Source organism: Pseudomonas sp. MDV22-iso1 (assembly GCF_058145095.1).
This window is the reverse complement of record NZ_JBYVMF010000002.1, coordinates 57,672-173,014: the sequence shown is the minus strand read 5'-3', so window position 1 is coordinate 173,014 and position 115,343 is coordinate 57,672. Positions and strand designations below refer to the sequence as shown.

Below are 115,343 nucleotides of genomic sequence, written 5' to 3'. Positions count from 1 at the left end.
CATGGTCCAGCCAAGCGTGCCGTGACCGGTGTTCAAGAACAGATTGCTGAACGGGGTGGCACCCACGATTGGCGTTCCGTCCGGTGTGGTTGGACGCAGGCCGGTCCAGAAGCTCGCCTGGGCCAGATCACCGCCCTGAGGATAGAGGTCGTTGACGATCATCTCCAGGGTTTCGCGTCGACGCGGGTTCAGCGACAGGTCAAAACCGGCTATTTCAGCCATGCCGCCCACGCGGATGCGGTTGTCGAAACGGGTGATCGCGACCTTGTAGGTCTCGTCGAGAATGGTCGAGGTCGGGGCCATCGCCGGGTTGGTGATCGGCACGGTCAGGGAGTAACCCTTGAGCGGATACACCGGGGCTTTGATGCCCAGCGGCTTGAGCAGTTGTGGCGAGTAGCTGCCGAGGGCCAGCACGTAGCGGTCAGCAGTTTCCAGCTTGCCGTCGATCCATACGCCGTTGATGCGATCACCGGCGTAGTCGAGCTTCTGGATGTCCTGGCCAAAGCGGAATTCCACACCCAATTTCACGGCCATCTCAGCCAGGCGGGTGGTGAAGATCTGGCAGTCGCCGGTCTGGTCATTCGGCAGGCGCAGTGCACCGGCAAGGATGTCGGTGACGCTGGCCAGGGCCGGTTCGACCCGAGCAATACCGGCGCGATCGAGCAATTCGAACGGCACGCCGGACTCTTTCAACACGGCGATGTCTTTTGCGGCGCCATCGAGCTGGGCCTGGGTGCGGAACAGTTGGGTCGTACCGAGGCTGCGGCCTTCGTAGGCGATGCCGGTTTCGGCGCGCAATTCGTCGAGGCAGTCACGGCTGTACTCGGACAGGCGAACCATGCGCTCCTTGTTCACCGCGTAACGGCTGGCGGTGCAGTTGCGCAGCATTTGCGCCATCCACAGGTACTGATCGATGTCGGCGGTGGCTTTGATCGCCAGCGGTGCGTGACGCTCCAACAGCCACTTGATGGCCTTGAGCGGAACGCCCGGTGCAGCCCACGGCGAGGCATAACCTGGCGATACCTGCCCGGCGTTGGCGAAACTGGTCTCCATCGCAGCGGCCGGCTGACGGTCCACCACCACCACTTCAAACCCGGCACGGGCCAGATAATAAGCACTGGCTGTACCGATGACGCCGCTACCCAAGACCATAACGCGCATTTTCATATCCCTCATCGCGGTTTACCGCTGACGTTTGTTGTATTCAGCATTGATGTGCGCAGTGTAAAAAAGTTTAGGCAGTGCATTTCACTATATAAGTGCCTATATTTGGCGACAATTCTCGGCAAAAACCCTTTTCACGGAGGCGCATCCCCTATGCGTACCAACACTCAGACCAAACGTGAGCTGGACAAGATAGATCGCAACATCCTGCGGATCCTGCAAGCGGACGGACGCATCTCGTTTACGGAGCTTGGGGAAAAGGTCGGGCTCTCGACCACGCCCTGCACCGAGCGGGTCCGGCGGCTGGAGCGCGAAGGGATCATCATGGGCTACAACGCCCGACTTAATCCGCAACACCTCAAGGGGAGTCTTCTGGTGTTCGTAGAGATCAGCCTCGATTACAAATCCGGCGATACGTTCGAAGAATTCCGGCGTGCGGTGCTGAAGCTGCCCCACGTATTGGAGTGCCACCTGGTGTCAGGGGATTTCGACTATCTGGTGAAGGCGCGAATTTCCGAAATGGCCTCGTACCGCAAATTGCTGGGCGACATCCTGCTCAAACTGCCGCATGTGCGCGAGTCCAAGAGTTATATCGTGATGGAAGAGGTTAAAGAGAGCTTGAGTTTGCCGATTCCGGATTGAATACAGCAGGTCAAAAGATCAAAAGATCGCAGCCTTCGGCAGCTCCTACAGAGAAACGCGTACACCTGTAGGAGCTGCCGAAGGCTGCGATCTTTTAGCTGGCAACGCCTAAACCAGTACTTGGCGCGTAGAAGCCATGTATTCATGAATCTGCTTCTCGACCCGCGGATGAATCAGCTCCACCGGCCCGCGCCCATTGGGGCACGGCAAGGTTTTGGTAGTACCAAACAGTCGGCAAATCAACGGACGCTCGTCATACACCGTGCAGCCATTCGGACCGAGGTGCACACAGTTGAGCTCATCCATCGCCGCATCCTGCTCCGCACGGGTCTTGCGCGGCAGGCGGGACATTTCTTCCGGCGAAGTAGTCACCGGACCGCAGCAATCATGACAGCCGGGCACGCACTCGAAAGAGGGTATCTGCTGTCGCAGGGTGCGAATTTTCTGACTGTTGCAGCTCATCGAAGCGATGACCGATTGCGAAATAGAGCGCAATTCTGACGCAAAAACCCCGATCCAGACAGCAGCAACCGACCAGTGTTGCCCGTGCTTGAAGGTCCGGCTTATGCTCCGTCAAATTTTCCAAACACAAGAATCAGGAACACGCACATGAATGCCCGTGCCCAGCAACCTGCTCCTGGCCATCAGCACACGGCCTCTTACTACGTCGCCAGCAGCCTGCCGCAGCCTGATCTACCGATGCTCGAAGGCGAAGTGGTCACCGATGTGTGCGTGGTCGGCGGCGGGTTTTCCGGGTTGAACACCGCGCTTGAACTGGCTGATCGGGGCTTCAATGTGGTGCTGCTTGAAGCCCGCAAGATTGGCTGGGGTGCCAGCGGACGCAACGGTGGGCAATTGATTCGCGGCGTCGGCCACGGCCTCGATCAATTTACCAACGTGATCGGCGCGGACGGTGTGCGCCAGATGAAGCTCATGGGGCTGGAAGCCGTGGAAATCGTCCGTCAACGCGTCGAGCGCTTCCAGATTCCGTGTGACCTGACCTGGGGCTATTGCGATCTGGCGAACAAGCCAGGTGATCTGGAAGGTTTCGCTGAAGACGCCGCGGAATTGCGCAGCCTCGGCTATCGCTACGAAACCCGCCTGCTGCAAGCCAATGAAATGCACTCGGTGGTAGGGTCGGACCGCTACGTCGGCGGCCTGATCGACATGGGCTCCGGGCATTTGCATCCACTCAATCTGGCGCTTGGCGAAGCGGCGGCCGCACAGCAACTCGGAGTGAAGCTGTTCGAGCAATCGACGGTGACACGCATCGAGTACGGTCCGGAAGTGAAGGTCCATACCGCCCACGGCTCAGTCCGCGCCAAAACGCTAGTGCTGGGCTGCAATGCCTACCTCAATGATTTGAATCCCGATCTCAGCGGCAAAGTGCTGCCCGCCGGTAGCTACATCATCGCCACTGAACCCTTGAGCGAAGCACAGGCCCATGCGCTGCTGCCGCAAAACATGGCGGTGTGTGATCAGCGGGTGGCGCTGGATTACTACCGACTCTCGGCGGACAGGCGCTTGCTGTTTGGCGGCGCCTGCCACTATTCAGGACGCGATCCGAAGGACATCGCCGCGTACATGCGACCGAAGATGCTCGAGGTGTTTCCACAATTGGGCGATGTGAAGATCGACTTTCAATGGGGGGGCATGATTGGCATCGGCGCCAACCGCCTGCCGCAGATCGGCAGGCTCAAGGAGCAGCCGAATGTGTATTACGCCCAGGCTTACTCGGGGCATGGAGTGAATGCCACGCACCTGGCGGGTAAGTTGTTGGCTGAGGCGATCAGTGGTCAACAGGGTGGTGGGTTCGATCTGTTTGCCAAGGTGCCGCATATCACGTTCCCGGGCGGTAAGCATTTGCGCTCACCGTTGTTGGCGCTGGGAATGATGTGGCATCGACTTAAAGAGTTGGTTTGATTGGTTAGCTGCAGACTTACCGGCCTCATCGCGGGCAAGCCCGCTCCCACAGCTTCAGAGCTGTTCACATAATATGTGTACGCCGCAAATTCTTGTGGGAGCGGGCTTGCCCGCGATGGCGATCGGAAGAACAGCACAAAACTCAGATCCGCCAGAAGGGTTTAAGCCCCTCCTCCCGCGCCTGCTCCCGACTCAGCCCGACATCCTTCAACTGCTCCGGCGTCAAGTCCAGCAACGCCTTGCGCGTGTGCAAACGGTGCCAGAACAAGTCCCAGCGACTCAGGCAGGACGGCGCATTGCGCAACATCGCCTCGCGCGTGCCGTTTTTTTGCCCTGCCGCCAGTTCCTGACTGTGTAACGTCAGCCGCACATCGCTCAAGCCGTTCATTTTGATTGCTCCTGTTTACTTGGGTAGCCAGAGCTTTCATGATGCGCGGGAGGCGAAAAGCAATACAGATTCAGCGACTCTGTATTAACTCCATACAGATTTCGCATTTAAGCGTCTGAATCCAATATTTTCGTCTCATCTGTACTGGTTAACCGAATCACCCACACCGAGACTGCGCCATGACCCTTTACGTCAACCTCGCCGAATTGCTCGGCACGCGTATTGAACAGGGCTTCTATCGCCCCGGTGACCGGCTGCCGTCGGTGCGGGCATTGAGTGTCGAGCACGGCGTGAGCTTGAGCACGGTGCAGCAAGCCTATCGGGTGCTGGAAGACAGCGGATTGGCAATGCCCAAACCCAAATCCGGCTACTTCGTCCCAGTCAGTCGTGACCTGCCGGAGCTGCCGGCGATTGGCCGAACTGCTCAGCGCCCGGTGGATATCTCCCAGTGGGATCAGGTGCTGGAGCTCATTCGCGCAGTACCGCGAAAGGATGTGGTGCAACTGGGCCGGGGCATGCCCGATATCACCACCCCGACCATGAAACCCTTGCTGCGCAGCCTCGCCCGAATCAGCCGTCGGCAGGACATGCCCGGCCTGTACTACGACAACATTCACGGCACGCTCGAATTGCGCGAGCAGATTGCACGCTTGATGCTCGACTCCGGCTGCCAGTTAAGCGCCGCCGAGCTGGTAGTGACAACTGGCTGCCACGAAGCCCTGTCCACCAGCATTCGCGCGATTTGCGAGCCGGGTGACATCGTGGCGGTGGATTCGCCGAGCTTTCATGGCGCCATGCAAACCCTCAAGGGTCTGGGCATGAAGGCCCTGGAGATTCCCACGGATCCGCTTACCGGGATCAGCCTCGATGCGCTCGAACTGGCGTTGGAACAATGGCCGATCAAGGTCATACAGCTGACCCCCAACTGCAACAACCCGCTGGGCTACATCATGCCGGAGTCCCGCAAACGGGCGTTGTTGTCCCTCGCACAGCGTTTCGACGTGGCAATCATCGAGGACGATGTGTATGGCGAACTGGCCTACACCTATCCACGTCCGCGCACGATCAAATCCTTCGACGAAGACGGCCGCGTCCTGCTGTGCAGTTCGTTTTCAAAAACCCTGGCGCCCGGATTGCGCATCGGCTGGGTGGCCCCGGGCCGCTATCTGGAACGCGTGCTGCACATGAAATACATCAGCACCGGTTCAACGGCTCCGCAGCCGCAAATCGCGATAGCAGAATTCCTCAAGGCAGGACACTTCGAGCCGCATTTGCGGCGGATGCGCACACAATATCAACGCAATCGCGACTTGATGATTGACTGGGTCACACGCTATTTCCCGGCCGGTACTCGCGCCAGTCGGCCCCAGGGCAGCTTCATGCTCTGGGTCGAATTGCCGGAGGGGTTCGACACCCTGAAACTGAATCGCGCGCTGCACGATGAAGGCGTACAGATTGCCGTCGGAAGCATTTTTTCCGCCTCGGGCAAATACCGCAATTGCCTGCGGATGAACTACGCTGCCAAACCGACACCCCTGATCGAAGAAGCTGTTCGCAAGGTGGGCGCGGCGGCCATCAAGCTGCTGGCAGAAACTGGCGGCAACAACGACTGACCTTTATCCGGAAACCAGCGTCCATATGCCGACCCCAGCCGCCAAACGGAACGACCCTACGTGAGAGCCAGACAGCCTCTGCTCGCTTTTCTGATATTCGCCTTGCTGCTCCTGAGCGGCTGTACCAGCTTCGATGTTCAACGCGAACCAAGCCAGGCGCTGCCCGCAAGCGATTCGTCGTTTGGTCGTTCAATTCAGGCTCAGGCCGCGCCCTACGAAGGGAAGTCGGGCTTTCGTTTGCTCACCAATAGCAGCGAAGCCTTCATGGCCCGCGCCGAGCTGATCCGCAACGCCCAGAGCAGTCTTGATCTGCAGTACTACATCGTCCATGACGGCATCAGCACCCGCATGCTGGTGGAGGAATTGTTGAAGGCGGCCGACCGTGGCGTGCGGGTGAGAATCCTGCTCGACGACACCACCAGCGATGGTCTGGACTGGACTATTGCCACGTTGGCAGCGCATCCACACATCCAGATCCGCCTGTTCAATCCGCTGCACCTGGGGCGTGCAACAGGCGTCACGCGGGCCACGGGCCGGTTGCTCAATCTGTCGCAGCAACACCGGCGCATGCACAACAAATTGTGGCTGGCGGACAACAGCGTGGCCATCGTTGGCGGTCGCAATCTGGGTGACGAGTATTTCGACGCCGAGCCCAATCTGAATTTCACCGACATCGACATGCTCAGCGTCGGCCCGGTTGCCGAACAGCTCGGTCACAGCTTCGATCAATACTGGAACAGCGCGCTGAGCAAACCCATCGAGGCATTCCTGTCCAGCAAACCGACGCAGAAAGACCTGCAAGATACCCGGATGCAACTGGAAGCATCGCTGCAAGAAACCCGCAAGCAGAACCATGCGCTGTATCAGCAACTGATGACCTACACCACCCATCCGCGTCTGGATATCTGGCGTCGGGAGCTGATCTGGGCCTGGAACCAGGCATTGTGGGACGCACCAAGCAAGGTCCTGGCCAAGGGAGACCCCGACCCGCATCTGCTGCTGACCACTCAGTTGGCACCCGAGCTCAGGGGTGTGAGCAAAGAGCTGATCATGATTTCGGCTTACTTCGTTCCGGGCCAGCCTGGATTGGTCTACCTGACCGGTCGTGCCGATGCCGGCGTCTCGGTGAGCCTGCTGACCAACTCATTGGAGGCCACTGACGTACCGGCGGTGCATGGCGGATATGCGCCTTATCGCAAGGCGCTGCTGGAGCACGGCGTGAAGCTGTATGAATTGCGCCGCCAGCCTGGCGAAGGTGGCGGCAGCGGACCGCATATTTTCTACAGCAGATCCTATCGGGGTTCTGACTCCAGCCTGCACAGCAAGGCGATGATTTTCGATCAGCAGAAATCCTTTATCGGCTCGTTCAACTTCGATCCGCGCTCGGTGTTATGGAACACCGAAGTCGGGGTGTTGGTGGACAGCCCCGAGCTCGCCGCACATGTGCGCAAATCAGCACTGGAAGGGATGGCGCCGCCCCTGAGTTATCAGGTGAAACTGGTCGATGATCATCTCGTCTGGGTGACAGAAGACGATGGCAAGATGCACGTCCTGACCAAGGAACCGGGCAGTTGGTGGCGCCGCTTCAACGCCTGGTTCAGTACGGCAGTCGGCCTGGAGCGGATGTTGTGACCGCAGCCCTGTAACAGCCTGCGCTTGGCCGCTATGTGGCGAGGGGATTCATCCCCGTTCGGCTGCGCAGCAGTCGTAAGATTTTGGGGCCGCTGCGCGACCCAACGGGGATAAATCCCCTCACCACATAGCAGCCGGAAGCCAGCTGGTACGGGTTTACGCGGGCTGTACGGCGCCGAATGCACCTTGTCGCAACAGTAGAATCACTAATCCGAACGCCCCCGCCGCCATTAACAATGGCAGCGCGTGGCCGCTGATCCACTGGCTGCCCGCACCCGCGGCCAGTGGCCCGATCAGGCAACCGATCCCCCACAATTGCGCGATATGGGCGTTAGCGCGGACCAGCGCATCATCACGATAGCGTTCACCGATGAGAATCAGCGACAGGGTGAACAGACCGCCCGCGCTGGCACCAAACAGTACCCATAACGGCCAGATCAGCAGCGTATCGATCAACAGCGGGATCGCCAGGCTGGACACCAACAGAATCACCGCACAACCGGTGAACAACGTGCGCCTCGACAAGCGATCCGCCAGCGCGCCAATCGGCAACTGCAGCAGGGCATCGCCCACGACCACGGTGCTGACCATCGCCAGGGCGATTTCGGTTGTGAACCCCTGCCGCAGGCAATATACCGGCAACAAGGTCAGGATCATCGCTTCGAACGCCGCAAACAGTGAGACCGCCCAGGCGATCGCAGGCAATCCGCGACAGAAGCCGAGCAAATCCTTGAAGGTCACGCTGCACGCTTCGCTGGTGGGCGCCCCGCTACGGCCCAGCAACAGGAACGGTGCCGCCGTCAGCAGGCCGACGCCGACCCAGAAACCATAATCGTGATCAGTCCCCACGGCGCCTAGCAACAACGGCCCTGCCAGCTGACTTAATGCGTAGGCGCTGCCATAGAGTGCCACCAGGCGTCCACGCCATTGCTCGACCACGAGTTGATTGATCCAGCTTTCGCCAAGGATGAACACGAGGGTCAGGATCACCCCGATCATCAGCCGCAGCACCAGCCAGACGGGATAACTGGGCAATATCGCCAGCAAACCGATGGACAGCGCACCGGCCCAAAGGCAAAGACGCATCAGATTGGCCGTACCCAGACGCGCCGCCAAATGGCTGGAAATCTTCGCCCCCAGCAATACGCCAATCGCCGGCATCGCTGCCATGACACCGATCGCGAACGAGCCGTAACCCCAGTTTTCCAGGCGAAACGACACCAACGGCATACTGACGCCCAAGGCCAGGCCAACACTCAAGACAGACGCCAACACGGCGAAATATGTCGCCCAACGCATGCTCCACGCTCCTGTGGATATTATTTTTCAGACGGCACAAAACAGTGTGGGAGCGGGCTTGCTCGCGATGAGGGAGCAACATTCAACACTGATGTCGACTGTTACACCGCTATCGCGAGCAGGCTCGCTCCCACAGGGGATCTTCGTTGTATTCAGCCCCGGTTTTCACCGGGGGCTGCTACAAATTACAACTTGATCCAGGTCGCCTTCAGTTCGGTGTATTTGTCGAAGGCGTGCAGCGATTTGTCGCGACCGTTGCCCGACTGCTTGAAGCCACCGAACGGTGCGGTCATGTCGCCGCCATCGTATTGGTTGACCCAGACGCTACCGGCGCGCAGCGCCTTGGCGGTCAGGTGAGCCTTGGAGATGTCGGCAGTCCACACGGCAGCGGCCAAACCGTACGGCGTGTCGTTGGCAATCTGGACCGCTTCTTCAGCGCTATCAAAAGTGATAACCGACAGTACCGGCCCGAAAATCTCTTCCTGGGCGATCTTCATCGCATTGCTGACGCCATCGAAAATCGTCGGTTCAACGTAGGTGCCACCGGTTTCCTGAAGAATGCGCTTGCCACCGGCCACCAGTTTGGCGCCGTCGGCATGACCGGATTCGATGTACGACAGCACGGTGTTCATCTGCTGGGTATCCACCAGCGCGCCAACGTTGGTCGCTGGGTCCAGAGGATTGCCCGGCTTCCAGGTTTTCAGTGCCTCGATCACCAGCGGCAGGAATTTGTCCTTGATCGAACGCTCGACCAACAGACGGGAACCGGCGGTGCAGACCTCACCCTGGTTGAAGGCGATGGCGCCGGCAGCCGATTCGGCGGCCGCTTGCAGGTCCGGGGCATCGGCGAACACGATGTTCGGGCTCTTGCCGCCGGCTTCCAGCCAGACGCGCTTCATGTTCGACTCGCCGGAGTAGATCAACAGTTGCTTGGCAATCTTGGTCGAACCGGTGAACACCAGCGTGTCGACATCGTTATGCAGGGCCAAGGCCTTGCCGACGGTGTGACCGTAGCCTGGCAGGACGTTCAGCACGCCTTTCGGAATACCGGCTTCCACGGCCAGCGCAGCGATGCGGATGGCAGTCAGAGGGGATTTTTCGGACGGCTTGAGGATCACCGAGTTACCGGTGGACAGGGCCGGGCCGAGTTTCCAGCAGGCCATCATCAACGGAAAGTTCCACGGCACGATCGCGCCCACAACACCGACCGGCTCGCGAGTAACCAGACCCAACTGATCATGGGGGGTAGCGGCAACTTCGTCGTAGATTTTGTCGATGGCTTCACCGCTCCAGCTCAGGGCTTGCGCCGCGCCTGGAACGTCGATGTACAGGGAATCACTGATGGGCTTGCCCATGTCCAGCGTTTCAAGCAGCGCCAACTCTTCGGCGTGCTGTTTCAACAGGCCGGCGAAACGAATCATCGTGGCTTTGCGTTTGGTCGGCGCCAGGCGCGACCAGACGCCGGAATTGAACGTGGCGCGGGCGTTTTCAACAGCGCGCTGGGCATCGGCGGCGTCACAGCTGGCGATCTTGCCCAGCAGACGACCATCGACCGGGCTGATGCACTCGAAGGTTTCGGCGGAGACAGCATCGGTGTATTCGCCATTGATGTAGGCGCGGCCTTCGATCTTCAGATCGCGAGCACGTTGTTCCCAATCGGCACGAGTCAGGGTGGTCATACGAGTGTCCTCCTCTTGTTGAATACGAGCGCCCAGCGTTCTTCGCAGACGCTCACAGGAATTCTGCCCGGCCAGCCAGCGTGTTCGGCCAAAGGCAACCGCCACCCTAAACCAGCGACAGGTGAAGTTTCAATATATTTGACATAAGGCCGGCAAACGGCCTTGCGATGTTCATTTTAATAAACATAGACTTTGCGCTTTCCAACGCAATCACTGGGGATTACAACAATGAGCATCCAGGACATCGTCGATTTCAGCCAAGCCAACACTCAGCCCGATCGTTACCGGCCAGACCCGGCAAAAATCCTCAAGGGCGATCCTGAGCAAGCGGTGTACAACCACTACAACAGTCCCTGTGGCCAGCTGAATGCGGGTGTTTGGGAAGGCGCGGTTGGCCAATGGCATGTGAACTTCACCGAGCATGAGTACTGCGAAATCGTTCAGGGTGTTTCAGTGTTGCGCGACAACGACGGCAACAGCAAAACGGTGCGGGCGGGTGATCGCTTTGTCATTCCGGCCGGATTCCGCGGCACCTGGGAAGTGCTGGAGCCGTGCCGCAAGATCTATGTGGCGTTTGAACCAAAAGCCTGACACCAGCCCCGCTTTCCCAAAAAGCCCGTCCATCGCGACGGGCTTTTTTCGTGAACCTGTCGCGTGAATCCGGACCGGCCTGCGCCGAGTGGCATACATAGTTACTGCACTCGGTTACGGACCATACCGGATGCTGTTTCAGCTACTGGCACCAGTAGCCAGAACCTCATTATTCACAGGGAAGCGAATTAACATGAGCACATTTTTCACTTCGAGCCTGCTGGCTGGATTCACTTTTGCAGCCACACTGACGTCGGCTGAGGCCGATGCTTCACCGCAGCAATGCAATACACGGTGGGCGCAAGAAGACCTGATCGGCCAGTACCTCACTCAGCAAAACAAGGAGAAGGCCCGCGTGGATTCGCGCGCGGCCAGTGTCGTGGTCAATCGTAATACTCCGGAATTCGAGCCCACACGCTTGCGAATTTTCACCGATATCAACGGCATGGTCATCCGGATGTACTGCGGCTGATTCGGCGTAACACCGGAAAACTGGCAACAAAAAAGGCCCGTATCTCGCGATACGGGCCTTTTTCGTAAGAGAGAAAAATCAATTACTTGATTTTGCCTTCTTTGTAGATCACGTGCTTGCGAACAACCGGATCAAATTTCTTGATCTCGATTTTGTCCGGAGTAGTGCGCTTGTTCTTGTCGGTAGTGTAGAAGTGACCAGTACCGGCGCTCGAAATCAAACGAATCAATTCACGCATGATTAGCTCCCTTAGATCTTGCCAGCTTTGCGGATTTCGGCCAGCACGACAGTGATGCCACGCTTGTCGATGATACGCATGCCTTTGGCAGATACGCGCAGACGCACGAAACGTTTCTCTTCTTCAACCCAGAAGCGGTGATGCTGCAGGTTCGGCAGGAAACGACGACGGGTTTTGTTATTTGCGTGGGAAATGTTATTCCCAGTCACCGGACCCTTACCGGTAACTTGACATACTCTCGACATGCCTCAGCCCTCTAAAACCACATGCCCAACCCGGCATGGGTTGGCCGCTTAATCTCTCAGTCATTTGGCGCCAGGCGCCGCGTTTCTTTAGAGGTCTTACCGGCTACACCTCCAGGTGAAGGAACCGGGCCCCTAGAAAAGAGCGCTGCTTTATACCAGAAAGACCACAGAGCAACAACATTCTGTGTGCGTTGAGTTGATAAAAACCCCATTTTTCGGGCGGTGAGCGCTTTGGATAAAGGCTGTGACCGATATCGACCGCTCGTCGCAGAGAATCGGCCAATGGGCCAATTCCACATTTTCTCGATCTGTGCACACGGAAATCAGTCGCACATAGTCCCCCCAAAATGAAAAAGGGGATAGTCATTTGCAAAAGAGCCATCTAGGGTAAGCCTTTTCCAGACTGCACTTGCAGATGGGCCTTCGATCTGTAAAGGAATCCGACCATGCGCCTCGCTGCCCTACCCCTGTTACTCGCCCCGCTTCTGCTCAGCCCGCAGGCAATGGCCGCAGCCCTGAGCGTCTGCACCGAGGCCAGCCCTGAAGGGTTTGACGTGGTGCAGTACAACTCGCTGACCACCACCAACGCTTCCGCTGATGTGCTGATGAACCGGCTGGTGGACTTCGATTCAGCCAGCGGCAAAGTGGTCGCCAGCCTGGCGGACAGCTGGGAAGTCACACCCGACGGTCTGACCTACGTCTTCAAATTGCACCCCAATGTGAAATTCCATCGAACGGACTACTTCACCCCTACCCGCGACCTGACCGCAGAGGACGTGAAGTTCAGCTTCGACCGCATGCTCGACCCGGCCAACCCTTGGCACAAAGTTGCCCAGAGCGGCTTCCCGCATGCTCAGTCGATGCAGCTGCCTGCGCTGATCAAGAAGATCGATGCGCTGGACCCACTGACGGTGCGCTTCACGCTTGATCACCCTGACTCGACCTTCCTGCCGACCTTGAGCATGGGCTTCGCTTCGATCTATCCCGCTGAATACGCTGACAAATTGATGAAGGCCGGCACCCCGGAAAAGCTCAACAGTCAGCCAGTCGGCACGGGGCCGTTCATTTTCACGCGCTTTCAGAAAGATGCGTCAATTCGCTACAAGGCCAATCCGGACTACTTCGGTGGCAAGCCTGCGGTCGACCCGCTGATCTTCGCCATTACCCCGGATGCCAACGTGCGCCTGCAGAAATTGCGTCGCAACGAATGCCAGATCGCCCTGTCGCCCAAGCCTCTGGACGTACAGGCAGCGCTGAAAGAGCCGACACTGAAAGTCGAAAAGACTGACGCGTTCATGACCGCGTTCGTCGCTATCAACAGCCAGCATCCCCCGCTGGACAAGCCGGAAGTACGCCAGGCAATCAACCTGGCCTTCGATAAGGCCAACTACATCAAAGCGGTGTTCGAGGACACTGCCGAGCCTGCCAGCGGGCCTTACCCGCCCAACACCTGGAGCTACGCCAAAGGCTTGCCCGGCTACGCTCACGACGTTGAAAAAGCCCGCGCTCTGATGGCCAAGGCAGGTCTCAAGGACGGTTTCCAGACCACGATCTGGACCCGCCCTTCCGGCAGCTTGCTTAACCCGAACCCAAGTCTCGGCGCGCAAATGCTGCAATCCGACCTGGCTCAAATCGGCATTCAGGCCGAGATCCGCGTGATCGAATGGGGTGAAGTGATCCGCCGCGCCAAAGCGGGCGAACATGACCTGCTGTTCATGGGCTGGGCCGGCGACAACGGTGACCCCGATAACTTCCTCACCCCGCAGTTTTCCTGCGCCGCGGTCAAGTCGGGCACCAACTTTGCTCGCTACTGCAACCAGGATCTGGACAAGCTGATCAGCGCCGGCAAGACCACCGCGGAGCAAGGCGTGCGCACCAAGCTCTACGAGCAGGCTCAGGCGCAGATCCAGCAACAGGCGCTATGGCTGCCGCTGGCGCACCCCACTGCATTCGCCCTGATGCGCAAGCAAGTCGAGGGATACGCTGTCAGCCCGTTTGGTCGCCAGGACTACTCGAAGGTCAACCTGAAGTAATCCACTTCGAGACGACCTGTGGGAGCGAGCGCGCTCCCTCCTACAGGAATCTCATTTTCGCCACAGTCACATCCAGCCGTACTCGGCCATGGACAGCGGGTCGCCGTCACCGACGATGAAGTGGTCAAGAACTCGCACATCCACCAGCAGCAACGCCTCTTGCAGACGTTTGGTCAATTTTCGGTCGGCCTGGCTGGGAGTGGAGTTACCCGATGGGTGGTTGTGGCAGAGGATCACTGCTGCCGCGTTGTTGGCCAACGCACGTTTGACCACCTGTCGAGGATGGACGCTGGTGTTGTCGATGGAGCCGTGAAACAGCGCTTCAAAGGTCAGCACCTGATGCCTGGAGTCCAGAAACAGACAACCGAATACCTCATGCAGCTCATGGCGCAGCAAGGCTTTGAGGTACTCACGAACAGCTTGAGGATTTTCCAGCACCGACTTGTTGCGCAAACGCTCGGCCATGTGCCGTCGACCCATTTCCTGAACCGCTTGCAGCTGTGCGAACTTGGCGGGACCGAGCCCCAACTCCCTGCTGAACGTCGACTGATCCGCCTCCAGCAACGCACGCAGGCTGCCAAACTTGCTCAGCAAGTGACGCGCAACGTCCACTGCACTCCTGCCGGAGACACCGGTTCGTAGAAAAATTGCCAGCAACTCTGCGTCTGAAAGGCTCGCCGAGCCCTGTTCAAGAAGCTTTTCCCGCGGTCGCTCGGCCGCCGGCCAATCGCGAATACTCATAGCACCTCCCTGTCTGTGGGCGCCGCTGTTCCATAGCGGTCGCTGTGATATCTTAGCCCATCTTTTTTGCAGGCGAATTCACCCTGGGGAGGGGGTTTCGCCATGCAGTCACCAACGAATTGAAAGGCAGACCTATGCAGCGGCTGTATCGGAAACGCATTGTTCTGGGCGTCGGCGGCGGCATCGCGGCCTACAAGAGCGCTGAGCTGGTTCGCCGACTGATCGACCAGGGCGCCGAAGTGCGCGTGGTCATGACCCGGGGTGGCAGCGAATTCATCACGCCGCTGACCATGCAGGCATTGTCCGGACACCCGGTGCATCTGGACCTGCTGGACCCGGCAGCCGAAGCCGCAATGGGCCACATCGAGCTGGCGAAATGGGCCGATCTGGTGTTGATCGCCCCCGCTACCGCAGACTTGATCGCGCGCTTGGCACAGGGGATTGCCGACGACCTGCTGACCACATTGGTGCTGGCCACTGACGCGGTTGTTGCTGTGGCGCCCGCCATGAATCAAGCCATGTGGCGCGACCCGGCAACCCAATCCAACCTGCAGACCCTCGAAAGTCGGGACCTGAAAGTCTTCGGCCCTGCCTCCGGCAGCCAGGCTTGCGGCGATGTCGGCATGGGTCGCATGCTCGAAGCCAACGACCTCGCCCAGTGCGCGGCGGACTGCTTCCAGCGTCAGGCGTTGACCGGCAAGCACGTGCTTATCACGGCCGGCCCAACCCAGGAAAACATTGATCCGGTTCGCTACATCACCAACCATAGTTCGGGGAAAATGGGCTTTGCCCTGGCCGAAGCAGCGGTTGAGGCGGGTGCCCGAGTGACCCTGATTACGGGCCCGGTCCACCTGCCAACGCCGGATCGCGTGACGCGAATCGATGTGGTCAGCGCCCGCGATATGCTCTCCGCCTGCGAAGCCGCAATCCCGTGCGATCTGTTTATTGCCTCCGCCGCAGTTGCCGACTATCGCCCGGAAGTCGTCGCGCCACAGAAACTCAAGAAAGATCCTACGAGCGGCGACGGCTTGTTGCTACAAATGGTGCGTAACCCGGACATCCTGGCCACCATCGCTACCCGTCCCGACCGTCCGTTCAGTGTCGGTTTCGCCGCCGAAACCGAACACCTGCTCGATTACGCCGCACGCAAGCTGAAAGACAAGAATCTCGATTTGATCGTCGCCAACGACGTCGCCAACCCGAGTATTGGCTTCAACAGCGAGGAAAACGCCTGCAGCGTGATTGATCGTGAACTCCACGCCACACTTTTCGCCCAGACCAGCAAGAGCAAAATTGCCCGCCAGCTGATCACTTTTATCGCCGAACGTCTGAACCAGGTTTAATTTACATGCACGCTTTGCAAGCCAAGATCCTCGACCCACGCATCGGCAGCGAATTCCCGCTGCCACAGTACGCTACCCCAGGTTCCGCCGGCCTGGACCTGCGCGCCATGCTGGAAAAAGACACCGTCATCAAACCAGGTGAAACGTTGCTGATCCCCACCGGACCGTCGGTGTACATCGGCGATCCTGGCCTCGCCGCATTGATTCTGCCGCGTTCGGGCCTGGGTCATAAACACGGCATCGTGCTGGGCAACCTGGTTGGCCTGATCGACTCCGACTACCAGGGCCCGTTGATGGTGTCCTGCTGGAACCGCGGCCAGACCGACTTCAATATGGTTGTCGGCGAACGTCTGGCTCAACTGGTTCTGGTGCCAGTCGTGCAGGCGCATTTCGAGATGGTCGAAGAATTTGTCGAAACCGAGCGCGGCGCGGGTGGTTTTGGGCATTCAGGCAGCCATTGATCGATAAACGCCACATTCCTGTAGGAGCTGTCGAGTGAAACGAGGCTGCGATCTCTTGATCTAGTTTTCTCAAGATCAAGAACAGGATCAAAGGATCGCAGCCTGCGGCAGCTCCTACAGTAGAGCTGGCTTGCCACAAAGATTGCATCAGGATCGGCGACAGTTTTAACACTGGAAATCAAGGCAATGGACGGCCAAATGCTCAGCAAAACCGGCGTCATGGCCTTTTCGCACCACGAACTCTCTGTGGAAAACGCCGTCATACCCTTCAGTTTGAGACTGCCGGCGAGTTCTTCGCCGGCAAGCCCAATCACTTTCAAGATGGAGCATTTCCAGTAATGAGCAACCCAGCCCAAGTCCCACCCAAGTTCCCCGACAGCATTTTCCGCGCCTATGACATTCGCGGCACCGTCCCGGAATTCTTGAATGCTGAGACCGCTTATTGGCTCGGTCGCGCCATTGGCTCCCAGAGCCTGGCACAGGATGAACCGAATGTTTCCGTCGGCCGTGACGGTCGCCTGTCAGGCCCCGAGCTGGTCGAGCAACTGATCAAAGGCCTGGCCGACAGCGGTTGCCACGTCAGCGACGTCGGCCTGGTGCCAACGCCTGCGCTGTACTACGCCGCCAACGTCCTGGCCGGTAAATCCGGCGTGATGCTGACCGGCAGCCATAATCCTGCAAACTACAACGGTTTCAAGATCGTTATCGCTGGCGACACCTTGGCCAACGAACAAATTCAGGCCCTGCACGAACGCCTCAAGACCAACAACTTGAGCAGCGGCAAGGGCAGCATCACCAAGGTCGAGATTCTCGACCGCTACAACACTGAAATCGTTCAGGACGTCAAACTGGCTCGCCGCCTCAAAGTTGTCGTTGACTGTGGCAATGGCGCTGCCGGCGTGATTGCCCCACAACTGATCGAAGCGCTGAACTGCGAAGTCATTCCGCTGTTCTGCGAAGTCGACGGCAACTTCCCGAACCATCACCCGGACCCGGGCAAACCCGAAAACCTTGTCGACCTGATCGCCAAGGTCAAGGAAACCAACGCTGACTTGGGCCTGGCATTCGACGGTGACGGTGACCGCGTGGGCGTCGTAACCAACACCGGCAGCATCGTCTACCCGGACCGCTTGCTGATGCTCTTCGCCCGCGACGTCGTGGCGCGCAACCCGGATGCAGAAATCATCTTCGACGTTAAGTGCACCCGTCGCCTGACGCCACTGATCAAGGAATATGGCGGTCGCCCGCTAATGTGGAAGACCGGTCACTCGTTGATCAAAAAGAAAATGAAACAAACCGGCGCCCTGCTGGCCGGCGAAATGAGCGGCCATATCTTCTTCAAGGAGCGCTGGTTCGGTTTCGACGACGGCATTTACAGCGCCGCGCGGTTGCTGGAGATCCTCAGCAAAGAAAAATCCACCGCGGAAGAGCTGTTTGCGACCTTCCCGAATGATATTTCTACGCCGGAAATCAATATCCATGTGACCGAAGAGAGCAAATTCAGCATCATTGATGCTCTGCACGATGCCAAGTGGGGCGAAGGCGCTGACCTGACCACCATTGACGGCGTGCGAGTCGATTACGCCAAAGGCTGGGGCCTGGTTCGCGCGTCCAACACCACACCGGTGCTGGTACTGCGTTTCGAGGCCGATGACGAGGCTGAGTTGCAGCGCATCAAGGATGTATTCAAAGTCCAGTTGAAGCGTGTTGCACCTGATCTCCAACTACCGTTTTGATTTAACGAAGCGCCTTTATTGAAGTGCCGGAGCCCTGAATGACCCTCGAACGCGAAGCCGCCGCCAACACCGCCAAGGTCCTGTCCGAAGCGCTGCCTTACATTCGCCGCTATGTCGGCAAGACGCTGGTGATCAAATACGGCGGCAACGCGATGGAAAGCGAGGAGCTGAAAACCGGCTTCGCCCGCGACATCGTCCTGATGAAAGCCGTGGGTATCAACCCGGTGGTGGTGCACGGCGGCGGCCCGCAAATCGGCGACCTGCTCAAGCGACTGTCGATCGAGAGCCACTTCATTGATGGCATGCGTGTCACTGACGCACAGACCATGGACGTGGTGGAAATGGTCCTGGGTGGCCAGGTGAACAAGGACATTGTTAACCTGATCAACCGTCATGGCGGCAGCGCCATCGGCCTGACCGGTAAAGACGCCGAGTTGATTCGCGCGAAAAAGCTCACCGTCACGCGCCAGACGCCGGAGATGACCCAACCGGAAATCATCGACATCGGCCAGGTCGGCGAAGTGGTCGGGATCAACACCGACCTGCTGAACCTGCTGGTCAAAGGCGATTTCATTCCGGTGATCGCGCCGATTGGCGTCGGCGCCAATGGTGAGTCGTACAACATCAATGCCGACCTGGTCGCCGGCAAAGTTGCCGAAGCATTGAAAGCTGAAAAGCTGATGCTGCTGACCAACATCGCCGGCCTGATGGACAAGTCGGGCACCGTCTTGACGGGCCTGACGACTCAGCAGGTCGACGAACTGATCGCCGACGGCACCATCTACGGCGGAATGCTGCCGAAGATCCGTTGCGCGCTGGAAGCGGTACAGGGCGGCGTGGGCAGCTCGTTGATCATTGACGGGCGCGTGCCGAATGCGATTTTGCTGGAAATCTTCACCGATACCGGTGTGGGTACCTTGATCAGCAATCGCAAGCGCCCTTAAGCGGCACATACAAAAAGACCCCGCTCAGCCAGACTGAGCGGGGTCTTTTTTTGCCTGAGATACCTGCGGGCAAACGATTTATTTGTGGCGAGGGAGCTTGCTCCCGCTGGGCAGCGCAGCAGTCCCAAGAGCTGTGAGCGCTACGCACTCAAGCGGGTGCAAGCTCCCTCGCCACACAAGCCCTCCATACAGGGAGATCGGTGCTATACGCCGAACTGGGCGCGGTAGGCTTCTACGGCAGGCAAGTGTTGCTTGAGCTGCGGATCGTCTGCCAGGAACTCGAGTACCTGGTTCAGGGAAACGATGCTGATGACCGGGATACCGAAATCACGCTCCACTTCCTGGATCGCCGACAGCTCGCCGTTGCCGCGCTCTTGTCGGTTCAGGGCGATCAGCACGCCTGCCGCCTTGGCGCCGTCCTGGGAAGCGATAATCTGCATCACTTCACGAATCGCGGTGCCGGCGGTGATCACGTCGTCGATGATCAACACATCGCCAGTCAATGGCGCGCCGACCAGGCTGCCGCCTTCGCCGTGGGCCTTGGCCTCTTTGCGATTGAAGCACCATGGCACATCACGCTCATGGTGCTCAGCCAGGGCTACCGCTGTAGTCGCTGCCAACGGAATGCCTTTGTAGGCCGGGCCGAACAGCACGTCGAAGGAAATACCGCTCTCGACGATGGCTGCCGCATAGAAACGACCCAGTTGCGCCAGCGCCGAACCCGAGTTGAACAAGCCGGCATTGAAGAAGTAAGGACTGGTGCGCCCGGACTTCAGGGTGAACTCACCGAAGCGCAAAACGCCGCGATCGATGGCAAAACGAATGAAATCGCGCTGATACGCTTGCATGAAAAAAACCCCAAATACCACGGATTTAGCTAATTAGGTTGACGCCGTGTATCATACACGCACGCGATTTTTGGGGCCATTTATGCGGATCATCAGTGTGAACGTCAATGGTATTCAGGCTGCAGTGGAGCGAGGTTTGCTCAGTTGGCTGCAAGCACAGAATGCCGACGTCATCTGCCTGCAGGACACCCGCGCCTCCGCCTTTGAACTGGACGATCCAGCCTTCCAACTGGATGGCTACTTCCTTTATGCCTGCGAAGCCGAAGTTCCCGCCCAGGGTGGCGTGGCTTTGTATTCGCGGTTGCAACCGAAGGCTGTCATCAGCGGTCTCGGCTTCGAGACGGCCGACCGCTACGGGCGCTACCTGCAAGCCGATTTCGATAAGGTCAGCATCGCGACCTTGCTGCTTCCTTCGGGGCAGAACGGCGATGAAGACTTGAACCAGAAGTTCAAGCTAATGGACGATTTCGCCCGTTATCTGGATAAACAGCGACGCAAACGTCGCGAGTACATTTACTGTGGCTCGCTGTATGTTGCGCAACAGAAGCTGGATATCAAGAACTGGCGCGACAGCCAGCAATCTCCGGGCTTCCTGGCACCTGAACGTGCCTGGATGGACGAGATTGTCGGCAACATGGGCTACGTTGATGCCTTGCGCGAAGTCAGTCGTGAGGGCGATCAGTACAGCTGGTGGCCGGACAACGAACAGGCTGAAATGCTTAACCTCGGTTGGCGTTTCGACTACCAGTTGCTGACGCCAGGTCTGCGCCGCTTCGTACGCAGCGCACGTTTGCCACGTCAGCCACGGTTCTCGCAACACGCACCGCTGATCGTCGACTACGACTGGACGCTGACTATCTAAGCGTCGTTTCGAAGGCAAGAACTGGCGTTACTCAGATTGAGTGAACACTCAGCAACCTGTTTGCCAGACGAAAAAATGCCCGTATCGCATGATACGGGCATTTTTTTTACGCTTTTTTGCGCTGGAGCGCTCGACCCTTTCACAACAAGGTCACGTGACATGAGCGTCAACCCGCGGCGAAAAACGGCAACGCCAGGTACAACTTGATCACGACCACATTGATGATGTCGATGAAGAACGCCCCCACCATGGGCACCACCAGAAACGCAATTTGCGAAGGTCCATAGCGCTGTGTCACTGCCTGCATGTTAGCAATGGCCGTTGGCGTCGCGCCCAGACCAAAACCACAATGCCCCGCTGCCAGCACGGCCGCGTCGTAGTTCCTGCCCATAACCCTGAACGTCACGAAAATCGCAAACAGCGCCATGACTAAAGTCTGCACAGCCAGGATCAGAAAGATCGGCAAAGCCAGTGCGGCCAGATCCCACAGCTTGAGTGACATCAGAGCGATAGCGAGGAATAGCGACAAACTGACATTCCCCAGCACAGACACTTCACGCTCAAACACCTGATACAGACCCAGTGCTGAAAGGCCATTTCGTAGCAGAACTCCCACAAACAAAACGCAAACGAAGGTCGGCAGTTCAAACGCAGTTCCGTGCAACAGGCCATTCAAGAGATTACCCGCCAGCAAGCTGACGGCGATCAGAGCAAGCGTCTCGATGAACGAGAAAGGCGTGATCGAGCGCTCCTTGTTAGGCTGCTCAAAGCCTTTGGGACACTGAGGCTTTCCGTGTTCGAGACCTGGGGTTTGAACACGCTTGATGAGCAGGCGAGCAACCGGACCACCAATCAAACCACCCAGCACCAAACCGAACGTTGCAGAAGCCATCGCCAGTTCAGAGGCGGAAGCCAGACCGTACTTCTCGCTGAAAGTCGAACTCCATGCAGCGCCGGTACCGTGCCCACCCGCCAACGTCACTGAGCCGGTCAACAGTCCCATCAATGGATCAAGCCCTAACAGGGTGGCGAGCCCGATACCCATGGCGTTCTGAACCACCAAGAGCCCCGTGACTGCCAATACGAAAATCCCTACTACACGCCCGCCTTTCTTCAGGCTGGCGAAGTCTGCGCTCAAGCCAATGGTGGCGAAAAACGCCAACATCAGGGGCGCCTGCAACGATGTATCGAAACGGACCTCAACTTCGATGGCTCGTAGAATCAAGAGAACCAAAGCGACCACCAGCCCGCCGGCTACAGGCTCAGGAATATTGTAGGCGCGTAAAAATCCGACACGAGTAACAAGTCCTCTCCCCAGTAAAAGTACTAAAGAGGCGGCCACAAGTGTTCCGTAAAAATCGAGTTCAATCATTGGAAAATTCTTACTTGCACATTCAGAGGCGAACTTTTTACCTGGGCACGCCTGTTGAACTGGTTGAGACGTATCAACACGGGTTGATTTTAGATTCAGGGACCGTCAATGGTGTGAACAAGGCGTAATACCGCTGATAAATATTACGTCGAGCAACTTTATCAATCGCCCAGTCTCATTGCCAAGCCTATGGGGCTACCTGCGGGCCGTAGTTGTGACTAAAAGTGTAAGAACAACGAAAACAGCTTTAATATAAGTAATTAACGGTAATGCCTTGTAAGACTAATCCACAAACACCTGCGATAACCGAATACCGCCAATGGCAATTGCTGAATTTGGCTGAGGAACTTTATTTAATTTCAAAAAAAATGCCCCGTAAAATTCGGGGCATTTGTTTGAAAGGCTGGTGAACCGTGCTTCACCAGTACACGACATCTTTACTTGATCAATCGCCACGTAAAGGGATAACGATAAGGCACCCCTTCATTGGCCTTGACGCCCGCAATGATCGTCAACACTAATGCTCCAATCGCCACCAGACCCAACATGAAGAACCCGATAATCACCACCATGAGCAGGAAGCAAATAGCAGAGGCAATGGCGACAGTGATCTGAAAGTTCAGCGCTTCCTTACCCTGCGCATCGACGAACGGGTCCATCTCGCGCTTCATCTGCCAGAGAATCAGCGGGCCGATCAGCGTACCGAACGGAATCCAGATCCCCAGCAAGGCCGAGAGATGACAAAACATCGCCCACTGTCGAACCTCTTTGCTCGGGATGGGAAGTAGCTGTTGCTCGTCACTCATGGCGTTCTCCTTGCTGGAGCGATTGCGATCAGTCGGCCAATGCAGCCTTTTGCAATTCGAAGATTTCGGTCATGCCCTTCTTCGCCAACTCAAGCATGGCGTTCAGCTCTTCAGGCTGGAACGGCGAGCCTTCGGCAGTACCCTGAACTTCAATGAATCCGCCAGTGCTTGTCATCACCACGTTCAGGTCGGTTTCGGCAGCCGAGTCTTCCGGGTAATCGAGGTCGAGTACAGGTTCGCCCTGATACATGCCGACCGAGACAGCAGCGATCATTTGCTTGAGCGGGTCGCCGCCTTTGAGGCCGCCGCGCTTTTTGATCACTTTCAAGGCATCGACCAGCGCGACCATCGCACCGGTGATGGACGCGGTGCGGGTTCCACCGTCAGCCTGAATCACGTCGCAGTCGACGTAGAGGGTAACGTCGCCCAGCTTGGACATGTCCAGCGAAGCGCGCAGGGAACGACCGATCAGGCGCTGGATTTCCAGCGTACGCCCGCCTTGTTTGCCACGGCTCGCTTCACGCTGGTTACGCTCACCGGTCGCGCGCGGCAGCATGCCGTATTCGGCAGTCAACCAACCCTGGCCCTGACCTTTGAGGAAACGCGGCACGCCGTTTTCGACACTGACGGTGCAGATGACTTTGGTATCACCGAACTCGACCAGTACAGATCCCTCGGCATGTTTGGTGTAGTTGCGGGTAATGCGGATCGAGCGGAGCTGATCGGCAGCGCGACCACTTGGACGTTTCATAGGGAATACCTGTACGGAGGACGGAAATCTGCCGAGCATTATAGAGCCGCACGCCCGGACTGGGCACTTCTAAAAAATCCGCCCGACGACTGAGACCGCTAAAACCCGCTTTACCGACGGCCTGCAGCTCTTTGTCACGCCGTGTGTTTGGGCGCATCCGCCCCACTGAGCTACAATCCTGCGCCTTTGCTGCCTCTGGGCTTAAATTCATAGATAGCGGATTTTGGGTAACGCCTGGATCTGCATTGCGAGGTACCTCCATGGTGCACAGCATGACCGCCTTCGCCCGCGTCGAAAAAGCCGGCACCCAGGGCACCCTGAGCTGGGAACTGCGCTCGGTCAACAGCCGCTACCTCGAGCCTCACCTGCGCCTGCCGGAATCCTTTCGAGATCTAGAAGGCGCGGTCCGCGAAGCGCTGCGCCAGGGCTTGTCCCGGGGCAAGCTCGAATGCACCCTGCGCTTCACCGAAGAAAACACTGACAAGGCCCTGCAAGTCGACCGCGCGCGTGCCGCTCAATTGGTCGCCGCCGCGGAGACGATCGCCAGCCTGATCAAAAACCCGGCGGCACTGAACCCGCTTGAAGTTCTGGCCTGGCCCGGTGTACTGGTGGGCGACGCGTCCGACCCGCAAGCCTTGAATGCTGAAGCGCTGGCGCTGTTCAACGAGGGCCTGAAAGAACTCAAAGCCGGCCGCGAGCGCGAAGGTGCAGAGCTGGCCCGATTGATCAACGATCGCCTGACCTCTATCGAAACAGACGTGGTCACCCTGCGTGAACTGGTTCCGCAGATGCTCGCGACCCAGCGCCAGAAAGTCCTCGACCGCTTTGCCGATATGAAGGCCGAGATGGACCCTCAGCGTCTGGAGCAGGAAATGGTCATGCTCGCCCAAAAAAGCGACGTTGCCGAAGAACTGGATCGCCTGAGCACGCACATCATTGAAGTTCGCCGGGTGCTCAAATCCGGCGGTGCTGCTGGTCGGCGTCTGGATTTCCTGATGCAGGAGCTCAACCGCGAAGCCAACACATTAGGCTCCAAAGCTTTCGATCCGCGCAGCACCCAAGCAGCGGTCAACCTCAAAGTGTTGATCGAGCAGATGCGCGAACAAGTGCAGAATATTGAGTAAGGCAAACCCGACATGACCCACAGCACCGGCACCCTGTATATCATTTCTGCGCCTTCTGGCGCGGGCAAGAGCAGCCTGGTCAAAGCCCTGACCGACGCTGATCCGGAGATCCGCGTCTCCGTCTCACACACGACTCGCGCCATGCGCCCCGGCGAATCGAACGGCGTGAATTATCACTTCGTCGAACGCAGCGAGTTCGTGAAGATGATCGAGCACGGGGATTTCCTTGAGCGCGCCGAAGTGTTCGGTAATCTCTACGGCACCTCGCAAAGTCATCTGCAGCAGACCCTCGATGAGGGCCACGACCTGATTCTGGAAATCGACTGGCAGGGCGCCGAACAGGTGCGCAAACTGATGCCCCAGGCCCGCTCGATCTTCATTTTGCCGCCGTCTTTGCAGGCCTTGCACCAGCGCCTGACCCATCGCGGCCAGGACAGCGACGAGATCATTGATGGCCGCATGCGTGAAGCTGTCAGCGAGATGAGCCACTATGTCGACTACGACTACCTGATCATCAATGACAATTTCGCCCATGCGCTGGCCGATTTGCAGGCGATTTTCCGCGCAAATCAGCTCCAGCAGAAACGCCAGCAGCAACTTAACGGCAAATTGCTGGCTGAATTACTGGGTTGAACAGCTCTTCCCAAAACAGCTGCAAGGGCTTTACATTGGCACTTGCAGCGCGTTGAAGAGCTTGATCAAAAAATCAGCGCTTCCCTAAACGCTGGTGATTTTTTAAACTGTTGAGTCCGCTCGCCCAACCGGGCAGCGCGCATATTGCATTCGCTCCGAGGAATACCATGGCCCGCGTAACCGTTGAAGACTGCCTGAACCACGTGGAAAACCGCTTTGAGCTGGTCATGCTGTCCACCAAGCGTGCCCGTCAACTGGCCACCGGCGGCAAAGAGCCACTGGTCCAGTGGGAAAACGACAAGCCTACCGTTGTAGCCCTGCGTGAAATCGCTGAAGGCCTGATGAGCTACGAGTTCATCGCCAACGCTGAAATCGTCGAAGACGAACCGCTGTTCGCAGCGTTCGAGGACGAGTCCAACGAGGCCGTCTAAGCCTATGCCTGGTCGACGTAGCACGGCGCGGGGTCACAGCGAACGGCAGGAGTCATCATGCCGAGCATAGACGCCCTCGCCGATCGCTTATCGACCTACCTCGGCAAGGACCAGGTGAACCTGGTCCGCCGAGCGTATTTCTACGCCGAACAAGCCCACGACGGCCAGCGCCGCCGCAGTGGCGAGGCGTATGTCACGCACCCACTCGCGGTTGCGAATATTCTTGCCGACATGCATATGGACCATCAGAGCCTGATGGCGGCCATGCTGCATGACGTGATCGAAGACACCGGTATTGCCAAGGAAGCGCTTCAAGCGCAATTCGGCGAAACCGTGGCCGAACTGGTCGATGGGGTCAGCAAACTGACCCAGATGAACTTCGAGACCAAGGCCGAAGCCCAGGCTGAAAACTTCCAGAAGATGGCGATGGCCATGGCGCGCGATATCCGCGTGATCCTGGTGAAACTCGCTGACCGCCTGCACAACATGCGCACCCTGGAAGTCCTGTCCGGCGAAAAACGCCGCCGGATTGCGAAAGAAACCCTCGAAATCTATGCGCCCATCGCCAACCGGCTGGGCATGCACGCCATCCGCATAGAATTCGAAGACCTGGGTTTCAAAGCGATGCACCCGATGCGTTCCGCGCGGATCTACCAGGCCGTCAAGCGCGCCCGGGGCAACCGCAAGGAAATCGTCAACAAGATCGAAGAGTCCTTGAGCCACTGCCTGGCCATCGACGAGATTCAGGGCGAAGTCAGCGGTCGCCAGAAACACCTCTACGGCATCTACAAGAAAATGCGCGGCAAGCGTCGGGCCTTCAACGAAATCATGGACGTCTATGCGTTCCGGATCATCGTCGACAAGGTTGATACCTGCTACCGCGTGCTAGGCGCTGTGCATAACTTGTACAAACCGTTGCCAGGGCGATTCAAGGATTACATCGCGATCCCCAAGGCCAACGGCTATCAGTCGCTGCACACCACGCTGTTCGGCATGCACGGTGTTCCGATCGAGATTCAGATCCGTACCCGTGAAATGGAAGAGATGGCCAACAACGGCATTGCGGCTCACTGGCTGTACAAATCCAGTGGCGACGAGCAACCCAAAGGCACTCACGCTCGCGCCCGCCAGTGGGTCAAAGGCGTGCTGGAGATGCAGCAACGGGCCGGCAACTCGCTGGAATTCATCGAAAGCGTCAAGATCGACCTGTTCCCGGACGAGGTCTACGTCTTCACGCCAAAAGGCCGGATCATGGAGCTGCCAAAAGGCTCCACGGCGGTCGACTTCGCGTACGCGGTGCACACCGACGTCGGCAACAGCTGCATTGCCTGTCGGATCAACCGTCGCCTCGCACCGCTGTCCGAACCGCTGCAAAGCGGCTCCACGGTCGAGATCGTCAGTGCTCCCGGCGCACGACCGAATCCGGCATGGCTCAACTTCGTGGTCACCGGCAAGGCGCGTACCCACATTCGTCACGCGCTGAAACTGCAACGTCGCTCAGAATCCATCAGCCTGGGCGAACGCCTGCTGAACAAGGTCCTTAACGGCTTCGACAGCTCGCTGGAAAAAATTCCAGACGAGCGCGTCAAAGCAATGCTTGCCGAATACCGCCTCGAACTGATCGAAGACCTTCTGGAAGACATCGGCCTGGGCAACCGGATGGCCTACGTGGTCGCGCGACGCTTGCTCGGCGAAGGCGAACAGTTGCCGAGTGCGGAAGGCCCACTGGCCATTCGCGGCACCGAAGGGCTGGTGCTCAGCTACGCCAAGTGTTGCACACCGATCCCGGGCGACCCGATTGTCGGCCACCTGTCCGCGGGCAAGGGTATGGTTGTGCACCTGGACAACTGCCGCAACATCAGCGAAATCCGCCACAACCCGGAAAAATGCATCCAGCTCTCCTGGGCCAAGGATGTCACCGGCGAATTCAACGTCGAGCTGCGCGTCGAGCTGGAACACCAGCGCGGCCTGATCGCTCTGCTCGCCAGCAGCGTCAACGCGGCCGATGGCAATATTGAAAAAATCAGCATGGACGAACGCGACGGTCGTATCAGCGTGGTCCAACTGGTGGTCAGCGTGCACGACCGCGTGCATCTGGCCCGCGTAATCAAGAAACTGCGCGCGTTGACCGGGGTGATTCGCATCACCCGCATGCGCGCATAGCCCACCCATTACAAGGAGTCATTCATGACCAAGACTGTTATCACCAGCGACAAGGCCCCGGCCGCCATCGGCACTTACTCCCAGGCGATCAAGGCTGGCAACACCGTCTACATGTCCGGTCAAATCCCTCTGGACCCAAAAACCATGGAACTGGTTGAAGGCTTCGAAGCCCAGACCGTTCAGGTGTTCGAGAACCTGAAGTCCGTGGCTGAAGCAGCCGGCGGCTCCTTCAAGGACATCGTCAAACTGAACATCTTCCTCACCGACCTGAGCCACTTCGCCAAGGTCAACGAGATCATGGGCAAGTACTTTGAACAGCCTTACCCTGCTCGCGCCGCCATCGGCGTGGCCGCCCTGCCAAAGGGTTCGCAGGTTGAAATGGATGCCATTCTGGTCATCGAGTAATGCGTCCGGCGCAGCCCCAAGGGCTGCGCCGTCTTCGTTCTGAAAGGATTTCACAATGCGCCACGCGCTAGCTCTTTCGCTGGTCGCCCTATTCTTGGGCGGATGTGCCAGCAACCCTGCCGACCGTGACGTCAGCGGCACCTGGATCAATCAGGTGGCAATCGACGCTGCCTCCAAAGGCACTCCCCTGCGTGAAGCACTCCAGGCCTATGGCCCGAACCTGGAATGGGACGTCAATACCAAGGCCCTGCAGGCCCGCTACACCAACGGTTTCGAAAACGTCGAAGGCAAGCTGCTGGGCGAAGAGTCCGGCGCCTGGAAAGTCGACTTTTATGGCAGTTCTGCCAGCGAGCTCAAGCGTGATGGCAAGCAAATGACCCAGGCCGCCAGCGACAATGAGCCCGAGCAGGTTTTCGACCGCGCAGTGATCCCTGTGCCGGAAGGCGCACCGATGGGCGCCAGCTTCGAACGCGCGCTGTATTCGGCCTATATGGGCGGTAGCTGGAAAGTGCTCAGCGGCCCCGGTGAAGGCAATACCGTACAGTTCCAGGCCGATGGCCAGGTTGCCGGTCTGCCCGGCGCCGATCGCTACGCCCTGTGTCTGGCCGGCGATTGCGCCTCGATGAGTGGCGGCAACGACAATATGTGGCTGCAACTGAACGGCCAGGGCAATACCTGGATTTTTGCGCGCAAGGGCAAGGAGCTGGAGATTTTCCAGGCCGCCAATACCGCGCAGGCAGACGAAATGCCGCAGTTCACGCCGGGCGATCGCAAATGGTTGCTGGAAAAGCAGTAACCCGGATCTAACTGCAAAGCAGATCCCCATGTGGGAGCGAGTCTGCTTGCGATGGCGGAACAACAGTCAACGAAGATGTTGAATGTTTGGGCCTCATCGCGAGCAGGCTCGCTCCCACAGTTGTTTCAGGGTGTAGAGGGATTAGTTGCGGCCTTCAAGAATGGCGGCATAACCTTCGCGATAGCTGGGGTACTTCGGCTCCCACCCAAGGGATTTCGCCCGCGCATTACTGCACTGCTTACTGCCAGTGCGACGCACGCTCTCCTCCTCGTTCCACTCAGTCACACCCAGATACTCACGCAACCAGCCCACCACTTCCGCCAGCGGTGCAGGCGCGTCGTCCACACCGATGTAAACATCATCCAGCGCCACACCACGGCTATCCGCGTCCAGCAAGTACGCCAGCAGCCCTGCAGCGTCATCCGCATGAATACGATTGCCGTACAACGGCGGATCGACTGCCACACGATAACCGCGTCGAACCTGAGTCAGCAGCCATTCACGACCCGGACCGTAAATGCCGGTCAGGCGCACGATGCTGGCCGGGATACCGCTCTGCAGCGCTACTTGCTCCGCCTCCAGCATCAGTCGACCCGAATAGCCCGTTGCAATGGTCGGCGAAGTCTCGTCGACCCACTCACCGTCCTGCTGTCCATACACACTGCTGCTGGAAACAAACAGCAGCCGATCAGGCACCTGCCCATAGTCGCTCAGCCACTCCAGCACATGCTGCAAACCCTGCACATAAGCAGCGCGGTAACCGGCTTCATCGTGATCGGTGGCCGCCGCGCAATACACCAGGTAATCCACCGCACCCACCGGCCATGTCTCAGGGCAGTCTTCATTGAACAAGTCGCCGGCAACACCGATCACACCGTCAGGCAAACGTGAAACGTCCCGACGCAGGCCATGAACCTGCCATCCTTTTGCCAATAGTTGCTTGGCCAAACGGCTGCCGACATCGCCGCAACCGGCAATCAAAACAGAAGGTGCGGACATCAGAAAACTCCTCTCGCAAAGGCACAGACTAGCGTCGACAAAGGACGAGCGGCTAGCAATGAAGGAAAAAAAGATACTCTATTACTTTTGTTAACAAGAATTACTTGCAATAATGCCCGCCACTTTTGTTCTCGGCCTTGCGAGGCCTGGAAGAACATTTACCGTCTTTTTCTCTCAGGTCCGGCCAGCATGACACGCAATCAATCCCCCGCTTCGCCAACCAAACGACCTCGCGCCTGGAGCGCTGTGGCTGCCTTGCTGCTCAGCTTGATGTTGGCGCCGACCGCCGCATTCGCCGACGCACAGGCACCTGCCACACCGGCCGCTGCTGAAGCTCCAGCACCAGCTGAAAATGCGGCGCCTGCAGTGACGCCGGTTGCAACGGACCCGGCCCAGGCAGTCGACACCAACGCCGAAGACGTGCCGGAAGCACTCGAAGCCGACAACACCCTGGGCATGGCCCATGACCTGTCGCCTTGGGGCATGTACCAGAACGCCGACATCATCGTGAAAATCGTGATGATCGGCTTGGCCATCGCGTCGATCATCACCTGGACAATCTGGATCGCCAAGGGCTTTGAGCTGATGGGCGCCAAGCGTCGTCTGCGCACTGAAATCGTCCACCTGAAAAAAGCCAGAACCCTTAAAGAAGCCAGCGCAACGGCAACCAAGCCAGGCACACTCGCCAACGTGCTGGTGCACGACGCCCTGGAAGAAATGCGCCTTTCGGTCAACAGCCGCGAAAAAGAAGGCATCAAGGAACGCGTCGCCTTCCGCCTTGAGCGCCTGGTTGCAGCCTGCGGTCGCAACATGAGCAGCGGCACCGGCGTTCTCGCAACGATCGGTTCCACCGCGCCGTTCGTGGGCCTGTTCGGTACCGTATGGGGCATCATGAACAGCTTTATCGGCATCGCTAAAACCCAGACTACCAACCTGGCAGTCGTGGCACCCGGCATCGCCGAAGCGCTGCTGGCAACTGCCCTGGGCCTGGTGGCGGCGATTCCGGCCGTTGTGATCTACAACGTCTTTGCCCGCTCCATCGCCGGTTACAAGGCGCAAGTATCCGATGCCTCGGCCGAAGTCCTGCTGCTGGTTAGCCGTGACCTCGATCACCTGCCGACCACCGAGCGCTCCGCGCAACCCCACGTGGTCAAAGTAGGGTAATCAGCCATGGGCTTGCATTTGAAAGAAGGCGCAGACGACGATCTCGCCGAGAACCACGAAATCAACGTCACGCCGTTCATCGACGTGATGTTGGTACTGCTGATCATCTTCATGGTGGCCGCTCCGTTGGCAACCGTGGACATCAAGGTTGACCTGCCGGCCTCGAGCGCCAAACCCGCGCCGCGGCCAGAGAAGCCGGTGTTCCTCAGCGTGAAAGCCGATCAGCGTCTGTTCCTTGGTGACGACGAAGTGAAAGCCGAATCACTCGGCGCCACGCTGGACGCCAAGACCCAAGGCAAGAAAGACACGACGATCTTCTTCCAGGCCGATAAAGGCGTGGACTACGGCGACCTGATGAGCGTGATGGATGCTCTGCGTGCTGCCGGTTACCTGAAGGTTGGCCTGGTCGGACTCGAGACGGCAGCCAAAAAATGATCACAACGCGCCATAAGCTGACGCGTTACAGCGGGAGCCTGGCCGTGGTGCTGGGCGTCCATGCGCTGGCCATTGCGCTGGCGCTGAACTGGACCGCGCGCCCACCGATCGAGTTGCCACCGCAGGCAATGATGGTCGAGTTGGCGCCCGTTCCAGCCCCGCCACCACCGGCACCGCCGAAGGTGATAACGCCGCCACAGCCACCGGCCCCGGTGGAAGAACTGCCGTTGCCGAAACTCGCTGAAGCGCCGAAACCGACGATCTCCGTACCGAAACCGGTCAAACCCAAGCCAAAGCCTCAACCGCCCAAGCCTGTGGAGAAAAAACCGGAGCCGCCGAAAGAGAAGCCGTCGGAAGAGAAGCCAAGCGACGCGCAACCGACCCAGGCACCGACGGATAAATCCGCTCAGCCGGCACCCGGCCCATCGCCCGCGCAACAGGCGGCGAAAGCCAGCTGGCAGGGCACCCTGCTCGCTCACTTGGCCAAGTACAAAAAGTACCCGGCCAGTGCGCAGGCACGGGGCAAGGAAGGCATGAACCGTCTGCGCTTCGTGGTCGATGCTGAAGGCAACGTGCTGTCGTTCGAACTCGTGGGTGGTTCCGGCAATGCCGATCTGGACCGAGCGACCATGGGAATGATCCGCCGCGCCCAGCCGCTGCCCAAGCCACCGGCCGATATGCTGAACAACGGCTCCATCGAAATCGTTGCACCGTTTGTTTACTCGCTGGAGAAACGCCGGCGTTAAACACTGCCCTTGCAGGAGCCGAGCTTGCTCGCGATGAGGCCATCAATTTCAACATCTTTGTTGACGGTGATACCGCTATCGCGAGCACGCTCGGCTCCCACAGGTCATGCACCAGCCATAAAGGCACCGAAAGGTGCCTTTTGCGTATCCGCCACCCGCAAACTGCATTGCCCTGTGTCACTCAGCACACTCAGTCTGATAACGTGCGTCTATCGATTGCAGCCGTTATGCTTGGCTCGCAACTTCATGGACGCTCGCTATGACTCTCACAGAATTACGCTACATCGTTACCCTCGCCCAAGAGCAGCATTTCGGCCATGCGGCCGAGCGTTGCCACGTCAGTCAACCAACCCTGTCGGTGGGCGTGAAAAAGCTTGAAGACGAACTCGGTGTGCTGATTTTCGAGCGCAGCAAGAGCGCCGTGCGCCTGACGCCGGTCGGCGAAGGCATTGTTGCCCAGGCACAAAAAGTCCTGGAGCAAGCCCAAGGCATCCGTGAACTGGCCCAGGCCGGCAAGAACCAGCTGACCGCCCCGCTGAAAGTCGGCGCGATCTACACCGTCGGCCCGTACCTGTTCCCGCACCTGATCCCACAACTGCACCGGGTTGCCCCGCAGATGCCGTTGTACATCGAAGAAAACTTCACCCACATCCTGCGCGACAAGCTACGCAACGGCGAGCTCGACGCGATCATCATCGCTTTGCCGTTCAACGAAGCCGACGTGCTGACGTTGCAGCTCTATGACGAGCCGTTCTACGTCCTGATGCCGGCCCAACATTCGTGGACACAGAAAGAGTCCATCGACGCCAGCCTGCTCAACGACAAGAGCCTGCTGCTGCTCGGCGAAGGTCACTGCTTCCGCGATCAGGTGCTGGAAGCCTGCCCGACCCTGGCCAACGGCAAGGACGGCGCCAAGCACACCACGGTGGAATCCAGTTCGCTGGAAACCATTCGCCACATGGTCGCCTCCGGCCTCGGAATTTCGATCCTGCCGCTCTCGGCGGTGGACAGTCACCACTACGCCCCCGGCGTGCTCGAAGTGCGTCCACTGACGCCGCCCGTCCCCTTCCGCACCGTGGCCATCGCCTGGCGCGCCAGCTTTCCGCGTCCCAAGGCCATTGAAATCCTCGCCGACTCGATTCGCCTGTGCTCGGTGGCCAAGCCGCCAGCGCCGGTGGTTGCCGGTTAAGTTGCGGCCATGACCGAGTTGTCGCAAGTGTCGGTGACGGCACTCAAGGGTGTCGGCGAAGCCATGGCCGAGAAGCTGGCCAAGGTCGGCCTGGAGAATCTCCAGGACGTGCTGTTCCACCTGCCGTTGCGTTATCAGGACCGCACACGCGTGGTCCCGATCGGTCATTTGCGGCCGGGCCAGGATGCCGTGATCGAAGGCACCGTCAGCGGCGCCGACGTGGTCATGGGCCGTCGCCGCAGCCTCGTCGTGCGCCTGCAGGACGGAACCGGCGGGCTCAGCCTGCGCTTCTACCATTTCAGCAACGCCCAGAAAGAAGGCCTTAAACGCGGCACGCGGATTCGCTGCTACGGCGAAGCGCGGCCCGGCGCGTCGGGTCTTGAGATTTATCACCCGGAATATCGCGCCATTACAGGCGACGAACCGCCGCCGGTGGATGAGACCCTGACCCCGGTATACCCGCTTACCGAAGGCCTGACGCAACAGCGCTTGCGTCAGTTGTGCATGCAGACCCTGACGTTGCTCGGCCCCACCAGCCTGCCCGACTGGTTGCCGACCGAACTGGCCCGCGACTATCAACTCGCGCCGCTGGCCGATGCGATCCGTTACCTGCATCACCCGCCAGCCGATGCCGATGTTGACGAGCTCGCCCTCGGGCATCACTGGGCGCAACACCGGCTGGCCTTCGAAGAGCTGTTGACGCATCAACTGTCCCAGCAGCGTTTACGCGAGAGCATGCGCTCCTTGCGCGCGCCGGCGATGCCCAAGGCGACAAAGCTGCCAGCGAAATACCTGGCCAATCTCGGCTTCGCACCGACTGGCGCCCAGCAACGCGTGGGCAACGAAATCGCCTACGACCTCAGTCAGCGCGAGCCCATGCTGCGGCTGATTCAGGGCGATGTCGGTGCGGGCAAAACCGTGGTCGCAGCCCTGGCTGCGTTACAGGCGCTGGAGGCCGGCTATCAAGTTGCGTTGATGGCGCCCACCGAGATCCTCGCCGAGCAACATTTCATCACCTTCAAGCGCTGGCTCGAACCCTTGGGCATCGAAGTCGCCTGGCTGGCGGGCAAACTCAAGGGCAAGAACCGCGTGGCAGCCCTGGAGCAAATCGCCGGGGGTACACCGATGGTGGTGGGTACGCACGCGCTGTTTCAGGACGAAGTGAAGTTCAAGAATCTGGCGATGGTGATCATCGACGAACAACACCGTTTTGGTGTGCAGCAGCGCCTGGCATTAAGGCAGAAAGGCGTCGGTGGGCGGATGTGTCCGCATCAACTGATCATGACCGCGACCCCCATCCCCCGGACGCTGGCCATGAGCGCCTACGCCGACCTCGACACCTCGATCCTCGACGAACTGCCGCCTGGTCGTACACCGGTAAACACCGTGTTGATCACCGACACCCGGCGCATCGAGGTCATCGAACGCGTACGCGGTGCCTGCGCTGAAGGTCGTCAGGCCTACTGGGTTTGCACACTGATCGAGGAGTCTGAAGAGCTCACCTGCCAGGCCGCCGAGACCACTTATGAAGACCTCACTGCCGCCCTTGGTGAATTGAAGGTCGGGCTGATTCATGGCCGCATGAAGCCTGTCGAGAAAGCGGCGGTAATGGCCGAATTCAAAGCCGGCAACCTGCAATTGCTGGTCGCCACCACCGTGATCGAAGTGGGCGTCGACGTACCGAACGCCAGCCTGATGATCATCGAAAACCCCGAACGCCTTGGGCTCGCGCAACTCCATCAATTGCGCGGTCGCGTCGGCCGAGGCAGCGCCGCCAGTCATTGCGTGCTGCTCTACCATCCGCCACTGTCACAGATTGGACGTCAGCGCCTGGGCATCATGCGTGAAACCAACGACGGTTTTGTCATCGCCGAAAAGGATCTTGAACTGCGCGGCCCGGGCGAAATGCTCGGCACCCGTCAGACCGGCCTGCTGCAATTCAAAGTCGCCGACCTGATGCGCGATGCCGACTTGTTGCCCGCCGTGCGCGACGCCGCCCAGGCCTTGCTCGAGCGCTGGCCGGATCATGTCAGCCCGCTGCTCGACCGCTGGCTTCGCCATGGGCAGCAATACGGCCAAGTGTGAGCACCGTCGCAGTTTCCGGACCACCGTGTTAAACATGATGGTTATACTCCTGCAACTGTTCGAGAACGGATCCAACCCATGACTGACGCTGCCCTCGCCCCGGAAACCACGCCTGCTCCGTCTGCCGTTCGGCTGCTGCTGGAAAAGGTGGGCATTGCCTTCGATGAAGTCGTCGACCACCACGGTTTAAACGCTGCGCGCAAAGTGCAGGCAGTCCTGGTGGACGATGCCGTCGGCTCACTCATGGTGTTGTTCCCGCAGAGCCAATTGCTGGACCTCAATCGCCTCGCCGAACTGACCGGTCGACGCCTCACGGCCGTGTCGACGGAACGCCTTGAGCGCCTGCTCGGCAAACACAATCTGAGCATGCTGCCGGGTTTGCCATCGCTCACCACTGCACCCTGCCTCTACGAAGAGAGCCTGCTGCGTGAGCCCAAGCTGCTGATCAACTCAGACACGCCTGGGGTGTTGCTGGAGGTTACCCGCGAAGACTTCAAGACCCTGCTGACCAAAGCCAGCGCCGCCAACTTTGGTGAAGCGCTGACCAGCATCCGCCCGAACCTCGACCGCCCCGACGATGACCGCGAGGAAATCACCCAGGCGGTCCAGGCCTTCACCGCGCGACGCATTCAGCAACGTCTGGAAGCGACCATCGAAATTCCACCACTGGCCGCCACCGCCCAGAAAATCATCAAGCTGCGGGTCGATCCCAACGCCACCATCGATGACATCACCGGCGTCGTCGAAACCGACCCGGCCCTGGCCGCACAAGTCGTCAGCTGGGCGGCCTCGCCGTATTACGCCTCGCCGGGCAAGATTCGTTCAGTGGAAGACGCCATCGTCCGGGTCCTGGGTTTCGACCTGGTTATTAACCTGGCCCTGGGCCTGGCCCTCGGCAAAACCCTGAGCCTGCCCAAGGATCGCCCTCAACACACGACGCCTTACTGGCAGCAGTCGATCTACACCGCCGCCGTCATCGAAGGCCTGACCCGCGCCATGCCTCGCGCGCAGCGTCCCGAAGCCGGCCTGACCTACCTTGCCGGCCTGCTGCACAACTTTGGCTATCTGCTGCTGGCCCACGTATTCCCGCCGCACTTTTCGCTGATCTGCCGCCACCTGGAGGTCAACCCGCACCTGTGCCACAGCTATGTCGAGCAACACCTGCTGGGCATCAGCCGCGAGCAAATCGGTTCCTGGCTGATGCGCTATTGGGACATGCCCGATGAACTGGCCACTGCCCTGCGCTTCCAGCACGACCCGACCTACGACGGCGATTACGCCGAGTACCCGAACCTTGTGTGCCTGGCAGTGCGCCTGCTGCGCAGCCGCGGTATCGGCTCCGGCCCGATCGAAGACATCCCTGACGCTCTGCTTGAACGCCTCGGCCTGAGCCGCGACAAAGCCAACGACGTCGCCAGCAAAGTCCTCGAAGCCGAAGTGCTGCTGCGCGAACTGGCTTCGCAATTCAGTTCGCACTGAGAGCATTCCAATAAGGCCAACTAAAAAACATACGAAACCCTGTGGCGAGGGAGCTCGCTCCCGCTCGGCTGCGCAGCAGCCGCAAATCAGCCAACAAGGTGCGTGAGATATAATCAAGGTCTTTGGGGACGCTGCGCATCCCAGCGGGAGCAAGCTCCCTCGCCACAATAGCGCTTCTATTTAAGAACCGATTTCAAGCCTTAGGCTTGGCCTTCCTCGGCTTCAAATACTTGGTCAACCCCTGGAACCAGATCACCAGCGCCGGGTTGCCCTTGATCTGGATCGACTTGTCCTGAATCCCCGTCATGAATGCCAACTGCTTGTTCTTCGCCTGCATTGTGGCGAAGCCATACGCGGCATCTTTAAAGGCAATCGCAAACGCCGGCTCGGCATACATGCCGGACTTGCTAGTGATGCGTTGATCTTTCACACGGAAATGCCGCGCCACTTTCCCATCCAGAGTCTGTAGCTGAAACACCAACTCCTTGTCACCCAACTGCTGCTGAAACGCAGGATTAGTCCGACTGGCTTTACCCATCAACAAACCCAGCATCCACAGAAGAAAACGAAATTTCATGCGCACAGCCTCAAGAGAAAAATGAACGGCCGGCGCAGTGTAGCGGCTTCATCCAGGAACGCCACCATCGCGTAGCGTTAGAGGAAGATGGCGTTGTTTTTGACGCTGATGACTACCAAGTCATTGACGAAACTCGCCGAATTATCGACAACTCAGACGCATCTGTAGGAGCTGCCGCAGGCTGCGATCTTTTGATCTAAATCCCTTCAATGTTCTCGGAAATTTCCCACGATACGCGGCGACATTCATGAACTGTTCACCCATTGCATTCGCCGATAACCTCAGCCCGCCACCGAAAAATCGGTGACGCGGACGTGCAAGTCCTGAATCGGAGCAATCGTTTATGGCTATTCATCGAGCGTTTTCCTATGCTCGCGAATTGTTATGGCGGCTGTGTGTGGGAGACCTTCGGGTCTGCCGGTTTACCGATTCCGGTCTTGCACACCTATACACAGCTGCCACCTCTTTCGAAGTGCAAGCGAATTGGTGTTAGCTCCTTAATATCGGTACTACTCCAATGATCAAACCATCACCCAATCCCCCAAAACCCAAGCGCCGAAACGGTGAGCTCTTCACCGTTGCTCCCGACCTCACCACTGAAGCCCTCCTCGCCAACGCCTCCGAAGACCTGCTGTCCATCAGCACCATCGCCGCCAACCTGGCCGACGATATCGACGATCGAAACCGCTCAGTGGCCTTGGGCATCAGCAGAATGGCCGACGGCGTGTACCTGTTAGTGGAACGCGCACTGGAGCACATCGACTTACCGAACCCAGCGGTACCTCCAGTCAAAGCATAAAAAAGATATCCAACTGTGGGAGCAAAGCTTGCTCGCGATGGACGTGAACGATGACGCGCGCCGCCTGGAAAGTTGCGCCGCCTGCACATTCATCGCGAGCAAGCTTTGCTCCCACAGACAGCGCCTGATGGATGTCGCGGATGCAACATTCTGAAATATCGGAAGCGTCCCACCTCACTCAGCGATCCTTCCTACATCTCCCCTTTCAATAGCTTGTTAGCGTCTTCCGGCGATGGACACCGACGTTTTTGGTGCACTAACGGGCGAAATTGTCAGGGAGACACTCGAATGTTTTTAGGGCGAATCGTGCCCACGTGGCACGAGATAGAAAGCCGTATTGCTGAGCAGATGGGTTATCAGGGCGGCACCACCTATCGCACGCAGTTCAATGAGCGGGCACCTTCCCTCTCCCTCAACATCCGTCGTATCAGCAGCGTCAGGTCTGCATTCATTCAGGCCGAGTGGGAAACCGGGCGCGTATTGAGGCAGCGTTTCTCTGATCTCGATATCGCCAGCGTCCTCAACGAACTGATTGAAGTCGTCACGCAGATGGCAATGATCGTTGCCGGCAGTGTCCTGGTCGGTGGCGCCATCGGCGCAGGTACAGGGGCGCTTTTCGGCGGAATCGGCGCCCTTCCCATGGGTGCCGCCGGTGCTGCAATGGGCTTGCAAGTCAGCACCTGGATACTGGGGATACTCGGCCTGACGTCCATCGCCGAGTTTTTCGTCGAGGGTTTGCCGCGCATTGGCGAGTATTACCTGACCGGCATCAACATCGCGTGGGAAGGGCCACGTGGCGAGGAAGGGTTAAACCCGTTCAGCCAGGACGATCCATTTGCCCAGAACAGGGCCGCCCATCACATCGCGCAGGGGCATGTGGAGGTTGTCGCCCTGCTGCTGGGAGCCATCGTTGCTTACATCACCCGTGGTCGAGGAAACGCAAATGTCCTTGCCCAGGAAATGCGAGCGAGCCCCAAGGGTGCGCAGTTAGCCCAGTGGATGCTCAAGCACGAAGACGCACTGAAAAAACGCCCCGACTTGCAAACCGCCGGACCGCGCAAAGGCGCAGTCGGCACGCAGGAGCCTGCACCACCGGCACATCGTCTCTCTGACAAAGACAAAAACTCCACCCGTGACAAACCGAACGCCATGGCGCTTCATAAAGTCGAATGTTTCAAAGCAGACAAGATGCCAGCGTCTAAAATCGGAGAGTTCGAGCGGCAGTTGAAAGGGCAGGAGGATGGGCTGAATCGGCTGACGGTTGATGAGTATTTGGAGAATATTGCTAATCCGGTGAAGCGCAATACAGCGGCTGCTAAACTGGCTCGCAAAAAGTTACAAGCCAATTTGCAAGCACGATTTCAAGATGAGCTGTCGAAAACCATGGACATACTCGATGCGGAAAAAATGGCAATCAAGAAAGCTAAGCAAACGCTATCAAATCTAGCTGGCTTGCATAATCCTGACTTAACCGCTGGTGGTAAGGACATTATCTCTGACTTTGGTGACAAACAAGTCAACTCGAGTATTGGTCCACAGTGGAAAAACAAAGTGAAAGGCTTGAAAAGCGCGGCTGAAAGCATACCGAAACCAATGAGAGATTCTGTATTTCTCAACGTGCAGCTACATAAATGCTGAGTAAAGGGAAACTTTAAATGGATAAAGTATTTGCTAGGTTTATCGAAAAATTTGGTGATCCTGTTGATCGGCAAGAAGTGCCGCCTTCAAGCATCGAACGCTACAGAGGAAAACTGCCCAGCCTGTTGTTGGAATACTGGGCTGAACACGGCTGGTGCGGTTATGGTGAGGGAATTTTCTGGATTGTAAACCCGCAAGAATATGAGGCGATGACGTCGTCATGGATTGAAGAGACCCTTCTAGAAAAGCGCGACACTTACCACCTGATCGCTCGCAGCGCCTTTGGTGATTTATATTTCTGGGGCGAAAAGACTGGAGCTTCCCTTACAATAGCCAGTGTGGTTTCTCGCTACACAATTCATATTTCTACACTGACCGATGAGCAAATGGATAAACAAGTTCAAAATTTTTTACTCTCGAAGGAGATTGAATACAACGATTTCGATGAGTTATTCAAACCCGCAATGAGAAAGCTCGGCCCCTTACGCCATGATGAGATGTACGGCTTCGTTCCAGCACTTATGTTAGGCGGTCCAGGCACCCTCAACCATCTTGAGAAAGTAAAAGCCGTTGAACACCTGACAATTCTGTCTCAAATCGCTGAGCTACAACCTTATAGCTTTTCAGATCTTTAAGACGCGCGTCAGCACGCTAATAAATTAAACAACTGAACGCTCGCGAGTTGCCGTTCCTCTTAAGTATCAAGGTAAACACCAATGGATGAAATATTCTCTATCTTCTTGGAAACCTTTGGTGGCCCGATCGACCGGAGGGAAGTACCTCTATCAAGCATCAAGCGATATAAAGGCAAGCTACCGAATCTCTTGTTGGACTACTGGACTAAACACGGGTGGTGCGGTTACGGCGGTGGAATATTCTGGATAGTCAACCCTCAAGAGTATGAGGGGGTGGTAGCATCATGGATTGGAGGGACACGGTATGAAAAACGTGACAAATATTATTTGATTGCCCGTAGCGCCTTTGGAGACTTATATCTTTGGGGTGAAACAACCGGATATTCGCTAAAAATCACCAGCCTACTTTCTCGATGTGTCTTTCAGAATCTCGAACTTAATGGTGAAGATATGGATAGAAAGATTCAGGGCTTTCTATTATCTCGAAACGTTGACTCAAATGATTATGGCGACTTGTTCAAGCCAGCGAAGAAAAAGCTCGGCACCCTGCGCCACGACGAGATGTACGGTTTTGTTCCGGCAATCATGCTCGGCGGCCCGGACACCCTCGATCATCTGGAAAAAGTAAAAGCCGTAGAACACCTGACAATTCTGTCGCAAATCACCGAGCTTCAACCCTACAGTTTTTCAGACCTTTAACGCCGGGGTGCCCTGAACCAACGCCGCGACTCAAAAAACGACCGGCCACCCAGCACCTCACGCAACTCGGCAGCCGTGACGGTTCGCTGCGACACATCAGTCGCCAGCGCTTTACGCAGCACCGCCCAACAGCGTCTCGGCAGGTTCCTTGGCGCTCGAAGCCTCGCAAGCGGTCGCTCCTTGCAAACCTCATCCGACGGTAAACGCCGAAATGGATGTCTCCCCTCCGCCAATTCATAAATCACGCACGCCACCGCAAAAACATCAGCGCTGGAGGTCATTGGCTCACCCTCCAACAGCTCCGGTGCAGCATAGGCTGGCGTCCAGGCGTTGAAGCGGTTGCGGCTCAGATGCGGCAGGCCCGGCAGCACGCCTTCCTCGGCTTGCCCCAAGCCAAAATCGAACAACCGCACGCCGTCATCGCTGAGCATCACATTGCTCGGTTTCAAATCGCCGTGCAGCACGCCTCGGGAATGGGCGTAAGCGAGTGCGTCGAGGAGTGGCAGCGCGATCTCGCGAACCTCGTTCCACGGCAACCCCAAGGGCCGCTCACAGAGTAACTTGTCCAACGTCGGCCCACGCATGAGCTCCATGGTGATGAAAGCCCTCTGGCAGTCCGTGTCCACTTCAAAGGTGTGCAAACGCACAACATTGTCGTGGCGCAGTCGCCGGGTCAGGGCGAATTCGCTGTAGAGCAAGCTGCTGGCGTCGGGTGATTCGCACAAGACTTCGCTGAGCATTTTCACCGCGATGCACGGGTCGGGATCATCGAACTGTTCGCGCAACAGATCCCGTGCCCGGTAGACCGTACCCATGCCGCCGGCGCCGAGTAGGCACTCGATGCGGTAGCGACCAGCCAGCACTTCGGGGAACTCACCCATGCCAGCTCGAGGAGATGTGGACGCTGGTGAAAGCTCACTCATTGTCGAATCACTACGGCTGTCACATTGTCCTGGGCCGGGCTGTCCAGCGCAGCGTTGAACAGCTGCTGCAGCGCGCCCTGTGGCGAGACATGGCTCAGGGCACTGCCCAAGCCATCAGCGCTCACCTCCTGATAAAGGCCATCGCTGCATAACAAAAACGCATCGCCCGAATAGACCTCGAATTCGAGCATGGCCAAGGTCAGGTGTTCGCTCGCACCGATGGCGCGGGTCAGTGCATGAGCACCGGGTTGCGCCCTGGCCTGTTCGACGCTCATGCGCTGCTCATCGATCAATTGCTGTTGCAGTGAATGGTCCGTGGTCAGCTGGAACAACCGCTGCCCCCTCCACAAGTAGCAGCGGCTGTCGCCCGCCCAGAGACAGGCGGCGCGATTACCTTCGATCAACAGCGCCACGACCGTGCTACCCATGACGCTGTCGCGGCACCCGGCGGTGAGGGTCAACTCCTGACCCAATCGTCGATTGAGCCAGTGCAGGCAAGTACGTACGCCATTAACCCGATCATCGAAGCCTACCTGAGCCGGTAATTCCGTCAGGCTGGCGACGATCAACTGACTGGCAATATCGCCTCCCTGATGACCGCCCATGCCGTCCGCGACCACCCATAGCCCTTGTTGTGGGCAGTCAAGGAATGCATCTTCGTTGCGCCTGCGGATCTCCCCTTGATCAGTGCGCGCTGCGCTGCGCCACGGACTGACCCTGTGCATCAGAGCTGCACCGGCAGGCGGAAGGTTCGCAAAACGCCCATATCGAACGGGTTCGGCATGCGCTGGCTCATCAGGAGGTAGTTGGTGCGAAGACCGCCCAGGTCCGCTTTCAGCACCATCACGTCACGACCATCGAGGTACTCGGTCTGCATCAGATCGAACAAACGAAACAGCGACCACGGGCCGGTATTTTTTTCGATACCGATCGGTCGACCGACCATTTTGTCTAGGACGAGGCTGGTGCGCCCACCCTCAGCATCGGTCGGCCAGGTGAAGGAGGCTGGCGTGATAGGACCGTGACGGTACTCCATGGTCTCGTTGCCGAACTTGAATTCGGAACGGCTGACGGACGGGTCCAGGGTGTATGGCTCCAGCCTGAACCGCACTTTAGGCTCGCTCGGATGCTCGGCGAAAAAGCTCTGGCGGATCACGTGAGCGGTAGCCATCTGGTCGAGGTAGACCCTGGACATCGGCAGGCTGCGCCCGTCAATACTACGCAGGCGATAGTTGCCTGGACCGCCGCTGACGAAAGGCCTCATGTAGCTTTCAAAAAAACGATCGACAACCCCCTGTGCCATGAAGAACTCACGGAAGTCGTTGAGTGCAACGTCACTGGTGCTGTGGGCGCTAAACGGATAACGCTTGTTGATCCCTTTGCCGTAGAAGCTGTACAGCTCGCCCTGGTATCGCTGGTTCAGGTACTGATACGCATCGTTGAGCACAAGCTGCCAACTGTCTTCGGCCAGCACGTTGAACCACGCGCTGATCGGGCGCGGCAAGCGGCCCGCTGTCGTGCGCAAGTGGCTCAAGGCATCACGCTGACCGCCCATGCGCGTCTTGGCCATGACAAACGCTGCGTGTTCAGGGGTGCCGGAGCGGGCCAGGCTGGACAGTTGCTGTTGAACGTCATTGACCGCCTGCAGCACGGGGGTCAAATCTGCGGTCGGACCGTCGTTTTCATCGAGCAGACGGTGCAATGGTTCGAAGCGACGTTGCAGGGATTGGCGTGCGGTGTCTCGCAGATTCTTATCCACACTCGCCGCCACGCTGGAGGCCTTGCCCGCCACTGCCGTGGCAAGCTTGCCCAATTTGCCGCCCTTCTCAGCCAGCTCATCTGCCGCGCCATCAAGGATCTCCGGGATGACCGCAAAGCGTGTGTTCTCACGCACCTCCACCAGCAGTTGCAGCAAGGGCGAACTGGCCGAGGTCAGGCCGGCCAATTGTTCGGCGCCGTCGCCGGCGTGAGTGATGGGTTGTAACGCAACCTTCCCGAGCGCTTCGCCCCATAGATGGGTGTAGTCGCGAAAATACAGCTGTTCCAGCTCGACCATGAGGCGACGCAAGTCCATGCCGCTGATGCCTGCACCCTCTCCCAGCACCCAGTTGTCACGCAGGATGTCAGTGACTAGCGACGCGCCCTGGACCGAAAAGTATTGGTGGTATGCCTTCTTTGTATAGAACCCCGGAATCACGTAATCGGTACCGACAAACAACGCGCCCTGCGGTCCCAAATGTTGACTGAAACGGTAATCCGGCAGATGGCGGGCCTGCTCGCGGAGCGTGCGGTACACAACGTTGGCCAGCGATTCGCTGCGAAGTACCTGACGTGCCTGCGCCACCAGTTGATCGTTAAGCGGGTAAGCAAACGGCTTTTTCAATAACCGCTCAAAGTGGTCGGCCAGAGCGTTCTGCGCCACGGTGTTGCCGGCGTAACGCTGGGACCAGTCAGCAGCCACCCAATCCTTTAGCCACTCGGCCTCTCGACGATCTTCCATGCTCAGCATCAGGTACGCACGCAGGCTGTTAAGCAAACGTTCGCGATCCTTCATGTTGACGCGGATCTGGCCCTCCAGCAGGGTCGCTATGCTTGGCAGCAAGTGCGTTTGAAGCTCACGCTCGTAGGCCGCCACAATGGTCGGGCTGACTTCGGCACCCTGATACAGACCTGCACGCTCGTGGTACGAGACACCCTCTCTTTCAGGGAAGACTCGAGTGGCCGCATAAGCCGTGTCGAGTCGCTTGAGTGCCGCCATCGAATCAGCACCTGCAGTGACTTCAGATCGCTGCTGCGTCCAGGTCTGTGCGAGTGAACGCAGTTGTTCCAAACGCTCGTGGTTAGCCGAGTAACTGGCTGCCCACAACAGGCCGAACACGCCCAATGCAGTCAGTGCACCGAGGTACAAAGCCCGCTGGCCCCAATGAATGCGTCTGCGCTCGCGCGCGTCCAGACCGGCAAGATCAGCCTCGGGGAAAATCACACGGCTGATCATCTGGTGAATAAAACGTGCGCCAATGATGCGACGGTTTTGCGAGGCCACCTTGCTCATATCCCGGAGCGTGTTGCTCAGGTGAGGCGCGCTGGTCAGGTAGAAGCCTCGCAGCTGGCTCACACGTTGATAGCGATTACCGGTGAACGCCTTTTCAACGAACAGGCACAGGCCATCGCCGATCAGCCCCAGTTGGTGCGGAAAGTCGAGAATGCGGCCGCGATGCAGAGCGTCACGCTCCTGATGCATGCGCAGGATCACCTGGCTGTTCAGGCGACGCAGCAGCGTTTCGAATTCGCTGCGCACCCTGCTCGCGTCCGTGTCGCGCAGGTCTTTACCCAGCGTCGCGCCCAGCACCTGATCACTGTCTTCACGGGTCAGTTGATCGAAGAATTCGTCGAACCCCGGCAGTTCATCCGCCTTGGTGATCACCAGGTAGACCGGCACATTGACGTGCAGCCGCTGCTGAATTTCCTGCAAGCGGGCACGCACCTGATCAGCCACGCCTTCCAGCATGCCCCGGTCCGCGCCGAGCAGCAGCGGTACTGGCAAGGTCACCAGCACGCCATTGAGCGGACGGTTGCGACGCCGCTGACGCAGCAGGTCGAGCAGCGTTTTCCAGGTGTCGCCAGCCATACCATCCTGCTGACTCAGGTAGCGTCCGGCCGTGTCGATCAGGACGCCGTGCTCGGCGAAATACCAGTCACAGTGTTCCGTGCGCAGCACCTCCTGGGTGGATTTGCGGTCAAGCGTGTTGATCGGAAATTCGAGTCCTGAGGACACCAGCAGGCTGGTCTTGCCGCTGCTCTGCGGGCCAAGCAAAACGTACCAGGGAAGATCGTCGCGCCAGCGCTCGCTGCGCCCCCGATAGAGGCTTGAAGTCTTCAAGGTTGCTAAAGCGGCTTTGAAACGTCGCCTCAGTTCTTTTCGCTCGGTGTGGCTTTGCTCTTCCTGGCCTTTGCGTCTCCAGCCATCTTCACTGTCTTCAATGGTTTTCTTGCGTATGCCTACTCGCCAGTTGACGTACACCATGCCCAGTCCCCAGAGCAGGCTCAGTACACTGATTGTCAGCAGCCGTGATGTGGCACTTTCCCAGAATTTATAGTCATCCACTGCCAGCAACGGGCCCAGGCCCCACACCAACAGTGCTATCGAGAGGACCAGCAGCAAGCTCCAGACCCAGGTCTGAAGCAAAAATACACCAGTTTTTTTGAAAAGTTTTTTCATCACGCGTCCCTGTTTGACCGCTGCGCCAACGGCGAAACCGGTGCTGGATCAAGCGGCAGAAAAGGTTGCAAAACGCTGTCGCGTTGCTCACCCAGCACCCGGTCGAAGCTTGAATACATCACGACCAGACACACCGTCGTAAACAGCGCCACCCACCACCAGGGAACGATGCGCACCAGGCTGCGGCGTTCTTCCTTGAGGCCTTCCCATTTCGGGGATAACTGGAGCGAAACATCACCGCGCAGATGTCGAATCTGCCGGTAAAGCGCGTCGCTGACCTGCTGAAGTTCCAGGGTTCCACGGGGTTGAACCCGGTATTTACCCTCGAATCCGAGAGACAGGCACAGGTACATCAACTCGGGCATCGGCAGGTTCTTGGCCGGGTCTTTCGACAGCCGCTCAAGCAGCAGGAAGAACTTTTCACCGCCCGACGTTTCTTTGTGAAAGCGGCTCAGCAGGCTCGTTTGCGACCACTGGCTTTCCTTGCCCCAAGGCGTCGTCACCACGGCTTCGTCAATCACGGTGCACAGCACATAACGGGCAGAGGAAACCTGGCCATTCTCGATACCGTCGTGCAGCGCTACTTTGACGAAGCTATCCAGCTCATCACACAGGCGCACGGCAAGGCTTTGCAAATCTTCGCAGACCTCACCGCTTTTCAGCCGGGCCACTTGCGACAGCAGTCGGGACGCCGCTGTCACAAGCGAGTTGAAGCCGATGTTGTACGTTTCAACCGGGCGTTTGGCAGCCGCATAAATCATCCGATCCTGCAGCTGTTCGATGCGTGGAGGCGTAGTCGAATTCGTCAGCGGGCTCGACGCTGGGTGGCGCCCGTCGTGGTCCACCAGGACGGTTCTATCGTCATGGTGGAGTTCCGTATCCTTACTCATGTCGGTCAGTTCCTGATGGCCCAGAATTTCAATTCGAGCTCGGCAAATTCTCCCGACACATGGAACGCGAAGCCGCCAGAGCGCTCGAGTTGCGCCTGGTCTTCGGCACTGAAATCAAGAATGAAATAGGTTTTGCTGGCATGAAAGGCGATTTGCCGAGGGGCTACCGGCAGGGGCCTGACCTTGATACCTGGCAAGTGCAGGTTGACCAGTTGGCGGATGCTTTCTACCGGACCGACCTTGAGGTGAGCCGGCAAACGGTGGCGCAAATCCTCCGGGTCGCAGTGAGCACTGGCGGCCAGTACAAACGATGCGGAGCCCAGTAGTGTGTGGTCGTTCAAAGGCGAAACGATGATGCCGTACTGCCGCGCTTGCAGCTCCAGTTCGATCGCATGCTGTTCGAGCACCATCGACAACACCTGACGAATCTCTTCCATCAATTTTCGAAAACTCGCGCCTTGATCGCTGTGCTGATAACGGCTGTCCAGACGTGGACGTTTGCTATCGCTTGAAAACGCCGCCAGATCACCGAGCAACATCAGCAGCGCTCGATACAAGGCCTCGGGGTGAACCTGTTCCAGACCGAGGTAGTGACGCAGCAGGAGCTCGGTGCGGTTGATCAGTTGCAGCATCATGAAGTCGCCAACTTCCGCGCCCGCGACCTTGCCATTCGAGCGGATCCGCTCTGCCAGGGCGTCTCCCCGGTGACCGAGCATGCTGATCACTTCTTTGAGGCACGACAGCAGATAACTGGAGGAATGCGCCTGAATGAAGGTGGGAACGAAGTCCGGGTCGAGGCTGATAATGCCGTCGGGCGTGGTGTCGAGCACTTCGCAAACTTTCAGCTTCACGTACGCCTGATCGCTCTGCTGCTCGCCAAGCAACAGTCGAAAGTCCGGGCGTGCACAGCTGACCTGGCTGGAGGAACCCTCGCCGGCATTGGAGTCTGCCACTGCTGCGTCATACACGGTGTAGCGCGCCAGGACGTCCGATTGCTCGGGTCGACGAGCCTCGATGTGATTGCCGGTGACGAGTGCCAGCGCCAGGTAGGCCGGCGTGTTTGCGGTATTGGGAGGCAGGACGAGTGCCAACGGCTCCGACGTGCTGCCCAACTCGAACAGACTGCCGTCGGGCAAAACTCCGCTGGCATGGCTGATCACCAGCTTGCCCATTTTGAGGAACTGGGCATCGATGTCCAGGGTCAGGAAACCCCAGGTATAACCACCCAGTAGCTGGGTACGGGTTTTCATCTGGTGATCGTAGTAGCGGTCGCTGTGCTGGAAGTGTTGTGGTCGCAGCAGCATGCCTTCCTGCCAAATGACTTTATGCGAATTCATGATCAGTCATCCGTCCTGACGAGCGTTTCTAGAGTGTTGCGAATACCGGTTTGATCTAGGATCAAATCAGTCACGGTGAGGCTCATTGGGGTGATTGGCACGGTGTATCGCCATTGGGTTTGCGCCAGATCACGGTAGGCCGCGAGTACAGCGACGTAGCGGCTATCGGCTTGCAGCGCGAGCTTGAGTTCGATGCGTTCCCCCGGTCGCAATTCAAGCTCCTCAATGACCACCAGATCAGGGGCCAGGATTTCTTTGCTGCGCTCGTACAGACTGAAGAAATCGGCGTTCTCGAAAGCCACGGGATGTTTGAGCTCGAACAATCGAATAACGATCGGTGACGGACGGCCATTGAGATCCGGGTTCAGTTGATCGCTGGCGGTGAGTTTCAGGTCGAGCTTGGTCAGGCGAGAGTACGGCGACAATGACGTACAACCCGACAGCAGGATCAAAACCACCAGCGCCGCCAGTGTCTTGAAGTAAACGAAAGAGCCGCGAGGCATGGGCGTCATCCCCGTTGGTCTACGTGAAGAGTCGAGATCAGCCGAACCTGTTCTTCGTAGGCTTGAGCAAAGTCACGAGCGAGCAACCGCTCGCTCCACTCATCGTCCTGACGCAGGGCCTGGTGATAACGGCCATAAGCCTTCCAGCGGCTGCCCGCAGTGGTGAACAGTGGCTGTTGGTCGCGCTCAAACCGCAGGGTCAGTTGCGAGGGCGAGAAGTGATCGAGCGCCCCTCGAATCGCAGCACGACTGGCGGCCAACAGCGCCACCTGATGCGTCTGCAAATCACGAAATGCCCGGGAGAGAACCTGTTCGGCCGGGTACTGGCCAGGCTTGTTGGTCCGCAACAGAATGCCCAGTGCTTCCCCGGCATCGACGCTGAGTTTCAGCGGATTGTTGTAGATGCCCTGAACGGTGGTTTGGGCCAGGCGCAGCTCATTTTTCAATTCGCTGTGGGTGCGCAAGCTTTGCTGCAAGCCATCGACGCTTTGATTGAGCAAACGAGCAGCGTCCAGTGCCAGGTTTTCGCGCTCAGCATGGTCCAGATCCTTCAGGTCTATGCCCAAAGCGATACCGAAGCGCTTCCAGAAGTCCTGGCTTTGGCGATCAACAGCGCTCTGCGCCGGAGCTGGCAACGGTTCCGGCGGTGCCTCTACCAACTGCGGCACCTGCAGGTTTTCCATGTCGATACGGGCGTAGTCGGCGCGTGAATGGACATCCACAATCGGCATGCGCGGCGTGATCAGTTCATCGATGTCGGTGTAGGCGAGCGCTTGCTGATCAAAAGCCTTCAAAGGATCCAGCTCAAGAAAAGCATCGTCCGGAATCACGCTGTCCGCGACAGCCTGACTGGCGACGCCATAGGTCGTGGGCACACCGGCCAGTCGCGCTTGAATTTCGTAACTGCCCAGAAAGTAGACGCTGTCGTGTTCAATCCGCACCGCTTCGCCTTTAGGCAGGTTCGTACCGTTTTCAATCGTCCGGATGCCATTGCGGCTGGTGTCGGTGATAAAAAACGCACCGTCGTGGCAGGTCACCAGCGCATGGCTTTTGGACAGGTGGCGCTTGCGATCCGGAAGAACCCAGTCGCAGTTCTCCGCTCGCCCGATCGTGCCACCCGCCTGCTTGAAGGTCTTGTGCCAAAGCTCCGTGGGCACGAATTCCTTGGCGTTCTGGATTTCGAGAACCAGTTCCATCGTCTTGCTCCTTGTGATCACTTGCCGCGATTGACTGCCTGCGGATCACCCAGAGGGCGATAGGTGTCATCGTTGAATTTGTAATTGCCGCTACAGCCGCCGAGGCCACACAGAACAACGAGGGTCAGCAGAACAGCATGCCGGTGACGGACAGGCATCAGAGGGGCTCCAAGGGGGGTGAAAGTGGATTCGAGGCGAAGGGCATGCCTCCATGAACGGCGAAAAACGGCCTCATCCATTGACGTCGCTCGCGCTGATGTTCAGTCGATCAAGTCGGTACAACAGCGTGCGGCGTGGCAGTCCGAGCTCTCGGGCAGAAGCGGTCTGGTTACCGGCGTTCCTGCGCAGGCACTCGACCAGCAGGTTGCGTTCGACTTGCGCCATTCGTTCACGCAGGTGAGCACTGCCGGCATGCGCAATGACATCCGTACGCAGGGAGAAATGTTCAGGTAGCAACTCACCGCCCTCACAGAGCAGAACCGCCCGCTCAACTAGGCTTTTGAGTTCGCGAACGTTGCCCGGAAAGGCATACCCTGACAGGTGAGACAGTGCCGCCTCTGACCAGCGCAGGCTATCGCGTTGCAGGAACGCACAGGCCTTTGCGGCAAAGTGCCGAGCCAGTTCCGGGACGTCGCCAGCGCGGTATCGGAGGGCCGGCAATTCGATCGGGAATTGCGCGAGGCGGTAGTACAAGTCCTCACGAAATTTTCCTTCGCGGACCAAGACCGCCAGGTCGCGGTGAGTCGCGGCAATGATGCGCACATCGACCTTGTGGGTATCGTTGCAACCCAGCGGGCGAATTTCACCCTCCTGAAGGACGCGTAGCAACTTGGCTTGCAGGGACAACGGCATGTCGCCAATTTCGTCCAGCAACAAGGTTCCACCATTCGCCGCATCGAATAGCCCGGGACGATCGCGGTCAGCGCCCGTGAACGCACCTTTGCGATAGCCGAACAGCTCACTTTCCAAAAGACTTTCGGGAAACGCTGCACAGTTCTGCACAATGAAAGACTTCGCACGCCGCGCTCCGCCATCGTGAATGGCTCGGGCTATCACTTCCTTGCCGGTGCCCGTCTCCCCGCGCAACAGCACGGTGTACGGGCTGTGCAAGACTTTACTGATCAGCGAACACGTCTGACGCATGGTCGTGCTTCTACCGATCAATCCGAAATCCCTGGCGCTCGGCATGCTGATCGACATGGGTGGTGCCTCAACCGCAGGCCCTCGCAAACGTTGGAGCAGGTGCAGTTGACCGAGCGCGAACGAACCCAGCTGGGCCAGTGACTCGGCGAAGCCTTGCAGCTCGATGTGTCGGGTACTGGCACACACCAGCAAGCCTTCGACGCTCTGTTGCTGATTGACCAAAGGCACGCACAGCAACGTCTGCCAAGGCACGCTCTGCGGCGGCAGGAATTCGCTTTTGTGTAAGGTGCCACTCAACTCGGTGAGGCAGACCACGCGATTCTGATCCAGGGCGAATTGCAGCAATGGCTCAGCGCTGTAATCGGTCGACAGGCTTGTCACTTCTCTGGGGTGCAGAATGCCGTTCAGGCACTCAGTCGCCAATCCAAGGTAGGTACTGGATGTATCCAGCAGGTACAACTGCGCCAGTTCGCAACCGGTAAGGGTGCCTAACCCGCGCACGAGGTCACCTGGCAGCGCGGCGCTGTCTGCCGACCGGGAGAGGCTGGAGAACTGGGCCAACAAAGCCTCGGCATACGCCAGGGGCTGTGGCAATTGCGTGAACATGACGCTCATCAGACGAACTCGCAGGTAACGGAGGAGGTGTCGTCGAGCGTTGCGTGAACACGGCTGAGACTGTCTCCGACCGCCATTGCTGCAAGCAAGCGATCAGCCACCAGCGGCAGTACGTGCAGTTCCAGCAAGTGGTCGATCAGACGGGCGCCGCTATCGCTTTGCAGGCAGCGTTCGGCCAGGTGATCGACAAGACTGCACGAGTACGTGAATTCCAGTTGACGACTGCTCAGTCGTTCGCCCAATCGACCCAGCTTGATTTCAATCAGCTCACGCAGGACCGGGCCGGCAACCGGGTAGTAAGGCACCACGCGCATACGCGCCAACAACGCCGGTTTAAAGTGTTTGCCGAGGACTGGCCGAATGGTTTCTTCGAGCAGTTGTGCAGTGGGCCGCGCACCGCTTTTGCAGAGCTCGCTGATGCTTTCACTGCCAAGGTTCGACGTCATCAAGATCAAGGTATTGCGAAAATTGATCTCGCGCCCTTCCCCATCGTTAGCCACACCTTTGTCGAAGATTTGGTAGAACAGGTTCAGTACATCCGGGTCGGCTTTTTCGACTTCGTCGAGCAGCAGTACCGAATACGGCTTCTGGCGTACCGCTTCGGTGAGCATGCCGCCTTCCCCGTAACCGACGTAGCCCGGCGGTGCACCGATGAGGCGCGAAACGGTATGTTTTTCCTGGAACTCGGACATGTTGATCGTCGTGACGAATCGATCACCGCCGTACAGCAAGTCAGCGAGTGCCAGTGCGGTTTCGGTTTTGCCGACACCGCTAGGGCCGACCAGCAGGAACACACCCACTGGCGCATCGGGATTGTTGAGGCCCGCAGCCGCCGCGCGCATCGAGCGATCCAGCGCATGAACCGCCTGTTCCTGACCACGGATACGAGTGCCCAGGTCGGTGGCGAAACTGGCGACCCTGGCGTTGTGCTCACGGGCCAGTTGCGCCAGCGGGACGCCGGTCCAGGCGCTGATCACTTCGGCTACCAGGCGTGGGCACACTTCAAAACTCACCAGACGCTCGTCGACTTGCGCAGCGGTCAGGGCACAGTGAGTTTCGTGCAGCTCGGCTTCCAGTCCTTCGACACGTTGAGCCTGCTCCAGGGTTAACTCTTCGAGGGAGCTTTGCCGCGCTTTAGCAAGTTGTTGACGCAGATCCAGCAGACGTTCCGCCTGCTCTTTCTGCTCAATCCAAAGGGCCTCGATATGCATGACGTCGCTTTGAACGACGGCTAAACGACTCTCCAGTGCGGCCAGCGCCGGGTGGTCGATCGGCAATCCTGCGTCGGCATCGCGCCGCAGGGCCAGGCGCTGGCAACGACCTTCGGCCAGCTCGCCACGCAGGCGTTCAAGGCAAGACGGAGCAGCCGCAAGGCTGATGCGCACACGGGCGCAGGCGGTGTCCAGAACATCGACGGCCTTGTCCGGTAGCTGACGACCCGTGAGGTAGCGGGCGGACAACTGCGCGGCGGCCACGACCGCGTCATCGCGAAGGTAGATGCCGTGACTTTCTTCGTAGAGTGGAGCCAGCCCACGCAGAATCGTCACTGCATCGCTGACGGTCGGTTCATGCAGTTGAACCGGTTGGAAACGTCGAGCGAGCGCCGGGTCTTTTTCGAAGTACTTCTTGTACTCCACCCAGGTCGTGGCGGCGATGGTGCGCAACTCGCCGCGCGCCAGGGCCGGCTTGAGCAGGTTGGCTGCATCAGAGCCGCCGGCATTACCGCCCGCGCCGATCAGGGTATGGGCTTCATCAATGAACAGAATAATAGGTTTCGGTGAAGCCTTGACCTCATCGATCACCCCTTTGAGGCGGCGTTCGAATTCGCCTTTGACGCTGGCACCCGCCTGCAAGAGGCCCATGTCCAGAGACAAGAGCTCGACATCTTTGAGGACGTGCGGCACTTCACCCACCGCGATGCGCGAAGCCAGCCCTTCGACAATGGCCGTTTTACCGACACCGGCCTCACCCACCACGATCGGGTTGTTTTTACGGCGACGAGCCAGGATGTCGACCATCTGACGGATCTCGCCATCGCGACACAACACCGGGTCGATCAGGCCGTCGCGAGCCTGTTGGGTCAGGTTGTGGGTGAATCGCTGAAGCAGAGACTCACCCGATACCGCGGGTTTTCCGGGGACCACTTGCTCTGTGCAAGACAGGACGAATGCTTTCAGCCGTTCGATGTTCAGCCGGGTCAATAGCGCCTGGTAGCGACTACCGGCATAACGCATCGGGTTGCGCAGCAGCGCGAGAATCAACGCACCTTGGTCGACCTGGCTTTGACCCAGTTCAAGGTTGGCAACCAGCAAGGCGTCCTGCAGCCATTGCACCAGTTCCGGGGCGAACACCGGGTTGCGTGAAGCGTTGTGCTCAACGCGTGATTGCAGCGCGCTACTCATTTCCCCGGCATCGATGTCGGCATCGCGCAGCGCCCTCACCAGGAGGCCTTGTGGGCGTTCCAGCAAGCCAAGCAGCAGGTCTTCGACGAGTATTTTGCTGCCACCACGGGCGACACATCGTTCGGCAGCGCTTTCCAGGTCGCGACGCGTTTCGGCGTCCAGTGCCTGAATCAGGCGTTGCAGGTCTACATTGATCATGTGTCTCACATCCTTAATGAATTTTGCTGTCCAGCGTCACCACGCCGTCCGCCTTTTCGCGGCCCAGCCAACTGGTCCAACCCAGACGGCAGACGTTCGGTTCACCGATGCGCAGCTCGCGGATTTCGTCCTGGCACAGGACCAGGCGAATGTCGTAATCGAGGGGGTCGCGCAGAGTGAAACGCACCAGCGCGCAGAGCGGCTGGTAGCCAACACCGATCGGCAGGAACTCGTGAAAGCGCTGCCAATCGAGCTCGCGAACGTGAATACGAAATTTGCCGCTGCGATCGCGGACATGCTCGCCCAGCACCAGGTCTTCTCCGAGCACGCTGTTACTGCAACCCAGACAATTGCGCTGTTCGCCGAGGATCTCGACGCGACGCTCAATGCACTGCTCGAGGTTCAACTCGGCATGCTTGAAGTAGTAACGCAGCACCGCCTCGATCAAAGCCGCCGAATGCGCTCGCAAGCTGAGCAGCCCGAGGTACGGCAACAGGCGCTTCCAGTTCAGTTCCCGAGCCCGGCGCAGCTCTTCACTACCGAGCCCGATCAGCGCAAACAACTGCGCGGAAAAAGGGTCGAGAGCGCCGCTCTGAAAGCGTGCGCAGTAGCGGTACTTGCGCCAGATCGGCAGCATCAACCGTTGCAGGCGATGATGGAACAGGTCGAGAAAGTCGCGGGTGGTATTCCCTTCTTCGCTATCACCTAACGCCTGCTCCCCGTAGAACGCCGGCAGTGGTGAACCCGATCCGACCAGGCTGACAAGATTGAAACGCAGACGCGCACGCAGCAGTCCGTGTTCTTCAAAAAACTCCACACGATCAACGTCGCTGCCTGGGAATCCGAAGCCGGGATTAGCCTGAAATTCCAGCTGGTCATACAGATCATCTTCGTTTAAATGCGGGTGTGCATCGCGCAGCCGGTCAACCACCAGCAGCACCGCCTGAAACAGCGAGTACTCACGTATTACCTGGGTCAGCCCGCTCAAAGCAGGGGCTGCAGGCCCATGCGGGGTGTCCATTGGTACACGTCTCCTTGTGTGCTGAGTACCCGCAGTTCGTGGTACGAATTGAGGCTGGCGTAAAGCGCGAAAAACTCGTTGAGCACGGACCCGAAAACGAACAGGTCGCCCTCGCCGATGTACCCTTGCGGGTCGATGGTCAGCTCGGTGCGCAACCCACGAATCGGTAAACCCCGGTGCAATCGATCGACGTGTTCGTGACTGATCGACTTGAGTCCACCCAACAATCGTTTGCTGACTTTCTCTGCCTGCTGATCGTAATGACGCGGCAAGTCGTAGGTTTCGAGAATCACCTTCAGCGCATTGACGTCAGCCAGCGAGAGGTAGTTGAGCGACATGTTGCTGACCAGTTTCCAGAGGAAGTCACTGTTCAACGGTGGAGCGAAACTCGACGTGGCCGACGTGATATTGCGGAAGCTCAGGAACTCCGGCGTCTTCACACCATGCTTGCAGATATCACCAAGCTTGAGCTTGCGCGGTAGATTCTGGTTGGTGCATACCAGCTCGATCGACAGGGTTTCGGTCGCGTCTGTGTGGCGTATGCCAAAACTGAGATGGGTGTCGAGCCCATCATGCAGCGAGGATGATCGTTGGCGAACGCTGTAGTACGGACGGCTAGTGGGCACATCGAAACTTGAGTCGTGCTCGAAAGACTCGAAGGGGACATAGTCTTGAAATCCAGCATTCCCCGCCTTCCAGCCCTTCACGGTTTCCACCGAGAACACACCGCAGTTTTCCTGGTTGTACTCGGCCGGCAGCAACAGGTATTCATCCTGTTTGCCATCGAGGCGAATGGGCAGTGCATCGTGATTGAACAGGTTCACGATCGGCGTGCAGTAGAGCTTCACATTCTCCAGCATCGGGCGCAGTCGCTGGATACCACTTTTGCGAATGTCGAAACGCGATTCCAGGCCGCGCATCCGCTTGAGCACGTCCTCAGGCAAGGTATTCAGGAGATCGAGACCATTGACGTCAACGAACAGGAATTTATCCTGAAAGGCGAAATATTCCTGGAGGTAGCGATAGCCGCGAAAGGTATTCAGCGGATACGGAATCAGCGCTTCCTCTTCAGCAAAACCCACCGGTTGCACACGGTCGCCCGGGATCGTGAACGCCAAGGGTGTGTCGCCGTCACCATGGACTTGCATACCTGCGCCATCCAGGGGGATCAGCTCGATACCTTGAAGATTGCGCAATACGCCAAGGTAAAGCAGCTGGGTAATGTAGCGCTCACCGGCGAAATGCAGACGCAGTCGACTCAGGTCCAACTCGCCAAGGTGACCCTCAGCGCTCATCTCCAACCGCAAGCTCAGCAGCGCGCCGCCGCCCTTGACCGAGTAGTTCAGCGCCACCAGCTCCAGTGGCAGCACCTCAGTGGGATAGCAGGTGCGGAAGTGACAAATCACATCGTCGACTGGCACGCTCTCCACCGGCGTGTCGCGCTCGACCATGACGGCGGGTCCAGAGCGTTGCAACGGGTCGAATTGCAACATGCTGAACGCGGGCAATGGGCGCATATAGTTGGGCCACAGCAGGTGCATCAATGAATGGCTGAGCTCCGGCAATTCGTCATCGAGTTTCTGCCTCAGGCGACCGGTCAGAAATGCAAATCCTTCGAGCAGACGCTCCACATCCGGATCTCGTCCGGCCTGCCCTAAAAACGGCGCCAGTGCAGGACTACGCTCAGCGAATCGACGCCCTGACTGGCGAAGTGCTGTGAGCTCACTTTGGTAGTAGTGGTTAAAGGACATGATGGGTACCTGTGAGTCGTTAGCTGACCTTGACCTGACCGCTACCATCGAGCTTCGCGGCGAAAGCGACCTGCTGCTTCAAACCTTCGACTTCCAGCAGGGCTTCGATACGGAACGTCAGTCGCAGCTGATCGTCATCACGTGGCAGAGAGATCACACGAACATTGCGCAGACGCGGTTCATAGGCTTCGATGAAATGTTCGATGGCCCGGCGCGCCTGACTCAGGGAGTCGTGCAGGCTCAAGCGCATGTCATTCAAATCAGGCAAACCGTAATCGGACAGTGTCTGCACACTGCCCAATCGGGTGCTGAGCATCTTGGCCAGATGAGCAGCCACCGACGCCACGACGCACCTCTCGTGGCGTAAGCCGACACGTTTTTGCGCGTCGCCGTTCAGGCGTTCGAACAGGCTGCCATATCCGGTCATGGGTGCTTTTTCGCTCAACCTTTATCCAGCTTGCCAACCAGCGAAAGGGTGAAATCAGCCCCCATGTACTTGAAGTGCGGGCGCACATTCAGGCTGACGCGATACCAGCCCGGCTCGCCCTCCACATCACTGACGAAAACCTGGGCCGCGCGCAGTGGTCGACGCCCACGCACTTCAGCGCTGGGATTTTCCTGGTCGGCCACGTACTGGCGAATCCACTTGTTGAGTTCCAGCTCGAGGTCGGTACGTTCTTTCCAGGAACCGAGTTGTTCGCGCTGCAGCACTTTCAGGTAGTGAGCCAGTCGGTTGACGATCATCATGTACGGCAGTTGCGTACCGAGCTTGTAGTTCAGCTCCGCCGTCCGGCCCTCGGCACTGATGCCAAACAGCTTCGGTTTTTGTACCGAATTGGCAGAGAAGAATGCAGCGTTGTCGCTGCCTTTGCGCATCGTCAGGGAGATGAAGCCTTCGTCCGCCAATTCGTATTCGCGACGGTCGGACACCAGAACCTCGGTCGGAATCTTGGTTTCGATTTCACCCATACTTTCGAAGTGATGTAACGGCAGGTCTTCTACCGCACCGCCACTCTGCGGACCGATGATGTTCGGGCACCAACGAAATCTGGCGAAGCTGTCGGTCAGCCGGGTGCCAAATGCGTAGGCGGTGTTGCCCCACAGGTAGTGCTCGTGATTGTTGGCGACTGTTTCTTTGTATACGAACGACTTGATCGGATTTTCTTCCGGGTCATACGGGCTGCGCAGCAGAAAGCGCGGCACGGTCAGGGCGACGTAGCGGGCATCTTCTGATTGACGAAAGCTCTGCCATTTAGCGAATTGCGGGCCGTCGAAGTGATCCTTCAGGTCCTTCATGTCCGGCAGGCCGGTGAAGCTTTCCAGACCGAAGAAATTCGGGCCGGCAGCGGCAATAAACGGTGCATGTGACATGCAGGCAACGCTGGACACGTACTGCATAAGCTTCACGTCGGGCGAGCTTGGGGACATGAAGTAGTTGGCGATGATTGCGCCCACCGGGTTTCCGCCAAATTGACCGTACTCGGCCGTATAGATGTGCTTGTACAGGCCAGCCTGCATCACTTCTGGCGAGTCTTCAAAATCGTCCAGCAAGTCTTCTTTCGAGACGTTGAGCATTTCAATCTTGATGTTTTCGCGGAAGTTGGTGCGATCAACCAACAACTTAAGACCCCGCCACGACGACTCCATGGACTGGAAACCCGAGTGATGCAGGATTTCATCCATTTGAAGACTGAGCTTGGCATCGATCTCGGCGATCATGCGGTCGACCATGGCTTTCTTCACTGGCTCGCCGTTGTTTTGCGGCTTGAGCAACTCTTCAATGAATGCCGATACACCACGTTTGGCGATGTTGTACGCGTCGTCGTCCGGCGTCAGCCGGGTCTGGGCAATGATGCTATCGAGAATGCTGTATTCGCTGCTCTCGTTGATGTTCTGCTGCGTTGCACTCGTGCTCATAGTGTTGGCTTCCTTGGCTGATGGAGACTCAGGCGTTCGAGACGTGGGTGTTGAGGCCTAATTCACCCAATACCCGGCTTCTGGATTCGTCATCGGCCAGCACCTCTTCGATGGCTTTGCGAAAGGCTGGCGCATTACCCAGCGGACCTTTCAGGGCGACCAGCGCATTGCGCAGCTCCATCAGTTTTTTCAGCTCTGGCACTTGCTCGACAAGGCTGGCCGGATTGAAGTCCTTCATGGATTTGACGTGAATCTTCACTGCCAGCTCTTCGGTGGCGTTTTCATCCTGCAGGCGATTCGGAACGCCCAACGTCAGCTGTAGCTCCTGCTTGGCCAACACTTCGTCGAACGTCGTCCTGTCGATGCTGATAGGCTTGCGATCTTCGACTTTGCGTTCATCCTTGCGATGGGTGTAGTCGCCGATCACCAGCAATTTCAGCGGCAGTTCAATCTCTTCCTGAGCGCCGCCTATGGCAGGTTTGAAGGTGACGTTGATGCGTTCTTTAGGGGCGACAGAGCCTTCTTTGGCCATGGCTATTTTCCTTATGGTGTTGGCCCAAGGGCCTAATCGAGTACCACTTCAAGGTCGAGGTGGCACAACCTGCGATAAATCTCTTCCTTGCGTTCACGCACCTCATGGTTCTGCGGCAACGACTCGCAGCAGCTATGCAGCAAATGCAGCACTTCCAGGACGAGATCGGGCTCCCAGCCACCGATGCCCGAGTCCTGCAATGTCTGGTCGAGCGTTTCGAGTTGGGTCTTGGCCAGTTCGTATTTCTTGGCCGAGACGCAGAGCCGGGCGAGCGTTAACTGCCAGAAAAACCGCGAGCGACCGCCCTGAGCGCTTTGAAGCCCCTGCTTGAGTTTTTGCACGGCGGCCTTGAGTCCATCCTTTCGCAAGATCGGCAGCGCTTCTTCGAGGGCCGACTCCCACGCAGGCAGGTCTTCAGTAGACTCGATGGGGAGTGGAGCACTGGCGGGTTGCAGATGCGGCATGACATGGCTGGCAATCCACTCGCGAGTGGAGGGATCGGCAAACGGTGCGCCATCCTGGAAGCGCAATTCGATCAGTCCAGGCAGGCGCTCGATCAATTGTGCAAACTGAATCTCCACCTCGCGCATCGCCGACTCGGCGTTCAGACCCTGCAAACATTCCCAGGCCATTCGGTGACCGTCGAACCAGAACGGCGCCTTTGACAGGCTGGCCTCGAGGTCCACCAGAAGATCGGCATACCGCGCCTGATCGTAACGCTCCTGATAAGTTTTGAGTCGATCTGCCGGGAGCCCGCGAAGCGCAGTGATTTGCTCACAATTGCGATCCGGCAACGCGTCGACGGACAACCACAGCAACATGCGATTGAGTCGCAAGGCCCGCAGATCCGTGGCCTTTTGCTTGAGCCACCAGGCGCATAACGGACGGGCATTTTCCTGCTGGGCACGCAGCGCCTTTTGAGCGTCTTTTTCGTTGTCGATGGGCTCGCTGGTGACAAGCAACTGCGCCGCGACTTGTTTGACCTGGGCTACCGCGGTACCGATGACACCGGGCTCCGGTTGATTGTCCGCAGCGCGCTGCACCAGATTTTTCAAACGTCGGGCGATTGGCAGGAGCAAGGGAGCTTCATTCCCCAAATGCTGGGTGCACGCCGTATCGAGACCTTCCAAATGCTCGACCAGTCGGCGGAACAGTGGAAGTTGCTCTTTGAGCGGAATGTGTTCGTTCAACACTTGGTCGAGACGGGGTATCAACCAGCTGATGGCAGCGGAACGGGTGCGAGCCTTGCCCGGGTAAATGTCTGGCCAGTGGTGTTCGCACAGGTGGTGGAGCAAACCAAGCCCGGCCAGCAAACCTTGGTACGACTCGCGCTGATACAGCGCCCACGTCAGCCAGGCACCGACCCGCAAGTCCTTGGACTGGGTACGCAGCAGGTTTTCGCTGTTTTCACGGATTTTCAGCCAGTCGATCTGACCGCTGTCGTGCATGGATTGGGCTTTGCCCAGCTCACTTTCCAACGCCTCATATTCATTCGAGAAACGAACGTCCTCGCCAGCAAAATGCCCATCGATAACCGGGGTTTTGGCGAGTTCAAGATAATAGGCCGATAGCTTGCTGGAGTAAGTCACGAGTACTTACGCCCGGCAGAAAAAAATGTCGTCGGGGTTATATCTGAATTAGTCCGATCTGGATCTTCATTCTTATTTATCATTTACACCACCGCAACTAAGTCAGCCCCCGCTCAGGTGGTGAAACTTACTCTACGATGATTTGAATTGTATGTAGGAAGAGTCGCTTTCTGTCGATTTACATTCAACATAAATCTGCAGGACCCGTATTTATTGGCACTTGGCTACTTGCATAAAAACGATCAAACCTATTGAACTGAGCAACTTTTTGCACATCGACCTACAATTTCGCCACCTAAAATTTTTACATCACAATTCTTATCATCGAACTAGGTTACGTATAACACCAAATGTAACGCGCAAAAAAAATGGGTACCCAATTTTAATTGGCGTACCCATTTTTTATCCCGCTCCCGCGCTACGCAGGACGTCGGTCGGTCTTACGGATTAACGCTGTCTTTCAACGATTTGCCTGGCTTGAATGCAACCGTGTTGCTGGCCTTGATTTTGACGGGCTCACCGGTTTGCGGGTTTTTGCCGGTGCGGGCACCGCGGTGGCGTTGCAGGAAGGTACCGAAGCCCACCAGCGTGACGCTGTCCTTGCGGTGCAGAGCGCCGGTGATTTCTTCGAGAACGGCGTTGAGGACGCGGTTGGCCTGTTCTTTGGTGAGATCTGCTTTTTCCGCGATTGCAGCGGCGAGTTCTGGTTTACGCATTAGTGAAGCCCCTTTGACGGTTTTTTGTTGTTATGTCCGTGCTGTTCTCGTTGGAACAGCGCCCAAAGCGCCGCAGGTGCTCTACTCTGCGGCAGACGGGAGTGAGAATGGCACGCAGCGGGGAGCCGCGCCAGTGTCGGCGCGACGTTTGTGGGGGCAAAAGCGGGGTGATTCCGACAGAACGACCAGTATTTACGCCAGCAGCGCAGGAAGCTCTTTGTTCAGTGCCAGTTTGTCCATCACCGCTGCGCCGGTCAGGGCGTAACCGAGCAGTTTGCCGTCGGCATCGCGGCACAATGCCTTGATGTCCGCGCCCTGCCCTTCCACGGTCCAGACGCCTTCCTGACCGCGTGGTGGAGGGGAAACGACCAAGGGGCAGACCGGCGTTTTAACGGTAATCGGCATCGCGCCGTAGTTCACCACGGTAGGGTTGCCGGCGAGGGTTTGGGCCAGTGCTCGGGCACAGCTCATGAGCGGCATGACGTACAGCAGATTCAATCCGTCGACCTCGGCACAATCACCCAGCGCGTAGATGTTGGCGTGGGATGTCTTCAGGTGACGGTCGACCACGACGCCACGGTTGACCTGCACGCCGGCAGCGGCGGCCAGGTCGATGCGTGGCCGCAAGCCGATGGCCGATACCACGACGTCGCACGCAATGACCTGACCGTCGGACAGATGCGCTTCCAGCCCGTCAGCCACCCGTTGCAAGCGATTGAGCACCGGGCCGAGGTGGAAGCGTGCACCGAGGCTTTCCAGCCCGGCCTGAACCGCTGCGGCGGCTGCCGGATGCAACAGGGTTGGCATGACTTGTTCGCAGGGTGCAACCAGTTGCACCTCGTAGCCGCCGAGCATCAGGTCGTTGGCAAATTCGCAGCCGATCAGCCCGGCGCCGAGCAACAACACGCGGCGTTTGCCGGCCGCTGCTGCGCGAAAGCGCGCGTAGTCTTCCAGATCGTTGATCGGAAACACGCTGTCAGCCGCGTCACCCTCGATGGGCACACGCACGGTTTCGGCACCCCACGCCAAGACCAGATCACGGTAGATCACCGATTCTTCGCCGATCCACAAACGCTTGTGGCCCGGATCGATGCCGCTGATCCGCGTGTGGGTGCGCACTTCGGCCTTCAGTTGCTCGGCCATGGCACCGGGCTCGGCCATGCTCAGGCCGTCAGCGTCTTTATTCTTGCCGAAGCCGGTGGACAGCATCGGCTTGGAGTAGGAGCGGCCATCATCTGCGGTAATCAGCAACAGCGGGGTTTCGCCATCGAGTTTGCGAAACTCTCGAGCCAGGTTGTAACCAGCCAGGCCAGTGCCAACGATCACGACAGGTGCGTTCATTCCTTACTCCTCTGTTTGCTTAGTTGATTTCAATCATTTCGAAATCCATCTTGCCGACGCCGCAGTCCGGGCACAGCCAGTCTTCCGGCACGTCCTGCCACAGGGTGCCCGGCGCAATGCCGTCGTCCGGCCAGCCGTCGGCTTCGTTATAAATCAGGCCGCAGACCACACATTGCCACTTTTTCATTCAGATACTTCCTCAGGATTCAGGCTTTTACCGGCGCGAACGGTCAATGGTTGAAGCGCTGCCGTCCGGCTCAGGGCGTTTTGTACTGATCGAGCCCGGCAGATGCAAGCCTGTTCGACGCAACGCCATGCCGGATCAATCAAAATCGCCGACTGACATGGTAAGCTCGCCGCCTCATTTGCTGCCAATAATGACTCACTGTGCCGCACTCAAAATCCCCCTGCCCGGCCCCGTCCTGGCGCTCTCAAAGCCAACTGACGCCCCTCCCCGACACGTCTACCCTCGACTGGTTGTTCGATGAAGGTTCGCTGACACGACGGTTGATCCGTCTGTCGAATGACGGGTTCAGCGTCTCGCCGCTGTTCGAAGGCTGGCAACCGCTGCGTGACGACGAATGTGTCGCACTGGACCTCGCTGAAGGCAGCGAGGGCTGGGTGCGCGAGGTGTACTTGCGCGGTCACGGCGAAGCCTGGGTATTTGCCCGCAGCGTGGCGGCGCGCAGTGCATTGCAGGGCGACGGGTTGCACATGGACGAACTGGGCAGCCGCTCGTTGGGCGAGCTACTGTTTTGCGATCAAGCGTTCCAGCGCCGCGCCATTGAGGTTTGTCACTATCCAGAACAATGGTTGCCGGCGGCGTGTCGGTCGCCGGAACTGTGGGGCCGTCGCTCGCGTTTCGACCGTGGCGCCCTGAGCGTGCTGGTGGCCGAGATCTTCCTGCCGACTTTATGGACGGCCGCCCGCGCCCATCCGGAGAATTGCTGATGTATCAGAGCCTGCTCAAGTCCCTGAATCGCGTAAACCCGCGGGCGTGGGATTTCATTCAGCTGACCCGCATGGACAAACCGATCGGCATTTATCTGCTGCTCTGGCCGACGCTGTGGGCGCTGTGGATCGCTGGCAAGGGTTCGCCTTCGCTGGCCAACATTGTGATCTTTGTTCTTGGCGTCGTGCTGACTCGTGCCGGCGGTTGCGTGATCAATGACTGGGCAGATCGCAAGGTCGACGGTCATGTGAAACGCACGGAACAGCGGCCCTTGGTCAGCGGCAAGATCAGCTCGAAAGAAGCCTTGGTGTTTTTTGCGTTGCTGATGGGCGTGAGCTTCTTGCTGGTGTTGTGCACCAACGCGGCGACGGTCTGGCTGTCGTTCGGTGGCCTGGCGCTGGCATTCAGTTATCCGTTCATGAAGCGCTACACCTATTACCCGCAAGTGGTGCTGGGTGCGGCGTTTTCCTGGGGAATGCCGATGGCGTTCACCGCCGAAACCGGGGAACTGCCGGCGGCAGCGTGGTTGCTGTGGATCGCCAACCTGCTGTGGACGGTGGGTTACGACACCTACTACGCGATGACTGATCGCGACGACGACCTGAAAATCGGCGTGAAATCCACAGCGATTCTGTTTGGTGAAGCGGATCGGGTGATCATTCTGACGCTGCAGGGTCTGGCGCTGGGTTGCCTGTTGCTGGCCGGGTCGACATTCGAACTCGGAGGCTGGTTTCACCTCGGGTTGCTGGCGGCGGCGGGTTGTTTTGCGTGGGAGTTCTGGTACACCCGTGGCAAAGACCGGATGCGTTGCTTCAAAGCGTTTTTGCACAATCACTGGGCAGGGTTGGCGATTTTCGTGGGGATTGTGCTGGATTACGCGTTGCGTTGATTCGCTTCATGTAGCAGCTGGCGCAGCCTGCGTTGGCTCCATTGTGGCGAGGGGATTCATCCCCGTTGGGTCGCGCAATCTTTACGACTGCTGCGCAGCCGAACGGGGATGAATCCCCTCGCCACAGAGCAGCCGAACGCAGGCTTCGCCAACTGCTACAGGATTACCGTGTTGCTGGATTACATTTTCGGTCCGCTGTTGGTGATGACGTGCCAGACGTCCTTCATTTTGTCGCCCGTCTTGTCACCCGGCGCCTTGTCCTTCATGAAGTAGTACAGCGGTTTGCCCTTGTAGGCCCACTGCATCGTGCCGTCGTCACGCTTGACGATTGTCCAGTCACCTTCAGCCTTGGCATCCGCTTGCGCCTTTAACGGTGGCCAGTTTTCCGCGCACTGACCGGTGCACACAGACTTGCCGCCCGTATCCTTGTCGAAGGTGTACAAGGTCATACCTTTATGGTCGACCATCATGTCGCCTTTCATCATCGCAGGCTCAGCCGCGAAGGCCATTGATGGCAAAGCCAGGGCGGCTGCCAGCATCAGGGCTTTAAGGGATAGCGTGTACTGAGTCATGGAAACCTTCTTTTTTGGTTGTCAGGGTTCGGACTTAGAGCTTAGTTCAGGTTCATGACAATCGCAGGGCGACTAAAATACTGTCACACGACTGCAATAATTCCGTTATCTAATGCGGCGCAAGACAGTTAAATGACAAGAGGATTAAAGGCATGGTTGGCAGGAGCATTCTGATCGTCGACGACGAAGCGCCCATTCGCGAAATGATCGCCGTTGCGTTGGAAATGGCCGGCTATGACTGCTTGGAGGCTGAGAACTCCCAGCAGGCTCATGCCATTATCGTCGACCGCAAACCGGACCTGATCCTGCTCGACTGGATGTTGCCCGGTACGTCCGGCATCGAACTGGCCCGCCGCCTCAAGCGCGATGAGCTGACCGGGGACATCCCGATCATCATGCTCACGGCCAAGGGCGAGGAAGACAACAAGATCCAGGGTCTTGAAGTCGGCGCTGATGACTACATCACCAAACCCTTCTCTCCCCGCGAGCTGGTGGCGCGCCTCAAGGCCGTGCTGCGGCGTGCAGGGCCGACGGACGGCGAATCACCGATCGAAGTCGGCGGACTGCTGCTGGACCCGATCAGCCACCGTGTCACCATCGACGGCAAACCTGCCGAAATGGGCCCGACCGAATACCGCTTGCTGCAATTTTTCATGACCCACCAGGAGCGCGCCTACACCCGTGGCCAACTACTGGATCAGGTGTGGGGAGGCAATGTGTATGTCGAAGAGCGCACGGTCGATGTGCACATCCGTCGTCTGCGCAAAGCCTTGGGTGATGCTTACGAAAATCTGGTACAAACCGTGCGCGGCACCGGCTACCGGTTCTCTACCAAGGCCTGACCCGGACTTTTCCCGCCCGACAAGCTGACAAGGACGCGCTTCAAGTGAACCAAAACTGGCATGGCACCCTGATTCGCCACATGCTGCTACTGGTCACCGCCTGCCTGGTGATTGGCCTGATTACCGGCTATTACGGCTGGAGTCTCGCCGCAGGCCTGGGCCTTTACCTGGCCTGGACGCTCAAGCAATTGCTGCGTCTGCACGAGTGGTTGCGCCTGCACAAACCCGATGAGGCACCGCCGGACGGCTATGGTTTGTGGGGTGAAGTCTTCGACAGCATCTACCACCTGCAACGCCGCGACCAACGTGTTCGTGGACGTCTGCAGGCAGTAATCGACCGGGTTCAGGAGTCTACCGCTGCCCTTAAAGATGCCGTGATCATGCTCGACACCGACGGCAACCTCGAATGGTGGAACCGCGCGGCGGAAACCCTGCTAGGTCTCAAGACACCCCAGGACAGCGGTCAGCCCGTGACCAACCTGGTGCGCCATCCACGCTTCAAGGAATACTTCGAGCAGGACAGCTACGCCGAGCCGCTGGAGATCCCTTCGCCGATCAATGACCGCCTGCGCATTCAGCTGTATATCACTCGCTACGGCAACAACGAGCATTTGATGCTGGTACGCGACGTGACGCGCATCCATCAGCTGGAACAGATGCGCAAAGACTTTATCGCCAACGTTTCCCACGAGTTGCGCACACCGCTGACGGTGATTTGCGGCTACCTGGAAACCCTGCTCGATAACGTCGAGGAAGTGAACCCGCGCTGGACCCGCGCCTTGCAGCAGATGCAGCAACAAGGCGGACGCATGCAGACGTTGCTCAATGACTTGCTGCTGCTGGCCAAACTGGAGGCCACCGATTACCCCTCGGACAACCAGCCCGTGGCCATCGATGGCTTGCTGCAGTCGATCAAGAGCGACGCGCAGCAACTGTCCGATCAGAAAAATCATCACATCACCCTCGAAGCCGATCCGACGATCCAGCTCAAGGGCAGCGAAGCCGAATTGCGCAGTGCATTTTCCAACCTGGTGTTCAACGCGGTGAAATACACCCCGGCCGAGGGCAAAATCCGCATCCGCTGGTGGGGTGATGAACAAGGTGCGCACCTGAGCGTGCAGGACTCCGGCATGGGCATCGACAGCAAGCACCTGCCGCGCCTGACCGAACGCTTCTACCGGGTCGACTCCAGCCGCAACTCCAACACCGGCGGCACCGGCCTCGGGCTGGCCATCGTCAAACACGTGCTATTGCGCCACCGCGCACGGATGGAAATCAGCAGCGTACCGGGCCACGGCAGCACGTTCACCTGCCATTTTGCGCCCGCCCAAGTCACCAAAAACCTGGCCATCAGCACCACTGACTGATACCGACCAGCACGCGCCACTATGCAATTAACCAGTCAGCCGCTACATTGGCTGACTTGTGCCTGCGCTTCAGGTACACATTTTTCCTTTCTTTCGAATACACGGAACCCGCAAAACTCCATCATGGACCCATCCCCTGGCTTGACCCTCGCGACACTCTTCGCCGATTTCGGCATGATTCTTTTTGCTCTGATCCTGGTTTTGCTCAACGGCTTTTTCGTTGCGGCGGAATTCGCCATGGTCAAATTGCGCTCGACCCGGGTTGAAGCCATCGCCGAGAAGAACGGCTGGCGCGGGCACATCCTGCGCACCGTTCACAGTCAGCTCGATGCGTACCTTTCGGCGTGCCAGCTGGGTATCACCCTCGCCTCCCTCGGCCTTGGCTGGGTCGGTGAGCCGGCGTTCGCGCACATCCTCGAACCGATGCTGGAAGCCGTCGGCGTGCAGTCGGCCGAAGTGATCAAGGGCGTGTCGTTCTTCGCTGCCTTCTTCGTCATTTCGTACCTGCACATCGTGGTTGGCGAGCTGGCTCCGAAATCCTGGGCCATCCGCAAACCCGAGCTGCTGTCGCTGTGGACCGCCGTGCCGCTGTACCTGTTCTACTGGGCCATGTACCCGGCCATCTACCTGCTCAACGCCAGTGCCAATACGATCCTGCGGATCGCTGGCCAGGGTGAACCCGGCCCGCATCACGAGCACCATTACAGCCGTGAAGAACTGAAGTTGATCCTGCACTCAAGCCGTGGTCAGGACCCTAGTGACCAAGGCATGCGTGTATTGGCCTCGGCCGTGGAAATGGGCGAGCTGGAAGTGGTCGATTGGGCCAACTCCCGGGAAGACTTGGTGACGCTGGAGTTCAACGCGCCACTGAAGGAAATCCTGGCGATGTTCCGTCGTCACAAGTTCAGCCGTTATCCGGTGTACGACAGCGATCGCCAGGAGTTTGTCGGCCTGCTGCACATCAAGGACCTGCTGCTGGAACTCGCGGCGCTGGACCATATTCCCGAATCGTTCAACCTGGCCGAACTGACCCGTCCGCTGGAGCGCGTTTCCCGTCATATGCCGCTCTCGCAACTGTTGGAGCAGTTCCGCAAAGGCGGTTCGCACTTTGCACTGGTTGAAGAAGCCGACGGCAACATCATCGGTTACCTGACCATGGAAGACGTGCTGGAAGTGCTGGTCGGTGATATCCAGGACGAACACCGCAAGGCTGAGCGCGGGATTCTCGCGTATCAACCGGGCAAGCTGCTGGTGCGTGGTGACACGCCTCTGTTCAAGGTCGAACGGCTGCTGGGTATCGATCTGGACCACGTTGAGGCCGAGACCCTCGCCGGGCTGGTCTACGACAGCCTGAAGCGGGTGCCGGAAGAGGAAGAAGTGCTGGAAGTCGAAGGACTGCGGATCATCATCAAGAAGATGAAAGGGCCGAAGATTGTTCTGGCCAAGGTGTTGATGCTGGATTGATGCGGGCTTGCTGGGCTTGCTGGGCTTGCTGGGCCTGCTAGTCCTGCTAGTCCTGCTGGGCCTGCTGGGCTTTTGTGGTGAGGGGATTTATCCCCGTTGGGTCGCGAAGCGGCCCCTTCGTATTTAGACGCACTGGGACGGCTGCGCCGTCCAACGGGGATAAATCCCCTCGCCACAGATAAATCCCCTCGCCACAGAGGAATCATCTCATCACAGATGAATCCCCTTACCGCAATAGACTTCTGCCACTTTCACTGTTTGCCCAACGCAAAGTTGGGCAACCCCCCTACCGGCTGACTGAACTGGTACGGAATCGACACCAGCCCCAGTCCGGTATTGCGCTGCACCACGAAATGCAGGTGCGGCCCGCTGCTGTTGCCGGTATTGCCTGACAACGCCAGCGCGCTGCCAACCGCCACACGCTGGCCCTCCCGAACGCTCACCGAGCCCTGCATAAGGTGCAAGTACACGCCCATCGTCCCGTCATCGTGCAGCACGCGCACAAAATTGCCGGAAGGATCGGTGCCACGGCCGGTCTGCCTGTTCTCGGTTTTCACCACTACTCCGCCCCTGGCCGCAATGATCGGTGTGCCCTCAGGCATGGCGATGTCGATGGCGTAACGGTTCTTCGGGCCGAAATGGCTGTATTGGCCATTGGCACCCTGACTCAGGCGAAACGGGCCACCACGCCACGGCAACGGGTATCGGTAGGCCATGGCAGCGCCTGAGGGATCGCCCAGGGAGTATTCGAATTTCGGGGTATACGCCAGCGGCCTTCCTGCCCGAGTGGCCGTCAGCAGCGCCAGGCGAATGTTGCTGCGTGCCGGCATCACCCGGCGAATCGGTCGGCTTGGCGCGCCGCTGACGTTTTTCAGGCCAGCGAAACTCAGCTCGATCTCCACCGGGGCATAGAGGTCATTGCGCACGAAGACGCTGTCGGCGCCCTTCTGCTTCTTGATGTCCAGGTACACCTGTCCCCCAAGGTTCTCGACCATGCGATCGCGGAAAACGAAGACTTGTGAGCCCTTCGTGGGGCGGTCGCTGTAGGAGACCACGCCGTTCGCGTCTTTGGATTTGTAGATCGTCATGGCCACAGCCGAGGTGGAGGCCATGAAAAGACCACAGAGAAAAATCAGGCGCGCGAGCATAGGCAAGGGTTCTATCGAGGAAGGCCTGGGGAGGAGCCTAGCAGCTGCAATGGACCCGTGGAGGTGGCAGATGTTTCAAGTTCGGCCGTTAAGGGGATGTGCGGCTGTTTTGATGGCCTCATCGCGAGCAGGCTCACTCCTAAAACTGATCGTTGGTGTGACAAGGACCGAGTATGGGAGCGAGCCTGCTCGCGCAATAGCTCATGAGGCGACGAGCGACTTACGCACCCGGAATGAAATGCTTCTGCACCGTACCCCGAGCAATCAATCGGGAAATGTAGTCGAGCTTCTGCGCGTCCTGATCCACAAAGCGGAAGGTCAGCTGCAACCATTCGCTGTCAGGCTTGGGCTCGTAGGCGACGATGGCGTGCAGGTAGCCGTTCAGGCGGGCGACTTCGGCATTGTCACCCTGCTCCAGGTCGAGCACGGCGCTGTCGAGCACTTGCGGCAACGCATCGGTACGCTTCACTACCAGTAGCGCTTCCTTGAGGCTCAAGGCCTTGATCACGCATTGCTGAGTACCACTCGACAGACGCAACTGGCCTTGGCCTTGACCGGACGTGATGGCTGCCCCGGCGCTGACCTTGACTGGCGGAGTGTTCAGCAGACCACGTGACGGTGCCGGCGCGGGCGAGGTAGTGACCACGGTGGCCTGGCCGCCGGTCAAGGCGTTCAGGGAGTCGTTACCGAAGGCGGAGTTCACTTTCACCGGAGCGCTGTTCATCAGCGCGTCGAGCTTGCCGACCTTGTTCAACGCCTGCTTGACCTTGGTCAGCAGTTGCTCGTTGTTGAATGGCTTGCTGACGTAGCCGGAAACACCGGCCTGGATCGCCTGGATGACGTTCTCTTTGTCGCCGCGACTGGTCACCATGACAAAGGGCATGGTCTTGAGATTGTCCTGCTCGCGGCACCAGGTCAGCAGTTCCAGACCGGACATTTCCGGCATTTCCCAGTCACACAGCACCAGGTCAAACACTTCTTTTGTCAGCAAGGTCTGCGCTTTCTTGCCGTTGATCGCATCTTCGATCCGAATGCCCGGAAAATAGTTACGCAGGCACTTTCTCACCAGGTCACGAATGAATGACGCATCGTCCACGACCAACACACTGACCTTACTCATCCATCACCCCTTCAAAACCCCGGCAAGCGTAGCGCATTGCTGATGGCATATTGCCAAAACCCTCAGTCACGCCGGGACTTTTCGTTCACGGGTGCTGTTGTCGAATGCATGGGCCACAAACAAAAACGCCCGACCAAAAGGCCGGGCGTTTCTCTTGGGCAAACTTACTTATCGTCAACTTTGCCCGGAACATTAGCGGTTTCAGCACTTGTGCCTTCAACTTCTTCCTTCATGCGCTTCAGGCCCAGGTGCCGCACGTCGGTCCCGCGAACCAGGTAAATCACCAGCTCGGAAATGTTGCGCGCGTGATCGCCAATCCGCTCCAGCGAACGCAGTACCCAGATAATGCTCAAGACGCGCGAGATAGAGCGCGGGTCTTCCATCATGTAGGTCGCCAGTTCACGCAGCGCGGTCTTGTATTCGCGGTCGATGATCTTGTCGTACTGGGCCACCGATAACGCCAGATCGGCGTCGAAACGGGCAAAAGCGTCCAGGGCATCGCGAACCATGTTGCGCACCTGGTCGCCGATATGACGAACTTCGACGTATCCGCGTGGCGCTTCGCCTTCTTCGCACAGCTGAATCGCGCGACGGGCGATTTTGGTCGCCTCGTCGCCGATGCGCTCCAGGTCGATCACCGATTTGGAGATGCTGATGATCAACCGCAAGTCGGAGGCCGCCGGCTGACGACGGGCCAGAATGCGCAGGCATTCTTCGTCGATATTGCGTTCCATCTGGTTGATCTGGTCGTCGATCTCGCGAACCTGCTGGGCCAGGCCGGAGTCGGCCTCGATCAGCGCGGTGACCGCGTCGTTGACCTGCTTTTCCACCAGGCCGCCCATGGCCAGAAGGTGGCTGCGCACTTCCTCGAGTTCGGCGTTGAACTGGGCGGAAATGTGATGGGTAAGGCCTTCTTTACTAATCATGTTGGCGTCCTTGGAGCGTCCGGTAAGGTGCGGTGGACCGCAGCGTCAGTTAAGTGAGCAAACCACCACCTGCTAGCCGTAACGACCGGTGATGTAATCTTCGGTCTGCTTCTTCGCCGGATTGGTGAACAACGTATCGGTGTCGCCGAATTCCACCAATTTGCCCATGTACATGAACGCCGTGTAATCGGAAACCCGCGCGGCTTGCTGCATGTTGTGGGTCACGATGACGATGGTGAATTTCGATTTCAGTTCGTAGATCAGCTCTTCAACTTTCAGTGTGGAGATCGGGTCGAGTGCCGAGCACGGTTCATCGAGCAGCAACACTTCCGGCTCTACGGCGATGGTACGGGCGATCACCAGACGTTGCTGCTGGCCACCGGACAGGCCGAGTGCCGACTCGTGCAGGCGGTCTTTGACCTCGTCCCACAGCGCCGCGCCTTTCAAGGCCCACTCAACGGCTTCGTCGAGTACACGTTTTTTGTTGATGCCCTGGATGCGCAGGCCGTAAACCACGTTTTCGTAGATGGTTTTCGGGAAAGGGTTAGGCTTCTGGAACACCATCCCGACACGACGACGCAGCTCGGCCACGTCTTCGCCCTTGCGGTAGATGTTGTTGCCATAGAGGTTGATCGCGCCTTCCACTCGGCAGCCATCGACCAGGTCGTTCATGCGGTTGAACGTGCGCAGCAGCGTGGACTTGCCGCAGCCGGACGGGCCGATGAAAGCGGTCACGCGCTGCTTCGGAATGTTCATGCTGACGTCGAACAGCGCTTGTTTGTCGCCGTAAAAAAGGCTCAGGCCCGGGACTTCGATGGCCACAGTTTCCTGCTCGAGGCTGAGGCTCTGTTTGTCGCGGCCCAAGGCAGACATGTTGATGCCGTGGGTATGTGTTTCGTGCTGCATGGGAGGCTCCCTGTGCTAACAAATTCGGTTCGTTGATCCGCCGACGGAGCCAGCGGGTTACTCAAATTCTTTGCCTGTCGCGGTCACTGTGGGAGCTGGCTTGCCAGCGATGCAGGCGACTTGGTACGCCATCAACACCGCGGTGATGCCATCGCTGGCAAGCCCGCTCCCACAGGACTTGTATTAGCTGTCGAGCGCTTTGTACTTCTCGCGCAGGTGGTTACGGATGTAAACGGCCGACAGGTTCAATGTGGCGATCACCAGTACCAACAGCAGCGCCGTGGCGTACACCAGCGGTCGCGCCGCTTCAACGTTCGGGCTCTGGAAGCCGACGTCATAAATATGGAAGCCCAGGTGCATGATCTTCTGGTCAAGGTGAAGGTACGGGTAGTTGCCGTCCAGTGGCAGCGACGGTGCCAGTTTCACCACACCGACCAGCATCAGCGGCGCCACTTCACCGGCGGCGCGAGCCACGGCCAGGATCATGCCGGTCATCATCGCCGGGCTGGCCATCGGCAGCACGATCTTCCACAAGGTTTCGGCCTTGGTCGCACCGAGGGCCAGCGAGCCTTCGCGCACGGTCCGCGGAATCCGCGCCAGACCTTCTTCAGTGGCCACGATCACTACCGGCACCGCGAGCAGCGCCAGGGTCAACGAAGCCCAGAGCAGGCCCGGCGTACCAAAGGTCGGCGCAGGCAACGCTTCGGGGAAGAACAACCGGTCAACCGAACCGCCCAGTACATAGACGAAGAAACCCAGACCGAACACGCCGTAAACAATCGCAGGCACACCGGCCAGGTTGTTCACCGCGATGCGGATAATCCGGGTCAAGGCGTTCTGCTTCGCGTACTCACGCAGGTAAACCGCCGCCAGTACACCGAATGGCGTCACGATCATCGCCATGATCAGAGTCATCATCACGGTGCCGAAAATTGCCGGGAAGATCCCGCCTTCGGTGTTCGCTTCACGCGGGTCGTCGCTCAGGAACTCCCAGACCTTGCTGAAGTAGAAACCGATCTTGGTGAAAGTCCCCATGGCGTTCGGCTGGTAGGCATGCACCACTTTGCCGATGCCTATTTCGATCTCTTTACCGTTGGCGTCGCGGGCCGTCAGGCTGTCGCGATTGAATTGGGCATGCAGATCAGCCAGACGCGCTTCAATGTCCTGATAACGGGCGTTCAGTTCTGCGCGCTCGCCATCCATGTCAGCTTGCGCTGTGGCATCGAGGGTGCCTGCCAGTTCAAGTTTGCGACCATGCAGACGGATGCGTTCCAACCCGGCGTTGATTGCACCAATGTCGGATTTTTCCAGGGTCTTGAGCTCGGCAGCCAGCTTGTTGACGCGCTCCACGCGCGCCTGCAATTCAGGCCACGCCGCTTCGCCTTCGGCGATGACCTTGCCATCCTGTTTAACGTTGACCAGATAGCCGTAGAAGTTGCCCCACTCGCGACGCTCGATCGCCATCAACTCGGGTGGCGTCTTCTGGTTAGTCAGCCACTCACCTACGATCCAGGTGAAGTCGCTGCCGTTAAGGTCACGGTTGCCGACCTTGATCAGCTCACGGGTCATGAACTCCGGGCCCTGATCGGGCACCGGCAGGCCAGCACTTTTGAGGCGCTCGCGAGGCACTTCTTCTTTCTGCACCACTTCGCCAATGACCAGGTGATTAGCCTGGCCCGGCACGTCGTAGCTGGCGTGGATCAGGTCCGCCGGCCAGAAATGGCCCAGACCACGCACGGCAATCACTGCCAGCAAGCCAATGGTCATGATGACGGCGATGGACACCGCGCCACCGCTGATCCAGACGCCTGGGGCGCCGCTCTTGAACCATCCGTTCAGGGAGTTCTGTTTCACAGACTTCTACCTTTCTTAAAGCGACGAGTATTTCTTGCGCAGACGCTGACGAATCAGTTCCGCGAGGGTGTTCATGACGAAGGTGAACAACAGCAGCACCAAGGCCGAGAGGAACAGCACGCGGTAGTGGCTGCCGCCGACTTCCGATTCGGGCATTTCCACCGCTACGTTGGCGGCCAGGGTGCGCAGACCTTCGAACAGGTTCATTTCCATGACCGGGGTGTTACCAGTGGCCATCAGCACGATCATCGTTTCACCGACCGCACGCCCCATGCCGATCATCAGTGCCGAGAAAATGCCCGGGCTGGCGGTGAGGATCACCACGCGAGTCATGGTCTGCCAAGGCGTGGCGCCGAGGGCCAGGGAACCCAGGGTCAAACCGCGTGGCACGCTGAACACGGCGTCTTCGGCAATGGAGTAGATGTTCGGGATCACCGCGAAACCCATCGCCAGGCCAACTACCAGTGCGTTGCGCTGGTCGTAGGTGATGCCCAGGTCGTGGGAGATCCACATGCGCATATCGCCGCCGAAGAACCAGTTTTCCATGTACGGGCTCATGTACAACGACAACCAGCCCAGCAACAGGATCACCGGGATCAGGATCGCGCTTTCCCAGCCATCCGGCACTTTCAGGCGCACGGATTCAGGCAAGCGGCTGAAGGCGAAACCGGCCACCAGAATGCCGATCGGCAACAGCATCAGCAGGCTGAAAATGCCGGGCAGGTGTCCTTCCACATACGGCGCGAGGAACAGGCCCGCGAAGAAACCGAGGATCACCGTCGGCATCGCTTCCATCAGTTCGATCACCGGCTTGACCTTGCGGCGCAGGCTCGGGGCCATGAAATAGGCGGTGTAGATGGCCGCCGCAACAGCCAGCGGCGCAGCCAGCAGCATGGCGTAGAACGCAGCTTTCAAGGTGCCGAACGTCAGCGGGGACAGGCTCAGCTTGGGTTCGAAATCGGTGTTGGCTGCGGTCGATTGCCAGACGTATTTAGGCTCGTCGTAGTTCTCGTACCAGACTTTGCTCCACAACGCGCTCCACGACACTTCCGGGTGCGGGTTGTCGAGCAACAGAGGTTGCAGCTTGCCGCCGGCTTCCACGATGACGCGGTTGGCCCGTGGTGACAGACCGAAAATGCCTTGGCCTTCGACCACCTGATCCACCAGCAAGGTGCGGTGGGCGGTGCTGTGGAAGACGCCAAGCTTGCCGGAAGCATCAAGCGCAATAAAACCTTTGCGACGCTCTTCGGCAGTGATTTCAACGATCGGCGTGGTGCCCATCTGGAAGGTACGAATCTGCTTCAGACGCTGCTCGCCATCCGGATCGCGGGCCATGAACCACTGGGCCAGACCACCCTTGGAGTCGCCGAGGATCAGCGAGATACCGCCAACCAGTTGCGTACTGGCAGTGATTTGCGCTTCACCATCTTCAAGCAGTTTGTAGCGACCATTGAGGCTCTTGTCGCGCAGGCTGAACACGTCGGCCTGAGCGCGACCGTTGATCACGTACAGCCACTGTTGGCGCGGGTCGACGAAGATGTTTTTTACCGTCTCGGTCATCTGCGGCAGGTCGATACGCTTCTGCTCGTTGGTGACTTCGCCGGTCATCATGTTTTCTTCGCTGGTCAGCGACAGAACGTTGAGCTGAGAACCGGTGGAGCCGACCAGCATCAGGGTCGAGTCCGTAGCGTTGAGGCTGACGTGCTCCAGCGCCCCGCCCGCTTCGTTGAGTGCGATCGGCGTTTCGCCATACGGGTATTCGATGGCTGGCGAGATAGTCTTCTTGCCGTCCGGGTACGACACTTTATACGTGTGGCGGAATACCAGGGCCTGGCCATTGGAAAAGCCTACCGCGACCAGGGGGGAACCCGGCTGATCTTCGCCAATGGAGGTGACCTGGCTACCCGCTGGAACCGGCAAATCGACGCGCTTGAGCTCTGCGCCACTGTCGATATCAAAGAACAGCGCCTGCCCCTTGTCGGAAACCCGCATGGCGACCTGATTCTGTTCTTCCAGGGAGATCATCAACGGCTTGCCGGCATCTTGCATCCAGGCAGGCGTGATCGAGTCCTTGACGTCCAGGTCGGCTCCCTGGAACAGCGGGGCAACAACGTAGGCGAGAAAGAAGAAAATCAGCGTGATCGCGCCGAGAACGGCGAGGCCGCCAACGAGGACGTACCAACGCGTCAAACGGTCTTTAAGCGCGCGAATACGGCGCTTGCGCTGCAGCTCAGGCGTATTGAAATCAATTCGCTTGGGGGGATTTGTAGTCATTGTGGAATTGGCCAGATCATTCATTCGCACACCCTAGCGATCCTGTATGACAGAAAGATGACAGTGCAGTGACGCGACAAATCCGCCACCAGCAGGGAGCTGGTAGAGGATCGAAAAATTGGGGGCCGGCGTCGGCCGGCATTTGTAGGAGCTGTCGAGGGAACCGAGGCTGCGATCTTTTGATCTTGCAGTTGAAAGCCAGATCAAAAAATCGCAGCCTCGGTTCCCTCGTCAGCTCCTACACAGGTCCGGGGCGTACCCCGGGCCTAGGGTTTTACTTTTTTGCGACTTCAGCGCCGCCTTCTTGCAGACCCAGGTCAGCCAGAGCTTTAGCAGCTACTTTGGCTGGCAGTGGGATGTAACCGTCTTTCACTACCACTTCCTGGCCCTGTTTCGACAGAACCAGCTTCACGAACTCGGCTTCCAGCGGAGCCAGAGGCTTGTTCGGGGCTTTGTTGACGTAAACGTAGAGGAAGCGGGACAGCGGGTACTTGCCGTTCAGGGCGTTTTCTTCGGTGTCTTCGATGAAGTCAGTGCTGCCTTTCTTGGCCAGTGCAACAGTCTTCACGCTAGCGGTTTTGTAGCCGATGCCCGAGTAACCGATGCCGTTCAGCGAGGAGCTGATCGACTGCACGACCGAAGCCGAGCCAGGCTGTTCGTTGACGTTTGGCTTGAAGTCGCCTTTGCACAGGGCTTCTTCCTTGAAGTAGCCGTACGTGCCCGATACCGAGTTACGACCGAACAGTTGAACCGGCTTGTTGGCCAGGTCGCCCGTCACACCCAGATCGCCCCAGGTTTTCACGTCGGCTTTAGCGCCGCACAGACGAGTCGAGGAGAAAATCGCGTCGACCTGCTCCATGGTCATGTGCTGGATCGGGTTGTCCTTGTGCACGAACACCGCCAAGGCGTCCACAGCAACTGGAATGGCAGTTGGCTTGTAGCCGTATTTGGTTTCGAAGGCCTGCAGCTCGTTGTCCTTCATCTTGCGGCTCATCGGGCCCAGGTTAGCGGTGCCTTCGGTCAGCGCAGGTGGCGCGGTAGACGAGCCAGCGGCCTGAATCTGGATGTTTACGTTCGGGTATTCTTTTTTGTAGTTCTCAGCCCAGAGGGTCATGAGGTTGGCCAGGGTATCGGAGCCGACGCTGGACAGGTTGCCCGACACACCAGTGGTCTTGGTGTAGCTCGGGATAGCAGGGTCAACAGCGGCAACCGCGTTGGCAGTCGCAACGCCAGCAGCGACAAAAGTCATTGCCGCCATCAAACGCTTCAGTTTCATGCCTTACTCCTAGCAGATAGGGTGTGTTAAGTCGGGGCCAAGTATCGGCAGGTCGTATGAACACTCTATGGCTGAAATATGACAATTGGATGAAAGGCCATCATTCGAGGTTTTATCGGAATTCATGCGCCTTGATCGCCAGCAGGCCGGCTCCCACATTGGAATACGTTTCAATGTAGGAGCCAGCCTGCTGGCGATAGGGCGGGTACAGCTACAGACAGTTTCGGGGCTCAGCGCCCCTTCTTCCAAAGATACCCACCGACCAAAATCCCGACGCCACAAATAATCGCGACGTAATAGGCGGGCCCCATCGGGCTTTCCTTGAGCAGCAACGTCACCACCATCGGCGTCAAACCACCGAAAATGGCGTAGGCCAGGTTGTAGGAGAACGACAGTCCGCTGAAGCGCACCACCGCCGGAAAGGCTTTGACCATCACGTACGGCACGGCGCCGATGGTGCCCACCAGCAGACCGGTCAAGGCATACATCGGGAACAGCCAGTCAGGGTGATTGAACAGGCTGTGATAGAAAGTCCACGAGCTGATCAGTAGCGCAGCGCTGCCAAACACAAACACCCGTCCCGCGCCAAAGCGGTCAGCCAGCGCACCTGAAGCGACACAACCCAGGCTCAGGAACACGATCGCCACACTGTTGGCCTGCAACGCGGTGGTTGGCGCGAAGTGGTAGACGGTCTGCAGCACTGTAGGGGTCATCAGGATGACCACGATGATGCCGGCAGACAGCAACCAGGTCAGCAGCATGGAGATCAGGATCGCCCCGCGATGGTCACGCAATACAGCCTTGAGCGGCACTTCTTCGGCCAGGGCTTTGCGCAGTTGCAGCTCGGCGAACACCGGGGTCTCGTGCAACCAACGGCGCAGGTAAACCGAGAAAAGGCCGAATACACCGCCCAGCAGGAACGGGATCCGCCAGGCGTAGTCGGCGACTTCCACCGGGGTATAGATGCTGTTGATGGCCGTGGCGACCAACGAGCCCAGCAGGATACCCGCCGTCAGCCCACTGGTCAGCGTGCCGCAGGCATAGCCGATATGTCGTTGCGGCACGTGTTCGGAAACGAAGACCCATGCGCCCGGCACTTCACCGCCAATCGCAGCGCCTTGAATAACCCGCATCAGCAGCAACAGGATCGGCGCCCACATGCCAATCTGTGCGTAAGTCGGCAACAAGCCCATGATCAGGGTCGGTACGGCCATCATGAAGATACTGAGGGTGAACATCTTCTTGCGACCCAGCAGGTCGCCGAAGTGCGCCATCACAATGCCGCCCAACGGACGCGCCAGGTAGCCCGCGGCAAAGATGCCGAAGGTTTGCATCAGGCGCAGCCACTCGGGCATGTCCGGGGGAAAAAACAGCTTGCCCACCACCGTGGCGAAGAACACGAAAATGATGAAGTCGTAGAACTCCAGCGCACCGCCCAGAGCGGACAGCGATAACGTCTTGTAGTCGTTGCGGGTCAGCGGACGTGCGGATTGTGTGGGCTGCGCGATATTCGAAGGCGCTGTGGTCATGGCAAGGGCTTCTCTTATAGTCGGATCTGCAACCCCAACAACGCTGGCGAGGGCTTGGGCAGGTTCGGCACGATAACAAATTGTTCGAAAAAGCACATAGATGTGCATATTTGACGGTCAAAATGAGAACCGGACGGTCGTCTCGGAGTCTACCGACCGATATACTCGCAATCTTGCAATGGCTGGAAAGGGTTGCTGTGCGAAAACGCCTGCCGGGGTTCATAGGCGATTTCGCAGAGTTTCCCTTTAGGCGCCTTACGAAAAACGTGACGAACGTAGTATGTTCGGGGCTGAATCGTTTTTTCTGAGACGGCTATTCACCTGAAGTACCAATGAAGAGTCACGGGTCAGAGGCACCCCCGGCATGATAGAGCTCGAACAAGAAGATCCAATCCCGCAAGGCGACCTGGCCTTGCAAATCACCGCACTCCCACGCGAAACCAACGGCTTTGGCGATATTTTCGGCGGCTGGCTGGTGGCGCAGATGGATTTGGCTGGCACCGCAATGGCCAGCAAGGTTGCCGGTGGCCGCGTGGCGACTGTTGCAATCGACCGCATGGCGTTTCTGGTGCCGGTGGCCGTGGGCGCTCAGCTCTCCTTCTATACCCAGGCCCTGGAAATCGGCCGCAGCTCGATTCAGATGATGGTCGAAGTCTGGAGCGACGACCCGCTGTCCAGCGAGTGGCGTAAAGTGACCGAAGCGGTGTTTGTGTTTGTCGCGATCGATGGCAGCGGACGCACGCGTTCGGTTCCGCCAAGAGCCCGCTGACCAATAGCCCCGTTAAACCCGGCGGCTGTTTCGCGGTCCATTGCAGTCATTGTTCCTGATCGAGAGTTGCCCCATGAGCACGCCCAACGTAGAAGCCATGAAACTGGATGAACTGAACTGCTGGCGCATCCGCCACGGTCAGGCGGAATTGCTGGTCGCCCAGCAAGGTGCGCACATCCTCAGTTATCAGGTGGCCGGCCAACCGCCGGTGATCTGGCTCAACGACGAGGCGGTGTTCAAGACCGGCAAGAGCATCCGCGCCGGTGTTCCCGTGTGCTGGCCGTGGTTTGGCAATTTTGCGCGCAATCCTCAGAGCGTTCAGGCGATGCGCGTCAGCAACGAAGAACCCACGGCTCACGGGCTGGTGCGGGCAATGGACTGGGAGTTGGCCGGCATCGAAACCGAGGGCGAAAGCCTGAAGGTCGAATTCCTCCTGCCCTACCCCGAAGGCGGATTGCCAGGCTGGCCGCATCAAGTGGATCTGAAACTGAGCATTCGTCTGGATGATCAGCTGCACATCAACCTGACCAGCCAGAACCAGGGAACCGAAACGGTCACCATCAGCCAGGCGCTGCATAGCTATTTCGCGGTGAGCGACGTACGCAATGTGCACGTCGAAGGGTTGGATGGGTTGAGCTATATCGAGACCCTGGACGACTGGAAAACCGTGACCCAATCCGGTGACCTGCGCTTCAGCGGCGAGACCGATCGTATCTACCTCGACACCCCGGCGCAGCTGAGCATCGTCGACCCGGCTTGGGAACGGCGCATTGAATTGACCAGCGTCGGCTCACGCACTGCCGTGATCTGGAATCCTTGGATCGAGCGCGCTGCGGCGTTCAGCGACATGGCTGACGATGGCTGGCAGCGCATGCTGTGCATTGAAACGGCGAATGTGATGGGTGATGTGGTGGCTTTGGCGCCAGGGGCCAGCCATACACTTGGTGTCAGCATCGCCAGTAAACCGCTGTAACGCCAAAAACACTGCAGGAGTGAGCCTGCTCGCGTTGAGGCCATAACATCCAACATCAATGTTGACTGTTAAACCGCTATCGCGAGCAGGCTCACTCCTACATTTGATCACCTACAAATCCGATTCCTGCACCACCCGCACCTTCGCCGCATCCAGCGCATACGCCGCGTCGGCCAGGTCGTTGTTGACCTTCTCCACCTTCAACGTTCCGGTCACCCACAGCGGCGTGTAGATATCGTCCAGCTTCAAGCCCTTCGGATACCTCACCAGCACCAACTGATTAGGCGGTGGTGGCGGCACGTGAATGCAGGCGCCAGGGTATGGCACGAGGAAGAACAACGTGCTGCGCCCCTTCGCGTCGCTTTCCAAAGGTACCGGGTAACCGCCAATACGGATGTTCTTGTCGTTCATCGACGGCACGGTTTTGGTGGAATACATCACCGCCGGCAACCCTTTGCTCTGCTTCATGCCACCCTTTTGGGTAAAGGTGCCATCGCCTTCGGGGGAGTTGTGATCGATATCGGGCATGGACTCGAGGGCTTTCTGGTCTGACTTGGGCATCAGTTCGAGCCAGTCGGTTTCCGGCAGTTCGCTGCCGTGGGCAAGGCCCGTGCCCAGCAAAAGAAAGGTCAACAGAAGACGGCGCATGAACGTGCTCGGTAAAGGAGGGGATAAATGAATCGCCGAGCATTCTAGCCCTCCCGGCTTGCGCAGCCGAGAGGGCTTTGTCGCCTGGATCAGTTCTTTTTGATCAGGCCGTAGATCACCAGCAACACCACGGCGCCCACGAGCGCACCAATGAAGCCTGCGCCTTCGCCAGCGTGGTAGATACCCAAAGCCTGGCCGCCATAAGTGGCCGCCAACGAACCGCCAATACCGAGCAGGATGGTCATAATCCAGCCCATGCTGTCGTCACCTGGTTTCAGAAACCGGGCCAGCAGGCCGACGATCAAGCCGATAAAGATGGTTCCAATAATTCCCATGACATTTCCCTCTGAGTAAGTGACTAAAGCCTAGTCAGACTTTTGCATACTGCCATGAGAGAACGGCGGTCCTTGAATGGTTCCGCCGCCGTCAGATGAAACTATTCAGCAATGAGCGCCTGGACCTTGATGATCTGCTGCTCCAGCGTGGCTTTGTCGGCGCAGCGCAGGTTGGCGTGACCGACCTTGCGACCCAGCTTGAACGCCTTGCCATAGTGGTGCAGATGGCAATCGGCAATCGCGATCACTTTCTCTACCGGTGGAACGACGCCGATGAAATTGAGCATTGCGCTCTCGCCGACCTTGGCCGTCGAACCCAGCGGCAAACCGGCAACGGCCCGCAAGTGGTTTTCAAACTGGCTGCACTCGGCGCCTTCGGTGGTCCAGTGTCCGGAGTTGTGGACCCGCGGGGCGATTTCATTGGCCTTGAGGCCACCGTCGACTTCAAAGAATTCGAATGCCATCACGCCAACGTAGCCCAGCTGCTTGAGCACGCGGCTGGAGTAGTCTTCAGCCAAGGCTTGCAACGGGTGGTCGGTGCTGGCCACGGACAGCTTCAGGATGCCGCTGTCGTGGGTGTTGTGAACCAGTGGATAGAACTTCGTTTCACCATCGCGAGCACGCACGGCGATCAGGGAGACTTCACCAGTGAACGGTACGAAGCCTTCCAGCAGACAGGCAACGCTGCCCAGCTCGGCAAACGTACCGACCACATCTTCAGGTGTGCGCAGGACTTTCTGACCCTTGCCGTCGTAACCCAAGGTACGGGTTTTCAACACGGCCGGCAGACCGATCGAAGCCACGGCGGCGTCCAGATCGGCTTGCGACTGAATGTCAGCGAACGCCGGGGTTGGAATACCCAGATCCTTGAACATGCTCTTCTCGAACCAGCGATCGCGGGCAATGCGCAGGGCTTCGGCGCTCGGGTAAACCGGAACGAATTGCGACAGGAATGCCACGGTTTCGGCCGGCACGCTTTCGAACTCGAAAGTCACCAGATCGACTTCATCGGCCAGCTGACGCAGGTGGTCCTGATCGCCGTAATCGGCCCGCAGGTGTTCGCCCAACGCGGCGGCACAAGCATCCGGCGCCGGATCAAGGAAAGCGAAGTTCATGCCCAGCGGAGTGCCCGCCAGCGCCAACATGCGACCCAACTGGCCGCCACCGATTACACCGATTTTCATCGTCAACAACCTCAGGCGATGCGTGGGTCTGGATTTTCCAGGACGCTGTCTGTCTGCTCAGCACGGAATGTTTTCAACACCGCATGGAATTGCGGATGCTTGGCGCCCAGGATACTCGCCGACAGCAATGCGGCGTTGATCGCGCCAGCCTTGCCGATGGCCAGGGTGGCAACCGGAATGCCCGCGGGCATCTGCACAATAGAGAGCAGGGAATCGACGCCCGACAGCATCGATGACTGCACCGGCACGCCGAGCACCGGCAGGTGGGTTTTGGCCGCACACATGCCCGGCAAGTGGGCCGCGCCGCCGGCACCGGCGATAATCACCTCGATGCCACGCGCCTCGGCCTCTTCGGCATACTGGAACAGCAGATCCGGGGTGCGGTGGGCAGAGACCACTTTCACCTCGTAAGGAATGCCGAGCTTTTCCAGCATATCGGCGGTGTGGCTAAGGGTGGACCAATCGGACTTGGAGCCCATGATCACGCCAACCAGTGCACTCATCGTCGTGCCTCTTCTCTCTGGGCGCCCGCAGGCGCGTCAAAAACAACAAGCCACGCATAATATGCGTGGCTCAATTGTACGAAAAATGGCCAGTCAAGCCGGCCGAAGGCCGCGCAGTATACCTCAATGGAGCAGATAAACAGCCCCTGTTACGACCATCTGTCATACGGCGCAAAGTGCCAGTTTTACTGACTTTAAGGTCAGCCAAAAAGATCAAAAGATCGCAGCCTTCGGCAGCTCCTGCAGAGATGGGCGCAGGAGCTGCCGAAGGCTGCGATCCTGGCGCCCGGTGAACACAACGCAGTTATGTGCCCTGCGCCGCGCCCCCTTCAAGCTTGCGCCACAGCAACCGCACATTTGCCTTGCGCACCAGTGCACAGCGGTACAAACGAATTTCCAGCGGCACATGCCATTGCGCACCGCCGCAGACCACCAGCTCACCGCGCGCCAGTTCGGCGCGCACGCTGAGTTGCGGAACCCATGCAATGCCCAAGCCTTCCAGCGCCATGCTTTTCAGACTGTCCGCCATGGCCGTTTCATAAATGGTGGTGAAACGCAGCGCGCGCTGGCGCAGCAGCATGTTCACCGAACGACCCAAAAACGCACCGGCGCTGTAAGCCAGCAACGGCACACTCGCCTCGCCTTCGAGATCGAACAGCGGCTTACCGTCGGCATCCGCCGCGCATACCGGCAGCATTTCGGTATGCCCAAGGTGCAGCGACGGGAAAATCTCAGGATCCATTTGCAGCGCAGCATCCGGATCGTAAAACGCCAACATCAAGTCGCAGCCGCCTTCGCGCAGCGCGTGCACCGCGTCGCCAACGTTGGTTGCTACCAGCCGTGTGGCGATGTTCAGGCCTTCGTTTCGCAACTGAGCAATCCAGCGCGGAAAGAAGCCCAGCGCCAGCGAGTGAGCAGCTGCCACTTGCATCACTTCGCCCTGCCCACCCTCCAGATGATGCAGGTGACGCAACACTTCACCGAGTTGTTCGACCACGGTCCGCGCCGTCACCAGAAACAGCTGCCCCGCCGCGGTCAGTTCGATAGGGGTGCGCGAACGGTTGACCAGTTGCAGACCGAGCGCCGTCTCGAGGCTGCGAATGCGGCGACTGAACGCCGGCTGCGTCACAAAGCGTCGCTCCGCAGCCTGGGAGAAGCTGCGCGTCGCGGCCAGGGCGCTGAAGTCCTCAAGCCATTTACTTTCCAGATTCATCACGCCCTCCCGGACACGCACCAAATTAGGTCACACGCTCGCCGCAATCACGGCGTCACACGGGCATTATGCCGAATTTGCATAGGGCAGTGTTTAAAGGCATTGGCCGAAAATTCTCTACAAGCCTAGCATTTGCGGTGTTCCGGCACAGACCGGGTCCATATCGAGATGATTTCTATCATGTCCTCCGCTGCATCTTTCCGCACAGAAAAAGACCTGCTTGGCGTACTCGAAGTACCGGCTCAAGCGTATTACGGCATCCAGACCCTGCGAGCGGTGAACAACTTCCGTCTCTCCGGCGTTCCGATTTCGCACTACCCGAAACTGGTTGTCGGTCTGGCAATGGTCAAACAGGCCGCCGCTGACGCCAACCTTGAGCTGGGTCACCTGAGCGACGCCAAGCACGCAGCCATCAGCGAAGCCTGTGCACGACTGATCCGCGGCGATTTCCACGAAGAGTTCGTGGTGGACATGATTCAAGGCGGCGCTGGCACTTCGACCAACATGAATGCCAACGAAGTCATCGCCAACATCGCGCTGGAGGCCATGGGTCACCAGAAGGGCGAATACCAGTACCTGCACCCGAACAACGACGTGAACATGGCGCAGTCGACCAACGACGCCTATCCGACCGCGATCCGTCTGGGTCTGCTGTTGGGTCACGACGCCCTGCTCGCCAGCCTCGACAGCCTGATCCAGGCGTTCGCTGCCAAAGGTGAAGAATTCAGCCACGTATTGAAGATGGGCCGTACCCAACTGCAAGACGCTGTGCCGATGACCCTGGGCCAGGAATTCCGCGCGTTCGCCACCACCCTGGGTGAAGACCTCGCACGTCTGAAAACACTGGCACCAGAGCTTCTGACCGAAGTGAACCTGGGCGGCACTGCCATCGGTACGGGCATCAACGCCGACCCGCGTTACCAGCACCTGGCCGTTCAGCGCCTGGCACTGATCAGCGGTCAACCGCTGGTTCCAGCGGCCGACCTGATCGAAGCCACGTCGGACATGGGCGCCTTCGTACTGTTCTCCGGCATGCTCAAGCGTACTGCGGTCAAACTGTCGAAGATCTGCAATGACCTGCGCCTGCTGTCCAGCGGTCCACGCACCGGCATCAACGAAATCAACCTGCCAGCGCGTCAGCCAGGCAGCTCGATCATGCCAGGCAAGGTCAACCCGGTTATTCCGGAAGCCGTGAACCAGGTAGCGTTCCAGATCATCGGTAACGATTTGGCGCTGACCATCGCAGCCGAAGGCGGCCAGTTGCAACTGAACGTGATGGAGCCGCTGATCGCGTTCAAGATCTTCGACTCGATCCGCCTGCTGCAACGCGCCATGGACATGCTGCGCGAGCACTGCATCGTCGGCATCACCGCCAACGAAGCGCGCTGCCGCGAACTGGTCGAGCACTCGATCGGCCTGGTGACGGCGCTGAACCCGTACATCGGCTATGAAAACGCCACCCGTATCGCGCGCATCGCTCTCGAAAGCGGCCGCGGCGTGCTGGAACTGGTGCGCGAAGAAGGCTTGCTCGACGACGAAATGCTCGCCGACATCCTGCGTCCGGAAAACATGATCGCTCCGCGTCTGGTGCCTTTGAAGGCCTGACCAAACGCTTTAGTTACTGCTCACCAGGTCGAGGGACTAGACACCTCTCACCTTTTGAGGGCTTGGGGATTTATTCCCCAGGCCCTTTTTTTTATCGAATTCTGTAGAAGCAATACCCCGTTTTATCGCTTGCACCACAACCGTGCAGACGGGCGCCGCACTCATCGGTATAGTGCCGCCCCTCTTCGCGTGAGCGGTCGTCGGTAACGAGGCCATCACCCATGCGAACCCCGAACTAATAACAAACCCGCAATTTGGAACCGGGACGAAACCTTCGCCTCGCCTGTTTTGCCGCGTGCAATCCGGTGTAACGCGATGTTTCCGCTCCGCCCAGCATGTTGCTCCACATAAAAAACAGCGAGGAATACTCCATGCTCGAAGTCATTAACGACTTCCTCTCAGGGAAAGTACTGATCGTGCTCATTGTCGGGCTCGGTAGCTACTTCACGATCCGCTCGCGTTTCGTACAACTGCGTCACTTTTTCCACATGTTCGCGGTGTTCCGCGACAGCCTCAAAAGCAGCGCCGGCCAACTCAGCTCCTTTCAGGCCCTGATGCTCAGCCTGGCGGGTCGCGTCGGTGCAGGCAACATCGCCGGTGTCGGCATCGCCGTTACCTTGGGCGGCCCGGGCGCGGTGTTCTGGATGTGGGTGACCGCGCTGGTCGGCATGTCCAGCAGCTTCTTCGAATGCTCCCTCGGCCAGCTCTACAAGCGCTGCGACGCCGACGGCACCTACCGTGGCGGCCCGTCTTACTACATCCAGCACGGCCTGCAAAAACGCTGGCTGGGCATGATCATGGCGTTCCTGCTGCTGATCACCTTCGGCTTCGCGTTCAACGGCCTGCAATCCCACGCCGTCACTCACTCGCTGAACAACGCCTTCGGCCTCGACACCACTTACACCGGCATCGGTCTGGCCGTGCTGTTGGGCCTGGTGTTCATCGGCGGCATCAAGCGCATCGCCAAGGTCGCGGACCTGTTGGTACCGGTGAAAACCCTGGTGTACATCGGCGTGACCATTTACGTGATCGTGCTGCAATTCGATCAGGTGCCAGGCATGTTGATGACCATCGTCAAAAGCGCTTTCGGTCTCGATCAAGCCTTCGGCGGCCTGATCGGCAGCGCGATTGTGATGGGTGTGAAGCGCGGCGTGTTCGCCAACGAGGCCGGTCTGGGCAGTGCGCCTAACGTGGCCGCCGTGGCGTCCGTCGAGCACCCGGTGGCGCAAGGCGTGGTTCAGGCGTTCAGCGTGTTCCTCGATACCTTCGTGATCTGCACCTGCACCGCGTTGCTGATCCTGCTCTCGGGCTTCTATACCCCTGGATTCGAAGGCGACGGCATTGCCCTGACCCAGAACTCCCTGGCCGCCGTGGTCGGTGACTGGGGCCGCATGTTCATCTCGGTCGCCTTGGCGTTGTTCGTGTTCACCTCGATCCTCTACAACTACTACCTGGGCGAGAGCAACCTGCGCTTTTTGATCGGCGAAAACCGCAAGGCGCTGATCGGCTACCGCGCATTGGTACTGGTGCTGATTTTCTGGGGCGCTATCGAGAACCTCGGCACCGTGTTCGCGTTCGCCGACATCACCATGACCATGCTCGCCTTCGTCAACCTGATCGCGCTGTTCCTGCTGTTCAAGGTCGGTATGCGCATCCTGCGTGATTACGATGACCAGCGTGCTGCCGGCATCAAGACGCCGGTGTTTGATTCGAGCAAGTTCCCGGACCTGGACCTGGACCTGAAAGCCTGGCCAGCGAATCCGCCAGCAGCCGCTGTGAAGGCAGAAGCTGAGCCGCAAGGCGTACCCGCAGCGCAACGCTGATCGGTTAAAGTTCTCAAAACCGTGTGGGAGTGAGGTTGTGTGGCTCACTTCTACAGGGAAGTCATCGTTCTCGGAGAGTCCCCATGAATTCCTCGACCTACCCCGCCGCCCAGCACGTCATGGTGCTCTACACCGGTGGCACCATCGGCATGCAAGCGAGTGCACACGGTCTGGCACCGGCGTCCGGTTTCGAAGCGCGGATGCGCGAGTACCTGCACAGCCAGCCTGAATTAGTGGTGCCGCAGTGGCGCTTTCGCGAGATGTCACCGCTGATCGACAGCGCGAACATGTCACCGGCTTACTGGCAGCAATTGCGCGAAGCGGTCGTCGACGCTGTTGACGTGCAAGGCTGCGACAGCGTGCTGATCCTTCACGGCACGGACACCCTCGCCTACAGCGCCGCGGCCATGAGTTTTCAATTGCTCGGCCTGCACGCTCGCGTCGTTTTCACTGGCTCCATGCTGCCCGCTGGCGTGACGGACAGCGATGCCTGGGAAAACCTCAGCGGCGCGCTGGTGGCCCTTGGGAAAGGTTTGGCAGCGGGCGTACACCTGTACTTCCACGGCGAACTGCTGGACCCGACCCGTTGCGCGAAAGTACGCAGTTTTGGGCGCCATCCGTTCAAGTTGCTGGCGCGTCAGGGTGGCGGAACAAAAGCGACCACCCTGCCGCCGCAGCTCAACTACAACCAGCCTAAACAACTGGCCAACGTTGCCGTGCTGCCGCTATTTCCCGGGATTGGCGCCGAGCAGCTGGATGGCTTGCTGAACAGCGGTATCCAGGGCCTGGTGCTGGAGTGCTATGGCAGCGGTACCGGGCCGAGCGACAATCCGGCATTTCTCGCCGCGCTTTCGAGAGCGCGAGACAACGGTGTGGTGGTTGTCGCGGTAACGCAGTGCCATGAAGGCGGCGTTGAGCTGGATCTCTACGAGGCTGGCAGCCGGTTGCGTGGTGTCGGCGTGTTGTCAGGTGGCGGCATGACCCGCGAAGCGGCGTTCGGCAAGATGCATGCACTGATGGGGGCGGGGCTCGAAACCGCCGAAGTGCGGCAATTGATTGAACTGGATCTGTGAGGTGATCTGTATAGAGTCTGAATCGTACTAATTTTAGTGGGCTAGCGCTGACAATGTAACTCTCTTTAAAAGAGGGTTACATTGTCAGCGCTAGAACGGATCAATACTGAAAAGCCCATCCGTCAGGTAGACGTACGGACTTCCAATTGGCATCTCAATTCTAAAGCTACCATGCGCCGAATAGCGCTCCTCATCATAATTAAACGTTAATCTCCCAGTCGCCGACGTATAGGGTACGCCCTCGAAAAATAATATCAGCCATGTCGATCCGTTGGGTATGATAACTTCCTTCCCATAATTTTCCGTTGACGTTCTAATCCGGACACCGTTTTTAGAAGGAAGCTCCCCTACTCTATTAAACACTGCCTCCATCATAGTACCGATACCACTTATTTCATACGCCGAGTAAACAAACTCCTGATTGTCCATCGTGACTTTAAGTTGTCCTGCAAAAAGCCCTGCTTTTTTTCCAGTTTTTTGCGAATCCATTTTTCATCATCCCACTGAAAGTAAGAATAAATGTGCGTTGCAATTTCACGCTAGCTCTCGTCTCTCATTGGGTCAAATAAAATACGCATAAAAACCAACACTCTAATAAGCCACAAGTGAGATCTGACCAACGGCAACCCATCACACGAACAACTGACACTTATGACAGTAGATTCGTTAATTTAAATACTTCAGAATAAATAGGCGTGGAGCCACATCCTACCCACAGGAGCATTTATACAATTAAAAACTTCTCCTTATTAGGTGCTCTTATTAGAGATCAATAAAACGGGCGCAAATGTTGCATAGTTTCAAGCCTGACCAACGCCGGACGACCGAATGCTCCACTCCCACCTCACCACCCTCAATGCTGTTTCTCTGGTGCTCAACGCCTTCAAGGGCCAAGGCCTGTCCAGCGAAGCGCTGCTCGCGGGCAGCGGTATCAGTGCAGCGGACCTGAACCGGGCAGACACGCGCATCACCACCAACCAAGAGATGCAAGTGTGCGCCAACGCTGTGGCGCTCAAGCGCGATATCGGCCTGGAACTGGGGCGTCGGATGCACGTTTCTTCCTACGGCATGCTCGGTTATGCACTGCTCACCAGTGCCACCTTCGGTGACGCGTTACGTCTGGCCATGCGTTATCCGGCGCTGTTGGGAACACTTTTCGAACTGAGCCTGGAAGAAGATGGCGAGCGTATCTGGTTCGTGGCCGCCGATTACCGAGAGAATCCGGCGCTGGCCGTGTTCAACGCCGAGTTTTGCCTGGTGTCGCTGAAAGTCATCTGCGACGACCTGCTCGGGCATTCGCTGCCTCTGCTGGCAACTCGCTTCGAGCACGCCGCACCGGACTATCAAGCGACCTACGCCGAGCACTTCAACTGCCCGCTGCACTTCGAGGCCCGGGACAACGCCTTCGCGTTCGACAAGCGCTGGCTCGATGAACCCTTACCGCTCGCAGACGTTATTACTCACCAGGCCATGGCCGAACGCTGCCGCAAACAAAACACCGAGTTCACCGGGCGCCAGGCATGGCTGGGACGTATTCGGCAGTTACTGCGCGCGCAGTTGAATGCGGCGCCGGGGCTTGAAGGTCTGGCGCAACAGATGAATTGTTCAGCTCGCACCTTGCGCCGGCATCTGAAGGATCTGGGGTGCAGCTATCAGGAATTGCTCGATGAATTACGCTTTGAGCAGGCCAAGTTGATGCTCTGTGAAGATCAGCTGCCGATCTACCGGATCGCCGAAGCGCTGGGATTCAGCGAGACCGCGAGCTTTCGCCATGCGTTTGTGCGCTGGAGCGGCGTGGCGCCCAGTCAGTTCCGACCTTGAAAACGCCATAAAACCTGTAGGAGCAAAGCTTTTGTGTGACGTCATCGCGGCGAATTTACCTGCGACAGAGCGCTCTGGATTGAAGCGGTGCCGCTTCAAATAGGGGCGAATTTCGGTCAACTATTTTGGCCACATAAATCCCCTTTTGGCCTTTCCTGCCGTTCTCCGAAACGCCTTGCGCCGCAAAACTGTGTTCAACCGAATCAGCCTGCGGAGAACAAGAAATGCTGACGATCTACTCGGATGACCACCATCTGCACCACGGCCGTTGTGAACTGATCGACGGGCAGCTCAAACCCTGCTTCGAGATGCCCTCCCGTGCCGACCATGTCTTGCAACGGGTGCAACACCAGCAACTGGGTCCCGTAGAAGCGCCGAAAGATTTCGGCCTCGACCCCATCGCGCGCATCCACAGCCGCGACTACCTCGACTTCTTCAAAGGCGCGTGGGCACGCTGGACTGAATTCAACACCGACGGCGACCTGCTGCCCTACACCTGGCCAGCGCGGACCTTGCGTGCGATCAAACCCACCAGCCTGCACGGCCAACTGGGTTATTACAGCTTCGACGGCGGTGCCCCCATTACCGCCGGCACCTGGCAAGCAGCGTACAGCGCGGCCCAGGTTGCATTGACCGCACAGGCAGAAATCCAGCGCGGCGCCCGCAGTGCATTCGCCCTGTGCCGCCCGCCGGGACACCATGCTGCCAGCGACTTGATGGGCGGTTATTGCTACCTCAATAACGCCGCCATCGCCGCCCAGGCGTTTCTCGATCAGGGCCACAAAAAAGTCGCGATCCTCGACGTCGACTACCACCACGGCAACGGCACACAATCGATTTTCTACGAGCGCAGCGACGTGCTGTTCACCTCGATCCACGGCCATCCGGAAGCCGAATTTCCGTTCTTCCTCGGCTATGAGGACGAACTCGGCGAAGGCGCGGGTGAAGGCTTCAACTTCAATTACCCTTTGCCGGCGGGCAGTGGTTGGGACAGCTGGAGTGCCGCGCTTGAGCAGGCGTGCAAAGAGATCGAAACCTACGGTGCGGACATCGTCGTCGTGTCCCTGGGCGTCGACACGTTCAAGGACGATCCCATTTCGCAGTTCAAACTCGACAGCCCGGACTATCTGGCCATGGGCGAGCGCATCGCCAAACTGGGCAAGCCGACACTGTTCGTGATGGAAGGTGGTTACGCCGTCGAAGAAATCGGCATCAATGCCGTGAACGTACTCGAAGGTTTTGAAAGCGCTCAATAAGGAATAAAAACAATGAACAGACTCAAGCGCCTTATGGCCCCGATGCTGTGCGCATCGGTGCTCAGCGGTGCCGTTCACGCTGAAGAGCGAACGTTGCGCGTCTACAACTGGTTCGACTACATCACCCCCAAGGCACTGGAAGACTTCAAGGCACAGAACACGCAAACCAAGCTGGTCTACGACATCTTCGATACCAACGAAGCCCTGGAAGCCAAGTTGCTGACGGGCAACTCCGGCTATGACGTCGTGGTGCCTTCCAACGTGTTCCTGGCCAAGCAGATTGAAGCGGGGGTGTTCCAGCCGCTGGACCGAAGCAAACTGCCGAACTGGAATCACCTCGATCCCAAGCTGATGAAGCTTATCGAAGCCAACGACCCGGGCAACAAGTTCGCCGTGCCGTACATGTACGGCACCATCCTGATCGGCTTCAACCCGGACAAGATCAAAGCCGCGCTGGGTGATAACGCACCGGTCGACAGCTGGGACCTGATCTTCAAGGAAGAAAACATCAGCAAGCTCAAGCAGTGCGGCGTCGCCCTGCTCGATTCGCCGTCGGAGATCCTGCCGCTGGCCCTGCAGCATCTCGGTCTGGACCCCAACAGCAAGAAGCCGGCGGATTACGCCAAGGCTGAAGCGTTGCTGATGAAAATCCGTCCGTACATCACTTACTTCCACTCCTCCAAGTACATGGCCGACATCGCTAATGGAGACATCTGCGTCGCTGTCGGTTACTCCGGCAGCTTCTCCCAGGCCGCCAACCGCGCCAAGGAAGCCAAAAACGGTGTGACCGTCGACATGCGCCTGCCAAAAGAAGGCGCGCCGATCTGGTTCGACATGCTCGCCATTCCCAAAGGCGCGAAGAACACTGAGGATGCCTACACCTTCATCAACTACTTGCTGCAACCGCAAGTGATCGCGCCGGTCAGCGACTTCGTTGGCTACCCGAACCCTAACAAGGACGCTACGCAACTGGTGGACCCCGCCATCCGGAACAACCCGAACCTGTACCCGACCGACGCCGCCATGGAAACGCTTTATACCCTTCAACCGTTACCGCGCGATGCAGAACGTGCGCGGACTCGTGCCTGGACAAAGATCAAATCCGGGACCTGACAACCGCGAGAAACATCACCGAGGCAGCCATTGCCGCTGCCGCCTGAAAACCCGCGCGTATCCGCGGGTTTTTTTCGAGGGCGATAATTACTTACCACCTCCCGGATTCACACCCTCTTACCTTCGATGCCCTCGCCAGGATTGACACGTTCTTCCTGATACCAGCACCGAAGGAAACAACAATGACGAACAAAACCATCGATAGCCGCAGCGCCGACCCCCTGGTGGAAAAAAGCAATCTGATCAACCAGATCAGCCATGGCCCCACGCTCCATGAAGTCGCTTCGACCTTGCTGCGTCAAATGCTCAAAGAAAAATACTCCGACCTGGATATAGACCCCAACACAGCGCAAATCGGCAGCCCGCAGTGGCAAGTGATCAACGATGAAATAGAACGCGGGCCGATCACTTATGAAACGCTGAACCTCGCGCTTGTTCGGCACGCGCTCGGTGGAACAACCGCCGACTACCTCGAAGGAGAGCACTTTCTAACCGTCGAGCCGCAGGTTGATAACCCGGTCCAACTCTCGGTAGACATCGAGGAAATCGCCCAGATACTCAACGAGGCAGTCGCCCTGTTGTTCATCGAGTTCCAGGAGCGTCAGCTGGACTTCTGGAATGAGAAAGTGCACGAAATGCCACGCTGGCAGAAGCTTTCCGAATCTCTGCGAAAAGTACTGGATGTGAACCAGGCGAAGGGCTGGGATGCAGACGAATGCGCCATGGCACGGGAGATTTTTGTCGACCCGGACAGAGTCACGCGCAAAAACGTAAAGGCCGGCTTTTCGACTATTCAGGCCTGCCTGATCGATATCGACATCGTCGAAAATGGCACATCCAGGCACCTCCTGGTCGGCGGCGCACTTGTGATCAAGGCAACGTACCTGAAACGCCAGCTCATCACCCTGTACACGATCGACCGTGGCTATGAATCCTTCAGTTCTATGGACGCACTCGGAAGCTCTCTTCCTGAGCGGCTCGATCCGGTACCGAAAGGAAGCTCTCTGGAATGGCGATTGTTCGAGCCCGACGGCAACGTACTCGACCATATGGCCTGGGCCCTTGTGTCTTCGCAGATAGACAGCATTGACGCACTGAAAAATGCCGAGGCCTACGCAGAAGTGCCCGGTCCCGAAAAAGGACTGGATGCCCGTGAACAGTCTCGATACCAACAACTCGATGCCGCAATACCGGACTGGCTGCGCGATGCCCCGGCCAACGACATCGACGATTACCGACGGTATGTCACCGCCTTGGGAAAACTGTATCGAAAACCCAAGTACAAGACCGCCAGAACCGAAATACCGCCCATCAACCAATACGCTCATAAAGCGATGTGCGACGCGATCATTGCCGATGAAGATGCAGCGGGTGCCACGTCGTTGCCGTGGGATGATTTACGCATCCACTACGTCAACAGCTTTACCGTTGATAATTTCACGCTGCCCAATCCGCACGATCAACACACTGAAACACTGGCCGAGTTCGCGCTTGAAAACGAAGCGCCCTACATGGCAACCCTTTCATTCAAAAACGGTGTGCAGGTTCCGGATTGGCTCACACCGGCATTTCTGACCCAGGTGGCGGCCAACATTGACGTCGGCAGTGCCTACCCCTCCTACCTCAAGAAAGTGCTGATCGACGACGCCACCACCTCCCAACGCCAGGCGAATTTTTATCGCGATCAATTACGCTGGTTGTTGCCGCTCAAGGCGCTGGAAGAAAAAATCCAACAAACTGGCGGAATCGACGAGCAAGGCTATAAAACCATCTGCACATGGATGGAGTCTGCCCCTGGCAATGCCAACCCCATCGCAGTCTCCCCCCTTACCCTGATGCCGAAACACCGTTTGATCAGCGCCAGCGACACCGTGACCAACATGTACATTATCAACCCTCGAAACGCTGCCAACGGTCCCTGCCTGCTCTACCGCCCCCTGCAGGATGTGCCGTTGATGCAGTTTCCTTCGCGGCAGAATTTACTTTATGCCCTGCACCAACCTGGTGAGCTACGCGACTCGATACTGGCGTGGCTGGCGAACAAGACGCTGAGCTTCGAATATTCCCAGTACGTTTTTCCGGTTGGACTGCCGTCTCCATGGCTGGTGGCTGAACAGCTGGTCAATCCACTCATGAGGGCCGACCAGTTCGGACGGGTCGTCCTGGACACTCAAGCAATGACCGGGGACATCCACACCGCACTGTTCAGAAACAATGCGCAGGCACTAATCACTCTGGCAGACCGTCAGTCGCAATCGAATGCCGAGCGTCGCTGGACCCTGTTGAAAGACAGCAGTTGGGCCCTGTTCGGCGTTGCGAGCAACTTTCTTTGTGGCGCCCTCGGCACTGCTGTGTGGGCCTGGCAGGTTATCGAGCAAATCCAGCAGGCCTTGGATGCCCATGAAAAAGGCGACAACTTTAACGAATGGAAGTCCGAGGCAGACATCCTGCTATCCCTGGGCATTCTTCTTGCCCATCACGCCGTGATGCGACGCAAAGCGCTTTCCAGCAAGCCCGCCAATGCCCACAAGCCGCTTGAACTGAGCGTGTTGCCTGCTCCTGAGGCCACCGCCATCACATTGGACCCGGTTTCGCTCTCAGGCGAGATCCCCAAGGCACATGTGGCGTTGGTGGATGCTGCAGGATCAGTCCCCCGCCTTTCCCCATCGGAACTTGTCACCTATCTGGACGCCCTCGAAGTCAAGGAACCAGACCTGAATACCGAAGTGGCAAGTGAGGACACCGACAAGCCCAGTTATGTGCATGAGCTAGAGGGTAAAAACTACGCAAAAGTCGGCAAGCGCTGGTTCAACGTCAGCGTCAGCGAGGATGACCAGGTACAGATTGTCGATCCCGAAACACCGACGAAACATGGTCCGTTGTTGGTCAGCGACCCTGAGGGTCGGTGGGTTATTGACCTGCGGTTGCGATTGAAAGGTGGCGGACCGAAGAATGCACTTAGAACGCTGAAGGAGGCGAATGCCCGTCGCAGAATCGAACTGAAAGAAGAAAGAGCGCGGTTTCAGCGCAAGAAGGCCAAGCCGGAGGATCCGGACGTAGAAGGCAGCGAAGAACAGAAACAAAACGACGTTGCCAAAGCTCAGGAAGCATTTATCGCAGCCACTGTCGCGGATCGTGGCCGGCTGGAAGCGGTTTACGTGGAAAAACTTGAAGCCATGATCAGTGCGTATCAACGGGCCCTGGAGCAGTCGAGGGAATGGCATGCGCTGGGTGGCGGTCCGAGCTACGTTTCGGAATCGTTGCGTATGCACACTGAGCTGGAGAAGTACCTGTCGTTCTGGTTCCTGATGAAAAAAAATGAATATGCCCGGCTCACCCGTGATTGGCGATCTGACGCGGTGATAGAAGTACCGACACGCAACATCCATCTTGACCAGGTGCAGCAAGTGACAGACTTGAGCCAGGCAATGGCCGAAAAGCTGGTGCTATCACGCGAGGAGCGCGGCACCTTGGAGGCGCTTGGAATGCCCGGCATTGAACGTGCTACTCAACTGAACAAACTGGCGCCTTCTTTCACCGAATGGGAGATCAGGGCTAACGAGATCGGCATCTCTCAGGAATTGTGCCTTGAAGAGCAGGCCAGCGCGACGATGACGCAAGCGCGTGATGACGTTGGCAATCTGATTGTAAGGAGCGCAAGAGCCGCTCACCGGATCGCAAAGTTTCTGAAGAAAACACCTGACGACATCACTCCACAAAAACAGATTGAAGAACTAAGTCAGCTGATCGAAACCTTTGCCGATGTCGATCAACGCTTTCGGGAACTACCCGACACCTATCCAGGCCATTTCAACCAAGTCAGGATCGATCATTTGGTCGTTCTCATCGACGACTTCGCCAAAAATGCGCAGGAACTACGCTCGTCCCTGCTGGCAAAAATACAACCCTCCATACCGAAATCGTCTGCCGGACCTTCGAGAGCGCCTCACCCGAAGGCTAAGGTCAAAAAGACCCGACCGCGCCAACAGACCAGCACTGAAACCCCAACGACTGAGGACGCGCCTATTGGCTCCATTACACTGGATCCCCATTCTCGGCAGACCACCGTACAGAGCGATAGGGAAATTGTTTCCGAGGCACTCACCCTGTCTGACGACGCTCCTTCCTTCATCGTACGCATGACAAAAGATGCCAGTCGACCTGCGCGAGTCCCTGCGGACATGCAGGACATCTTCGATCAACAAGCCAAAAAACTTGAACAAGGCGCAAACAGCGTTGACCAGGTTCTGGCCCGTACGAAGGAGTTTCCGGTGTCCAGTCTGTCGCCACAATTACGTGCGGCAGCGATAAACATGCGCGAGTCCGGCAAAAGCGTCCGCGCCAACCTCTACAAGTTGCGTAAGCCTACCCAGAGCATATTCAGATGGATGCATGAGAACGCAATGGTCAAATTACAGCGGGACAAAGGCCGAACCCAAACGAAGCAACTGGGTGACTACTTTCAGGAGTACCGCATTCTCGACAGCAAAAATAATGATCGGGAACTGTGGCTGGCGCACTTCCACTACCCATCCCTGCAAAGCCCTGTGGACGCTCCAACCACCGCCCACCTGAAAATCTCGGAAACCTACTTGAAAACGCTGACCGAAGAGCAAAAAAAAATACTGACCACTGTCGAGCCCATTGATGGGGTATTTCGCAAGATCGATGAGCCAGATCTGCGCAAACTGTTTTTTGACCCGGAGCCCAAGGTCGAAGTCTGAAGCGGGCCACACATACGACTCGAAGCCGCGCTGAATCAGCAACTGAGCACTGTCGACACGCACAAAGAGACGCTGTCGATAGCGCTGGAAAGCTAATAAGGATGCCGCCAATTCAGCGGCTCATTGTCGCCAGCGCTTTTCCAGACGTCCAAGCGCTTCGATGATGTCGCTTTCACACACTGCGGCAAAACCCAGGACCAGCCCGGCACGCTGGTCCAAAGGTTTTTTCGAATCAGGCAACCAATAACTGCTAAGCGCATTGATCTCGATATCGACGCTGGCGGCTTTGTCGATCAGCTCCTGTTCACGGGCCAGAGTATCGACCACCACCGTCAAATGCAGTCCTGCGGCTACGCTCGGGAGGCTGCCCACACCTGCAATGCCCGTTGGCCAGCCCGTCAGCAATGTGTTGCGCCGGCTCAATGCGGCACGGCGCATACGGCGGATGTGCCGCTGGAAATGTCCCGCCGCCATGAACTCGGCCATCACCGCTTGAGTGCTGACTTCGGAATGACGCACATCCACAGCTCGACGCTGGGAGAACGCTTCTACCAACACGATCGGCAACACCAGGTAACCCAGCCTCAGCGCCGGAAACGCCACTTTGCCAAAGGTCCCGACATACAGCACCCGCCCCTGACGATCGAGCGCCGCCAACGGCGCTAGCGGTGCACCGCTGTAGCGGTACTCGCCGTCATAGTCATCCTCGATGATCCAGCCGTCCGTACGCTCCGCCCACGCCAGTAACTCCAGGCGCCGAGCAAGGCTCATGATCACACCGGTCGGATACTGATGAGACGGGGTGACATACGCCAATCGGCAATCACTCAAACCGTTCAACTCTGCGCAATCAATACCCTCGTTATCCACGGACACCCCGTGCAGCTTCGCCCCGGCCACCGCGAACGCATGACCCGCAGCGCGATAGCCCGGATTCTCGATCGCCACCCCGTCGCCCGGCTCCACCAGCAGCTGTGCACAAAGGCTAATCGCCTGCTGTGCGCCACTGGTGATCACTATTTGCTCAGCTGAGCACTGCATGCCCCGCGAGCTGCGCAAATACGCGGCGATCAATCCGCGTAATCGTTGGTCGCCAGCCGGATCGCCATAACACAACTGCTGAAAATCCGGTTTTCGCCAGAAAGCCGCGTTGAGCTTGGCCCAGACCTCGAAGGGAAACAGATCGAACGCCGGAACACCGACCCTGAAAGCCCTCGGTGGACCACTGGGAGGCTTGGCTAAATGGTTCTTTTCAACCCGCTCCAAAGCCCCTCTGTGGATAACTTTACTGGATGGAATCACAGGTAAATCCAGCCAATTTGTGGATAAGGCTGTGGGTAACCCTGTTGAAAACCCTGTGGATAGTTTTGTGGATAGTTTTTTTGCCGGGAGGCTCGATTGGGGTAGCTGAGCGACATAAGTCCCGTCACCCACACGTCCTTCGATAAAGCCCTCGGCATACAGCTGATCGTAGGCCCGCACCACGCTGTTGCGCGATATCGAGAGTGCCGCAGCCAGGTCACGGCTGGCCGGTAAACGCGTACCGCTGGCCAACCGGCCATCCAGCACCCGAACTCGCAAGGCTTGATAGAGCTGACGGCTTAACCCTTGTCGGCGATCGAGTTCGATACCCGCAGGATTGAAGGACAGGGAAAGCGGCACGTCTGTCATGGCAATGGACCTATGAAATTGGTCGGTAATGGCTCTTACAACAGACCAATAGCCTGCCTAGGATGCAGGCATTCGCCAAGGGAAATTTCCATGTATACGCCACGCGCTTTTACCATCGACGAGTTGTCCCAACTGCATGAACTGATGCTCGCCAGCCGTCTCGCCATTTTGGTGACCCACAGTGAAAGTGGCCTGCAAGCCAGTCATGTACCGGTTCTGCTGCATTGCGATCAAGGCTCGAATGGCACGTTGTACGGACATTTGGCCAAAGCCAATCCACAGTGGAAAGACCTGCGCGACGGCGCCGAAGCCCTGCTGATTTTTTCCGGCCCCGACGCCTACGTCAGCCCTGGCTTCTACCCGAGCAAGGCCGAACACGGCAAAGTTGTGCCAACCTGGAACTACGTTGCGGTTCACGCCTACGGGCGAGCCGAGACCTTCAGCGATGGCGGGCGGCTGCTAGACATCGTCAGCACCCTCACCGACCGTCATGAAGCTGGCCGCTCCAAGCCGTGGTCAGTCGCCGATGCCCCCGCCGATTACATCGACGGCATGCTCAAGGCCATCGTCGGTTTCGCCATTCCCATCGACCGTCTCGAAGGCAAACGCAAACTCAGCCAGAACCGCAGCCCCGCCGATATCGCGGGCGTGCGCGAAGGCCTGGCCGCCAGCCCTGACGTCAATGACCAGACCCTCGCTCAATTAATGCGTTAAGGAAACCCCATGAGTCAGATCGACATCCGCCAGGTCACCGACGACGATCACGCCGCCTGGCTGCCGTTGTGGCAAGCCTACCTGCGCTTTTACAACACCGAGCTGCCGGAAGCGGTTACACAGAGCACCTGGCAACGCATGCTCGACCCAAGCGAGCCGACCCACTCGGCGCTGGCGTGGGCCGATGGCAAGGCCATCGGCATGGTGAACTTCATCTACCATCGCTCTAACTGGAGCATCGAAAACTCCTGTTACTTGCAGGACCTGCTGGTAGTGCCCGAAACCCGCGGCACCGGCGTTGGTCGGCAACTGATTGAATTCGTCTACGCCACCGCCAAACAGGACGGCTGCTGCAAAGTCCATTGGCTGACCCACGAGACCAACGCCACCGCGATCCAGCTCTATGAGCGCATCGCCGAACGCCCTGGTTTCATCCAGTTTCGCAAAGCAATCTAAGGTTCACGGAGAACAGCATGTCGACTTCACTCGCAGACTGGAAAGGCGCTCCAGCCCCCACCGCCACACTGCTCGAAGGGCGTTTTATCCGCCTGGAAAAACTCGACCCGGCGCGACATGGCGACGATTTGTTCAACGCCTTGCAAGGCCCTGGCGCCGATCCCAAGCTCTGGGATTATCTGCCCTATGGCCCTTTCCCGGGGCGCAACGTGTTCAACGATTGGTTGAACAATCACGCAGCCAATAGCGACCCGTATTTTTTCTGTGTGATCGACCGTGCAAGCGGTGAGGTGCAGGGCATTCTGAGCCTGATGTCGATCGTTCCCGCACAGGGCCGCATCGAGATCGGCCACGTGACTTTCGGTGCGCCGATGCAGCGTTCACCGAAAAGTACCGAGGCCGTTTACCTGCTGGCCAAAGAGTCCTTTGCCCTGGGTTATCGGCGCCTGGAGTGGAAGTGCAACAACGGCAACGCTCGCTCCAAATACGCCGCCGAACGTCTGGGGTTCAGCTTTGAAGGCGTGTTCCGTCAGCACATGGTGGTCAAAGGGCAGAACCGGGACACGGCCTGGTACTCGATTCTGGATTCGGAATGGCCGGCAATCGGGGCAGGGTTCGAGCGCTGGCTTTCGGATGAAAACCAGACGGCTTCGGGGCAATTGAAAACGTTGGCCGAGTGCCGGGGCTAATTATGTAAATCAAAAGATCGCAGCCTGCGGCAGCTCCTACAGGGGTACATCACCCAAAGTAGGAGCTGCTGCAGGCTCGGGCCGCGATCGAACGATCTTTTGATCTTCAATCTCAGCTGAAATCACGCCGAATCCGCACAACCCCCATCTTCAATCCAAAGGGACGAAACACCGCATTCAACGATTTCAGCGTCTGATTTCCCTCCCCGTGTTCTATATGTACAAGAGTGCGGACCGAAATTTTGCACATCTTCGCGAACTGGGTCTGGTGCAGACCAGTGACTTCCACGCGCAATCGGCGAACGGCTTCACCAATCTCAAGTGTGCCTTGGGCGAGCCCTTCCTGGATGCTTTCGATTAACAGCGCGCGAGCGTCAATAGTTATCGTCATTTAAGACCCCAGTTTTTCAAGCGCTGCTCGAGGTGCCTTAGCGCGATCGCTGGATGATTCAGAGTGGTTTCAGGAAGACCGTTGGCAACCAGAATGTCAGGTAAAGCCAACAAGCGATTAGCGTCTTCGCGCAGACCTTCGAACAACGCTTCCGGGTCTGCGATTCCCGCCAATGCTTGACAGACCTCTCGCCATTTCACTTCACCTGCCACCTCCAGATCCCTGGACCATTTGGTCGTTCGTGTCACACCTTCATCATCCATGACCATTGGAGCTAAATCGTAGATTGGGGCGAGGCGAAAAGAGTTCGTATCGCGAATGATTGATGTGTTACGCCCATGATTGTCGGAGTTGCCAAGTATTTTGTTGATCAAGTCGCGACGCAGATAATCCGCCAATAACGCTGGTATCTGATCAGCTTGCCCAGCTTGCATCCAAAGCTGTGCAAGTAGTCGAACGACCTCCAGATGGTCCATGTAACTGCCTGGAACAGTCACACCCGCCAACGAATAGATAGACTCAACCGCCAGCCGTTCAACACCTTGATCCGTCACATTTCGATCAAAGCGCTTCATCCAAAGGCTGGGTTTGGTCGCCTCCTCAAGCGCGATCCCATCTGTTGCGATCGTCTCGATGCCCAAAGAGTGCAACGCCTTGTAATAGTGAAACTCGCTCTTGAGAATGACCTGATCAGTCTGAGTAGCCTTGTTTCGAGCAAATTTTACAAACCAGTGTTGCTCCACCTGGTCGTCGCTTAGCACAGCATCTGGATAAAGGTGGCCGTCCCGGCCTTGCGCCATTAAAAGCTTGGGCGCCTCGCCGCCAGCTCCTGTTGCTCCACCAATCGCCGCACCCTGCTCATAGGCGTACTCCAAAAAGGTATTGTCGCGTGTTATCACCTCTTCACGGGCAAAGCCCATTGCCGTTCGACCCTCTACAGCCTCAACTGATTCTTTAATACGCATGTGGCCGATAGGCGCTGGTGTGCTTCGTCCCAGCAGGAATAAATCTGCGCTGATGCCGTCAGGTTTGTCTTGCCCGATGCGTGCCATGAGAAAGCGCTTAGCCGCTCCAGCCGGAGCAATGTCATGTAGAAAGGCCGGTGCCTTCTTCAATGAGGTGTTATCCCAATCCACCGGTAATCGGGCGCTGACCGCTTTGGAAAAAGGTGAGCCGATGCATTCGAAGTGGCTTGTGACATAGCTTGCTTTGTAACCAAACCGTGAGGGGCCTTCGAAACCTTTTTCCGGATCGGAGAACACCAGCGTCATAGCGTCGAGCCAGGTGAACGATGTGTAAACCTGCAATGTCAGTGTGAACATCTGCGCCGCCTGCAATTGAATGCGTTTCAATGCCTGAATGTGCAACCTAGCATGCAATATAGTGCAGTTGAAACGTTTATGTATCTCCATAAATGCAATAAAATGCATTCGATTAAACAAAAAGCACAACGTAGCTGCATTAAACTGCAGACATCATTCTGTAAAAACTCCCCGCTATAAAAGACCGCCTCGCTTATAACAAAAGGCCGTCCAGCATGCCCTCCTCGCCCCAGCGCCTGGCCCTGATGATCGCTGTGTTGATCAGCACCAGCGCCGTACACGCCAAGAACGTGCAGATCGACACCGCGACCACCACCGCTCAAACCCTGGGTGGCAGCGATACCCTGACCCTTTCGGCCCCCGGCAGCATCACCAACAGCGGCAAGACGGTGAGCCTGAAGGACAGTACCAATGGTGTCGGCGTGGTGATCGACAACTCGGGGCAGATCATTTCCACCGGTGGACGGGCGATCGACAGCAGCGGCGATTTGACCAAGGCGCGCAACTACAGCATCTACAACCGCAGCGGCGGGCAAATGCTCGGTTTCAATGACGCATTGCGCATCGACAGCAACTTCGCCAGCGGCACTGTGCTGATCGACAACAGCGGCACCATTCGCTCCAAGACCGGCCAGGGTCTGGACCTCGATGCGTTGCGCAGTGCGGGTGTCCAGACAACCATCATCAACCGCGCGGGCGGTCTGATTCGTGGCGATGCCAGCGACGGCATGAAGACCGGCACCAATGCGACGATCACTAACTACGGCGAGATTTCCACCGGCGATTCGCACAATGCCGACGAGAAATTCGACGGCATTGACATCGACACGGCCACCGGTGTGAGCGTGACCAACTACGGCAGCCTTTCAGGTGGCCGTCACGGCATCACGACTGACCTTGGCGCGACGCTGGTCAACTATGGGGATATCACCGGCCGCAACGGTTCGGGTTTCGGTTCTGACGGCGACGGCACGGTGATCAACCACGGCACGATCACCGGCGCTTACTCGGGCCTGCAACCCAACGGTGACGGTGACGGCGTGGACATCGACAACATCGCCCACATCGAGAACTACGGCACCATTCAGGGCGTCGGCGCAGGGGGTGTGGACAAAGGGGGTTTCGCCAATGGCAGCGAGGGCATTGCCTTAGGCGGTGGCTATGTATTGAACGCTAAAGATGCGCTGATCAGCGGCGCCAACAGCGCGATATTGGTGGACGACGGCAGCGGCGGTTCGGGTCAGGCGGCGACGACACTGGAAAACTTCGGCACGATCCAGGGCCTCGATGGATTTGGTGTGAAGTTCGTCGGCGAATTCGATGACAACGTGATCAACGGCGGCACGATCAGCGCCAGCAACGGTCTGGCGCTGGACCTGGGCGGTGGCAACGACAGCCTGACGTTGCACAACGGCAGTCGCTTCATTGGCGTCGTGGATGGCGGTACCGGTTACGACCGTGTGGTGATGGACGACGTGGCGGGTGGAAGCTTCGGCGACAGTCGCCACTTTGAGTGGCTGGAGGTCAAGCAAGGTGCCTGGACCCTGACCGGCAACGGCGATTTCAGCGACGGCGGCGCGGTCCGTAGCGGTGCCACCTTGATCAATCAGGGTGGCATCGCCGGCAACCTGTCCGTGGACTCGGGCGGCGTATATGCCGGCGGTGGGTCGGTGGGCAGTTTGCGGGTCGACGGAACCCTGCTGACCAACACCCAGTTCGGCACCGCGACCATCACCCATGACCTGACGATGAGCAGCGGCGCTACCCTGGCCTATGGCGTGAATGCCGATGGCAGCAGCGCACCGGTGCAGGTCGGCGGCACCGCAAACTTGAATGGCGCAACCCTGGCGATTAATCCGAGCAGCGGTACCTACCCGTGGCAAAGCCAATACACGGTAGTGCAGGCCTCCAACATCAACGGCACCTTCGCCAAGGTCACCAGTGACTACGCGTTCCTGACGCCGACGCTTGCCTACACTCCGACCCAGGTCGATCTGACCTATACGCGCAACGATGTGGCCTTTAACGAATTCGCCGTCACTGCCAACGGCAACCGCGCGGCCAACAGCCTGGCTTCGATCGGAAAAAACAACACGCTCTACAACGCCTTGCTTAACACCACCAGCACCACGGCCGGCAACGCGATCGAACAATTGGCCGGCACCAGCAACGCCGACCTGACCAGTGCGACGCTGGGTGCCAGCAGCCAGATCAGCGCCAGCATGCTCAGTGCGATGCAACAAATGGGCGGCGGCTCGGCTTTGATGGCGGGTCTGGAACAACGCAACGCACCAGTGCTCGCGGCCACGGGCGTTCCTGCCGAAGCCCGTAACCTCAATGATCCGAACGCTCGCGGCCGTCTCTGGCTGCAGGCCATCGGTGGCTACGGCAAGCTCGATGGCGAACACGGCAGCAGCGGCCTGGAACAACGCACCAAAGGCAGCGTGCTGGGCGCCGACTGGGCACTCACTCCGCAATGGCGGCTTGGTGTACTGGGTGGCTACTCGAAGACAGAGCTGGATGCCACGGGTTTCGATGGCAACGTCGAAAGCTGGCACGCCGGGGTGTACGCCTTGCATCAGAACGGCCCGCTCTCCTTGCGACTTGGCGCGGCGTACAGCGGCCATCAGGGTGAAAACAAACGCACTGTCGCTTTCAGCGGCTTCAGCGATCGGCCAAAAGGCGATTACGACGCCGACAGCCAGCAAGCCTTTGCCGAGCTGGGTTACGCGATGGGCAGCGGCCGCCTCAGTGCAGAGCCGTTCGCCAGCCTGGGGTATCAGCGTTATCACCGCGACAGCTACACCGAAAAAGGTGGCTCGGCGGCGCTTCAAGTCGATCAACAAACCCAGGACAATTTCAGCAGCACCTTCGGTGTGCGCCTGGCCCACCTCAATACCCTGGAAAACGGCATGAGCCTCACGCCGCGCATGACCGCTGGCTGGAAGCACACCTATGGTGATGTCAGCAACTCGACCCGACAGGCATTTGTGGTCGGCGGTACAGGCTTCAGCGTCGACGGCAGTTCGCTGGATCGTGACAGTCTGGTGCTGGAGGCCGGTCTGGATCTGGGCATTTCAGCGCGTCATTCGGTGGGGGTTGGTTACAGCGGCGAGATCGGCAGCAACAGCAGGAATCATGGGTTGATCGGGCAGTGGCAGATGGCGTTCTGACCGACATCACAGGCAAAAAAAAGGGGAGCACATGCCCCCCCGAGGTTTAAAGCGTTAGGTCGAGGCTGTTAAGTCAGCCTTCGATCTCGATCAGTATTTCACCCGGATTCACCCGGTCGCCCTTGGCCACGTGGATGGCGGTGACTTTGCCGGCGATGGCGGCCTGAACTTCGGTCTCCATCTTCATCGCTTCGGTGATCAGCACAGCCTGGCCGGCTTTCACGGTGTCGCCTTCCTTGACCAGCACGTCGACAATGTTGCCCGGCATGGTGGTGCTGACGTGGCCCGGTGCAGTGGCTTGCTTGCGCTTGCTGCTGCCGCCGCTGACGAACTCGTTGAGCGGCTCGAACACCACTTCTTCCGGCATGCCGTCGATGGACAGGTAGAAGTGACGCTTGCCTTCAGCCTTGACGCCGACACCGGTGATGTCGACGCGGTAGGTTTCACCGTGAACGTCGATGACGAACTCGGTCGGTACACCTTCACCACCGGCCGAGGTCACGCCGCCCGCTTCGGGAATCGGCAGCAGCACTTCTGGCGTCAGGGTGCCGGCAGCGCGTTCTTCGAGGAACTTGCGACCGATGTCCGGGAACATGGCGTAGGTCAGCACGTCTTCTTCAGACTTGGCCACGGCGCCGATTTCGGCACGCAGCTTGGTCATTTCCGGCTTCAGCAAATCCGCAGGACGAACGTCGATCACTTCTTCGCTGCCGATGGCCTGGCGACGCAGTTTCTCGTTCACGGTGCCCGGCGCTTTGCCGTAGCCGCCTTGCAGGTAGAGCTTCACTTCGTTGGTGATGGTCTTGTAGCGCTCACCGGCCAACACGTTGAAGAACGCCTGGGTACCGACGATCTGCGAGGTCGGGGTCACCAGCGGCGGGAAGCCGAGGTCTTCACGAACACGCGGGATTTCGGCCAGCACTTCGCTCATGCGGTTCAGAGCGCCCTGCTCTTTCAACTGGTTGGCCAGGTTGGAAATCATCCCGCCCGGTACCTGGTTGACTTGAACGCGGGTGTCGACTGCGGTGAACTCGCTTTCGAACTGGTGGTACTTCTTGCGCACCGCGTAGAAGTACAGACCGATCTCTTGCAGCAGTTCCAGGTTCAGGCCGGTATCGAATTCGGTGCCTTTAAGGGCCGCGACCATCGATTCGGTGCCTGGGTGGCTGGTGCCGGATGCGAAGCTGGAGATCGCGGTGTCGATGTGATCGGCGCCGTTTTCGATAGCCTTGAGTTGGCACATGGTGGCCAGGCCAGCGGTATCGTGCGAGTGGATGAAGACTGGCAGCGACTGCTCGGATTTCAACGCCCGGACCAGCTCGCCCGTAGCGTACGGAGTCAGCAGGCCGGCCATGTCCTTGATCGCCACCGAGTCGCAGCCCATGGCTTCCATCTGCTTGGCTTGCGCCACGAAAGCATCGATGGTGTGCACCGGGCTGGTGGTGTAAGCGATGGTGCCCTGGGCGTGTTTGCCGGCGGCTTTTACGGCCTCGATGGCCGTGCGCAGGTTACGCACGTCGTTCATGGCGTCGAAAATGCGGAACACGTCGATGCCATTGACCGCGGCCTTGGCAACGAAGGCTTTGACCACATCGTCGCTGTAGTGGCGGTAGCCCAGCAGGTTCTGGCCACGCAGCAGCATTTGCAGGCGAGTGTTAGGCAGTGCCGCGCGCAGTTGGCGCAGGCGCTCCCACGGGTCTTCTTTAAGGAAGCGCACGCAGGCGTCGAACGTTGCGCCGCCCCAGCATTCCAGCGACCAGTAGCCGACTTTGTCGAGCTTGTCGCAGATCGGCAGCATGTCTTCGGTGCGCATGCGGGTGGCGAGCAGCGATTGGTGGGCGTCGCGCAGGATGGTGTCGGTTACATGAATCTTCTTGGACATTGTTTTATTCCTCACAGGCCTGCGTGGGCGGCGATGGCAGCAGCGATGGCCAGGGCCAGCTCTTCGGGTTTGCGCTTGATCGAGTAGTTGGTCAGTTCAGGGTGGCTTTCAACGAAGCTGGTATTGAACTGGCCGCTACGGAATTCCGGGTTACGCAGGATTTCCTGGTAGTACGCGGCGGTGGTCTTGACCCCTTGCAGACGCATGTCGTCGAGGGCGCGCAAGCCACGGTCCATCGCTTCTTCCCAGGTCAGCGCCCAGACCACCAGTTTCAGGCACATGGAGTCATAGAACGGCGGAATGGTGTAGCCGGTGTAGATCGCCGTATCGGTGCGCACGCCCGGACCGCCGGGGGCGTAGTAGCGGGTGATCTTGCCGAAGCTCGGCAAGAAATTGTTCTTCGGGTCTTCGGCGTTGATCCGGAATTGCAGCGCGAAACCGCGGTGCTGGATGTCTTCCTGTTTCACCGAAAGCGGCAGGCCGGACGCGATGCGGATCTGCTCACGCACGATGTCGATGCCGGTGATTTCCTCGGTGATGGTGTGTTCCACCTGCACCCGGGTGTTCATCTCCATGAAGTAGACCTCGCCCTCGGCGAGCAGGAACTCCACGGTGCCGGCGTTCTCGTAACCCACGGCCTTGGCCGCACGCACCGACAGGTCGCCAATGTAGGCGCGTTGTTCCGGGGTCAGTTGCGGGCTTGGGGCGATTTCGATCAGCTTCTGGTTACGGCGCTGGATCGAGCAGTCACGCTCGAACAGGTGAACCACGTTGCCAAAGCTGTCGCCAAGGATCTGCGCTTCGATGTGCTTTGGATTGACGATGCATTTTTCCAGGAACACTTCCGCCGAACCGAACGCCTTGGTCGCTTCGGAAATCACGCGCGGGAAAGCCTGTTCGAGTTCTTCACGGCTGTCGCAGCGACGAATACCACGACCACCACCACCGGACGTCGCCTTAAGCATCACCGGATAACCGATACGGTCACCTTCGATCAAGGCTTCGGCAATGTCGGCAACGTTGCCTTCGGTACCCGGGGTGACGGGCACGCCTGCCTTGATCATGCTGCGACGGGCTTCAGTCTTGTCGCCCATGCGGCGAATCACTTCAGCCGATGGACCGATGAACTTGATGCCGCGCTCTGCGCAGATATCGGCCAGCTCGGCGTTTTCCGAGAGGAAGCCATAGCCGGGATGCAGTGCATCGCAGCCGGTTTCCACGGCCAGATTCACCAGCTTGCGCGCATTCAAGTAACCGGCCAGTGGCTCGGCACCAATGCTGTGGGCCTCATCCGCACGCTTAACATGCAACGCATGGCGGTCGGCGTCGGAATAGATCGCAACCGAGCGAATGCCCATTTCGGCGCAGGCACGCACGATTCGTACGGCAATCTCACCACGGTTGGCGATCAGGATCTTTTTTATCACTTGGAGGTTCCCTTGAGCCGGTGGTACCCACGACCTGCTAGACCAGGTCGACGCGTGACCAAATGTTTCAATTTGGTCGCGACCCCACACTAGCGCTCACAAGGGATTAACAAAAATGAATAATAATTGGGTTAGCCATAAGTAAAGACTTATAGTCGTCGCATCAGCCTGCGGCGGGAGCGTTCAGATAATGCGTAAGTCATTGATGCGTATGACATTGCGTCAATTGCAGATCTTCAACGAGGTCTGTGATTTGAGGTCCTACAGCCGCGCGGCGGAGGAAATGTCTCTCACACAACCGGCCGTCAGCCTACAGATCCGGCAGCTTGAAGAGCTGATCGGGCAGCCCTTATTCGATTATGTCGGCAAAAAACTCTACATGACGGAGGCCGCCGAAGCACTCCAGCGTGCCAGTCGGGACATTTTTGGACGCCTCGAAAACCTCGACATGCAGCTCTCGGACATGCAGGGATCGCTGCAAGGTCAGCTGAAGCTGGCCGTTGAATCCAGCGCCAAGTATTTCGTGCCGCACCTGTTTGCCGCGTTCAAGCGTCAGCACCCGGAAGTGAATCTGCAACTGACGGTGGTCAATCGCGGGCAAGTCATCCGGCGCCTCTCCGACAACCGTGACGATCTGGTGATCATGTCGATGGTGCCGCAGGACATGGGCCTGGAATTCCTGCCGTTTCTGAACAACCCGATCGTGGCCGTGGCGCCGCCGGATCACCCGCTGTGTCACATGGGCCCGCTGCGCTTGCAAGATCTGGAGCCATACACCCTCCTGCTGCGCGAACCCGGCTCAGGTACGCGGATGGCGTGTGAAGAATATTTCAAAGAGAAACGCGTGCACTTCAACCAGACGCAGGAAGTCTCGTCAGCCGAAGCTCAGCGCGAATGTGTGCTGGCGGGTCTGGGCGTGGCGTTGTTGACGCGCCACGCCCTGAACCTTGAGTTGGCGACGGGTGGATTGATCGAGCTGCCCGTCGAGGAGCTGCCGCTGTACCGCAGCTGGTGCCTGGTGCAAGCCAAGGCGAAAAGGCTGTCACCGGTGGCGCACGCGTTCCTTGCGTTTGTTCGCAGCGAGCGAGTGCAGATTAGCGCGCTGGTTGAGCGTTTCGCCGCGAAGCTGCCGGTGATGCCTGCCAGTAGTTGAGTTCCAGATCGTCAGGAATATCACCGATCTCAGCCAGAAGCTGGCGACGTTCGCAGCGATCTTCGATAGCGCGGCGGAACACCATGCGGCGCTGATCTTCTTGCTGACGGCGGGTTTTGACGGCGCTGTTGCGTTCTTCGTAGGGCTGGGCCATTTCGAGTCTCCCAAGGCGATTACGGGAGCTTCAAGATAGGCGCGAGGGATGACGGTTTGGCGGCGGGAGGGTTACAGGGAGATGAAATTGTCGTCGCTCCCGTGGCGAGGGAGCTTGCTCCCGCTCGGCTGCGCAGCAGTCGCCGAACCTTAAACGCGATCCAACCGACATACCGCGGAGAATGTTTCTTTGGGCCGCTTCGCAGCCCAGCGGGAGTAAACTCCCTCGCCACAGGGGCCGTGTCGGCTGGGAATCAATCGTCCAGGGCTTTGACCGACTTGGGCGACAACCGCAAGCTGCGCAGGCTGCGTTTGACGCTCTTGAGGTGGTTCACCAGGCTAGGCCCTCTAGCCATTGCCACGCCCATCGCCAACACGTCGATCACCACAAGGTGGGCGATGCGCGACGTCAGCGGTGTATAAATCTCGGTGTCTTCATGCACATCGATCGCCAGATTAACGGTCGACAATTCAGCCAACGGTGTCTGGCTCGGACACAAGGTGATCAACGAGGCACCGCTTTCGCGCACCAGGTTCGCGGTGATCAACAGGTCTTTCGAGCGGCCGGACTGGGATATGCAAATCGCCACGTCCGTCGGCTTCAACGTCACCGCCGACATCGCCTGCATATGTGGGTCGGAATAGGCCGCGGCCGTCAGCAGCAAGCGGAAGAACTTATGCTGGGCATCCGCCGCCACCGCGCCGGAAGCACCAAACCCGTAGAACTCGACGCGCTGCGCCTGGGACATGAGCGTCACGGCGCGCTGCAACTCCACCGGGTCCAGGCGCTCGCGAACTTCCATCAGCGTATGCAGGGTGGTGTCGAAAATTTTCAGGCTGTAGTCGGCGACTGAATCATCTTCATGAATCGCGAACTGGCCAAAACTCGCGCCAGCCGCGAGGCTTTGCGCAAGCTTGAGCTTCAAATCCTGAAATCCGGAGCAACCGATGGCGCGGCAGAACCGCACGATGGTCGGCTCACTGATACCCACGCTGTGGGCCAGGTCGGCCATGGAACTGTGCATCACTGCCGCAGGGTCAAGCAGCACGTGGTCGGCGACCTTGAGCTCCGACTTGCGTAAGAGGTGGCGAGACTGGGCGATGTGTTGCAGCAGATTCAAAGGGCTGGACTCTTTGTTATTGGCAGGGGCCGGGGATGTAGCGCGCTTGTAGTTATACTACATGAATCGGCTTTTTGCCTGCCCAATGCGTAACCTGATCCCTCGATTTCAGGCGAGCTCGCTCCATGTAGCGCTCATTCCGGCGGCCGGTCGCCTCAACGGAATGTCGATTGAAAGAATTACGTCAGCAACTCAGTTACGTTCTGCGGGCCTCTAGTCTTTTTAATTAAATCACCCAATCACGGGCTTATTAATTTTACAAACTTACAAATGAAGTCAACTGACCACTGTAACTACTGTGTTTAAGTCGATATATTTATCTGGCAGGACGCACATTCACTAAATGACAGGAGTTATATAACATGACCATTAAAACAACCGGCTGGACCGCACAAATTGACCGCAGGCCAGGCACTCAGTCTTTTCGCACCTTTGGCACTGTAACCGTTGCCAACAGCGGCATTACGCCGAAACTGGTGTTCATGCCACTGCAAGACAAATCCTTTAACCTGCGCCTCGAACTGGTATTGGAAAAAGCTGATGGCATGTCGCTACAAGCATTAACCGACAAGTATGTTGAATATAAAACGCTCGGCAACTCCAATGTCACCGGCGTGAGCATTTTCTTTGAAGGCAAACTACTGCAGCATGTCAATATCGAATTGATAAACCCTTAATACGTTTTCATGCATCAACGCTTCCTGTCAGAGGGCTAACGCCTCTGACGGGAAGTTATTTCAGCATTGCCAGATCCTGATTGCGCAACAACACCGCCAACCCTTCTGCCTCTATCGGTTTGCTGATCAGATACCCCTGCACCTCATCGCAACGCTGCACCTTGAGAAAATCCAGCTGCTCCTGCCGCTCGACCCCCTCCGCCACTACCTTCAACGACAAACCATGGGCCATGGCAATGATCGCTCGGGTGATTTCTGCATCCGCACTACCCTCACTCAGGC

Annotated in this window: 101 protein-coding genes and 3 pseudogenes (2 of these 104 cut by a window edge); 48 read left to right on the top strand and 56 right to left on the bottom strand. The window is 58.3% G+C overall.

Going from position 1 to position 115,343, the window contains the following annotated elements; all coding sequences use genetic code 11:
* Positions 1-1,161, bottom strand: the 5' portion of a protein-coding gene (gene dadA / locus AC3ZVB_RS03125) for a D-amino acid dehydrogenase (RefSeq protein WP_162436670.1). 144 nt of this gene lie to the left of the window's left edge; the window shows 1,161 of its 1,305 coding nt (coding positions 1-1,161); its start codon is at positions 1,159-1,161; the stop codon falls past the left edge of the window.
* Between the two features lie 156 nt (positions 1,162-1,317).
* Here dadA and AC3ZVB_RS03120 point away from each other — a divergent pair, with 156 nt between their 5' ends.
* The gene (locus tag AC3ZVB_RS03120) at positions 1,318-1,806 is read left to right on the top strand and encodes an Lrp/AsnC ligand binding domain-containing protein (RefSeq protein ID WP_003177284.1); all 489 of its coding nucleotides are present in this window, start codon (positions 1,318-1,320) and stop codon (positions 1,804-1,806) included.
* Positions 1,807-1,914: 108 nt separating this feature from the next.
* Here AC3ZVB_RS03120 and AC3ZVB_RS03115 read toward each other — a convergent pair whose 3' ends face one another.
* Positions 1,915-2,268 carry a YkgJ family cysteine cluster protein gene (locus AC3ZVB_RS03115; protein WP_007947437.1) on the bottom strand — a complete coding sequence of 118 codons (354 nt, stop codon included), beginning with the start codon at positions 2,266-2,268 and terminating at the stop codon, positions 1,915-1,917.
* A 147-nt stretch (positions 2,269-2,415) separates the two neighbouring features.
* On the opposite strand from AC3ZVB_RS03115, the gene AC3ZVB_RS03110 reads away from it, so the two are divergent.
* Positions 2,416-3,729 carry an NAD(P)/FAD-dependent oxidoreductase gene (locus AC3ZVB_RS03110; RefSeq protein ID WP_490145754.1) on the top strand — a complete coding sequence of 438 codons (1,314 nt, stop codon included), beginning with the start codon at positions 2,416-2,418 and terminating at the stop codon, positions 3,727-3,729.
* Between the two features lie 142 nt (positions 3,730-3,871).
* Here the strand turns inward: AC3ZVB_RS03110 and AC3ZVB_RS03105 are convergent, their stop codons facing one another.
* Positions 3,872-4,117 carry a DUF1127 domain-containing protein gene (locus AC3ZVB_RS03105; RefSeq protein ID WP_162436668.1) on the bottom strand — a complete coding sequence of 82 codons (246 nt, stop codon included), beginning with the start codon at positions 4,115-4,117 and terminating at the stop codon, positions 3,872-3,874.
* Positions 4,118-4,296: 179 nt separating this feature from the next.
* Between AC3ZVB_RS03105 and AC3ZVB_RS03100 the strand changes: the two genes are divergently transcribed.
* Both AC3ZVB_RS03100 and AC3ZVB_RS03095 read left to right on the top strand, forming a co-directional pair.
* Positions 4,297-5,730: an aminotransferase-like domain-containing protein gene (locus AC3ZVB_RS03100; RefSeq protein WP_490145753.1), complete on the top strand. Its 1,434-nt coding sequence runs from the start codon at positions 4,297-4,299 to the stop codon at positions 5,728-5,730.
* A 60-nt stretch (positions 5,731-5,790) separates the two neighbouring features.
* A complete protein-coding gene (locus AC3ZVB_RS03095; protein WP_490145752.1) occupies positions 5,791-7,362 on the top strand; it encodes a phospholipase D family protein in 1,572 nt (523 codons plus the stop codon).
* 156 nt (positions 7,363-7,518) lie between these two features.
* Here AC3ZVB_RS03095 and AC3ZVB_RS03090 read toward each other — a convergent pair whose 3' ends face one another.
* Together AC3ZVB_RS03090 and AC3ZVB_RS03085 are read right to left on the bottom strand one after the other, a co-directional pair.
* Positions 7,519-8,661: an MFS transporter gene (locus AC3ZVB_RS03090; protein ID WP_162436665.1), complete on the bottom strand. Its 1,143-nt coding sequence runs from the start codon at positions 8,659-8,661 to the stop codon at positions 7,519-7,521.
* A gap of 185 nt (positions 8,662-8,846) precedes the next feature.
* Positions 8,847-10,340 (bottom strand): aldehyde dehydrogenase, encoded by a 1,494-nt coding sequence (locus tag AC3ZVB_RS03085; RefSeq protein WP_162436664.1) that lies wholly within the window; start codon positions 10,338-10,340, stop codon positions 8,847-8,849.
* Between the two features lie 228 nt (positions 10,341-10,568).
* On the opposite strand from AC3ZVB_RS03085, the gene AC3ZVB_RS03080 reads away from it, so the two are divergent.
* Positions 10,569-10,931 carry a cupin domain-containing protein gene (locus tag AC3ZVB_RS03080; protein ID WP_194690929.1) on the top strand — a complete coding sequence of 121 codons (363 nt, stop codon included), beginning with the start codon at positions 10,569-10,571 and terminating at the stop codon, positions 10,929-10,931.
* 193 nt (positions 10,932-11,124) lie between these two features.
* Complete coding sequence (locus AC3ZVB_RS03075; protein ID WP_490145751.1) at positions 11,125-11,403, top strand: peptidase inhibitor; 279 nt, start codon at positions 11,125-11,127, stop codon at positions 11,401-11,403.
* Between the two features lie 82 nt (positions 11,404-11,485).
* On the opposite strand, the gene rpmG is transcribed toward AC3ZVB_RS03075, so the two are convergent.
* Together rpmG and rpmB are read right to left on the bottom strand one after the other, a co-directional pair.
* Positions 11,486-11,641: a 50S ribosomal protein L33 gene (rpmG, locus tag AC3ZVB_RS03070; RefSeq protein ID WP_007894709.1), complete on the bottom strand. Its 156-nt coding sequence runs from the start codon at positions 11,639-11,641 to the stop codon at positions 11,486-11,488.
* An 11-nt stretch (positions 11,642-11,652) separates the two neighbouring features.
* Positions 11,653-11,886, bottom strand: a complete 234-nt coding sequence (rpmB, locus tag AC3ZVB_RS03065) for a 50S ribosomal protein L28 (RefSeq protein WP_007894701.1) — start codon at positions 11,884-11,886, stop codon at positions 11,653-11,655.
* A gap of 446 nt (positions 11,887-12,332) precedes the next feature.
* Between rpmB and AC3ZVB_RS03060 the strand changes: the two genes are divergently transcribed.
* On the top strand, positions 12,333-13,919 hold the full coding sequence (locus tag AC3ZVB_RS03060; protein ID WP_490145750.1) for an ABC transporter substrate-binding protein: 1,587 nt from the start codon (positions 12,333-12,335) through the stop codon (positions 13,917-13,919).
* Positions 13,920-13,985: 66 nt separating this feature from the next.
* Here the strand turns inward: AC3ZVB_RS03060 and radC are convergent, their stop codons facing one another.
* A complete protein-coding gene (gene radC, locus AC3ZVB_RS03055) occupies positions 13,986-14,660 on the bottom strand; it encodes a RadC family protein (RefSeq protein ID WP_162436660.1) in 675 nt (224 codons plus the stop codon).
* Positions 14,661-14,794: 134 nt separating this feature from the next.
* Between radC and coaBC the strand changes: the two genes are divergently transcribed.
* The 4 genes and pseudogenes from coaBC (at position 14,795) to argB (ending at position 19,144) form a co-directional block, all read left to right on the top strand.
* Positions 14,795-16,003, top strand: a complete 1,209-nt coding sequence (gene coaBC, locus AC3ZVB_RS03050) for a bifunctional phosphopantothenoylcysteine decarboxylase/phosphopantothenate--cysteine ligase CoaBC (protein ID WP_162436659.1) — start codon at positions 14,795-14,797, stop codon at positions 16,001-16,003.
* A 5-nt stretch (positions 16,004-16,008) separates the two neighbouring features.
* Positions 16,009-16,464, top strand: coding sequence for a dUTP diphosphatase (gene dut, locus AC3ZVB_RS03045; RefSeq protein ID WP_490145749.1), 456 nt, complete (start codon positions 16,009-16,011; stop codon positions 16,462-16,464).
* A gap of 368 nt (positions 16,465-16,832) precedes the next feature.
* Positions 16,833-18,200 (top strand): annotated as a pseudogene (locus AC3ZVB_RS03040) (phosphomannomutase/phosphoglucomutase); the annotation flags it as partial.
* Between the two features lie 38 nt (positions 18,201-18,238).
* Positions 18,239-19,144, top strand: coding sequence for an acetylglutamate kinase (gene argB / locus AC3ZVB_RS03035; protein WP_045059191.1), 906 nt, complete (start codon positions 18,239-18,241; stop codon positions 19,142-19,144).
* Positions 19,145-19,347: 203 nt separating this feature from the next.
* Here the strand turns inward: argB and pyrE are convergent, their stop codons facing one another.
* Positions 19,348-19,992, bottom strand: a complete 645-nt coding sequence (gene pyrE / locus AC3ZVB_RS03030) for an orotate phosphoribosyltransferase (RefSeq protein WP_490145748.1) — start codon at positions 19,990-19,992, stop codon at positions 19,348-19,350.
* A gap of 82 nt (positions 19,993-20,074) precedes the next feature.
* On the opposite strand from pyrE, the gene crc reads away from it, so the two are divergent.
* Positions 20,075-20,854, top strand: coding sequence for a catabolite repression control protein Crc (crc, locus tag AC3ZVB_RS03025; RefSeq protein WP_007934608.1), 780 nt, complete (start codon positions 20,075-20,077; stop codon positions 20,852-20,854).
* Between the two features lie 166 nt (positions 20,855-21,020).
* Here crc and gltS read toward each other — a convergent pair whose 3' ends face one another.
* The 3 genes from gltS to rph all read right to left on the bottom strand — a co-directional run bounded on the left by gltS (position 21,021) and on the right by rph (position 23,783).
* On the bottom strand, positions 21,021-22,226 hold the full coding sequence (gene gltS, locus AC3ZVB_RS03020; RefSeq protein WP_194690923.1) for a sodium/glutamate symporter: 1,206 nt from the start codon (positions 22,224-22,226) through the stop codon (positions 21,021-21,023).
* Between the two features lie 437 nt (positions 22,227-22,663).
* A complete protein-coding gene (locus AC3ZVB_RS03015; RefSeq protein ID WP_162436655.1) occupies positions 22,664-23,032 on the bottom strand; it encodes a DUF4870 domain-containing protein in 369 nt (122 codons plus the stop codon).
* Between the two features lie 28 nt (positions 23,033-23,060).
* Positions 23,061-23,783 (bottom strand): ribonuclease PH, encoded by a 723-nt coding sequence (rph, locus tag AC3ZVB_RS03010; protein ID WP_194690922.1) that lies wholly within the window; start codon positions 23,781-23,783, stop codon positions 23,061-23,063.
* Positions 23,784-24,043: 260 nt separating this feature from the next.
* On the opposite strand from rph, the gene AC3ZVB_RS03005 reads away from it, so the two are divergent.
* The 6 genes from AC3ZVB_RS03005 (at position 24,044) to AC3ZVB_RS02980 (ending at position 29,335) form a co-directional block, all read left to right on the top strand.
* The gene (locus AC3ZVB_RS03005) at positions 24,044-24,907 is read left to right on the top strand and encodes a YicC/YloC family endoribonuclease (RefSeq protein ID WP_194690921.1); all 864 of its coding nucleotides are present in this window, start codon (positions 24,044-24,046) and stop codon (positions 24,905-24,907) included.
* Positions 24,908-24,919: 12 nt separating this feature from the next.
* Positions 24,920-25,540, top strand: coding sequence for a guanylate kinase (gene gmk, locus AC3ZVB_RS03000; protein ID WP_194690920.1), 621 nt, complete (start codon positions 24,920-24,922; stop codon positions 25,538-25,540).
* A gap of 167 nt (positions 25,541-25,707) precedes the next feature.
* Positions 25,708-25,971 carry a DNA-directed RNA polymerase subunit omega gene (gene rpoZ / locus AC3ZVB_RS02995; protein ID WP_007894670.1) on the top strand — a complete coding sequence of 88 codons (264 nt, stop codon included), beginning with the start codon at positions 25,708-25,710 and terminating at the stop codon, positions 25,969-25,971.
* Between the two features lie 57 nt (positions 25,972-26,028).
* Complete coding sequence (gene spoT / locus AC3ZVB_RS02990; RefSeq protein ID WP_162436651.1) at positions 26,029-28,134, top strand: bifunctional GTP diphosphokinase/guanosine-3',5'-bis pyrophosphate 3'-pyrophosphohydrolase; 2,106 nt, start codon at positions 26,029-26,031, stop codon at positions 28,132-28,134.
* Positions 28,135-28,158: 24 nt separating this feature from the next.
* Positions 28,159-28,539, top strand: a complete 381-nt coding sequence (locus tag AC3ZVB_RS02985) for a RidA family protein (protein WP_025130815.1) — start codon at positions 28,159-28,161, stop codon at positions 28,537-28,539.
* A gap of 55 nt (positions 28,540-28,594) precedes the next feature.
* Complete coding sequence (locus tag AC3ZVB_RS02980) at positions 28,595-29,335, top strand: putative periplasmic lipoprotein (RefSeq protein WP_162436650.1); 741 nt, start codon at positions 28,595-28,597, stop codon at positions 29,333-29,335.
* A gap of 141 nt (positions 29,336-29,476) precedes the next feature.
* Here the strand turns inward: AC3ZVB_RS02980 and AC3ZVB_RS02975 are convergent, their stop codons facing one another.
* Positions 29,477-30,334 (bottom strand): SDR family oxidoreductase, encoded by an 858-nt coding sequence (locus AC3ZVB_RS02975; RefSeq protein ID WP_490145747.1) that lies wholly within the window; start codon positions 30,332-30,334, stop codon positions 29,477-29,479.
* 189 nt (positions 30,335-30,523) lie between these two features.
* On the opposite strand from AC3ZVB_RS02975, the gene exbB reads away from it, so the two are divergent.
* From exbB to AC3ZVB_RS02945, 6 genes are all read left to right on the top strand, one after another.
* A complete protein-coding gene (gene exbB, locus AC3ZVB_RS02970) occupies positions 30,524-31,498 on the top strand; it encodes a tonB-system energizer ExbB (RefSeq protein WP_162436648.1) in 975 nt (324 codons plus the stop codon).
* 6 nt (positions 31,499-31,504) lie between these two features.
* Positions 31,505-31,933, top strand: coding sequence for a TonB system transport protein ExbD (gene exbD / locus AC3ZVB_RS02965; RefSeq protein ID WP_162436647.1), 429 nt, complete (start codon positions 31,505-31,507; stop codon positions 31,931-31,933).
* Positions 31,930-32,679, top strand: coding sequence for a TonB family protein (locus AC3ZVB_RS02960; RefSeq protein ID WP_490145746.1), 750 nt, complete (start codon positions 31,930-31,932; stop codon positions 32,677-32,679). The genes exbD and AC3ZVB_RS02960 overlap by 4 nt, the downstream gene beginning before the upstream one ends.
* 259 nt (positions 32,680-32,938) lie before the next feature.
* A complete protein-coding gene (locus AC3ZVB_RS02955; protein WP_162436645.1) occupies positions 32,939-33,868 on the top strand; it encodes a hydrogen peroxide-inducible genes activator in 930 nt (309 codons plus the stop codon).
* Between the two features lie 9 nt (positions 33,869-33,877).
* Entirely contained in the window at positions 33,878-35,953 is a 2,076-nt protein-coding gene (gene recG / locus AC3ZVB_RS02950; protein WP_490145745.1) for an ATP-dependent DNA helicase RecG, read from the top strand.
* Between the two features lie 78 nt (positions 35,954-36,031).
* Positions 36,032-37,432: an aminoacyl-tRNA deacylase and HDOD domain-containing protein gene (locus tag AC3ZVB_RS02945; protein WP_490145744.1), complete on the top strand. Its 1,401-nt coding sequence runs from the start codon at positions 36,032-36,034 to the stop codon at positions 37,430-37,432.
* A 193-nt stretch (positions 37,433-37,625) separates the two neighbouring features.
* Here AC3ZVB_RS02945 and AC3ZVB_RS02940 read toward each other — a convergent pair whose 3' ends face one another.
* Positions 37,626-38,009 carry a helicase gene (locus tag AC3ZVB_RS02940; RefSeq protein ID WP_162436642.1) on the bottom strand — a complete coding sequence of 128 codons (384 nt, stop codon included), beginning with the start codon at positions 38,007-38,009 and terminating at the stop codon, positions 37,626-37,628.
* Between the two features lie 532 nt (positions 38,010-38,541).
* On the opposite strand from AC3ZVB_RS02940, the pseudogene AC3ZVB_RS02935 reads away from it, so the two are divergent.
* The 4 genes and pseudogenes from AC3ZVB_RS02935 to AC3ZVB_RS02920 form a co-directional block, all read left to right on the top strand.
* Positions 38,542-38,808: pseudogene (locus tag AC3ZVB_RS02935) on the top strand (DUF6124 family protein); the annotation flags it as partial.
* Between the two features lie 288 nt (positions 38,809-39,096).
* Positions 39,097-40,446 carry a DUF6861 domain-containing protein gene (locus AC3ZVB_RS02930; protein WP_490145743.1) on the top strand — a complete coding sequence of 450 codons (1,350 nt, stop codon included), beginning with the start codon at positions 39,097-39,099 and terminating at the stop codon, positions 40,444-40,446.
* Between the two features lie 17 nt (positions 40,447-40,463).
* A complete protein-coding gene (locus AC3ZVB_RS02925; RefSeq protein ID WP_490145742.1) occupies positions 40,464-41,081 on the top strand; it encodes a GAD-like domain-containing protein in 618 nt (205 codons plus the stop codon).
* Positions 41,082-41,162: 81 nt separating this feature from the next.
* A complete protein-coding gene (locus AC3ZVB_RS02920) occupies positions 41,163-41,780 on the top strand; it encodes a GAD-like domain-containing protein (protein WP_490145741.1) in 618 nt (205 codons plus the stop codon).
* Here AC3ZVB_RS02920 and AC3ZVB_RS02915 read toward each other — a convergent pair.
* The 19 genes and pseudogenes from AC3ZVB_RS02915 to AC3ZVB_RS02825 form a co-directional block, all read right to left on the bottom strand.
* A pseudogene (locus AC3ZVB_RS02915) lies at positions 41,777-42,688 on the bottom strand (serine/threonine-protein kinase); the annotation flags it as partial. The gene AC3ZVB_RS02920 and the pseudogene AC3ZVB_RS02915 sit on opposite strands and share 4 nt — an antisense overlap.
* Before the next feature lie 11 nt (positions 42,689-42,699).
* The gene (locus AC3ZVB_RS02910) at positions 42,700-43,428 is read right to left on the bottom strand and encodes a PP2C family protein-serine/threonine phosphatase (protein ID WP_490145740.1); all 729 of its coding nucleotides are present in this window, start codon (positions 43,426-43,428) and stop codon (positions 42,700-42,702) included.
* Positions 43,428-46,922 (bottom strand): type VI secretion system membrane subunit TssM, encoded by a 3,495-nt coding sequence (gene tssM, locus AC3ZVB_RS02905; RefSeq protein ID WP_490145739.1) that lies wholly within the window; start codon positions 46,920-46,922, stop codon positions 43,428-43,430. The genes AC3ZVB_RS02910 and tssM overlap by 1 nt, the downstream gene beginning before the upstream one ends.
* Positions 46,922-47,812, bottom strand: coding sequence for a type IVB secretion system protein IcmH/DotU (icmH, locus tag AC3ZVB_RS02900; protein ID WP_490145738.1), 891 nt, complete (start codon positions 47,810-47,812; stop codon positions 46,922-46,924). Before icmH ends, tssM begins: the two co-directional genes overlap by 1 nt.
* Before the next feature lie 5 nt (positions 47,813-47,817).
* A complete protein-coding gene (gene tssK / locus AC3ZVB_RS02895; protein WP_194690909.1) occupies positions 47,818-49,149 on the bottom strand; it encodes a type VI secretion system baseplate subunit TssK in 1,332 nt (443 codons plus the stop codon).
* A 2-nt stretch (positions 49,150-49,151) separates the two neighbouring features.
* Entirely contained in the window at positions 49,152-49,652 is a 501-nt protein-coding gene (gene tssJ / locus AC3ZVB_RS02890; RefSeq protein ID WP_490145737.1) for a type VI secretion system lipoprotein TssJ, read from the bottom strand.
* A 5-nt stretch (positions 49,653-49,657) separates the two neighbouring features.
* Positions 49,658-50,848 (bottom strand): type VI secretion system-associated FHA domain protein TagH, encoded by a 1,191-nt coding sequence (gene tagH / locus AC3ZVB_RS02885; RefSeq protein ID WP_490145736.1) that lies wholly within the window; start codon positions 50,846-50,848, stop codon positions 49,658-49,660.
* Positions 50,849-50,865: 17 nt separating this feature from the next.
* Entirely contained in the window at positions 50,866-51,006 is a 141-nt protein-coding gene (locus AC3ZVB_RS02880; protein ID WP_162436630.1) for a type VI secretion protein, read from the bottom strand.
* A gap of 73 nt (positions 51,007-51,079) precedes the next feature.
* Positions 51,080-52,597, bottom strand: coding sequence for a sigma 54-interacting transcriptional regulator (locus AC3ZVB_RS02875; RefSeq protein ID WP_490145862.1), 1,518 nt, complete (start codon positions 52,595-52,597; stop codon positions 51,080-51,082).
* 8 nt (positions 52,598-52,605) lie between these two features.
* Positions 52,606-55,206, bottom strand: coding sequence for a type VI secretion system ATPase TssH (gene tssH, locus AC3ZVB_RS02870; protein WP_490145735.1), 2,601 nt, complete (start codon positions 55,204-55,206; stop codon positions 52,606-52,608).
* A gap of 13 nt (positions 55,207-55,219) precedes the next feature.
* A complete protein-coding gene (gene tssG / locus AC3ZVB_RS02865) occupies positions 55,220-56,227 on the bottom strand; it encodes a type VI secretion system baseplate subunit TssG (protein WP_490145734.1) in 1,008 nt (335 codons plus the stop codon).
* Positions 56,191-57,978 (bottom strand): type VI secretion system baseplate subunit TssF, encoded by a 1,788-nt coding sequence (tssF, locus tag AC3ZVB_RS02860; RefSeq protein ID WP_490145733.1) that lies wholly within the window; start codon positions 57,976-57,978, stop codon positions 56,191-56,193. The genes tssG and tssF overlap by 37 nt, the downstream gene beginning before the upstream one ends.
* A gap of 19 nt (positions 57,979-57,997) precedes the next feature.
* Positions 57,998-58,405 carry a type VI secretion system baseplate subunit TssE gene (gene tssE / locus AC3ZVB_RS02855; RefSeq protein WP_490145861.1) on the bottom strand — a complete coding sequence of 136 codons (408 nt, stop codon included), beginning with the start codon at positions 58,403-58,405 and terminating at the stop codon, positions 57,998-58,000.
* Positions 58,406-58,419: 14 nt separating this feature from the next.
* The gene (tssC, locus tag AC3ZVB_RS02850; protein ID WP_490145732.1) at positions 58,420-59,895 is read right to left on the bottom strand and encodes a type VI secretion system contractile sheath large subunit; all 1,476 of its coding nucleotides are present in this window, start codon (positions 59,893-59,895) and stop codon (positions 58,420-58,422) included.
* Positions 59,896-59,923: 28 nt separating this feature from the next.
* Positions 59,924-60,427, bottom strand: a complete 504-nt coding sequence (gene tssB, locus AC3ZVB_RS02845; protein ID WP_490145731.1) for a type VI secretion system contractile sheath small subunit — start codon at positions 60,425-60,427, stop codon at positions 59,924-59,926.
* Positions 60,428-60,459: 32 nt separating this feature from the next.
* Entirely contained in the window at positions 60,460-62,016 is a 1,557-nt protein-coding gene (gene tssA / locus AC3ZVB_RS02840) for a type VI secretion system protein TssA (protein WP_490145730.1), read from the bottom strand.
* Positions 62,017-62,456: 440 nt separating this feature from the next.
* Positions 62,457-62,732, bottom strand: coding sequence for an HU family DNA-binding protein (locus AC3ZVB_RS02835; protein WP_003213368.1), 276 nt, complete (start codon positions 62,730-62,732; stop codon positions 62,457-62,459).
* Positions 62,733-62,924: 192 nt separating this feature from the next.
* Complete coding sequence (locus AC3ZVB_RS02830) at positions 62,925-64,073, bottom strand: NAD(P)/FAD-dependent oxidoreductase (RefSeq protein WP_490145729.1); 1,149 nt, start codon at positions 64,071-64,073, stop codon at positions 62,925-62,927.
* Positions 64,074-64,092: 19 nt separating this feature from the next.
* Positions 64,093-64,260: a rubredoxin gene (locus AC3ZVB_RS02825; protein WP_007954349.1), complete on the bottom strand. Its 168-nt coding sequence runs from the start codon at positions 64,258-64,260 to the stop codon at positions 64,093-64,095.
* Positions 64,261-64,460: 200 nt separating this feature from the next.
* Between AC3ZVB_RS02825 and AC3ZVB_RS02820 the strand changes: the two genes are divergently transcribed.
* Positions 64,461-65,024, top strand: a complete 564-nt coding sequence (locus AC3ZVB_RS02820) for a chorismate--pyruvate lyase family protein (protein WP_490145728.1) — start codon at positions 64,461-64,463, stop codon at positions 65,022-65,024.
* Positions 65,024-65,914 (top strand): 4-hydroxybenzoate octaprenyltransferase, encoded by an 891-nt coding sequence (gene ubiA / locus AC3ZVB_RS02815; protein ID WP_490145727.1) that lies wholly within the window; start codon positions 65,024-65,026, stop codon positions 65,912-65,914. Before AC3ZVB_RS02820 ends, ubiA begins: the two co-directional genes overlap by 1 nt.
* Positions 65,915-66,093: 179 nt before the next feature.
* On the opposite strand, the gene AC3ZVB_RS02810 is transcribed toward ubiA, so the two are convergent.
* Positions 66,094-66,486 carry a COG4315 family predicted lipoprotein gene (locus AC3ZVB_RS02810; protein WP_194690895.1) on the bottom strand — a complete coding sequence of 131 codons (393 nt, stop codon included), beginning with the start codon at positions 66,484-66,486 and terminating at the stop codon, positions 66,094-66,096.
* A 152-nt stretch (positions 66,487-66,638) separates the two neighbouring features.
* Here AC3ZVB_RS02810 and phoB point away from each other — a divergent pair, with 152 nt between their 5' ends.
* From phoB to AC3ZVB_RS02795, 3 genes are all read left to right on the top strand, one after another.
* The gene (gene phoB / locus AC3ZVB_RS02805) at positions 66,639-67,328 is read left to right on the top strand and encodes a phosphate regulon transcriptional regulator PhoB (RefSeq protein ID WP_008007735.1); all 690 of its coding nucleotides are present in this window, start codon (positions 66,639-66,641) and stop codon (positions 67,326-67,328) included.
* A gap of 80 nt (positions 67,329-67,408) precedes the next feature.
* Positions 67,409-68,695 (top strand): phosphate regulon sensor histidine kinase PhoR, encoded by a 1,287-nt coding sequence (gene phoR / locus AC3ZVB_RS02800; RefSeq protein WP_208525637.1) that lies wholly within the window; start codon positions 67,409-67,411, stop codon positions 68,693-68,695.
* Positions 68,696-68,818: 123 nt separating this feature from the next.
* On the top strand, positions 68,819-70,159 hold the full coding sequence (locus AC3ZVB_RS02795; protein ID WP_194690894.1) for a hemolysin family protein: 1,341 nt from the start codon (positions 68,819-68,821) through the stop codon (positions 70,157-70,159).
* Between the two features lie 251 nt (positions 70,160-70,410).
* On the opposite strand, the gene AC3ZVB_RS02790 is transcribed toward AC3ZVB_RS02795, so the two are convergent.
* The 8 genes from AC3ZVB_RS02790 to AC3ZVB_RS02755 form a co-directional block, all read right to left on the bottom strand.
* Positions 70,411-71,307 (bottom strand): peptidoglycan DD-metalloendopeptidase family protein, encoded by an 897-nt coding sequence (locus AC3ZVB_RS02790; RefSeq protein ID WP_490145726.1) that lies wholly within the window; start codon positions 71,305-71,307, stop codon positions 70,411-70,413.
* A 220-nt stretch (positions 71,308-71,527) separates the two neighbouring features.
* A complete protein-coding gene (locus AC3ZVB_RS02785) occupies positions 71,528-72,427 on the bottom strand; it encodes a response regulator (protein WP_490145725.1) in 900 nt (299 codons plus the stop codon).
* A 164-nt stretch (positions 72,428-72,591) separates the two neighbouring features.
* Complete coding sequence (gene phoU, locus AC3ZVB_RS02780; protein ID WP_162436614.1) at positions 72,592-73,353, bottom strand: phosphate signaling complex protein PhoU; 762 nt, start codon at positions 73,351-73,353, stop codon at positions 72,592-72,594.
* Positions 73,354-73,425: 72 nt separating this feature from the next.
* Positions 73,426-74,259, bottom strand: a complete 834-nt coding sequence (gene pstB, locus AC3ZVB_RS02775) for a phosphate ABC transporter ATP-binding protein PstB (protein WP_060540210.1) — start codon at positions 74,257-74,259, stop codon at positions 73,426-73,428.
* Positions 74,260-74,442: 183 nt separating this feature from the next.
* The gene (pstA, locus tag AC3ZVB_RS02770; protein WP_162436613.1) at positions 74,443-76,113 is read right to left on the bottom strand and encodes a phosphate ABC transporter permease PstA; all 1,671 of its coding nucleotides are present in this window, start codon (positions 76,111-76,113) and stop codon (positions 74,443-74,445) included.
* Positions 76,114-76,128: 15 nt separating this feature from the next.
* Positions 76,129-78,411 carry an ABC transporter permease subunit gene (locus AC3ZVB_RS02765; RefSeq protein WP_194690891.1) on the bottom strand — a complete coding sequence of 761 codons (2,283 nt, stop codon included), beginning with the start codon at positions 78,409-78,411 and terminating at the stop codon, positions 76,129-76,131.
* A 250-nt stretch (positions 78,412-78,661) separates the two neighbouring features.
* A complete protein-coding gene (locus AC3ZVB_RS02760; protein ID WP_162436611.1) occupies positions 78,662-79,663 on the bottom strand; it encodes a phosphate ABC transporter substrate-binding protein PstS in 1,002 nt (333 codons plus the stop codon).
* A 230-nt stretch (positions 79,664-79,893) separates the two neighbouring features.
* The gene (locus AC3ZVB_RS02755; RefSeq protein WP_194690890.1) at positions 79,894-81,192 is read right to left on the bottom strand and encodes an MFS transporter; all 1,299 of its coding nucleotides are present in this window, start codon (positions 81,190-81,192) and stop codon (positions 79,894-79,896) included.
* 364 nt (positions 81,193-81,556) lie between these two features.
* On the opposite strand from AC3ZVB_RS02755, the gene AC3ZVB_RS02750 reads away from it, so the two are divergent.
* Both AC3ZVB_RS02750 and AC3ZVB_RS02745 read left to right on the top strand, forming a co-directional pair.
* A complete protein-coding gene (locus tag AC3ZVB_RS02750; protein WP_007896491.1) occupies positions 81,557-81,961 on the top strand; it encodes an acyl-CoA thioesterase in 405 nt (134 codons plus the stop codon).
* 73 nt (positions 81,962-82,034) lie between these two features.
* The gene (locus AC3ZVB_RS02745) at positions 82,035-82,934 is read left to right on the top strand and encodes a D-hexose-6-phosphate mutarotase (RefSeq protein WP_490145724.1); all 900 of its coding nucleotides are present in this window, start codon (positions 82,035-82,037) and stop codon (positions 82,932-82,934) included.
* 111 nt (positions 82,935-83,045) lie between these two features.
* Here AC3ZVB_RS02745 and AC3ZVB_RS02740 read toward each other — a convergent pair whose 3' ends face one another.
* The 5 genes from AC3ZVB_RS02740 to AC3ZVB_RS02720 all read right to left on the bottom strand — a co-directional run bounded on the left by AC3ZVB_RS02740 (position 83,046) and on the right by AC3ZVB_RS02720 (position 86,817).
* Positions 83,046-83,582 (bottom strand): DUF3299 domain-containing protein, encoded by a 537-nt coding sequence (locus AC3ZVB_RS02740; protein WP_162436608.1) that lies wholly within the window; start codon positions 83,580-83,582, stop codon positions 83,046-83,048.
* Positions 83,583-83,671: 89 nt separating this feature from the next.
* Entirely contained in the window at positions 83,672-83,917 is a 246-nt protein-coding gene (locus tag AC3ZVB_RS02735) for a GlsB/YeaQ/YmgE family stress response membrane protein (protein WP_027926291.1), read from the bottom strand.
* Between the two features lie 101 nt (positions 83,918-84,018).
* The gene (locus tag AC3ZVB_RS02730) at positions 84,019-85,101 is read right to left on the bottom strand and encodes a 5-(carboxyamino)imidazole ribonucleotide synthase (RefSeq protein WP_490145723.1); all 1,083 of its coding nucleotides are present in this window, start codon (positions 85,099-85,101) and stop codon (positions 84,019-84,021) included.
* An 11-nt stretch (positions 85,102-85,112) separates the two neighbouring features.
* A complete protein-coding gene (gene purE, locus AC3ZVB_RS02725) occupies positions 85,113-85,604 on the bottom strand; it encodes a 5-(carboxyamino)imidazole ribonucleotide mutase (RefSeq protein WP_017341565.1) in 492 nt (163 codons plus the stop codon).
* A 304-nt stretch (positions 85,605-85,908) separates the two neighbouring features.
* Complete coding sequence (locus AC3ZVB_RS02720) at positions 85,909-86,817, bottom strand: LysR substrate-binding domain-containing protein (protein ID WP_162436606.1); 909 nt, start codon at positions 86,815-86,817, stop codon at positions 85,909-85,911.
* A gap of 180 nt (positions 86,818-86,997) precedes the next feature.
* Between AC3ZVB_RS02720 and aspA the strand changes: the two genes are divergently transcribed.
* From aspA to AC3ZVB_RS02705, 3 genes are all read left to right on the top strand, one after another.
* Complete coding sequence (gene aspA, locus AC3ZVB_RS02715; protein WP_490145722.1) at positions 86,998-88,422, top strand: aspartate ammonia-lyase; 1,425 nt, start codon at positions 86,998-87,000, stop codon at positions 88,420-88,422.
* Between the two features lie 371 nt (positions 88,423-88,793).
* On the top strand, positions 88,794-90,245 hold the full coding sequence (locus AC3ZVB_RS02710) for an alanine/glycine:cation symporter family protein (RefSeq protein ID WP_162436604.1): 1,452 nt from the start codon (positions 88,794-88,796) through the stop codon (positions 90,243-90,245).
* Positions 90,246-90,328: 83 nt separating this feature from the next.
* Positions 90,329-91,318 carry an asparaginase gene (locus AC3ZVB_RS02705; RefSeq protein WP_490145721.1) on the top strand — a complete coding sequence of 330 codons (990 nt, stop codon included), beginning with the start codon at positions 90,329-90,331 and terminating at the stop codon, positions 91,316-91,318.
* 90 nt (positions 91,319-91,408) lie between these two features.
* On the opposite strand, the gene AC3ZVB_RS02700 is transcribed toward AC3ZVB_RS02705, so the two are convergent.
* A complete protein-coding gene (locus tag AC3ZVB_RS02700) occupies positions 91,409-91,807 on the bottom strand; it encodes a hypothetical protein (protein WP_490145720.1) in 399 nt (132 codons plus the stop codon).
* 339 nt (positions 91,808-92,146) lie between these two features.
* On the opposite strand from AC3ZVB_RS02700, the gene AC3ZVB_RS02695 reads away from it, so the two are divergent.
* The 4 genes from AC3ZVB_RS02695 to AC3ZVB_RS02680 all read left to right on the top strand — a co-directional run bounded on the left by AC3ZVB_RS02695 (position 92,147) and on the right by AC3ZVB_RS02680 (position 100,232).
* Positions 92,147-93,139 (top strand): AraC family transcriptional regulator, encoded by a 993-nt coding sequence (locus AC3ZVB_RS02695; RefSeq protein ID WP_162436601.1) that lies wholly within the window; start codon positions 92,147-92,149, stop codon positions 93,137-93,139.
* Between the two features lie 224 nt (positions 93,140-93,363).
* Positions 93,364-94,395 (top strand): histone deacetylase family protein, encoded by a 1,032-nt coding sequence (locus AC3ZVB_RS02690; RefSeq protein WP_194690887.1) that lies wholly within the window; start codon positions 93,364-93,366, stop codon positions 94,393-94,395.
* Positions 94,396-94,407: 12 nt separating this feature from the next.
* Positions 94,408-95,508, top strand: coding sequence for a polyamine ABC transporter substrate-binding protein (locus AC3ZVB_RS02685; RefSeq protein ID WP_162436599.1), 1,101 nt, complete (start codon positions 94,408-94,410; stop codon positions 95,506-95,508).
* Between the two features lie 182 nt (positions 95,509-95,690).
* The gene (locus AC3ZVB_RS02680; RefSeq protein WP_490145719.1) at positions 95,691-100,232 is read left to right on the top strand and encodes a dermonecrotic toxin domain-containing protein; all 4,542 of its coding nucleotides are present in this window, start codon (positions 95,691-95,693) and stop codon (positions 100,230-100,232) included.
* 120 nt (positions 100,233-100,352) lie between these two features.
* Here AC3ZVB_RS02680 and pdxR read toward each other — a convergent pair whose 3' ends face one another.
* Positions 100,353-101,903, bottom strand: a complete 1,551-nt coding sequence (gene pdxR, locus AC3ZVB_RS02675) for a MocR-like pyridoxine biosynthesis transcription factor PdxR (RefSeq protein ID WP_490145718.1) — start codon at positions 101,901-101,903, stop codon at positions 100,353-100,355.
* A 90-nt stretch (positions 101,904-101,993) separates the two neighbouring features.
* On the opposite strand from pdxR, the gene AC3ZVB_RS02670 reads away from it, so the two are divergent.
* The 3 genes from AC3ZVB_RS02670 to AC3ZVB_RS02660 are packed head-to-tail and all read left to right on the top strand — an operon-like array spanning position 101,994 to position 103,762.
* Complete coding sequence (locus AC3ZVB_RS02670) at positions 101,994-102,617, top strand: FMN-binding negative transcriptional regulator (RefSeq protein WP_162436596.1); 624 nt, start codon at positions 101,994-101,996, stop codon at positions 102,615-102,617.
* 9 nt (positions 102,618-102,626) lie between these two features.
* Positions 102,627-103,073, top strand: a complete 447-nt coding sequence (locus AC3ZVB_RS02665; protein WP_490145717.1) for a GNAT family N-acetyltransferase — start codon at positions 102,627-102,629, stop codon at positions 103,071-103,073.
* A 17-nt stretch (positions 103,074-103,090) separates the two neighbouring features.
* Complete coding sequence (locus AC3ZVB_RS02660; RefSeq protein ID WP_490145716.1) at positions 103,091-103,762, top strand: GNAT family N-acetyltransferase; 672 nt, start codon at positions 103,091-103,093, stop codon at positions 103,760-103,762.
* 112 nt (positions 103,763-103,874) lie between these two features.
* On the opposite strand, the gene AC3ZVB_RS02655 is transcribed toward AC3ZVB_RS02660, so the two are convergent.
* Together AC3ZVB_RS02655 and AC3ZVB_RS02650 are read right to left on the bottom strand one after the other, a co-directional pair.
* Complete coding sequence (locus AC3ZVB_RS02655; protein ID WP_490145715.1) at positions 103,875-104,153, bottom strand: helix-turn-helix domain-containing protein; 279 nt, start codon at positions 104,151-104,153, stop codon at positions 103,875-103,877.
* On the bottom strand, positions 104,150-105,475 hold the full coding sequence (locus AC3ZVB_RS02650) for a type II toxin-antitoxin system HipA family toxin (protein WP_490145714.1): 1,326 nt from the start codon (positions 105,473-105,475) through the stop codon (positions 104,150-104,152). Before AC3ZVB_RS02650 ends, AC3ZVB_RS02655 begins: the two co-directional genes overlap by 4 nt.
* 215 nt (positions 105,476-105,690) lie before the next feature.
* Here AC3ZVB_RS02650 and AC3ZVB_RS02645 point away from each other — a divergent pair, with 215 nt between their 5' ends.
* A complete protein-coding gene (locus AC3ZVB_RS02645; protein ID WP_490145713.1) occupies positions 105,691-108,648 on the top strand; it encodes an autotransporter outer membrane beta-barrel domain-containing protein in 2,958 nt (985 codons plus the stop codon).
* A 73-nt stretch (positions 108,649-108,721) separates the two neighbouring features.
* On the opposite strand, the gene oadA is transcribed toward AC3ZVB_RS02645, so the two are convergent.
* Together oadA and AC3ZVB_RS02635 are read right to left on the bottom strand one after the other, a co-directional pair.
* Positions 108,722-110,530 carry a sodium-extruding oxaloacetate decarboxylase subunit alpha gene (oadA, locus tag AC3ZVB_RS02640; RefSeq protein ID WP_162436592.1) on the bottom strand — a complete coding sequence of 603 codons (1,809 nt, stop codon included), beginning with the start codon at positions 110,528-110,530 and terminating at the stop codon, positions 108,722-108,724.
* An 11-nt stretch (positions 110,531-110,541) separates the two neighbouring features.
* On the bottom strand, positions 110,542-111,957 hold the full coding sequence (locus AC3ZVB_RS02635) for an acetyl-CoA carboxylase biotin carboxylase subunit (protein ID WP_008156643.1): 1,416 nt from the start codon (positions 111,955-111,957) through the stop codon (positions 110,542-110,544).
* Positions 111,958-112,162: 205 nt separating this feature from the next.
* Here AC3ZVB_RS02635 and AC3ZVB_RS02630 point away from each other — a divergent pair, with 205 nt between their 5' ends.
* Complete coding sequence (locus tag AC3ZVB_RS02630) at positions 112,163-113,110, top strand: LysR family transcriptional regulator (protein WP_178114279.1); 948 nt, start codon at positions 112,163-112,165, stop codon at positions 113,108-113,110.
* Here the strand turns inward: AC3ZVB_RS02630 and AC3ZVB_RS02625 are convergent.
* Complete coding sequence (locus tag AC3ZVB_RS02625; RefSeq protein ID WP_162436590.1) at positions 113,052-113,264, bottom strand: PA3496 family putative envelope integrity protein; 213 nt, start codon at positions 113,262-113,264, stop codon at positions 113,052-113,054. The genes AC3ZVB_RS02630 and AC3ZVB_RS02625 overlap by 59 nt on opposite strands.
* Before the next feature lie 253 nt (positions 113,265-113,517).
* Entirely contained in the window at positions 113,518-114,384 is an 867-nt protein-coding gene (gene hexR / locus AC3ZVB_RS02620) for a transcriptional regulator HexR (protein ID WP_028620399.1), read from the bottom strand.
* Between the two features lie 362 nt (positions 114,385-114,746).
* Here hexR and AC3ZVB_RS02615 point away from each other — a divergent pair, with 362 nt between their 5' ends.
* A complete protein-coding gene (locus AC3ZVB_RS02615; protein ID WP_162436589.1) occupies positions 114,747-115,061 on the top strand; it encodes a hypothetical protein in 315 nt (104 codons plus the stop codon).
* A 55-nt stretch (positions 115,062-115,116) separates the two neighbouring features.
* Here the strand turns inward: AC3ZVB_RS02615 and AC3ZVB_RS02610 are convergent, their stop codons facing one another.
* Positions 115,117-115,343: the 3' end of an EAL domain-containing protein gene (locus AC3ZVB_RS02610; protein WP_490145712.1), read on the bottom strand. Its footprint extends 2,650 nt past the window's final position; only the last 227 of its 2,877 coding nucleotides appear in the window; its start codon lies beyond the right edge, outside the window; it ends in the stop codon at positions 115,117-115,119.

Bases quoted from the DNA above. Each gene is read 5' to 3' on its own strand.
- AC3ZVB_RS02875 (WP_490145862.1), bottom strand. From the start codon at position 52,597: ATGTTCACGCAATTGCCACAGCCCCTGGCGTATGCCGAGGCTTTGTTG.
- AC3ZVB_RS02615 (WP_162436589.1), top strand. From the start codon at position 114,747: ATGACCATTAAAACAACCGGCTGGACCGCACAAATTGACCGCAGGCCA.
- AC3ZVB_RS02795 (WP_194690894.1), top strand. From the start codon at position 68,819: ATGGACCCATCCCCTGGCTTGACCCTCGCGACACTCTTCGCCGATTTC.
- AC3ZVB_RS02810 (WP_194690895.1), bottom strand. From the start codon at position 66,486: ATGACTCAGTACACGCTATCCCTTAAAGCCCTGATGCTGGCAGCCGCC.
- AC3ZVB_RS02825 (WP_007954349.1), bottom strand. From the start codon at position 64,260: ATGAAAAAGTGGCAATGTGTGGTCTGCGGCCTGATTTATAACGAAGCC.
- AC3ZVB_RS02740 (WP_162436608.1), bottom strand. From the start codon at position 83,582: ATGCGCCGTCTTCTGTTGACCTTTCTTTTGCTGGGCACGGGCCTTGCC.
- AC3ZVB_RS02910 (WP_490145740.1), bottom strand. From the start codon at position 43,428: ATGCACAGGGTCAGTCCGTGGCGCAGCGCAGCGCGCACTGATCAAGGG.
- argB (WP_045059191.1), top strand. From the start codon at position 18,239: ATGACCCTCGAACGCGAAGCCGCCGCCAACACCGCCAAGGTCCTGTCC.
- oadA (WP_162436592.1), bottom strand. From the start codon at position 110,530: ATGTCCAAGAAGATTCATGTAACCGACACCATCCTGCGCGACGCCCAC.
- spoT (WP_162436651.1), top strand. From the start codon at position 26,029: ATGCCGAGCATAGACGCCCTCGCCGATCGCTTATCGACCTACCTCGGC.
- AC3ZVB_RS02710 (WP_162436604.1), top strand. From the start codon at position 88,794: ATGCTCGAAGTCATTAACGACTTCCTCTCAGGGAAAGTACTGATCGTG.
- pdxR (WP_490145718.1), bottom strand. From the start codon at position 101,903: ATGACAGACGTGCCGCTTTCCCTGTCCTTCAATCCTGCGGGTATCGAA.
- AC3ZVB_RS03085 (WP_162436664.1), bottom strand. From the start codon at position 10,340: ATGACCACCCTGACTCGTGCCGATTGGGAACAACGTGCTCGCGATCTG.
- ubiA (WP_490145727.1), top strand. From the start codon at position 65,024: ATGTATCAGAGCCTGCTCAAGTCCCTGAATCGCGTAAACCCGCGGGCG.
- tssG (WP_490145734.1), bottom strand. From the start codon at position 56,227: ATGGACACCCCGCATGGGCCTGCAGCCCCTGCTTTGAGCGGGCTGACC.
- AC3ZVB_RS02685 (WP_162436599.1), top strand. From the start codon at position 94,408: ATGAACAGACTCAAGCGCCTTATGGCCCCGATGCTGTGCGCATCGGTG.
- AC3ZVB_RS02980 (WP_162436650.1), top strand. From the start codon at position 28,595: ATGCGCCACGCGCTAGCTCTTTCGCTGGTCGCCCTATTCTTGGGCGGA.
- AC3ZVB_RS02830 (WP_490145729.1), bottom strand. From the start codon at position 64,073: ATGAACGCACCTGTCGTGATCGTTGGCACTGGCCTGGCTGGTTACAAC.
- AC3ZVB_RS02700 (WP_490145720.1), bottom strand. From the start codon at position 91,807: ATGGATTCGCAAAAAACTGGAAAAAAAGCAGGGCTTTTTGCAGGACAA.
- AC3ZVB_RS02705 (WP_490145721.1), top strand. From the start codon at position 90,329: ATGAATTCCTCGACCTACCCCGCCGCCCAGCACGTCATGGTGCTCTAC.
- AC3ZVB_RS02695 (WP_162436601.1), top strand. From the start codon at position 92,147: ATGCTCCACTCCCACCTCACCACCCTCAATGCTGTTTCTCTGGTGCTC.
- tagH (WP_490145736.1), bottom strand. From the start codon at position 50,848: ATGGAACTGGTTCTCGAAATCCAGAACGCCAAGGAATTCGTGCCCACG.
- AC3ZVB_RS02955 (WP_162436645.1), top strand. From the start codon at position 32,939: ATGACTCTCACAGAATTACGCTACATCGTTACCCTCGCCCAAGAGCAG.
- AC3ZVB_RS02925 (WP_490145742.1), top strand. From the start codon at position 40,464: ATGGATAAAGTATTTGCTAGGTTTATCGAAAAATTTGGTGATCCTGTT.
- recG (WP_490145745.1), top strand. From the start codon at position 33,878: ATGACCGAGTTGTCGCAAGTGTCGGTGACGGCACTCAAGGGTGTCGGC.
- crc (WP_007934608.1), top strand. From the start codon at position 20,075: ATGCGGATCATCAGTGTGAACGTCAATGGTATTCAGGCTGCAGTGGAG.
- AC3ZVB_RS03005 (WP_194690921.1), top strand. From the start codon at position 24,044: ATGGTGCACAGCATGACCGCCTTCGCCCGCGTCGAAAAAGCCGGCACC.
- AC3ZVB_RS02750 (WP_007896491.1), top strand. From the start codon at position 81,557: ATGATAGAGCTCGAACAAGAAGATCCAATCCCGCAAGGCGACCTGGCC.
- AC3ZVB_RS02730 (WP_490145723.1), bottom strand. From the start codon at position 85,101: ATGAAAATCGGTGTAATCGGTGGCGGCCAGTTGGGTCGCATGTTGGCG.
- purE (WP_017341565.1), bottom strand. From the start codon at position 85,604: ATGAGTGCACTGGTTGGCGTGATCATGGGCTCCAAGTCCGATTGGTCC.
- AC3ZVB_RS02960 (WP_490145746.1), top strand. From the start codon at position 31,930: ATGATCACAACGCGCCATAAGCTGACGCGTTACAGCGGGAGCCTGGCC.
- tssE (WP_490145861.1), bottom strand. From the start codon at position 58,405: ATGACCGGATATGGCAGCCTGTTCGAACGCCTGAACGGCGACGCGCAA.
- AC3ZVB_RS03100 (WP_490145753.1), top strand. From the start codon at position 4,297: ATGACCCTTTACGTCAACCTCGCCGAATTGCTCGGCACGCGTATTGAA.
- AC3ZVB_RS03015 (WP_162436655.1), bottom strand. From the start codon at position 23,032: ATGAGTGACGAGCAACAGCTACTTCCCATCCCGAGCAAAGAGGTTCGA.
- phoB (WP_008007735.1), top strand. From the start codon at position 66,639: ATGGTTGGCAGGAGCATTCTGATCGTCGACGACGAAGCGCCCATTCGC.
- tssM (WP_490145739.1), bottom strand. From the start codon at position 46,922: ATGAAAAAACTTTTCAAAAAAACTGGTGTATTTTTGCTTCAGACCTGG.
- tssF (WP_490145733.1), bottom strand. From the start codon at position 57,978: ATGTCCTTTAACCACTACTACCAAAGTGAGCTCACAGCACTTCGCCAG.
- gltS (WP_194690923.1), bottom strand. From the start codon at position 22,226: ATGATTGAACTCGATTTTTACGGAACACTTGTGGCCGCCTCTTTAGTA.
- AC3ZVB_RS02645 (WP_490145713.1), top strand. From the start codon at position 105,691: ATGCCCTCCTCGCCCCAGCGCCTGGCCCTGATGATCGCTGTGTTGATC.
- AC3ZVB_RS02790 (WP_490145726.1), bottom strand. From the start codon at position 71,307: ATGCTCGCGCGCCTGATTTTTCTCTGTGGTCTTTTCATGGCCTCCACC.
- AC3ZVB_RS02650 (WP_490145714.1), bottom strand. From the start codon at position 105,475: ATGTTCACACTGACATTGCAGGTTTACACATCGTTCACCTGGCTCGAC.
- AC3ZVB_RS02690 (WP_194690887.1), top strand. From the start codon at position 93,364: ATGCTGACGATCTACTCGGATGACCACCATCTGCACCACGGCCGTTGT.
- icmH (WP_490145738.1), bottom strand. From the start codon at position 47,812: ATGAGTAAGGATACGGAACTCCACCATGACGATAGAACCGTCCTGGTG.
- AC3ZVB_RS02745 (WP_490145724.1), top strand. From the start codon at position 82,035: ATGAGCACGCCCAACGTAGAAGCCATGAAACTGGATGAACTGAACTGC.
- exbD (WP_162436647.1), top strand. From the start codon at position 31,505: ATGGGCTTGCATTTGAAAGAAGGCGCAGACGACGATCTCGCCGAGAAC.
- AC3ZVB_RS02630 (WP_178114279.1), top strand. From the start codon at position 112,163: ATGCGTATGACATTGCGTCAATTGCAGATCTTCAACGAGGTCTGTGAT.
- AC3ZVB_RS02930 (WP_490145743.1), top strand. From the start codon at position 39,097: ATGTTTTTAGGGCGAATCGTGCCCACGTGGCACGAGATAGAAAGCCGT.
- AC3ZVB_RS02880 (WP_162436630.1), bottom strand. From the start codon at position 51,006: ATGCCTGTCCGTCACCGGCATGCTGTTCTGCTGACCCTCGTTGTTCTG.
- aspA (WP_490145722.1), top strand. From the start codon at position 86,998: ATGTCCTCCGCTGCATCTTTCCGCACAGAAAAAGACCTGCTTGGCGTA.
- tssJ (WP_490145737.1), bottom strand. From the start codon at position 49,652: ATGCCTCGCGGCTCTTTCGTTTACTTCAAGACACTGGCGGCGCTGGTG.
- AC3ZVB_RS03060 (WP_490145750.1), top strand. From the start codon at position 12,333: ATGCGCCTCGCTGCCCTACCCCTGTTACTCGCCCCGCTTCTGCTCAGC.
- AC3ZVB_RS02940 (WP_162436642.1), bottom strand. From the start codon at position 38,009: ATGAAATTTCGTTTTCTTCTGTGGATGCTGGGTTTGTTGATGGGTAAA.
- AC3ZVB_RS02760 (WP_162436611.1), bottom strand. From the start codon at position 79,663: ATGAAACTGAAGCGTTTGATGGCGGCAATGACTTTTGTCGCTGCTGGC.
- AC3ZVB_RS02975 (WP_490145747.1), bottom strand. From the start codon at position 30,334: ATGTCCGCACCTTCTGTTTTGATTGCCGGTTGCGGCGATGTCGGCAGC.
- AC3ZVB_RS02735 (WP_027926291.1), bottom strand. From the start codon at position 83,917: ATGGGAATTATTGGAACCATCTTTATCGGCTTGATCGTCGGCCTGCTG.
- AC3ZVB_RS02720 (WP_162436606.1), bottom strand. From the start codon at position 86,817: ATGAATCTGGAAAGTAAATGGCTTGAGGACTTCAGCGCCCTGGCCGCG.
- AC3ZVB_RS02670 (WP_162436596.1), top strand. From the start codon at position 101,994: ATGTATACGCCACGCGCTTTTACCATCGACGAGTTGTCCCAACTGCAT.
- AC3ZVB_RS02660 (WP_490145716.1), top strand. From the start codon at position 103,091: ATGTCGACTTCACTCGCAGACTGGAAAGGCGCTCCAGCCCCCACCGCC.
- rpmB (WP_007894701.1), bottom strand. From the start codon at position 11,886: ATGTCGAGAGTATGTCAAGTTACCGGTAAGGGTCCGGTGACTGGGAAT.
- AC3ZVB_RS03105 (WP_162436668.1), bottom strand. From the start codon at position 4,117: ATGAACGGCTTGAGCGATGTGCGGCTGACGTTACACAGTCAGGAACTG.
- AC3ZVB_RS02945 (WP_490145744.1), top strand. From the start codon at position 36,032: ATGACTGACGCTGCCCTCGCCCCGGAAACCACGCCTGCTCCGTCTGCC.
- tssH (WP_490145735.1), bottom strand. From the start codon at position 55,206: ATGATCAATGTAGACCTGCAACGCCTGATTCAGGCACTGGACGCCGAA.
- dut (WP_490145749.1), top strand. From the start codon at position 16,009: ATGCACGCTTTGCAAGCCAAGATCCTCGACCCACGCATCGGCAGCGAA.
- tssC (WP_490145732.1), bottom strand. From the start codon at position 59,895: ATGAGCACGAGTGCAACGCAGCAGAACATCAACGAGAGCAGCGAATAC.
- coaBC (WP_162436659.1), top strand. From the start codon at position 14,795: ATGCAGCGGCTGTATCGGAAACGCATTGTTCTGGGCGTCGGCGGCGGC.
- AC3ZVB_RS02920 (WP_490145741.1), top strand. From the start codon at position 41,163: ATGGATGAAATATTCTCTATCTTCTTGGAAACCTTTGGTGGCCCGATC.
- pstB (WP_060540210.1), bottom strand. From the start codon at position 74,259: ATGCAGCACGAAACACATACCCACGGCATCAACATGTCTGCCTTGGGC.
- rph (WP_194690922.1), bottom strand. From the start codon at position 23,783: ATGAAACGTCCAAGTGGTCGCGCTGCCGATCAGCTCCGCTCGATCCGC.
- exbB (WP_162436648.1), top strand. From the start codon at position 30,524: ATGACACGCAATCAATCCCCCGCTTCGCCAACCAAACGACCTCGCGCC.
- AC3ZVB_RS02680 (WP_490145719.1), top strand. From the start codon at position 95,691: ATGACGAACAAAACCATCGATAGCCGCAGCGCCGACCCCCTGGTGGAA.
- AC3ZVB_RS02765 (WP_194690891.1), bottom strand. From the start codon at position 78,411: ATGAATGATCTGGCCAATTCCACAATGACTACAAATCCCCCCAAGCGA.
- AC3ZVB_RS03075 (WP_490145751.1), top strand. From the start codon at position 11,125: ATGAGCACATTTTTCACTTCGAGCCTGCTGGCTGGATTCACTTTTGCA.
- radC (WP_162436660.1), bottom strand. From the start codon at position 14,660: ATGAGTATTCGCGATTGGCCGGCGGCCGAGCGACCGCGGGAAAAGCTT.
- AC3ZVB_RS02655 (WP_490145715.1), bottom strand. From the start codon at position 104,153: ATGACGATAACTATTGACGCTCGCGCGCTGTTAATCGAAAGCATCCAG.
- AC3ZVB_RS03090 (WP_162436665.1), bottom strand. From the start codon at position 8,661: ATGCGTTGGGCGACATATTTCGCCGTGTTGGCGTCTGTCTTGAGTGTT.
- AC3ZVB_RS02785 (WP_490145725.1), bottom strand. From the start codon at position 72,427: ATGAGTAAGGTCAGTGTGTTGGTCGTGGACGATGCGTCATTCATTCGT.
- phoU (WP_162436614.1), bottom strand. From the start codon at position 73,353: ATGATTAGTAAAGAAGGCCTTACCCATCACATTTCCGCCCAGTTCAAC.
- AC3ZVB_RS03115 (WP_007947437.1), bottom strand. From the start codon at position 2,268: ATGAGCTGCAACAGTCAGAAAATTCGCACCCTGCGACAGCAGATACCC.
- AC3ZVB_RS02985 (WP_025130815.1), top strand. From the start codon at position 28,159: ATGACCAAGACTGTTATCACCAGCGACAAGGCCCCGGCCGCCATCGGC.
- AC3ZVB_RS03080 (WP_194690929.1), top strand. From the start codon at position 10,569: ATGAGCATCCAGGACATCGTCGATTTCAGCCAAGCCAACACTCAGCCC.
- rpoZ (WP_007894670.1), top strand. From the start codon at position 25,708: ATGGCCCGCGTAACCGTTGAAGACTGCCTGAACCACGTGGAAAACCGC.
- AC3ZVB_RS02625 (WP_162436590.1), bottom strand. From the start codon at position 113,264: ATGGCCCAGCCCTACGAAGAACGCAACAGCGCCGTCAAAACCCGCCGT.
- gmk (WP_194690920.1), top strand. From the start codon at position 24,920: ATGACCCACAGCACCGGCACCCTGTATATCATTTCTGCGCCTTCTGGC.
- AC3ZVB_RS02665 (WP_490145717.1), top strand. From the start codon at position 102,627: ATGAGTCAGATCGACATCCGCCAGGTCACCGACGACGATCACGCCGCC.
- AC3ZVB_RS02835 (WP_003213368.1), bottom strand. From the start codon at position 62,732: ATGCGTAAACCAGAACTCGCCGCTGCAATCGCGGAAAAAGCAGATCTC.
- tssB (WP_490145731.1), bottom strand. From the start codon at position 60,427: ATGGCCAAAGAAGGCTCTGTCGCCCCTAAAGAACGCATCAACGTCACC.
- tssK (WP_194690909.1), bottom strand. From the start codon at position 49,149: ATGAATTCGCATAAAGTCATTTGGCAGGAAGGCATGCTGCTGCGACCA.
- rpmG (WP_007894709.1), bottom strand. From the start codon at position 11,641: ATGCGTGAATTGATTCGTTTGATTTCGAGCGCCGGTACTGGTCACTTC.
- pyrE (WP_490145748.1), bottom strand. From the start codon at position 19,992: ATGCAAGCGTATCAGCGCGATTTCATTCGTTTTGCCATCGATCGCGGC.
- AC3ZVB_RS03110 (WP_490145754.1), top strand. From the start codon at position 2,416: ATGAATGCCCGTGCCCAGCAACCTGCTCCTGGCCATCAGCACACGGCC.
- phoR (WP_208525637.1), top strand. From the start codon at position 67,409: ATGCTGCTACTGGTCACCGCCTGCCTGGTGATTGGCCTGATTACCGGC.
- AC3ZVB_RS02755 (WP_194690890.1), bottom strand. From the start codon at position 81,192: ATGACCACAGCGCCTTCGAATATCGCGCAGCCCACACAATCCGCACGT.
- AC3ZVB_RS03120 (WP_003177284.1), top strand. From the start codon at position 1,318: ATGCGTACCAACACTCAGACCAAACGTGAGCTGGACAAGATAGATCGC.